Annotated in this window: 83 protein-coding genes, 2 pseudogenes and 1 riboswitch (2 of these 86 cut by a window edge); of the genes and pseudogenes, 53 read left to right on the top strand and 32 right to left on the bottom strand. The window is 46.7% G+C overall.

Features of this window, described 5'->3' with window-relative positions:
• The 10 genes from trhA to HGH90_RS06260 all read right to left on the bottom strand — a co-directional run.
• Positions 1-491, bottom strand: partial view of a PAQR family membrane homeostasis protein TrhA gene (gene trhA, locus HGH90_RS06305; RefSeq protein WP_169190670.1) — the 5' portion only. It extends 154 nt beyond the left edge of the window; only the first 491 of its 645 coding nucleotides appear in the window; the start codon lies at positions 489-491; its stop codon lies off the left edge, out of view.
• Between the two features lie 191 nt (positions 492-682).
• Positions 683-1,675, bottom strand: coding sequence for a c-type cytochrome (locus tag HGH90_RS06300; RefSeq protein WP_169190669.1), 993 nt, complete (start codon positions 1,673-1,675; stop codon positions 683-685).
• A gap of 22 nt (positions 1,676-1,697) precedes the next feature.
• Positions 1,698-3,140, bottom strand: coding sequence for an aryl-sulfate sulfotransferase (locus HGH90_RS06295; protein ID WP_169190668.1), 1,443 nt, complete (start codon positions 3,138-3,140; stop codon positions 1,698-1,700).
• Between the two features lie 22 nt (positions 3,141-3,162).
• The gene (locus HGH90_RS06290; protein ID WP_169190667.1) at positions 3,163-4,692 is read right to left on the bottom strand and encodes a RagB/SusD family nutrient uptake outer membrane protein; all 1,530 of its coding nucleotides are present in this window, start codon (positions 4,690-4,692) and stop codon (positions 3,163-3,165) included.
• 19 nt (positions 4,693-4,711) lie between these two features.
• On the bottom strand, positions 4,712-8,068 hold the full coding sequence (locus HGH90_RS06285) for a TonB-dependent receptor (protein ID WP_168767529.1): 3,357 nt from the start codon (positions 8,066-8,068) through the stop codon (positions 4,712-4,714).
• A 141-nt stretch (positions 8,069-8,209) separates the two neighbouring features.
• Complete coding sequence (locus HGH90_RS06280) at positions 8,210-9,400, bottom strand: FecR family protein (protein ID WP_169190666.1); 1,191 nt, start codon at positions 9,398-9,400, stop codon at positions 8,210-8,212.
• A 56-nt stretch (positions 9,401-9,456) separates the two neighbouring features.
• Positions 9,457-10,056 carry an RNA polymerase sigma factor gene (locus tag HGH90_RS06275; RefSeq protein WP_169190665.1) on the bottom strand — a complete coding sequence of 200 codons (600 nt, stop codon included), beginning with the start codon at positions 10,054-10,056 and terminating at the stop codon, positions 9,457-9,459.
• Between the two features lie 107 nt (positions 10,057-10,163).
• Positions 10,164-11,345, bottom strand: a complete 1,182-nt coding sequence (locus HGH90_RS06270; RefSeq protein ID WP_169190664.1) for a cell surface protein — start codon at positions 11,343-11,345, stop codon at positions 10,164-10,166.
• Positions 11,346-11,381: 36 nt separating this feature from the next.
• On the bottom strand, positions 11,382-12,530 hold the full coding sequence (locus tag HGH90_RS06265; protein WP_168767533.1) for a DUF5074 domain-containing protein: 1,149 nt from the start codon (positions 12,528-12,530) through the stop codon (positions 11,382-11,384).
• A gap of 9 nt (positions 12,531-12,539) precedes the next feature.
• Positions 12,540-14,558 (bottom strand): TonB-dependent receptor plug domain-containing protein, encoded by a 2,019-nt coding sequence (locus tag HGH90_RS06260; protein ID WP_169190663.1) that lies wholly within the window; start codon positions 14,556-14,558, stop codon positions 12,540-12,542.
• Between the two features lie 118 nt (positions 14,559-14,676).
• Positions 14,677-14,890, bottom strand: a riboswitch (cobalamin riboswitch).
• A gap of 170 nt (positions 14,891-15,060) precedes the next feature.
• Between HGH90_RS06260 and HGH90_RS06255 the strand changes: the two genes are divergently transcribed.
• The 12 genes from HGH90_RS06255 to HGH90_RS06200 all read left to right on the top strand — a co-directional run bounded on the left by HGH90_RS06255 (position 15,061) and on the right by HGH90_RS06200 (position 34,587).
• Positions 15,061-15,609: an RNA polymerase sigma factor gene (locus tag HGH90_RS06255; protein ID WP_168767535.1), complete on the top strand. Its 549-nt coding sequence runs from the start codon at positions 15,061-15,063 to the stop codon at positions 15,607-15,609.
• Between the two features lie 78 nt (positions 15,610-15,687).
• Positions 15,688-16,638, top strand: a complete 951-nt coding sequence (locus tag HGH90_RS06250; protein ID WP_169190662.1) for a FecR family protein — start codon at positions 15,688-15,690, stop codon at positions 16,636-16,638.
• 151 nt (positions 16,639-16,789) lie between these two features.
• Complete coding sequence (locus HGH90_RS06245) at positions 16,790-20,218, top strand: SusC/RagA family TonB-linked outer membrane protein (protein ID WP_169190661.1); 3,429 nt, start codon at positions 16,790-16,792, stop codon at positions 20,216-20,218.
• Positions 20,219-20,236: 18 nt separating this feature from the next.
• Entirely contained in the window at positions 20,237-21,919 is a 1,683-nt protein-coding gene (locus tag HGH90_RS06240) for a RagB/SusD family nutrient uptake outer membrane protein (protein WP_169190660.1), read from the top strand.
• Positions 21,920-21,923: 4 nt separating this feature from the next.
• Complete coding sequence (locus tag HGH90_RS06235; protein ID WP_169190659.1) at positions 21,924-24,086, top strand: TIM-barrel domain-containing protein; 2,163 nt, start codon at positions 21,924-21,926, stop codon at positions 24,084-24,086.
• Positions 24,087-24,266: 180 nt separating this feature from the next.
• Positions 24,267-24,845, top strand: coding sequence for an RNA polymerase sigma factor (locus tag HGH90_RS06230; RefSeq protein WP_169190658.1), 579 nt, complete (start codon positions 24,267-24,269; stop codon positions 24,843-24,845).
• A gap of 85 nt (positions 24,846-24,930) precedes the next feature.
• Positions 24,931-26,082 carry a FecR family protein gene (locus HGH90_RS06225; RefSeq protein ID WP_169190657.1) on the top strand — a complete coding sequence of 384 codons (1,152 nt, stop codon included), beginning with the start codon at positions 24,931-24,933 and terminating at the stop codon, positions 26,080-26,082.
• A 175-nt stretch (positions 26,083-26,257) separates the two neighbouring features.
• The gene (locus HGH90_RS06220; protein WP_169190656.1) at positions 26,258-29,686 is read left to right on the top strand and encodes a SusC/RagA family TonB-linked outer membrane protein; all 3,429 of its coding nucleotides are present in this window, start codon (positions 26,258-26,260) and stop codon (positions 29,684-29,686) included.
• A 12-nt stretch (positions 29,687-29,698) separates the two neighbouring features.
• The gene (locus tag HGH90_RS06215; protein ID WP_168767543.1) at positions 29,699-31,171 is read left to right on the top strand and encodes a RagB/SusD family nutrient uptake outer membrane protein; all 1,473 of its coding nucleotides are present in this window, start codon (positions 29,699-29,701) and stop codon (positions 31,169-31,171) included.
• 10 nt (positions 31,172-31,181) lie between these two features.
• Positions 31,182-32,018 carry a DUF4843 domain-containing protein gene (locus HGH90_RS06210; RefSeq protein ID WP_168767544.1) on the top strand — a complete coding sequence of 279 codons (837 nt, stop codon included), beginning with the start codon at positions 31,182-31,184 and terminating at the stop codon, positions 32,016-32,018.
• Positions 32,019-32,076: 58 nt separating this feature from the next.
• The gene (locus HGH90_RS06205; protein WP_168767545.1) at positions 32,077-33,441 is read left to right on the top strand and encodes a PKD-like family lipoprotein; all 1,365 of its coding nucleotides are present in this window, start codon (positions 32,077-32,079) and stop codon (positions 33,439-33,441) included.
• A gap of 12 nt (positions 33,442-33,453) precedes the next feature.
• Positions 33,454-34,587: a TlpA disulfide reductase family protein gene (locus HGH90_RS06200; RefSeq protein WP_169190655.1), complete on the top strand. Its 1,134-nt coding sequence runs from the start codon at positions 33,454-33,456 to the stop codon at positions 34,585-34,587.
• Between the two features lie 161 nt (positions 34,588-34,748).
• On the opposite strand, the gene HGH90_RS06195 is transcribed toward HGH90_RS06200, so the two are convergent.
• The 6 genes from HGH90_RS06195 to HGH90_RS06170 all read right to left on the bottom strand — a co-directional run bounded on the left by HGH90_RS06195 (position 34,749) and on the right by HGH90_RS06170 (position 40,549).
• Positions 34,749-35,207: a nuclear transport factor 2 family protein gene (locus HGH90_RS06195; RefSeq protein WP_168767547.1), complete on the bottom strand. Its 459-nt coding sequence runs from the start codon at positions 35,205-35,207 to the stop codon at positions 34,749-34,751.
• Positions 35,208-35,280: 73 nt separating this feature from the next.
• The gene (locus HGH90_RS06190) at positions 35,281-36,819 is read right to left on the bottom strand and encodes a DHA2 family efflux MFS transporter permease subunit (RefSeq protein ID WP_168767548.1); all 1,539 of its coding nucleotides are present in this window, start codon (positions 36,817-36,819) and stop codon (positions 35,281-35,283) included.
• Between the two features lie 54 nt (positions 36,820-36,873).
• The gene (locus tag HGH90_RS06185; RefSeq protein WP_168767549.1) at positions 36,874-37,608 is read right to left on the bottom strand and encodes an SDR family oxidoreductase; all 735 of its coding nucleotides are present in this window, start codon (positions 37,606-37,608) and stop codon (positions 36,874-36,876) included.
• Positions 37,609-37,654: 46 nt separating this feature from the next.
• Positions 37,655-38,239, bottom strand: a complete 585-nt coding sequence (locus tag HGH90_RS06180; protein ID WP_168767550.1) for a TetR/AcrR family transcriptional regulator — start codon at positions 38,237-38,239, stop codon at positions 37,655-37,657.
• A gap of 71 nt (positions 38,240-38,310) precedes the next feature.
• Positions 38,311-39,051, bottom strand: coding sequence for a class I SAM-dependent methyltransferase (locus tag HGH90_RS06175; protein ID WP_169190654.1), 741 nt, complete (start codon positions 39,049-39,051; stop codon positions 38,311-38,313).
• A 76-nt stretch (positions 39,052-39,127) separates the two neighbouring features.
• Positions 39,128-40,549, bottom strand: coding sequence for an arabinose isomerase (locus HGH90_RS06170; RefSeq protein ID WP_168767552.1), 1,422 nt, complete (start codon positions 40,547-40,549; stop codon positions 39,128-39,130).
• A 170-nt stretch (positions 40,550-40,719) separates the two neighbouring features.
• Here HGH90_RS06170 and HGH90_RS06165 point away from each other — a divergent pair, with 170 nt between their 5' ends.
• From HGH90_RS06165 to HGH90_RS06155, 3 genes are all read left to right on the top strand, one after another.
• Positions 40,720-41,616: a helix-turn-helix domain-containing protein gene (locus tag HGH90_RS06165; RefSeq protein ID WP_169190653.1), complete on the top strand. Its 897-nt coding sequence runs from the start codon at positions 40,720-40,722 to the stop codon at positions 41,614-41,616.
• A gap of 91 nt (positions 41,617-41,707) precedes the next feature.
• Positions 41,708-43,183 carry an RICIN domain-containing protein gene (locus HGH90_RS06160; RefSeq protein ID WP_169190652.1) on the top strand — a complete coding sequence of 492 codons (1,476 nt, stop codon included), beginning with the start codon at positions 41,708-41,710 and terminating at the stop codon, positions 43,181-43,183.
• A gap of 27 nt (positions 43,184-43,210) precedes the next feature.
• Complete coding sequence (locus HGH90_RS06155) at positions 43,211-43,372, top strand: hypothetical protein (RefSeq protein WP_168767555.1); 162 nt, start codon at positions 43,211-43,213, stop codon at positions 43,370-43,372.
• A gap of 190 nt (positions 43,373-43,562) precedes the next feature.
• On the opposite strand, the gene HGH90_RS06150 is transcribed toward HGH90_RS06155, so the two are convergent.
• Positions 43,563-45,107: a TROVE domain-containing protein gene (locus HGH90_RS06150; protein WP_169190651.1), complete on the bottom strand. Its 1,545-nt coding sequence runs from the start codon at positions 45,105-45,107 to the stop codon at positions 43,563-43,565.
• 106 nt (positions 45,108-45,213) lie between these two features.
• On the opposite strand from HGH90_RS06150, the gene HGH90_RS06145 reads away from it, so the two are divergent.
• Positions 45,214-46,248, top strand: coding sequence for a helix-turn-helix transcriptional regulator (locus HGH90_RS06145; protein WP_168767557.1), 1,035 nt, complete (start codon positions 45,214-45,216; stop codon positions 46,246-46,248).
• Here the strand turns inward: HGH90_RS06145 and HGH90_RS06140 are convergent.
• Entirely contained in the window at positions 46,245-47,636 is a 1,392-nt protein-coding gene (locus HGH90_RS06140; RefSeq protein ID WP_168767558.1) for a glycoside hydrolase family 28 protein, read from the bottom strand. The two genes, HGH90_RS06145 and HGH90_RS06140, sit on opposite strands and share 4 nt — an antisense overlap.
• A gap of 105 nt (positions 47,637-47,741) precedes the next feature.
• Between HGH90_RS06140 and HGH90_RS06135 the strand changes: the two genes are divergently transcribed.
• The 6 genes from HGH90_RS06135 to HGH90_RS06110 all read left to right on the top strand — a co-directional run bounded on the left by HGH90_RS06135 (position 47,742) and on the right by HGH90_RS06110 (position 55,255).
• Positions 47,742-49,391, top strand: coding sequence for an acyl-CoA dehydrogenase family protein (locus HGH90_RS06135; RefSeq protein WP_169190650.1), 1,650 nt, complete (start codon positions 47,742-47,744; stop codon positions 49,389-49,391).
• An 89-nt stretch (positions 49,392-49,480) separates the two neighbouring features.
• A complete protein-coding gene (locus tag HGH90_RS06130) occupies positions 49,481-50,692 on the top strand; it encodes an acyltransferase family protein (protein ID WP_168767560.1) in 1,212 nt (403 codons plus the stop codon).
• Positions 50,693-50,714: 22 nt separating this feature from the next.
• Positions 50,715-51,740 (top strand): sensor histidine kinase, encoded by a 1,026-nt coding sequence (locus tag HGH90_RS06125; RefSeq protein WP_168767561.1) that lies wholly within the window; start codon positions 50,715-50,717, stop codon positions 51,738-51,740.
• A complete protein-coding gene (locus tag HGH90_RS06120) occupies positions 51,740-52,450 on the top strand; it encodes a LytR/AlgR family response regulator transcription factor (protein ID WP_211172581.1) in 711 nt (236 codons plus the stop codon). Before HGH90_RS06125 ends, HGH90_RS06120 begins: the two co-directional genes overlap by 1 nt.
• Before the next feature lie 103 nt (positions 52,451-52,553).
• Positions 52,554-53,669 (top strand): glycoside hydrolase family 88 protein, encoded by a 1,116-nt coding sequence (locus HGH90_RS06115; RefSeq protein WP_168767562.1) that lies wholly within the window; start codon positions 52,554-52,556, stop codon positions 53,667-53,669.
• A gap of 344 nt (positions 53,670-54,013) precedes the next feature.
• The gene (locus HGH90_RS06110) at positions 54,014-55,255 is read left to right on the top strand and encodes a TCR/Tet family MFS transporter (RefSeq protein WP_168767563.1); all 1,242 of its coding nucleotides are present in this window, start codon (positions 54,014-54,016) and stop codon (positions 55,253-55,255) included.
• Positions 55,256-55,329: 74 nt separating this feature from the next.
• On the opposite strand, the gene HGH90_RS06105 is transcribed toward HGH90_RS06110, so the two are convergent.
• Positions 55,330-57,714, bottom strand: a complete 2,385-nt coding sequence (locus HGH90_RS06105; protein WP_169190649.1) for an ABC transporter permease — start codon at positions 57,712-57,714, stop codon at positions 55,330-55,332.
• 277 nt (positions 57,715-57,991) lie between these two features.
• Between HGH90_RS06105 and HGH90_RS06100 the strand changes: the two genes are divergently transcribed.
• From HGH90_RS06100 to HGH90_RS06080, 5 genes are all read left to right on the top strand, one after another.
• Positions 57,992-58,156 (top strand): hypothetical protein, encoded by a 165-nt coding sequence (locus tag HGH90_RS06100; RefSeq protein WP_168767565.1) that lies wholly within the window; start codon positions 57,992-57,994, stop codon positions 58,154-58,156.
• Between the two features lie 247 nt (positions 58,157-58,403).
• The gene (locus HGH90_RS06095) at positions 58,404-59,291 is read left to right on the top strand and encodes an aldo/keto reductase (protein ID WP_169190648.1); all 888 of its coding nucleotides are present in this window, start codon (positions 58,404-58,406) and stop codon (positions 59,289-59,291) included.
• A complete protein-coding gene (locus HGH90_RS06090) occupies positions 59,291-60,466 on the top strand; it encodes a mandelate racemase/muconate lactonizing enzyme family protein (RefSeq protein ID WP_168767567.1) in 1,176 nt (391 codons plus the stop codon). Before HGH90_RS06095 ends, HGH90_RS06090 begins: the two co-directional genes overlap by 1 nt.
• A 19-nt stretch (positions 60,467-60,485) precedes the next feature.
• Positions 60,486-62,048 (top strand): sodium:solute symporter family transporter, encoded by a 1,563-nt coding sequence (locus HGH90_RS06085; protein ID WP_168767568.1) that lies wholly within the window; start codon positions 60,486-60,488, stop codon positions 62,046-62,048.
• A gap of 10 nt (positions 62,049-62,058) precedes the next feature.
• A complete protein-coding gene (locus HGH90_RS06080; RefSeq protein ID WP_168767569.1) occupies positions 62,059-62,472 on the top strand; it encodes an L-rhamnose mutarotase in 414 nt (137 codons plus the stop codon).
• A 1-nt stretch (position 62,473) separates the two neighbouring features.
• Here HGH90_RS06080 and HGH90_RS06075 read toward each other — a convergent pair whose 3' ends face one another.
• Positions 62,474-63,340, bottom strand: coding sequence for an AraC family transcriptional regulator (locus tag HGH90_RS06075; RefSeq protein WP_168767570.1), 867 nt, complete (start codon positions 63,338-63,340; stop codon positions 62,474-62,476).
• Positions 63,341-63,659: 319 nt separating this feature from the next.
• Between HGH90_RS06075 and HGH90_RS06070 the strand changes: the two genes are divergently transcribed.
• Entirely contained in the window at positions 63,660-66,095 is a 2,436-nt protein-coding gene (locus HGH90_RS06070; RefSeq protein ID WP_169190647.1) for a hypothetical protein, read from the top strand.
• Positions 66,096-66,102: 7 nt separating this feature from the next.
• Positions 66,103-68,415, top strand: coding sequence for a hypothetical protein (locus tag HGH90_RS06065; RefSeq protein ID WP_169190646.1), 2,313 nt, complete (start codon positions 66,103-66,105; stop codon positions 68,413-68,415).
• Between the two features lie 99 nt (positions 68,416-68,514).
• Here the strand turns inward: HGH90_RS06065 and HGH90_RS06060 are convergent, their stop codons facing one another.
• A complete protein-coding gene (locus HGH90_RS06060) occupies positions 68,515-69,876 on the bottom strand; it encodes a DNA/RNA non-specific endonuclease (RefSeq protein WP_169190645.1) in 1,362 nt (453 codons plus the stop codon).
• Between the two features lie 31 nt (positions 69,877-69,907).
• Entirely contained in the window at positions 69,908-70,309 is a 402-nt protein-coding gene (locus tag HGH90_RS06055) for a nuclease A inhibitor family protein (protein ID WP_169190644.1), read from the bottom strand.
• Positions 70,310-70,473: 164 nt separating this feature from the next.
• Here HGH90_RS06055 and HGH90_RS06050 point away from each other — a divergent pair, with 164 nt between their 5' ends.
• Together HGH90_RS06050 and HGH90_RS06045 are read left to right on the top strand one after the other, a co-directional pair.
• Positions 70,474-71,223 carry an AAA family ATPase gene (locus tag HGH90_RS06050; protein ID WP_169190643.1) on the top strand — a complete coding sequence of 250 codons (750 nt, stop codon included), beginning with the start codon at positions 70,474-70,476 and terminating at the stop codon, positions 71,221-71,223.
• 29 nt (positions 71,224-71,252) lie between these two features.
• Complete coding sequence (locus tag HGH90_RS06045; protein ID WP_169190642.1) at positions 71,253-71,726, top strand: GNAT family N-acetyltransferase; 474 nt, start codon at positions 71,253-71,255, stop codon at positions 71,724-71,726.
• Positions 71,727-71,765: 39 nt separating this feature from the next.
• Here HGH90_RS06045 and HGH90_RS06040 read toward each other — a convergent pair whose 3' ends face one another.
• Positions 71,766-72,617, bottom strand: coding sequence for a hypothetical protein (locus tag HGH90_RS06040; protein ID WP_169190641.1), 852 nt, complete (start codon positions 72,615-72,617; stop codon positions 71,766-71,768).
• A 296-nt stretch (positions 72,618-72,913) separates the two neighbouring features.
• Here HGH90_RS06040 and HGH90_RS06035 point away from each other — a divergent pair, with 296 nt between their 5' ends.
• From HGH90_RS06035 to HGH90_RS05990, 10 genes are all read left to right on the top strand, one after another.
• Entirely contained in the window at positions 72,914-74,293 is a 1,380-nt protein-coding gene (locus tag HGH90_RS06035) for a hypothetical protein (protein WP_169190640.1), read from the top strand.
• Between the two features lie 256 nt (positions 74,294-74,549).
• Positions 74,550-75,428, top strand: a complete 879-nt coding sequence (lepB, locus tag HGH90_RS06030) for a signal peptidase I (RefSeq protein ID WP_169190639.1) — start codon at positions 74,550-74,552, stop codon at positions 75,426-75,428.
• A 37-nt stretch (positions 75,429-75,465) separates the two neighbouring features.
• A complete protein-coding gene (locus tag HGH90_RS06025) occupies positions 75,466-77,325 on the top strand; it encodes an O-antigen ligase family protein (protein ID WP_169190638.1) in 1,860 nt (619 codons plus the stop codon).
• 296 nt (positions 77,326-77,621) lie between these two features.
• Positions 77,622-77,855 (top strand): hypothetical protein, encoded by a 234-nt coding sequence (locus HGH90_RS06020; protein ID WP_168767581.1) that lies wholly within the window; start codon positions 77,622-77,624, stop codon positions 77,853-77,855.
• Positions 77,856-77,942: 87 nt separating this feature from the next.
• Positions 77,943-79,139 (top strand): DUF4221 family protein, encoded by a 1,197-nt coding sequence (locus HGH90_RS06015; RefSeq protein ID WP_169190637.1) that lies wholly within the window; start codon positions 77,943-77,945, stop codon positions 79,137-79,139.
• A gap of 30 nt (positions 79,140-79,169) precedes the next feature.
• On the top strand, positions 79,170-79,637 hold the full coding sequence (locus HGH90_RS06010; protein WP_168767583.1) for a hypothetical protein: 468 nt from the start codon (positions 79,170-79,172) through the stop codon (positions 79,635-79,637).
• Positions 79,638-79,644: 7 nt separating this feature from the next.
• Positions 79,645-81,912, top strand: coding sequence for a hypothetical protein (locus HGH90_RS06005; protein ID WP_169190636.1), 2,268 nt, complete (start codon positions 79,645-79,647; stop codon positions 81,910-81,912).
• An 80-nt stretch (positions 81,913-81,992) separates the two neighbouring features.
• The gene (locus HGH90_RS06000; RefSeq protein WP_169190635.1) at positions 81,993-83,579 is read left to right on the top strand and encodes a transglutaminase domain-containing protein; all 1,587 of its coding nucleotides are present in this window, start codon (positions 81,993-81,995) and stop codon (positions 83,577-83,579) included.
• A 59-nt stretch (positions 83,580-83,638) separates the two neighbouring features.
• Positions 83,639-86,365, top strand: coding sequence for a TonB-dependent receptor (locus HGH90_RS05995; RefSeq protein ID WP_169190634.1), 2,727 nt, complete (start codon positions 83,639-83,641; stop codon positions 86,363-86,365).
• Positions 86,366-86,391: 26 nt separating this feature from the next.
• Complete coding sequence (locus HGH90_RS05990) at positions 86,392-87,150, top strand: GLPGLI family protein (protein ID WP_317166132.1); 759 nt, start codon at positions 86,392-86,394, stop codon at positions 87,148-87,150.
• 57 nt (positions 87,151-87,207) lie between these two features.
• On the opposite strand, the gene HGH90_RS05985 is transcribed toward HGH90_RS05990, so the two are convergent.
• Positions 87,208-88,536 (bottom strand): amidohydrolase, encoded by a 1,329-nt coding sequence (locus HGH90_RS05985; protein WP_169190633.1) that lies wholly within the window; start codon positions 88,534-88,536, stop codon positions 87,208-87,210.
• A gap of 195 nt (positions 88,537-88,731) precedes the next feature.
• Here HGH90_RS05985 and HGH90_RS05980 point away from each other — a divergent pair, with 195 nt between their 5' ends.
• From HGH90_RS05980 to HGH90_RS05965, 4 genes are all read left to right on the top strand, one after another.
• Positions 88,732-89,952 carry an amidohydrolase gene (locus tag HGH90_RS05980; RefSeq protein WP_248276967.1) on the top strand — a complete coding sequence of 407 codons (1,221 nt, stop codon included), beginning with the start codon at positions 88,732-88,734 and terminating at the stop codon, positions 89,950-89,952.
• Between the two features lie 66 nt (positions 89,953-90,018).
• Positions 90,019-90,876: an AraC family transcriptional regulator gene (locus HGH90_RS05975; RefSeq protein WP_169190631.1), complete on the top strand. Its 858-nt coding sequence runs from the start codon at positions 90,019-90,021 to the stop codon at positions 90,874-90,876.
• Positions 90,877-91,027: 151 nt separating this feature from the next.
• Positions 91,028-91,765, top strand: coding sequence for a helix-turn-helix domain-containing protein (locus HGH90_RS05970; protein ID WP_168767590.1), 738 nt, complete (start codon positions 91,028-91,030; stop codon positions 91,763-91,765).
• 16 nt (positions 91,766-91,781) lie between these two features.
• On the top strand, positions 91,782-93,047 hold the full coding sequence (locus HGH90_RS05965) for an FAD-dependent oxidoreductase (RefSeq protein ID WP_169190630.1): 1,266 nt from the start codon (positions 91,782-91,784) through the stop codon (positions 93,045-93,047).
• Between the two features lie 52 nt (positions 93,048-93,099).
• Here HGH90_RS05965 and HGH90_RS05960 read toward each other — a convergent pair whose 3' ends face one another.
• The gene (locus tag HGH90_RS05960) at positions 93,100-93,471 is read right to left on the bottom strand and encodes a MarR family winged helix-turn-helix transcriptional regulator (RefSeq protein WP_211093153.1); all 372 of its coding nucleotides are present in this window, start codon (positions 93,469-93,471) and stop codon (positions 93,100-93,102) included.
• A gap of 114 nt (positions 93,472-93,585) precedes the next feature.
• Between HGH90_RS05960 and HGH90_RS05955 the strand changes: the two genes are divergently transcribed.
• From HGH90_RS05955 to glgP, 6 genes are all read left to right on the top strand, one after another.
• A complete protein-coding gene (locus HGH90_RS05955) occupies positions 93,586-95,838 on the top strand; it encodes an excinuclease ABC subunit UvrA (protein WP_168767593.1) in 2,253 nt (750 codons plus the stop codon).
• A 295-nt stretch (positions 95,839-96,133) separates the two neighbouring features.
• Positions 96,134-97,243: a hypothetical protein gene (locus HGH90_RS05950; RefSeq protein WP_168767594.1), complete on the top strand. Its 1,110-nt coding sequence runs from the start codon at positions 96,134-96,136 to the stop codon at positions 97,241-97,243.
• Positions 97,244-97,276: 33 nt separating this feature from the next.
• A complete protein-coding gene (locus HGH90_RS05945; RefSeq protein WP_169190629.1) occupies positions 97,277-99,265 on the top strand; it encodes an amylo-alpha-1,6-glucosidase in 1,989 nt (662 codons plus the stop codon).
• A 4-nt stretch (positions 99,266-99,269) separates the two neighbouring features.
• The gene (locus HGH90_RS05940) at positions 99,270-100,559 is read left to right on the top strand and encodes a glycosyltransferase family 4 protein (RefSeq protein WP_168767596.1); all 1,290 of its coding nucleotides are present in this window, start codon (positions 99,270-99,272) and stop codon (positions 100,557-100,559) included.
• A gap of 47 nt (positions 100,560-100,606) precedes the next feature.
• Positions 100,607-101,851, top strand: coding sequence for a glycoside hydrolase family 57 protein (locus HGH90_RS05935; RefSeq protein ID WP_169190628.1), 1,245 nt, complete (start codon positions 100,607-100,609; stop codon positions 101,849-101,851).
• Positions 101,814-106,013, top strand: a complete 4,200-nt coding sequence (glgP, locus tag HGH90_RS05930; protein WP_169190627.1) for an alpha-glucan family phosphorylase — start codon at positions 101,814-101,816, stop codon at positions 106,011-106,013. Before HGH90_RS05935 ends, glgP begins: the two co-directional genes overlap by 38 nt.
• Before the next feature lie 264 nt (positions 106,014-106,277).
• Here glgP and HGH90_RS31740 read toward each other — a convergent pair.
• Positions 106,278-107,237 (bottom strand): annotated as a pseudogene (locus HGH90_RS31740) (PDDEXK nuclease domain-containing protein).
• A gap of 56 nt (positions 107,238-107,293) precedes the next feature.
• Between HGH90_RS31740 and HGH90_RS05920 the strand changes: the two are divergent.
• A complete protein-coding gene (locus tag HGH90_RS05920; protein WP_168767599.1) occupies positions 107,294-107,923 on the top strand; it encodes a hypothetical protein in 630 nt (209 codons plus the stop codon).
• 186 nt (positions 107,924-108,109) lie between these two features.
• On the opposite strand, the pseudogene HGH90_RS05915 reads toward HGH90_RS05920, so the two are convergent.
• From HGH90_RS05915 to HGH90_RS05895, 6 genes and pseudogenes are all read right to left on the bottom strand, one after another.
• Positions 108,110-109,108: pseudogene (locus tag HGH90_RS05915) on the bottom strand (IS256 family transposase).
• The gene (locus HGH90_RS31735) at positions 109,078-109,305 is read right to left on the bottom strand and encodes a hypothetical protein (protein WP_247680058.1); all 228 of its coding nucleotides are present in this window, start codon (positions 109,303-109,305) and stop codon (positions 109,078-109,080) included. The pseudogene HGH90_RS05915 and the gene HGH90_RS31735 overlap by 31 nt, the downstream one beginning before the upstream one ends.
• A gap of 126 nt (positions 109,306-109,431) precedes the next feature.
• A complete protein-coding gene (locus HGH90_RS05910) occupies positions 109,432-110,388 on the bottom strand; it encodes a hypothetical protein (protein WP_168767600.1) in 957 nt (318 codons plus the stop codon).
• 52 nt (positions 110,389-110,440) lie between these two features.
• Complete coding sequence (locus HGH90_RS05905) at positions 110,441-110,701, bottom strand: hypothetical protein (RefSeq protein WP_168767601.1); 261 nt, start codon at positions 110,699-110,701, stop codon at positions 110,441-110,443.
• A gap of 19 nt (positions 110,702-110,720) precedes the next feature.
• Positions 110,721-111,554, bottom strand: a complete 834-nt coding sequence (locus HGH90_RS05900; RefSeq protein WP_169190626.1) for a hypothetical protein — start codon at positions 111,552-111,554, stop codon at positions 110,721-110,723.
• Positions 111,555-112,453: 899 nt separating this feature from the next.
• The gene (locus HGH90_RS05895; RefSeq protein ID WP_168767657.1) at positions 112,454-113,506 is read right to left on the bottom strand and encodes an IS481 family transposase; all 1,053 of its coding nucleotides are present in this window, start codon (positions 113,504-113,506) and stop codon (positions 112,454-112,456) included.
• 1,608 nt (positions 113,507-115,114) lie between these two features.
• On the opposite strand from HGH90_RS05895, the gene HGH90_RS05890 reads away from it, so the two are divergent.
• A protein-coding gene (locus tag HGH90_RS05890; protein WP_168767650.1) for a TlpA disulfide reductase family protein crosses the window boundary here: on the top strand, positions 115,115-115,343 show its beginning. It continues 848 nt past the right edge of the window; 229 of the gene's 1,077 nt are visible here — the first part of the coding sequence; its start codon is at positions 115,115-115,117; its stop codon lies beyond the right edge, outside the window.

The following is a 115,343-nucleotide window of genomic DNA, read 5'->3' as shown; positions in this document are numbered from 1 at the left end:
GGCAGGGGCAGAGTGTCGAAAAAGCGCCGCCCGCCGGCCACCATAATCCAGCCCATAGCGAGGTAAATAATGGTAGATATAATATCATATTTCCCCGTAAACCATATTTTAAAGAATACGCCTATGATCGTGAGGCTCCAGAGTATCGACAGGAGCGTAATACCAAAGGTATTGTTCATATACACCAACAAAAAGGGCGTATACGTGCCCGCAATCAGGAAATAAATGCTGATATGGTCGAATACTAGGAACAGCTTTTTAATAGCCGTTTCCTGCGACAAATGATAGATGGTGGAGTTAGTAAATAATAATATAAAACAGAAGGTATAAATACAGGCGCCCACAATACCGGGCGTGTTGCCATGGGTGGCGGCTATCCCCGCAAGCATAGGCAGCGCACTTACCCCAAAAAGGACGCCCAGCCCATGTATGAGCCCATTTACTACTTCCTGCTGACGGCTATACCCGTTTGCGTTTTTACTGACTGGCATGGTGACTATTTTTTCCGTTGAAGCCTTTTATTGATGCTACGACTACAAAAGTAGGACAATAATCACCTGGGGCTGATCGAGTTTATCTATTTCGTTATAAACTACTTCAGTATTATGAAAAGAGATGGGAGAAGAGCGATGCCATTGATAGCGCCGCTCTTCTCCCATCTCTCCCTAAAAAATAAAAAATATCAGTAAATGGGTTTTACCCCTTTCGATTTCCAATAGTCGATAATAGGCGTGTAAGGCCCGAACTTATGCTGCGCAATGGAAAAGGTGTCTGCAAAAGGGCCATGGTCATAGTCGATGGCCTTTTCAGTAATATGCGGATAGTCGAAGCTTTTCGGATTAGGCCGCGGATGAATAGCATCATTGTTCACAAAAGCGGCAATGTCCAGCGCATCGGCATCGGAGAGGAACGGCTTACCGGGCATGGCTTTATCGAAAGGCATATTGTTTTTCAGCCATTCCGCCTGTTTGATTATCCGGTGCATACTGGAACCCGGCTGGTACGACTGGCTGCCCCAGAGCGGCGGATATATATAGGTGCTTTTATCGGCGGTAAATTGCCCTTCTCCGTTGGAGCCATGGCAACGGGAACAGTTGGCCTGGTACAGCACCTGGCCATGTTCCGGACTGGCGGCGGTAGTTGGAAAGCTTACAGCCAGGTTTTTAGCGCCTTTAAAATGTGTTCCCTTTGGCACAAAGCTGTTGATCCATTTGAGGTAAGCCAGGAATGCCACCATTTCTTTGCTGTCCAGCGGCAAGGGCTTGCCGTTGTGCGGACGGGTGAGACAGTTGTTGACCCGTTCTGCCAGCGTTAATACTTTGCCCTCCCGGCCCCGGTATTGTGGGTAGTTTTCATGCGACGCCATCAGGTTAAAGGAAAAGGCCTTGGTGCCCGCATCCTGGTGGCAATTGGTACAGTTCAGTTTATTGCCGGCAAATTTCCCGGCACTTCCCTCCGGACCAATATATTGCGCAGTATTCACCATCAGCTCCCGGCCATAACGCACGGCCTCTCCAAATTGATCATGAGGAATCAGGCTGGTATCAGCGCTATAAAATTTTTCTGCCTCGGCTATCACCGGCGTCGTTTTTTTACTCTCTGCAGATGAGCCACAGGAAGCTATCATAGCATATCCGCCCACGGCCATCAAACTCATCACTATTAAGTTTCTCATGTGTTGTCTTTTTAGGTAGATATTAATGCGGGTATCCTGGCTGTGCTACAAATGGTGCCACGTCTTCCGCGGGAATAAAGGAGGCCCGGTACGACGACATGCCCTTTCTCAACAGCCATAAAAACCGGCCACTCTTATCGGTCAGTATCACGGTATTGCGCTTGGTAGCACATTGCAACAGCGTGCTGTCGTTAACGAGGTAGCTGCTGCCCATTCGCTCATTGTAATTTTCCGGTGGCAATTTGGTATCAAGTGTCAACTGCGCCTGTCGCTTGTTTTCATCCAGTTTAAATGCAAGCGTACGGGATATTTTTTTGCTGACGCCATTGTCAAAAAACATCAGGTCGCCCTGTTGGTTGATGTGAATGGCATGGGCCTGGTCAAACAGCGCAGAATCGGGCAGGGGGAAATCCCCGTTTTTGCCGAATGTCCACAGGCGTTTGCCGGTGCGGGCATCTATCTTCCAGATTTGTCCATTGTTATAGAAAGAAACCAGGTAGTTACCATCTGTGTCAAATGCAATGCAGTTGGCGTGCATCCAATCTCTTTTTTCTTTGGAGATATTTTTATCGTCCAAAGGATTCAGTGCGTCAAATACCGTCCATTTCCATACCTGCTTGCCCTGCCGATCCAGTACCAGGATGCCGTCGCCTTTCACCGTGTCGCGTTCCAGTCCCCCTTTGCTGCGTAGGTCTACAATTCTTTCCTCCACGCAGAGCGTCACCAGTTGATTCTTCGGATTCAATAGTATTTCGTGGTGGATGGTTTGTTTAAAGTCGCCTTGCCCCTTTTTCAGGTTCAGCAGCGTATCGCCGGTGAGCGATACTTCCAGCAGCTGGTCGCCGTAGCTGGTTTCATAACCGGGGCCACCCAGCAGGGCCAGGAAGGTATGCTGGTCGGTGAAACGGGCTACCTTAAAGCCGGTGCCGCTCACCTGGTGATACCATACGATGTCTCCTTTAGCATTCAACAGGAACACTACGCCCGGGTCTTCGCGGCGGGATACCATCACGTATCCTTTCCGGAAGGCAGCCGGCAGTATGGAGCTATCGGGACAAATAACGCTGAACATATCTTTCATCCATACCGGGAAATCATTGGTGGTAAAGGAATATACCTTGCTGGGGTAAAGCGCTTTACCATGGCCGGTCAGAATGCGGTATTCATAAGCTTGCACCGGTTGAAGGTTGGTGAGTACGATGGTATGACGAAGCTGGTGGATCGACAATGGCGCGGTGCTGCGCTGCTGTTCCTTTCCTTTGGGCCAGTACTCTACGGTGGCATCTACGGTATCAATACATTGCACGGTCACTTTTACTTTCAGGGCATTTTGTCCCCGGGGATCGAGGTGAATCTCGGCAATATCATTACCACCGCTGTTGCAGGCCGGCAGGCACCATAAAAACGCTGCTGCCATTGATACCAATGGCAGCATGCGTTGTATTATATTCCATCTCATCATCATGTCTAATGTTGAAGCATTAAAGTTAGTGACGGCGGTCGCTATTATTTAAACTTTTATTTAAATCTACCTGCGCCTGCGGATAAGGGAAGTATTTATCTCTCGGCAGGGTAATGGAAGCTGTTTTTCCTACCGCAGTCAGGTAGGTGTTTACCACGCTTTCATATTTACCCATACGGATGAGATCTTGTCTGCGTTTGCATTCGAAGAAGAATTCCCAGCCACGTTCCTGTAGGATAGCATCGCGGAGCGATTGTTTGTTAAAGGTGGCGGCACTTCCCAGGCCGGTGGCGTGGGAGCGGCTTTTCACCCGGTTAATGAGGCCAATGGCTTCATCGGTAGGACCACTCAGCTCGTTGATTGCTTCTGCGCGGCAAAGCAGGATGTCGGCGTAGCGGAGAATCGGGAATACGTGTCCGTCGTAGTAGGTGGTAGAACCTTTAGGATCGGCAAACTTGGTAGTGGCCACATCCGGCATGTAATAAAAGCCGGCAGGCGGATTGGTTTGCCCTGCAGGCGCCTGCATGTAATGGAGGCCGTCGGTACCCACGTAATCGTAATAGAACATTTGTTTACGATCATCGTTGGCAGCAAATGTATTCCAGAAGTACCAGGTGAGGGCAAAGTACTGCCATCTGTCGGTTACTACCGGGTTGTTGATGGGGCCGAAGTGGTTCATGATTTCCACGGCGTCGTTCAGCGGATCGGCCAGTGCGCTGAAGATACTTTCCTGGCACCATTTGTTTTTTTCTGCAAACAAACCGGCGTAGGAAGGATACAGGTCATAGCCCAGCTTCATGATTTCGGTAGTGAGGTCGAGGGCTTTCTGCCACTCGTGCTCGCGCATATAGAGTTTGCACAGCAGCGACATGGCGGCGCCTTTGGTAGCGCGACCCACATCATTGGTGGTGTAAATATCGCTGTTCAGGTAGTTGACAGGCAGGGTTTGGGCGGCATATTCCAAGTCGCTGATGATCAGCTTATTGATGTCCGCTACTGGTGTTGTAGGTGTGGGCGCATCATAAGATGGATTTTTCAGGTTTTGTTCCACCGTTTGTTCTGTTACCAGGATTACCGGGCCAAAGGCGTCGGTGAGGTCTACATAACCCAATGCCCGGAGGAATCTCAGTTCTGCCGTAAATTGATTTTTCTGTGCATCCGTGATGCTGGTCATCTTCGGAATATAATACAGGGAGGTATTGGCATCGGTAACCAGTTTATACTGGTGTTGCCAGGCAAAAGCGAGGTAAGTATTGGCGGGCGCCCACTGGCAATCAGACATCAGTCCTACGTCGCCGCCGGAGCTGGCATGTCCCACATCGGTGGTAAGGTCGGAGATGGTTACCTGGAAGCCGGCGTAATACATCCAGGCATCGGAGCGGCCGCTGGGCTGCTTCAGCCGGGAGTAAACACCGTTTACGGCAGCCTTGGCATCGCTCAGCGTCAGGAAGGCGTTGGCATCGGTAAGAGAGCTGTATACTTTAGGTTCCACCAGTTTTTTACAGGAACTCGTTCCTAATAAGAGTGCGGTGAATGCGATATATGCGTATTTCATTTGTTCCGGAATTTACAGGTTAAAAGTTCATTTTAAGGCCCGCGGTAAACGTGCGATAAGCAGGGAAGGCGGTGTAATCCAATCCGGAAGAAAGGTTGGCGTTGGCGCCACTGCTATTCAGGTTGGTATTTACCTCGGGATCTGATCCTGTATATTTAGTAATGGTAAATAAATTTTGTACGGACCCGTATACTTTCACACCTCTCAGGCTTTTCAGGAAAGTTTTAGCTACGGGAAGATTATATCCTAATGTGATCATTTTACAACGCAGGTAGGCAGCGTTTTCCACGAAACGGGAGTTGATCATACCGCCATAAGGAATAGCGTATCCATCCCGGGGGATGTCGGTATTTTCGTTGGCGGTTGTCCACCGGTTCAGCGCAGCTTTACCGGGGCCTGATTCCAGTACCAGCGCCGTAGCGTTGTACAGGCTGTAGTCTAAAGCGCCCTGCAGGAAGATGTTGAGCTCAAAATTTTTCCAGGTAAAGTTGTTACTGATACCATAGATGTAGTGTGGGTTGGCATGGCCCAGGTAAGTACGGTCGTTGGCATCAATGATCCCATCTGGCTTGCCATTGGGACCGCTAATGTCTTTATACTTGGGATCGCCTGGTTTGGAGTTGGGTTGCGCGGTATGTGCTTCGCCGGTTTTGATAACGCCGTCATATACATAGCCGTAGAAAGTGCTTAACTCCTGTCCTTTTTCCAGTTTGGTGAAGTCGGTAGCACGACCGCCATACAGGTTCGCTGTTTGCGTAATGATATAGGGACGGCCTGCCAGGTCGAGTACCGTTTGTTTGTTATAAGCGATGTTGAGCGTGGTGTTCCAGGTAAATGATTTACCGGTAACGTTTTCTGTGTTGATGGACAATTCAATGCCCCTGTTGCTGATACCGCCGGCATTCACTGTTTGAGTACTGAACCCGTTCCAGTCGCCGATAGGGATATCAAAGATCAGGCTATTGGTTTTTTTCCGGTAGTAATCAATAGTGGCCATAATGCGGTTGTTGAAGAAGCCCATGTCTACCCCCGCATCAAATTGAGCCGTGCTTTCCCAGTGCAGGTTGGGGTTCGACAGGCGGGTTACCACCGTGCCGCCGTAGCTATCGCTGCCTGTACCTAGTGATACATTGGTAGGACCAAAGAGGTACATGTAGATAAAGTCGGGAATCCGGTCATTACCGGTTACGCCATAACCGCCTCTGAATTTCAGGCTGGAAAATACATTCAGGTTTTTAATAAATTCTTCTTCACCAGCTCTCCAGGCGATAGAGCCGGAAGGGTAGTTACCGAAGCGGCGGTTGCCTCCGAATTTAGAGGAGCCATCGCGACGGAAGGTAAAGGTGAGCAGGTATTTGTCTTTCAGGGAGTAATTTAAACGACCATAGGCAGAAGCCATTTTAGATGGAAGGTCTAAACTGCTGCTGGCCAGGCGTTCGGTGCCTCCATCAAGATTGTGATACAGGAAAGCATCTGTACTGAATTTTTGTACCTGTGAGTAGTGGCGGGAATACATGTCCGATTGGTAAGATACCCCGGCCACCATGTTTACAGAATGGATGGTATTGAAAACCTTTTTGTAAGTGAAATAGGCTTCCACCAGGTTACGGGTGGTAGCTATATCATTTACGCTGGCCTTGCCGCCTACCTTTTCACCATCTACGAGGTCGCGCGGCAGGTAGGTGCCTTCTTTGGTGGTGGCATATTCCGTTCCACCGTTTACGCGGAAGTTAAAGCCGTCCAGGATCTGATAGTCGGCGTATGCGTTGATATTCACCTTATTTTCGTAGCGGTCGTTGGTAGGCGCCAGCAGCCAGGCCAGCGGGTTGTCGCGGCCTTTGAACCGGGCAAAGGTACCATTGTCGTTATACACCGGGATGGCCGGAGAAGCAGTGAGTACGCCATACATTACGTTAGACGGAACGATGTTGCCGTCGTAGGTTTTGAAGTTGGTATATGCATGCGAACCGTAAACGCTGGCACCGGTTTTGAAGTGCGGTGTAAATTGGCGGTCGTAGTTTAACCGTACAGAATATCTTTCGAAGGCAGTATTTTTCAGCGCGCCATCTTGTCTGAAGTAGCTACCGGACAGGGATACGCGGTCTTCGCCTGCGCCACCGCTTACACTGAGGTTGTGGCTTTGTACCATACCCGGGCGGGTAGCCAGCTGAAACCAGTCATTATTGCGGCCACTAGCCAGGTCGGCGGCGGTGTAGAAGGCGGGTTGTCCTTTTTCGATCGCTTTGGCATTGGTCACCTGCATATTTTCCAGGCCATTCATTTTGTCGTACTCTTTTACGATACGTTGGGTACCGTAGTAGCCATCGTATTGAATAGCGGGTTTGCCGGTTTTACCTCTTTTGGTAGTGATCATCACGACGCCGTTGGCGCCACGGGAGCCATAGATGGCGGTGGATGATGCATCTTTGAGGATTTGTATATCGTCAATATCGTTCGGGTTGATATCCTTTCCGGTTTCAGAAGGGAAGCCATCTACGATATAGAGTGGTTCGTTGGTAGATTTGATGGAGTTGCCACCACGGATACGAACGATGGTTTGTCCGCCCGGCGCTGAGTTCGACTGACTTACCTGTACGCCCGCAGCCCGGCCCTGTATGGCTTGTGCCGCATTGGAGGTAACGCCGCCGTTGTTCATCTGGTCGCTGCTGATGGAGCTGATAGAACCGGTGAGGTCTCTCTTTTTGGTCGTACCATATCCCACCACCACTACGTCGGTGAGGTTGGCTACGTCTTCTTCCAGCGATACTTTCAGGGTGTTGTTTTTACCGTCTATTTTCATCGACCAGGGTTTGTAGCCCATCACGCTCACTTCCAGGGTTTCTCCCGGGTTGACGTTGATGGTAAAGCTACCATCTGGTTTTGATACGGTCCCTTGTCGCGTGCCTTTTACGGTGATGGTGGCGCCTGGGAGTGGCTGACCTTTGGCGTTGGTAACCACTCCGTGGATCTCCACCGGGGGAGCCGGTGTGCTGGCTGGTTGCAATGGGGCAGCCTTGGTTTTAACGATAATCGCCCCTCCTTCGATGGAGTAGGTGAGTGGCTGGTTGCGCATAATGATATTCAGCGCTTCGCTAACCGGCATATTGTTGACCACAATATTGGCTTTGCCGCTTTTTTCCAGCAAGGCTTCATCTGCCAGGATGTTTAAGCCCGTTTGTTTGTTGATTTCACGGAACACTTCTTTGGCAGATGCATTTTTAAAAGAAAGGCTTACCAGCTGCTGTTGCTGCGACGAAGCCGCATTTGCCTGCATACCGGTAGCGAAGCAAAGCAGGGAGACCAGTCCCCTGAACTTGAGATGTTTGGTTGAACGCCGGTGGCTATCACACCGCGTACCCGCAATAGTGGATTGCATACTCTACTGAGTTTTGATTTAGATAAATGGTTTGGTTGAGCGTTACAGTATTCTATTCTATCTATGTTTTTATGCTGGCACTCACCCTGACTGTTGGTTGATATAATTGTTCACCTACGTCCTGTTACTTAGTTTCCCCGATTAATTTCCCTCGATGATGAGCTTTCTACCGTCGATGCGGTAAGCAATATCATTGGCATTCAACATTTTTAATACATTTGGTAAAGTGCTGTTGCGGCTGATCATGCCGAAGAATTTTCTTGGTTTCACGTTGCCTTCGTATACCACGTCAACATCATACCAATGTGAAAATTGCCGTAATACGGTGGCCAGATCTGCGTTCTCGAATTTAAAGTAGCCTTCTTTCCAGGCCATAATCTCGTCGGTGTTTACACCGGTAATTTTCTTTATTTGTCCATCTCCACTTACCTGCGATTGTTCGCCCGGCGCGAGCCGCAGGCTTCCCTTGCCGCTGTGGATATTAACAGCGCCTTCCAGCAGGGTGGTATTCATGGTGGTTTCGTCGGTATAGGCGTTAATATTAAAATGGGTGCCCAGCACTTCTACCGTCATCTGTTTTACCTGTATGCGGAAAGGCTTGCGGGCATCTGTTGCAATTTCAAAGTAAGCTTCCCCGCTCAGTTCCACTTTCCGCTCGTTGCCGGCAAAGGCAGCCGGGAAGCGTAGAGAGGAGCCTGCGTTCAGCCATATTTTACTCCCATCGGCCAATACCAGGGGATACGTTTCCCGGGGAGCGGTGGTGAGCGTGTTATACAGCAATGCGGCCTGACCGCCGTTGGTTTGTTCGTAGATGAGCTGTCCGTTCTGATTACGGATGGTGCTGTTGCCTTGTGCCAGTTGCGCCATACCGGCTTTGTCCAGTTCCACCTTTTGCCCGTTGGCCAGCGTGAGTACGGTTTTACGTTGTTCGGCCACAGTCGCAGCAGCTATTGGTTTTTTAGCTGCAGGGGCGGTGCTTTGATGTGTTAACAGGTAGCCGGCGGGCAAGGCCATCGCTGCCAGGAAAGCGGCGGCGGCCGACCAGCGTAGCCAGCCGCCCTGTTTATGGGAGCGCTGGATTGGCACCACCGGGGCGCCCTGTATATGCTTTAAAAGCCCTTCCCTGACCCTGTTAATGGGCTCGGAAGACATCACCTCTTCTCCGGGCTGTACCTGCCGGAATGCAGCCTGTAATTCCTCCAGCAGCATGCGGTTGGAAGCGTCGTTCCGCAGGTATTCCATCAGCTCAATGGCTTCCTGTGGACTACAGGTCCGCTGTTGCCAGCGTTGTAATAATTGTTGGTACCGGTAAGGTGATTTGGATGTCGGCATATCTATACTATCCTAAAACCGACAGGTAGGGTGGGTGTGTCTAAAAAAAATATTTTTCAGGGCCTGGAAATATCTTTTAACAGGGCGGCTGCCAGCAGGAGCGGGAGTATGCCATCGGCATTGGAATAAACGAAAAAACGGATGCTTTTCATGGCCAGCATCATATGTTCTTTAACGGTATTGCGGGAAATACCCAGCTCACGGGCCACTTCTTCGTAGCTTTTCAGCTCTTCCCGGCATAGCCGGAACACCTTCTGGCGCTGAGGTGGCAGTCGGTCAATAGCAGTATGCAATAAGGTTTCATATTGCTTCCATTGCAGCAGCGTATCGGCATCAGTAGTTTGCTGGTACAGGTCCTGCATCACGCGGAGACGCAGCGCTTCGTCGGCCGTTATTTTCTTCAGTAATTTAAAAACATGGTTACGGGTAATCCGGTACAGGTACCCGCTGAAAGATAACTCCGGTTTAATCCGCCCGCGGATCTCCCAGATTTTTATAAACACGTCCTGCAGCACATCTTCCGCTAAAGCCGGTGTGTTGATAAAATGAAGGATGTAGGTATAAAGTGAGGGGGAATATTGATTGTATAGTGTTATAAAAGCGTCTGCATCCCCTCCCTGCAGTTTCCCCAACAGAACAGCTTCGTCATTACCCACTGTTATCACGATTTGACAACAAAATACACATTTTGGCACTAAAAAGCCCCGGATTTTTTTGGTGGGTACCAGCAAAATCCAGGGCAAAAGGTAAATGGCGTTGACGATTATTTCAGGTTCAGGTCCCGGACACCGCCTACTTCGGTGGATACTTCCCCTAACCAGCCGGCCTCTTTGCGGATACCACTATGTACCCTGATAAAATCGATACCATCCAGTTTCACGGGTTTTCCGGTATTATCTACCGCCCAATCCAGTTTTATCTGGGCATTTACATCGGTATTTGGCTGGTTATCCACGTACCCATACGGGAATGCCGGCAGTACCCAATAAGGAGACGCCGGATCAGAAGAGGTATTCCTGATCTGATCGTCGGGTAACCGGGTACCGGTAAATACGATGCTGTTGCCTTTCCACTGGGGATAGTAAGACTGGGTATGGTAGGGGTTTTTAACCAGGTAGCCGGATTTACCCTGGTTATCTTCCCAACGGATATATTGAACATCCGAGGAATATGGATCATTAGGATCGGTTACCGGCGTTTTGTTTTCGTCAGGTTTATAATAGGTGATCTGGTAGTTTTTAATTGTTTTAGGGTTATTGTATTCGGAACCGGCAATTTCATACCAGGGATCATCTGGTAAACCGTTACCATTGGCATCGGCCGACACCATGATTACACCCGGTTCTGCGTTGTTGGCAAATGCGTTGCCCAATACCAGGAATGAGCTTTTGCCTGGCTTGTTTACGATGGTATGGTCAAACCCCATTATCACGTAGCCGCCAAATCCGCCCAAAGAAATGATGTTTTCTTTGTTGAGTTTTGCCAGGGCCGCATCGGCCATGTCTTTACCGGTTTGACCGGCTTTCCATTCGGGCAATGTGTTGATGAATTGTCCCGGTGCAGGGAAGTATTCAAATACTTTGGTCACCGCATTGGTATAGGGGGCAGCAGGAGCGGCCAGTTGCACTACAATATTTTTTTGTGCGCTGTCTGTTGCCGTCTTTACGGAAAATTTCAGGGAGATGTTACCGGTGGTATCAAAGGCATACATCAGGTCTTTGGTTACTGCCAGCGTATCCTTGCCCATTGTCCAGAGGTAGCCGGCATTATCGGCTTTATCTACCTGCGGAGTAATTTTTACCCACTTCAGTTGTGTGGCTGGTACTATATCGGCAGTCGTGATCACGATCTGGCTGCCGGGCGCCTGTATGTCGTTCTTGTCTTTGGAGCAACTGCCGGTGGCCAATGCGGCTGTCAGCGCGAAGAGTAAATGTTTTCTTTTCATATCTGTTTTTAGGTAATTATTGAAGTAAACGAATGCCTAATGGTTGGAAACAAAGGCTATATGTGCCGGTATTTCGCCGGTGGCTACCGACCATTTCTTTTTCCCCGCTGGGGTAAAGCAGTAAAGTGTACCGGATGATACGTAGTCGCGCGCATCGGTCACAAAAATTTCCCGGGTTTCCGGGTTTACTGCTATTCCATACGGCATCTTGATTTCTTTTTCAGTGCCGTCGGTGATGAAGTTGGTATTGAGCAGTACGCCTGTTTTTACATTCAGCATATTGTAGCTGATGGTCCATTTAGCAGTATTGTAATTGAAGGCAGAACCATAAATATAGGCAGTATCGCCCATGATACAGAAATTGCTGGTAGCAATATCATATGTTGTTTTTACCTGGTCTGTTTTGGTATCGATCATAAATAGTTTGGAAGGAATGTTGTAATAGTCGCCCCTGGAGCTCACATAGATATTACCTGCATTATCGGCTTTCAGCCGGTCGAGATTAATGGCTACATCAATCTTTTTGATTTCCTTAAACGTATTCAAATCAATCACCGACACAGTGTGGTCGTAATTGGGAACCCGGTAGCCACCGGAATTGGCTACATATAGTTTGTTGCCCACTACGGCCATTTCCTCCGGTTGATAGCCCACTATTACTTTACGGGTAATTTCCATCGTGGCGGTATCCACTTCGGCTACAAAGCCGATGGGCGCGTTGGGATCTACGAGTACAGGCCCTGCATAGGAACTAACATAGGCTTTACCGTTAGCAAAGGTGACGTAGCGGCAGTTGAGCACATCAATTGATTTGATGCGAACAGCAGTAGCGGCATTCATGACTTCTACCTTGTTCGACACATTGATCACCGCATATGCCTTGCTGCCATATACCTGTATATCATTGCCTACATCGCCCAGTTCTTTGACGGCAGTAGGATTAGCAGTAGCGTAAATGTTTTTGTTATAAATGCCGGTGGTGAAATCGAAATAATCCAGGGAAGCTTTGTTGCTGCCCATATTACCTTCATTAAGCAGGTACATGCCAGTAACGGCTGCATTGGGAGTGGGAGGCGTTACGGGCGTAACCACCGGCGGTACAATGGTGGCATCCTTCCTGCAACCGGCCAGCAGCAGGGCAATAACAGCCATTCCTATTTGAACCGTGAATAATAATTTTTTCATGCTATATGATTAGATATTTACTGTTAAAATGAACCGGTAATTTCTTCCCGGCATGGGATAGCTTTGTACTACTTCAAAATATTGATTGGCCAGGTTGTTGACCTGGGCAGTGATCCTGAAGCGGGTGTGTTTATAGTTGAATTGTTTACCAAAAGAAATATCACTGGTATACCAGGGCTGTACATAGTTTTCCGGTATATTTTCTTTACCATTATATCTTTCTCCTGTGTAGATGAAGCTATAGTTGGCCTGCCAGCTTTTGTAGTCAGCGCCCAGTATGGCCGACCCGCTGTGGCGTGGAATATACACGATCTGGTGGCCATAGAACCGGTCGGACGGATTGGTGAAATCCTGCGCCCGCTGATAGGTATAGGTTAATTTCGTTTGCAGCCGGAGGGTTTGTTTTATTTGCCAGGCTGCTTTCGCTTTTACATCGAGGCCTTTTATTTTTACCCTGCCCAGGTTCTGCATGGTCCAGATGGCCTGGTTCTGGCCGGGAACGGCTACAATTTTATCGGTTACATCGTTATAGTAGGCATCTACTTCCAGACCTGCCAGCACGAGAGCGTGATCATTAAATGTTTTATTCCAGCTGATGCCCACATCGTATTGGGTAGCAAATTCCGGTTTCAGGATCTTGCTGCCGATTTCGGTATAAAAGAGATCGTTGAAAGTGGGCAGGCGGAAAATGTTTTTATAAAAGGCTCGTAGCCGGAAGTCTGCTACGGAAAAGGGTTGCCAGGAAACAATCACCGTCGGGGTGTACTTTTGCTGATAGGCGAGTGACGTGTTTTTTTTCACATCTTCCGAAACAAAAGTACCGAGTACACTGGCCTGTGCGCTCCACCGGTTGAAGGTGATGGCCGTTGCTGCCGCTACGAGCGTAGTAAACCGTGTAGGAAAAGTGAAGTTCTTCAAATCGGCATCCATCCGGCTCCATTGGAAATCGCCTGAGGCAGAGAGGTTCCACCAGCTGGTCAGTGCATATTGGTTGGCCATGGATACATAGGCTTCGTAGGTCCGGTAATGGTTGTCTACATATAAGCGGGCGGTATCCGGCGCCAGGTAGCGCGAATAATCGTATGCATACTTGCCGTTCAGCAACAGGCTATAACGTTGGCTGATGTCTTTGCGGAAGGAGGATTGTACAAAGATGCTCTGGTCCCATTGGCGGTCTACGTGCCCGAATACATTATTCACTACAAAGCCCGGCAGTCCTCTTTCCGACTGGTAGTAGTATACTTTGGCGCTCCACTCGCCGCCATTCATTATGCCGTTAAAGCCGCCTTCCCCGCGTATGGCATTGATATCGCCATTTTTGCGGTAAGCGCTGGTATCATAGGCAATGTTGCCTTGTTTGTCACGTACCGTATACCTGAATTTATACCTGCCGGTGGCATTCACCCATTCAGTGCTGAACGATGCAGATACTTTATCGTTGATTTTTTGTTGCCAGAGTAAAGAAGGGTTGAACAGTCCGAAGGAGCCGGTTTTGATGGTAGCTCTGAAGTGTGTTTTTTCTCCGGCTGCAAACCGGGGTTTCAGGGAAGTCATGTATATGCCACCGGCGGTGCTAAAGTCGCGGGCAGGTTGGAAGATATTGCTCTTTTGCCCGTTGTACAGGGCTATTTCTTCCATGTTATCCAATGAAAACCGGCCCAGGTCTACCTGTCCGTTCTGTGCGTTGCCGATGGCGATGCCATCGTAAAATACGCCGGTGTGGTTGCTGCCCATGCTGCGGATATCCACGGTTTTGAGGCCGCCGATGCCGCCATAGTCTTTTATTTGTACGCCGGCAAAGAAGCGGATGGCATCCGCAACGGAATGACTGCCCAGCCGCTCCAGGTCTTTAGCCTGTAGTTTTTGCCCGGGACTGATTTCTTTAGTGGTCCTCGGCGCAGTAACGGATATCTCCTGTAAGTGTTTGGTATGGCTGCTATCGGCTTGTTGCGCCACTGCAAGTTGCGCACAAGTCTGCAGCACAGCCAGGCAGCTGAGCCGTTTGCATCGTTTAACGAAAAGCGTCATTTCTACTGTTAATATTTCATCAACAGCTTTCGTTCATAAAAAAATAACCAGGAAGTCGATCATAGACAGGCGTAAGCCCGCTGTCAGCAACTATTCCCAAGCTTCATTCCACGAAAGCTTAAAAACCAGGTGGTATGGCAGGTATTCTGACTTATCTCTGCTTCGGGCAACCTTCCCATCGCTACCTGGTAGCGACAGTGGTCTTTTGTAGCAATGCCCTGGCATTGTGTGAGACTTACAGCAGCGGGACTGTCCCGGATTTGCACCGGTGTTCCCTTTTAATCAACTATTACCAGGCTGGTAAGAGGTGAACCATATCAGGGGCAAATATAGATTAAAAGTTCCGTGGTGACTAAAAAATGTTCAGGTGGCTACGGGTTGATGGGGAGTTACGTGATTTGTAACGGATAAATCGTTTAGTGAAAATACTGGTAGAAATCGGTCAAATGATACTATGAAATCGATAAAGACTTTATTACCTTCCTTGCAAATTAAATAGTGAATGGCGCCTGAACTACCGCCCCTTTCCAATGATGATTTCTATTTATTAACAGGGCTTGCCCAGGGCGATGCTATGGTGTTTCGCCTGATCTATCAAACGTATGAGCGGCGCGTATATAACATCGCGTTTTACTATACAGGTTCGGAAGAAGATGCAGAAGATATTGTACAGGATGTGTTTACCTCCCTTTGGTTGCGGCGTGAAAAAATTGAATTAAAAGGCGCTCTTGAAAACTATATTACCCGTTGTGCTAAATACACGGCTTTTTTCTATCTCAAAATGAGGCAAAAGAAAAAGCAGGCTACCGAACATGCTGCCATTCCACAGGCCCTGGACGGGCCGGAGGAGCATGTACGTTATAAAGATATGCAGGCATATCTTCATCATCTCCTGGAATCCCTTTCTCATAAAACACGGGAGATTTTTTACCTGAGCCGCTATTGCGGTCTTACCTACACAGACATCGCCAGCAGGATGGAAATATCGGTGAAAACAGTAGAATACCATGTGTCTCTCGCGCTTAGGAAAATAGCCACCGGAAAATTTTAAAATTTTTTTCAAATTCATTTAGGGTATAAGGGTTGTTTTTTACACTTATATAACTGACAGCTTTTCAAGAACAATTCTATGGCGCCCATAGACAAAGCATTACTGGAGAAATATTTTAATGGTGAGTGTACTCCTGAAGAGGAAAGCCTGGTATACCGATGGTTGGATGAGAATGACCTGGACGAATATCCCGACGTGCACGGCAAAAGGAAGCAGGAAAGGAAGTTGAGAGAAGGATGGAAGCAATTGGCCAGGCTCGACGAAGGACTCAGTGCAGTACCTTCTCCCGGAAGCAGCGATACTTCCCGTGGAAGGTGGTGGCTGGCTGCGGCTATGTTGTTCCTGTTGCTGGGAGGAAGTCTTATTTACTTTAACTATTTCCACGGTTATGAAAAAGAATATACCACTTCATTTGGCGAGGTCAGAAGCTTTCGTTTGCCAGATGGTACTACTGTAACGCTCAACGCATGTTCTGTATTAAAGGTGAGCAGGAATTTCGGCAAGCAGCACCGAGATGTACAACTACAGGGGGAAGCCTGCTTTGATATCCATTCCCAGCCGGGTAAGGCCTTTACGGTACACACAGGGAAACTATCTGTTACTGCGCTGGGAACGGCATTTAACGTAGCAGCTTTTGTGGATGATCCGCAAATCATCGTTTCGCTGACCAATGGTAAGGTGCTGGTAGCAAAGGAAGATGCAAAAGGTGTGATACTAACGCCTGGTGAAGAAGCGGTATATACGAGAAAAGCCGGCCTTATCGCCACCGGAAAATTTAATACCAGGGAGCGTTTGGCCTGGAAGCAGATGATCATCTGCTTTAACAATGCAGGCATTAACGAAGTGCTGACCAAGCTGGAGCGGTTTTATGGAGTACACTTTAATATCAGCCAAATGAAGCCCAGGCAATGGCGGCTTACAGGAGAGTATAAAAATCCGACGCTCCAGGAAGTACTGGAAAGCCTGTCTTTTAACTATGATTTTAAATACAGGGTGGAAGCCGGAAATGTAATCTTATCTGAATTTTAAAAAACCTGGTACACATAGGGTATAACTGCATTTAACAAAATGCCGGTAATCTGGCAGGACTACCGGCCTGTTATGTAAAAATGCGTCATCGTGCGGAAAGTAGAGCCTCCGCGCACGGGCGACGTTTGCTTAAACAAAACACGTTAAAAGTATGAAAAAAAGATTATCCACGGTATTATTGAAGTGGGCAAGATGTTTTATCATTTATTTCCTCGTAGAATTGATGGTGTTCAACACCTCCTCCGGGAATCCGGTAAATGCCCAAATGAACAATGTCATCAAAGAAAACTTCCAAAACATTTCTGTAAGAAAACTATTTTCCATTATCAATGAAAAGACGGCCATCACATTTGTATTCGATGCCAGCAGCATTCACCTGGATACCTTGGTGCGCATGAACGCGCACAGCTTAACTGCGACCAATATATTAGACAGTTTATCAGAAAAGCTCAACTGGTCTTTCAGGCAAATCGGCAATACCATCACAGTGAGAAGTAATCCGCCAAGAGCTGCGGGGCCAGGCCGTTCACAACGGGCTTCCGGATCGTTGGCCACACCTGTCCGGAGTGAGGCCGCCAGGGATACCTTTCGCGTTACAGGAACGGTAAAAGATACTCTTGGCATGCCACTGCCAGGCGTTACAGTACAGGTTAAAGATGCCGCCGGCGGAACCGTTACAGATAATAACGGACGTTATACTATTGATGCAGCACCCCATGCTACCCTGGTATTTTCTTTCATTGGATTTGACCGCAAAGAAACCAGTATCGGAGGCAGCCGTCGCCTGGATGTTACGCTAGGCAGCGCTGCCAGCGGGTTGAATGAAATAGTGGTAGTCGGATACGGTACCGAGAAAAGAGCCACCCTCTCAGGTTCCATTGCTACAGTTTCAGGGAAAGAAATAAAAGATCTGCCGGTAGCCAACCTTTCCAACGCATTGGCCGGGCGGCTGTCAGGCGTACGGATTACGCAGTCAGGCGGTAAACCGGGCATGGCCTCCTCTATCAGCATACGTGCTGCCGGCACCTGGAATAATGCCAGCCCGCTTTTTGTCATTGATGGGGTAGTGCGGGATCAATTTGACTTTGATGCGCTGGACCCCAGTGAAGTGGATAATATATCCATACTAAAAGACGGCGCTTCCGCCGCCGTATACGGTTCCCGCGCTGCCAACGGCGTTATCCTGGTCACTACCAGGCAAGGTAAGGAAGGGAAAACCGCTATTTCGTACAACGGTTCCGTAGGCGTAGAAAAACCAATACATATTCCCGAAGCACAAAACGCCTATAATCAGGCTATAACCATCAACGACGCACTGCGTGTTGATAATATCCCCACTAACGATGCCAGGTATTATTCGCCCGACGAGTTGGATTACTTTAAAACACATAACTGGAACTGGATCGATGAAGCCTGGAAAAACCCTGTCACCACACGTCATTCATTATCGGTAAGCGGCGGATCGCCCAGGGTACGGTATTTCATGAACGGCGCTTACTATTATGCCACCGGCTCGTTCAATAAACTGGATTTCCGCAAAAATACCCTGAGAGCCAATGTAGAGGCAGATATTACCAACAACCTTACTGCATCCTTAAATGTAAACATGGACGTAAGGAATGATCAGAAGCCCTATTGGCGGTACGATGGAGACGGCGACAATATGGAAGACCTGTACAAGGCTTTCCTGTTCAGAACACAGTCGGTACCACCGTATATAAACGGTAAGCTGAACGGCACTTATGTTGAATGGTCGCCGCTCGCCATTACAGAAGGACAGACGGGATACAATAAAAAGAAATTTTCCAATTATAACACTATCGCTACTCTCCGCTATAAAGTACCATTTGTACCGGGGCTGGAGTTGAAAGTGATGTTCAACAAATACTCCAGGACCAGTTTCGTGAAGCAGTTCAGTTTGCCATATGAACTATCCGTATTTAAGCGAAGAGGCGATCACAATCACATTGTTACAGATGAATTGGAGAGTGTAAAAGTGCGTAACGACGGTGAATTCCTGTATGAATCATATGATAACCAGGATGCATACCAGCTGGATGGATATGTCTCCTATAATCGCTCTTTTGGATCTCATAAGTTGAGCGCTTTGCTGGTGTATGAACAGGCAGAAAGCAATGGGAATAACTTTAATGGTCAGCGTAATAACTTTGTTTCGCCCGCGGTTGACCAGCTGTTTGCAGGCAGCGCTGCCAGCCAGTTTGCCAATGGTAGCGGATGGGAAGACGGCCGTGTGTCCTATATAGGCAGGTTGAATTATAATTATGGGGAGAAATATATCCTGGAAGGAGCTTTCAGGTACGATGGTTCTGTAAAGTTTTCGCCTCCGAAGCGCTGGGGATTTTTCCCTTCTTTGTCGGCAGTATGGCGGATTTCAGAGGAACCTTTTTTCAAGGATAATGTAAGATTTGTCAACGACCTCAAACTGAGAAGTACTATCGCTTTGATTGGTAATGATGCAGTGGGCGGCTGGCAATGGATGCAACGTTATAATGTTACCAATGGAGCGGTTTTCGGTAGTATTACCAGTGGTGTTGCTCCCGGCTCACTATCGAATGCTGATATTACCTGGGAAAAGTCTGTATCCTGGAACGGGGGATTGGATGCCTACCTGCTAAATGGTAAGCTGAATTTTTCGGCAGATGTATTCCGCACGCATACCTACGATATTCTTGGTCCCCGTCAACAGAGCGTACCATCTACGTTCGGGGCTACCCTGCCGGCAGAAAATTATGGTATCGTCAATGCAAGGGGGTTTGAGTTGTCGGCAAGATATAACGGTGCTGTAAACAAGCATTTCAGCTATTATGTATCCGGCAACTTTGGCTATGCTACCAATGAAGTAAAGGTACGGGATCAACCGGCGAATCAAAGGGCTTATAAATCCATTATCGGGTACAATATGGACCGTATCTGGGGATATGAAGCCACTGGTATTATCCGCACGCAGGCAGACCTCGATGCGCTGCCGGCCGGCTATACAATCTTTGGCCAGAAGCCGGAGCTGGGTATGCTGAACTACCGCGATCTCCGCGGAGCGGTAGATGATAAACCGGATGGAAAAATAGATGAAAATGATGCGCAGTATATCGCCAGTCATAGCACGCCTCCGGTTAATTATGGCATTGGTATGGGATGTACGTGGAAGGGGCTGAGCCTCGACCTGCTGTTGCAGGGATTGGCAGGAAGTAACGCTATGATTGACGTGCGTTATATACAAGCCAGGACAGAAGAAACAAATTTTGCCTACTGGAATGATCACTGGACACCTGGAAATCCTAATGCGGCATTTCCACGGGCAGCAAGGAATACCGCCGATAACGCCTCCACATTCTGGCTGCGCAACAGCTCTTTTTTACGATTAAAAAATGTGAACCTGTCGTACGACCTTCCCAGGCTGTTGGTTAAAAGAAGCGGTCTCGCAGCGGTGCGGGTGTTCTTTATAGGTACCAACCTGTGGCTGCTGGAAGACCATGTGAAGGTGAGAGACCCCGAAGCTGCAAGTATGCGTTCTTATCCCCTGATGAAGAACTACACTTTTGGCCTGAACATTACTTTATAACGTGAAAAGAAAGTATTTATGAAATTCGGATATACTGTTATATATGCCTTGTTTTTTTTCTGTTGTCTTACCGGCTGCAGCAAAGTGCTGGATAAAAAAGACCTGAGCGCCGTTAATGAATCTGACATCTGGAAAGATAGTAAGCTGGCAGTGGCTTATGTCAATAAATTATATGATGATAACCTTCCGGGCTGGAATACGTCCGACGCCGGTACTTCCGATGAAGCTCCCGGTGGAGAGGCAGTGATGTATGGACAATTGACTATTAACTCGTTCGACTTATGGTCTTATAGTAAGATCAGGAATATTAATATCCTTTTAAAGAACATAGACGGAGGAACTTTACTGGCAGGAACAAGGGACTTGTTAAAAGGGCAGGCCTTCTTTTTGCGGGCATGGGACTATTTTAGCATGGTACGGCTATACGGCGGTGTGCCGCTGATATTGGAACCGCAGAAGATCACAGATAACCTGGCGGTATCGAGAGACAAAACATCAGCCTGTGTTGCGCAAATGGTGGCCGACCTGGATAACGCCGCTAAGCTTTTACCGGCTACATGGTCGGGCGATGACCTGGGCAGGGTTACCAAAGGCGCCGCACTGGCGCTGAAAGGAAGGATATTAATGTATTATGCCAGCCCGCAATTCAATCCATCCAATGATCCTGTAAGATGGCAGAATGCCTATGATGCCAATAAGGTGGCGAGGGAAGTACTAGAAGCAGCAGGGGGAGGGCTGTATGACAAGTTTGCCAATATCTGGTTTGATGAAATGAATAAAGAAGTGGTTTTTGTAAACCGCTATGCTTACCCCGACAAGGTGAACGACTGGAATGCCGCTACGCGCCCGCTGAGCGAGGCGCAAAATAACACCGGCGCCAATCATCCCACGCTGGAAATGGTCAATGCTTTCCCTATGAAAGACGGCCGGCCTATCACGGATCCGGCTGCAGGCTATGACCCTGTACACTACTGGAAGAACAGGGATCCCCGTTTTGCTGCTACTGTTGCCTTTAATGGTTGTCCCTGGGAGTTAAGCGGGAAAGCAGGAAGGCGGCAATGGAACTATGTGGGTGCAGAAACACAGTATCTTACAGAGACTGGTTTTTACTGTAAGAAAGCGGTAGATGTAAGTTATTCTAAGTTCTTTACCTACAACAGCAGTACGGATTGGATAGAAATACGCTTTGCCGAAGTGTTGATGAATCTGGCCGAATGTGCCAACGAAACAGGTAAGACTGCCGAAGCCTATGAAATACTTAAACTCATCCGGAAGCGCGCCGGCATTGAAGCGGGAGGCGATAACCTATACGGCATGAAACCGGGCATGAGCGTGGACGCTATGCGGGATGCAATCAGGCTGGAAAGAAAAATAGAGTTTGCGTATGAAGGAAAACGGTACTGGGACCTGCGCAGATGGAAACTGTTTGAAAAAGAACTCAATGGTAAAGTAAGACATGGTCTCGTGATTACATTATTGATTTCGCAGAATGAATTCAGTAAAATTCAGGATACCGTTAATCTTGACCAGAACTATAGCAAGTATTTCAAAGATTCGTTAGTGGCAGTAGATAAAGTCTTTAAAATAGATTTTAAGAGTAATTATTATTTTTATCCCATCAACACCACGCACCTGGAGTTGAATGGTAATCTCAAACAAACAAACGGATGGGATGGCGGTGCATTTGATCCCTTGCAATAATTTTATGAAGACGAAATTGTTTTTTTTCCTGATCTGTATTTTTATCGGATCAGTATCGCAGGCGCAGCGGGTACCTTTAAAATGGGAACAGGTGGCACCAGGTATCTGGAAAGCTACCGTGGGGCAGCCGGATAAGGTAGACCTGCTGGGAACAGCAGGTGGAAGTCCCCGGAAAGAGGCATTGCAAAAGCTGGGAGAGCAGCCATTTCCGCTTCCTTTGCCGGATTGTAACGCGGAAATAAAGGAGGGAAAGGTTTACCTGCGTTTTCCTTTGCAGGCAGAAGAACAGCTGTTTGGCCTTGGTTTGCAATTTAAAACGGTTAACCGCCGGGGGCAAGTGTTGAACCTGCACATGGATCACTACGGGGGCAGCGACAATGGCCGTTCCCATGCCCCAGTTCCTTTTTATATTTCCAGCAAGGGATATGGCGTGTTGATAAACAGTGCCCGTTATATTACGGTATATGCAGGATCAGCGGTGCGGGTGAACAGCCAGCATCCTCCCAAAGTATACGACCGGAATACGGAAGCCGACTGGAGTGCACAGCCTTATTCTGATGCGGTGGAAATGTTGGTGCCAACAGCGGGTACAGAGGTATATGTTTTTGCTGGTAATACCCCAATGGAAGTAGTACAACGTTATAACCTGTTCAATGGCGGGGGCGTGCTGCCTCCTAAATGGGGACTTGGTTTTACACATCGTATGCCTACGTTGTCTACCGCAGACCAGGTGGAAGCAGAAGCCGGGGCATTTAAACAACATGGCTTTCCGCTGGACTTTATCGGGCTGGAGCCAGGTTGGCAAACAAAAGCCTATCCCTGTACTTTTGAATGGGATAAAACAAGATTCCCCGATCCGGCAGGTTTTGTAAAAGACATGAAGGCAAAAGGCATTCGTCTCAATTTATGGCTGAACCCTTACCTGTCACCTGCGTCGTCGCTGTACGAAGCGGCGAAGCCACTATCGGGTTCTCATACCGTATGGAATGGATTGGTACCGGATCTTACCTTGCAACCTGCACAGGAGTTGTATAAACAGCTTTTCAGAAAACAGCATGTTGATATCGGTGTTTCTGGTTATAAAATTGATGAAGTAGATGGATATGATAACTGGCTATGGCCGGATGTAGCTACTTTCCCTTCCGGAACGAGTGCAGAACAAATGCGCCAGTTATTTGGAGTAATGATGCAGCGAGCTACCGCCGAATGGTTCAAAGAAAAAGGTGTACGTACCTATGGCCTGGTACGTGCTTCGAATGCGGGCGCTTCCTCGTTACCGTATGTAATCTATAACGATTATTACAACCATCGCGATTTTATCACCGCGTTGTGCAACAGTAGTTTTATCGGCGTGCTCTGGACACCGGAAGTAAGGGCCTCCAAAACAGCAGAAGAATGGTTGCGGCGTATGCAGTCGGCTTGCTTTTCTCCGATGGCTATGCTCAATGCCTGGGCGGATGGCACCAAACCATGGAGTTTCCCGGAAGTGGAAAAACAGGTAAAAGATGTGGCATTACTGCGCATGCAGTTGTTCCCTTATCTCTATACCGTTTTCTCTCAATACTACCTGGAAGGAAAACCGCCGGTTAGAGCCATGAACCTGGTAGAAGGCTTCTCTTTTAGTCATCAGTCGGAGAAGGCTGCACTGGATGGAACAGAAAATCCCTACCAGGTAGCCCTGCGGGAAGATGTGAAAGATCAGTTTATGCTGGGAGATAACCTCCTGGTAGCGCCAATGTTTGCCGGCCAAACGGAAAGAAAGGTGATACTGCCGCAAGGCAAATGGTACGACTTTTACACCGGCGAATATGTTGGAAACGGCAGTATCATTGTTGCTAAGCCTGGCTTAGATAAAATACCCTTATACGTAAAAGACGGTGGCATTATTCCTATGATCCCACCAGTATTGCATACCCCGGCGCCCGGTGAACAATTTCCGCTGGAAGTCCGCCACTATGGTGAGGCAGAAAGTGCATCGGTGCTATATGATGATGATGGGGAATCCTATGATTACCAGCAAGGGAAATATATGCAGTACCAGTTTTCTGCTAAAAAGAATAAGCAGGGAAAATGGCAGGAAAAGGTAGTGATAGAAAACAAACAGGGGGTAAAGCAGGCGTATAAAGATATTAAATGGCGGTTTATGCTGCCATCTCCTCAAAAATAAGCATTTCCCGTAGGGAATATTTTTTTCATTTACTTGTGTAAAATAGGGAGAAAGGGGTGGAAACGCCCCTTTCTCTTTTACGATCAGGACACTGTTTGTTGCCGGTTAACATTTGCATCCCACTATTAAAACAAAGAATCTTTTTACAAACCGAAACTATTTTTAGTTTTATGGTCAATTATGGGGAGGGATGAATTACTGCATGCAAATGACCAGGACCTTTTAGCTGAGATCGGCAGAAGGAATGGTCTTGCTTTTGACGTTTTATATAACCGTTACTGGAAGGATGTTTTCAACATCGCTTTCAAGCGTATACGTAATGCAGATGTGGCGCAGGATGTAGCGCAGGACGTGTTTGTTCAGTTATGGACCCGGGAAAAAGCGACCCCCATTGATAATCTTCCCGGGTACCTGCGTATAGCCACGCGCAACGGAGTTTTCAGGCAAATGGAAAAGGAAAGCCGGTATGGCGACTTGCCGGACGACAGCGAGGACCTGCTGCGAAGCTACGGTCTGGCAGATGGGCATGTGCTGTATAAGGAATTCCAGGCTGCGTTTGAAGCGCTCACCAATACGCTGCCGGCGCAACAAAGGCAGGTTTTCAACCTGCGGTTCCAGGAAGGACGCAATACACAGCAGATCGCTGAACAGCTGGGCGTGTCAGAGAAGACTGTCAGGAATCAAATGGGCAGAGCCTTGGCCAAACTGAGGGAGTCGCTGATCATACTGCATGTTGCCCTGTTATTAACTATGAAATAATTTCCTAGTCATATATAAATTAAAAATATTTATTATCTGCGTGGGCGGATTTGAATATTTCTACTCATACTAATAGAAACAGGCCATGATGGATAACCGCGAGCGGGAGCTTTTCAAATTAATGCTAAATCGATTCAGAACAGGAAACGCCACTGGTGAAGAGATGGTGTTCCTGGAATCCTGGTTTGACCTGCATGATACAGAAGAAGACCTTATCACAGCGGAAAATGAGTCGGCCTACGAAGAGATGAAAGCACGGCTGAAAAGCAAGATAGATGCGGAGATAGCGGTAGCAGCGCCGCCAGCACAGGGAAAGCGCATGCCGGTGTGGCGATGGGCTGCAGCAGCAGCCATCGTAGCCGCGATTGGCACCGGTGCTGTATTCTTCCTGCGCCAACAGCCAACATCACAACGACAGGAGGCAAGGGCATATGCCACCGGCGCTCCTACACTCCGCCTGGCCGATGGCACCGTGATAGCGCTCGACAGCGCCACCGGCGGCCAGATCGCCAGCCAGCAGGGAGTTATTATCACCAAAGAAAAAGACGGCACATTATTATATAAAACCACATCCGCTGAAAAGAGTGATCCTAACCAGGAAAATGTATTGTCCACCCCGGCAGGCACGAAGTTCAAAATCGTGCTGCCGGATAATTCTATCGTATGGTTGAATGCCGCCAGCACATTGAAGTATCCCGCCGCTTTCGGCGCGGCCAACAGAACGGTTAGGTTAACAGGCGAAGCCTACTTTGACATTGCTGCCGATCCGGCTAGGCCGTTTGTGGTACAGGCAGGGCAGCAGTCTATACAGGTATTGGGCACCGTGTTTAACGTAAATGCTTACCCGGAAGATGGTTTATCTAAAACCACCCTCCTGCAGGGCGCGGTAAAGGTGAGCCACAACGGCGGATCAGTCGTGATCCAACCCGGTCAGCAGGCCATCTGCGAAGGAAATACCGGCAATAGTATCCGGACCACCACCGCAGATACAGAAAAGGAAACTGCCTGGATAAATAACCTGTTCTCCTTTAAAAATGACAACCTGCCATCTGTGATGCGCGATGTGGCGCGATGGTACAATGTGCAGATAAGGTACAGCGGTCCTATACCGGAGGAAAGATTTTTCGGGGAAATATCCAGGAACAGTAAACTGGAAGATGTTTTAAAAATATTGGAGATCAACGGGATAACATTCGAAGTAAAGGACAACATCATCACAGTTACCAATAAAAATTAATGCGGTCATAGCACCATCACTGTCAACTAAAATTTCAAGATTGTATGTATGAACGAATAATCATCTAAAACCAACTTACCAAATCAACCAGCATGCGATAACGCCGGATGCCACCAGTAGTATCCGCTACCAGCCGGCGCTTATACGCTCATTTTATCGACTAAATCCGACCAACATGAAATTTAAGTTTCATTGTCCTCCTTTGTCATTCGCGGCAAGGGCAGAGAAACGCTTGCGCTCACCTTTGAGATCGTGGATCCTGCTGCCACTGATCGTATTATTCTTTTTACCAGTCCGCGCGGCCAGCCAGTCTGTCACCATCAGTCGGCACAATGCAACACTGGAAACTATTTTCAGCGACATCAAAAAGCAAACCGGCTTTACATTTTTCTACAAGGGCAACATAAACCCTGCATCTCTCAAAACAGATGTTGAACTGAAGAATGCCAGCCTCGATGCAGCCTTGCAGGCCTGTCTGAAAAAATTCAATCTTGGTTACACCATCGTCAGCAAAACGATCGTCATCACTACCGGAAATGGTGCAGACCACGGAGCGCCTGCCAACAGCAGTACTGTAAAGGATAGCCTGGTTTACGGAAAAGTAGTGGATAGCCTTACCAAAGAAGCAGTGATTGCGGTTTCTGTATTCGTAAAAAACGCCGCTGCGCGGGCGCTCACCAACGAAAAGGGACAGTTTAATATCAGCGCCGATCCGGGAGATGTGCTCATACTCACCAGCGTTGGCTACAGCACAAAGGAAGTGCCTGTACACGCTATCCGCAACCAAACCATCGTCCTGTCGCCCAAGGCCAGCTCCCTGAATGATGTGGTGGTAACGGGTTACCAGGTGATCAAAAAAGACAATTACACCGGTAACGCCATCGTGGTAAAAGGAGAAGACCTGAAGCGTCTCAACCCGCAGAATATGCTCAAAGGCCTTGCCTCCTTTGATCCCTCTTTCCGGATAGCCGACAACAACCTGTTCGGCTCCGATCCCAATGCCATGCCCAAGATTAACATCAGGGGAACCACTGCCATGCCTAACGGCGAGATACTGGACAGGAACAATCTCTCCAGCTCTTACAACCTGCCCGTATTTATCATGGACGGATTTGAAGTACCCCTGCAGAAGGTAGTAGACCTGGACATTAACCGTATTGCCAGCGTTACCATCCTGAAAGATGCCGCCGCCACGGCAGTGTATGGTTCCCGCGCCGCCAACGGTGTTATTGTGATCACCACCAAAGCACCACAGCCAGGCCGTCTGCGATTATCGTACAATGCTGAGATGAAGGCTACAGCCCCCGACCTCAGCGACTACAGTGTACTCAATGCCACTGACAAACTGGAATATGAAAGACGTGCCGGCTTATACTCTTCCAAAAACAACACCGCCAACACACAAGACGAACTGGATCAGCAATACTATTCAAAACTGAAAAATGTAGTGAGCGGCGTAAATAGCTACTGGTTGTCGCAACCGCTCCGCAATGCTTACTCGCAGAAGCACTCAGTATATGTAGAAGGCGGCGACTCCAGCTTTCGTTATGGAGTAGACCTCCGGTATCAAACAGATCCCGGGGTGATGAAGAACTCCGGCCGTAACCGTTACAGCGGTGGCATGAGTTTTACCTACAATCCTAACCGGAGGTTAGTGCTGAAAAACGACCTGACTGTTACCCAGGTGAATGCACGCAACTCCAACTACGGCGACTTCTCCACCTATGTGGCCATGAATCCCTATTATCCTATTTATGGAGATGATGGTAAACTGATCCGGGAAATCGCCAACTGGCGCGTGGATACGCACCAGCCAGGCAGCAGCCAATACAAGAATGTACCGGTGTTGAACCCGCTCTATGAAGCCAGCCTGGGCAATTTCGACAAATCAGATTACCTGGAATTGATCGATGCATTTTCAGCCGATTGGCGCATCACGCCCGCCTTACGCGTAATAGGCCTCATGAGTTTGAACAGTACCAAAACTACCACCGATAAATTTGTTTCCCCTTTCAGTAATGCGTTTTACCTGGATCCCCCGGAACAGGCCATGAACAAAGGCTCCTATGATTATACGGCTACACGCTCTCTCAACCTGGATGGTAACATCCGCATGGTTTATAATAAACTGATTGGTCAGCACTCCGTGAACGCCGTATTAGGCGCTAACATCACCTCTGCTACCAGCGATTTTAAAGGCTTCCAGGCACGTGGCTTCTCCAATGATAAATTTAGCAGTATCGCCTTTGCCCGCACCTATACACCCAACGCAGCCCCCAGCGGCAACGTGGATGAAAGACGCCTGATCGGCTCCTTCTTCAGCGGCAGCTACTCGTACCAGAATAAATACCTGTTCGATGCAGCCGTTCGTTTGGACGGGTCCTCCGCTTTCGGCGCCAATAAAAGGTTTGCACCTTTCTGGTCCGGCGGTATTGGCTGGAATGTACATAACGAAGACTGGTTCAAAGCTAGTCTGCCTTTCCTGTCGAAGTTGAAACTCACCGGTACTGCCGGCGTGACCGGATCGGTGGATTTTCCTCCTTTCCTCGCCAGAACTACTTATAGTTACCAGACCTCTAACTGGTATTCTACCGGTATCGGCGCTATTGTAAACGGCTACGGTAATGATAACCTGCAATGGCAAAAAACGACCAACTACGAAGCCCGTGCGGAAATTGGCCTGTTGCAGGATAGGATTATCCTTACGCCGGTGTATTATTATAAGCTGACCAAAGGGCTGTTGACAGATATCAATATTGCGCCTTCTACCGGTTTTTCTACTTATAAGGAAAACCTGGGTGATATGGCCAACAAGGGCTACGAGCTATACGTAACTATCAATGCCCTGCGCAAAGAAAACCTGAACATCAACATTACTGGTAACCTGGCGCATAATACCAATACCATCGTTAAAATATCCAACGCACTGAAAGCCTACAATGAAAGCGTTAATAATTACCAGATGGATCCGAACAAGGGCGCACAGGGCAAGCCACTGCTGCGTTTTGCAGAAGGCCAGTCGTACAACACGATATACGGTGTAAAATCACACGGTATCGACCCGCAAAATGGACGGGAGATCTACGAAAAGCCGGATGGAAGTCTCACCTACGACTACGACGTAGCCTACACCCGGCCCATCGGCGATTACACACCAAAAGCGGAAGGCTTCTTCGGTAGTAATATCACCTGGAAACGCTGGATGATGAGCTTCAGCTTCCACTACAGATTTGGTGGCGACATGTATAACCAAACGCTGGTAGACAGGATTGAAAATGCAGACCCGCGCTTTAACGTAGACAGCAGGGCGCTGACCATGCGCTGGCAGCAGCCGGGCGATCAGGCTTTGTATAAGAATATCACCGATCTTAACCTTACCTATGCCAGCAGCAGGTTTGTGCAGAAAGAAAACCTGCTGGAGCTGCAGTCACTCTACTTCTCCTACGACCTGGCACAAGGCATGGCCAAAAGTATCGGCCTGCAATCACTGCGGGGAGCAGTAACTATGAATGATATTCTCCATATATCCAGTGTAAGACAGGAAAGGGGAATAGATTATCCGTTTGCGAGAAGTCTTACCTGTTCTATCCTTGCTACCTTCTAAACAGCCATGATCATGAAGAAATTAATAGTAATACTGAGCCTGGGCGCATCGATGATTTCCTGCAGGAAGTTCCTGGATATAAAGCCACAAACACAGGTAGACAGAGATGAACTGTTCAATTCAGAGCAGGGCTTTAAAGAGGCGCTCAACGGCATTTACACGCTTTGCGCCAGCCAATCGCTTTACGGCGGCCAGCTTACCTATAACATGCTGGATGTGCTGGGACAGAACTATACATTCAGCGACGTCACCAACCAGGACATTGCCAACTTCATTTATACCGGCGGCGCAGTGAAAGGCATGGTAAACGATGTGTGGGGCAATGCCTACAAGGCTATTGCCAACTGCAACTACCTGTTGCAGGCTATTGATAAAGACACAACCTTGTTCAGCCCTGGCAATTACCGGTTGATTAAGGGAGAAACGCTGGCGCTGCGCGCATATCTGCACTTCGATATGCTGCGCCTGTTTGCACCGTCTTATGTTAATGGCCCTACACAGAAAGGGATTCCATATGTTACCAGGGTGGGCACCACTTCTACGCCATTCTCTCCCGTAAATGCAGCCCTCGATAGCGTACTGCGGGATCTCAGTACGGCTAAGAACCTCCTGCAAGGGGACCCAATTAAAAATACCGCTTATACCGTTGGTTATCCCGGCGATGACAAAGCAACTGAACTGAAAAATGCAGATCTGTTCATGCAAAACCGCCGGCACCGGATGAACTACTATGCGGTTTGCGGTGAGCTGTCGCGGGTGTATCTCTACCGAAACGACTATACCAATGCATTAAACAATGCGGCAGAGGTGATATCATCTGCCAAGTTTCCTTTCACCCGGCAGGAAGATTTCTTCCAGACAGATATCCAGCTGCGCGACCGCATCTTTTATAAGGAGTTGATCGGCTGCTGGTATACTGAAACCCAAAGCATCATCGAATCGTTGCAGGCCCGCTTTACCCAGCAGAATCCTGCCTATAGCGGCACTGCGGACCAGGTGAATGATATTTATGAAATCGGTACCGTGGGTGCAGAGGACTGGCGACTGAAGCAATGGTTCCTTAATACTGCGGCTACCACCGGAGGACCGGACCGGGCCGTGTTGCAGAAATACTACCGGAATGCACAGCCGCTTACTAACATTCACCCGTTGGTAGCGCCGGCCATCCGGCTGTCAGAACTCTATTACATTGCAGCGGAAGCCAGCTACGACAAAGATCCTCAACGCGCTTTGAATTATTATAACCAGGTACGTGCCGCCCGCGGCATCGGTTACCAGGTGAGCAGTGTGGCCAGCAAGGCAGCTTTTATTGATCTCCTGATAAAAGAAGCCAGGAAAGAGTTTTACGGTGAGAGCCAGATATTTTTCATGTACAAGCGACTACACCATGCCGTGACCATCAATGCTACCAATTCCAGACAACCATCGAACAGCATTTTCGTATTGCCGTTACCGGATGATGAAAACGCATACAGAAACAATTAACAAGCACACCATGAAAAGATTAAGTATCATCACTATTCTTGCCTGCCTGTTATTCAGCTGTAAAAAGGACAATATTGCGCCTTATGATCTGACCAGGGATAATATCTACCTGAATTATGCCAATACAGACAGTCTTGTTTATTCCTTTGCCTATCACCCGGATCTGGAAAAAGATACCATCTGGGTGCCGGTAATCATCTCCGGAAAAATTACTCACCAGGACCGGCATTTTTCAATAGCAGCAGTGGATAGCGCCACTACCGCCGTCGCCGGTAAGCATTACGAGCCGTTGAAGCCGGTGTATACCATGCCGGCTGATTCGGGGACTACCCGTATCCCCGTGATCCTGCTCAATACAGACACCGCACTGGCGAATAAATCTGTGAATCTTACTATCCGGATATCCGGTGGTACCGACTTCTCATCCAATTTGCCGGTGTCTATCCGTTCCAAGCGCATCTTGTATTCCAACCGCCTGGAAGAGCCGGCGTGGTGGTCGTCCTGGGCTGGTTCCATGGGTAAGTACTCCCGGGTGAAGCATCAGCTATTTCTCATCAGCAGTGGTACTACGGACCTTGTTATTGCCAATTCCTACCCGGACTGGTACATGGAAATTCCGAGAACGCTGTATTACATCGCCAATACCAGGTACCTGTTGCAATATCCTATGGCATGGGTATCAGAACATCCGGAGTCGGGGTACGTACTGGAGAAAAGAAACGACAATACCGGTGATTATGACTTCTTCAGCAAAGCCGCGCCTGCCAAACGTTTTCTCCTGAAGTTTTATCAGTCGGCCAACAAGTATGTGTTTATTGATGAAAACGGGGAACAAGTTCTCTTCTAAAAATATTACTATGAGCAAAAAATTAATTGTTCTCTTATCAATATCGGTCTGCTTCTTTATGGCTTGCAAGAAAGACCTGGGCAATTACAAATACCACGAGCCTGCAGAACCGGTTATCTCGGGGCTAGTCGATAGCACTGTCAATGCCATCGTAGGAGATTCGCTGATCATACGTCCGGGCGTGTCGCTGGCAGATGGTGATCCTGCCAAAGACCTGTTTTTCGATTGGGATATCCTTGTGGCGGAAGAAGCCAGGGCCGATCACTACACCGGTTACCCGCTGCGGATTGTTTATAACCTGAAGCCGATGGTGCGGGAAGTTAAGCTAACGGTAACCGACCAACGGAATGGCATCAAGTATTTCTATAAGTTTAAGATCGACGGTGGCACCAGGTTTTCAAAGGGCGCCACTGTATTGAGTGTCGACAATGGCGTTACCCGCCTGTCGTTTATCCGGCCCGACAGTTCAGTGAATGCAGATCTGTATCATGCGTTACATAATGAAGATCTGCCGGTTAACCCAGTACAGCTTTTCGCCAAACCGCTGGCCTACCAGGAAAATACGGTAGAAGATTATTGGGTGATCTGTAAAGATCCCGCCAAGCAGAGCGTGATCATCGATGGTAGCACCATGCTGCGTAAGCGCTATTTCGGCGAGCAGTTTTTCAATCCGCCAACACCGATGGAAACGCAAGCCTTCAATGGTGCGCAGGGCGTACCTACCGGGATCGTTAACGGAAAACTCTACCTCAGCATTACTTCTACGGCGCCATTTGCGCCGGATTTTGGCAAGTTTTCCAGCATGCAAACAGGTAACTATTACCTGGCGCCTTTCTACAGCCGTTACAATTTCTTCTTCGGGTTTGATACCATCCGTCATGGTTTTGTGACATTCGACGGCAGTGGCAACTTTATGGGGAGCGACTACCAGGTGGTGGGTTCCGCGTTCAACCCTGCCAACATCGGAGCAGGAGAGCTGTTGTTTATGCAGGCGATACCGAGCGTTTCGTATGCCTACTACAAATCGGCGGATGGTAACATATATGAGTATACGTTTACTGTAGATATGAGTAACTATGATTTACGCACGATTAAGCCTACACGTAAACGTATCTTCAAGGGGGCTGCATTGTTAACGAATAACAGCCGTTGGCAACGTTCTGCGGTAGATATCTTTTATTTTACTTCTAACGATAAGATTTACCGGTACAACCCGGTGAATGAAGATCTGCGTCCGCTGGATGCCAATTTTGGCGGTAAGAAAGTAACGATGCTAAAGCTCAGTACGGACGGTAATACCCTCACTGCGGGAGTAGATGGCAGCGTACTGCTGCTGGATGTAAGCGTAGGTAAGAATGGCGTGGTCACCGGTCGCGTAGATGGTATCCCCGGTGCACCGATAGATATTGTCTCAAGAAAATAAAAAATTATAGTGATGAAAAGAATGTTATTACTGGCGGCTGTTGCGCTGCCATTGGCCGGCCAGGCACAGCAGGGTGCCTTTACCATTGAGGGACATATCGGTAAGCTGAATAGTCCCGCTATGGCGTATATCGACTATATGAGCAACGGTGTTGGAAAGGAAGATAGCGCCGTAGTTACAAATGGTAAATTTACGTTCACTGGTCTTAGCGCGGGTTATTCTTATGCTCGTCTCGCGTTGAGCCATGATGGTTCCGGCAAACAGAAAGCAGTATATACCGGCGATGTGATTTATTTCTATTACGGCAAAGAGAAGGTGAAGATCACCTCTGCAGATTCGCTCGCTAATGCCACTTTTAGCGGCTCTAAAGTATATGACGAGTCTGCCGCTTACAACAAAGCGATCGGCGGTACCATTATGGAACTGAATAAATGGGCCAATGGGCAGGTGAGTGCTGCTACACCGGAACAGCGGAAGGATACCGCTTTCTTTGGCCGTATCAATGTGGAATACCGCCGGCGTATGAAAGCCCGTGCCGAAGCGCAGATCGAGTATGCCCAGCAGCATCCGCAGTCGTACTTTGGCATGGTGGCGCTATCCGAAGGTACCGGCAGCCCGGTAGATGTGAAAAAGATAGAGCCGATCTATAATGCTATGAGTAAAAGTCTCCGTGAGAGCGACCAGGGCCGCGAATTAGGTCAGCGTATTACAGCGGCCAAAACTATTCACGTAGGCGCGCCGGCGCCGAAGTTCACCCAGCAGGATGTGAATGGGAAGTCGCTGAAGCTGGAAGATATCAAGAGTAAGTATGTGCTGGTAGAGTTCTGGGCCAGCTGGTGCGGCCCTTGCCGCGCAGAAAATCCAAATCTCACCAAACAATATGCGAAATATAAAAGTCAGGGCTTTGAGGTCGTTGCCATTTCATTAGATGATCATAAGGATAAATGGGAAGAAGCCATTGCTAAAGATCAGCTTCCATGGCTGCATGTATCTGATCTGAAAGGCTGGAACAACGAGGTAGGCCGTCAGTATGGTATCCGCGCAGTACCGGCCAACTTCCTGCTGGACGAAAATAAGAATATCATTGCTATGAATCTTCGTGGAGAAGAACTGAATAAGAAACTGTCTGAACTATTCGGAAATTAAGATCGATTAATTGCTGCGAATATTACATTTCGTTATGAACGTAGCCGGCGCATGTCTATGCCCCGGCGATATTATTTCCTCTTAATAAAATGTCCTCTGCTGCAGCGGAGGACATTTTAGATTATGTAGATAAAGAAAGCCGGGGTCAGGGAGAAAAACCTTTAAGGCGCCGTTTCCACGCACTGATCCTTGCGCCGTGTATCCAGTATATACTGTATTTTCCAGGTGCCGTCCAGTTTTACCAGCTGAAAAGAATTAACCCCGCAATGGGAAAATTGCCCGTTAAAATAAAAGCGATAAGGCGTCCATACAGCAGCCATTGTGGCGTCTGACTGGATGCTGCCGAAAACAATTCTTTCATCGGCGCTGTGAGGTGTTAGTTTACCAACGATGGTGGCAAAGTCGGCGGCGGTAGAATTTCGCAACACGGTGTTACCGGTTTTATCTGTTACGATAGATTGTAAGATAGCACCGGGTGCAAAGCAGTCCTTGATGCCGGTGCTGTCGGCCTGCTGCATGGCGGTAAACAATTTGTTGACAGCAGATTTGATCGTATCGGTAGGTGATTGGGCATTCATTACAGCCGGTAGTAACAGCAGTAAAATATAAAGGTGTTTCATCTTTTTTATACCAATATAATGTATTTGTGCTGATCTGCGATGACAGTAGTAACGTACACCCCCTACGAAAATATCAATGATCCATGACCACCACGTTGGCGGCAGCTTTCTTTTTACCGGAGGCAATAAAGAGCAAGGGGAGGGTAAGGAGAAAGATCAAGCCTACCAGCAGGAAGGCGTCGCTGAAGCTAAGCAGTGTACTTTGTTTTACTACGATATTATCCAGCAGTTTAACCGCCTGGCGCTGTGCGTCGGTAGCGGTGAAACCCTTGCTCATAAAGGCATGCGCATAATTGTTGATGCGATTGGCTATGGCGGGATTGTTGGTATCAAGGTGGCTTACCAGGTCGTACCGGTGTTGGGCATGACGGTTGGCGAGGTAGGTATTCACGAGGGCGATGCCGAAGGAGCCGCCCAGTTGCCGCATCATGTTGTTGAGTGCGGCGCCTTGCGGAATATCGGCCGGTGACAGTGCCGATACGGCGAGGGTGGTAAGGGGTACGGTTACCAGTGCCAGTCCCACACCGCGGCATACCAGGTACCAGCTGATGCTGGCGGCATTGGCATCCTGGTTGAGTTGCGACATCTGCCAGCTGAAAAGAATAAACAACCCCATGCCGGCAACGATGAGGAATACGGGTGACAAGCCACGTTGCAGGAGCCTGGCCGAAATCATCAATCCACCGATAGCGAGGCAGGCGCCGGGTAGCAGCAGCAGGCCTGTTTGCAGGGGCGTAAAGTTCAGCAGGCGCTGGGCAAACACAGGGGTCAGGAATACAGAGCTGAAAATACCCATGCCAGATACGAACGTGAGGATGGCGGCAATGCTCAGGTTCCTGCTTTTTAGCACCCGCAGGTTTACTACCGGTTCTTTGATGCGCAGTTCCCACCAGATAAAAATCATGATGCTGAAGGTAGCGATCACCGTAAGCCAGGTGATATATGGCGCTTCAAACCAGTCGTCGGTTTCTCCGCGTTCCAATACTGTTTGCAGAGCGCTTACGCCCAGGGCAAGCAACAGGATGCCGGTCCAGTCTATTTTCCGGCGGACGGAGGGAATTGCAGGTTCTTTCAGCAGCAATAAACAGAGGATGGTTACGATAATGCCTATGGGCACATTGATATAAAATATCCAGGGCCAGGAATAAAATTCTGTGATATAGCCTCCGAGGGTGGGACCAATAGTAGGACCAACAAATACGCCTACACCAAACAGGGCGCCGGCTACATTTTGTTTTTCTTTGGGAAACTGCTCAAATATGATCACCTGGGATACTGATAGGAGGGCGCCTCCGCCTATGCCTTGCAAGAAGCGAAATAGCACCAGTATCCAGATATTGGATGCTTGTCCGCATAAGAAGGAGAACAGCGTAAATGCTATGATAGAGCCGATGTAGTAATTACGTCGCCCAAGTGTGGCTGAGAGGAAGCCGGTAATGGGGATGATGATAACGTTGGCGATGGCATAGGCAGTAATGACCCAGGAGGTGTCTTCCAGTGTGGCGCCTAGGTTGCCGCTCATATGCGATAGTGCCACGTTAACGATAGAGGTGTCTATCAGTTCCATGATGGCTGCGGTGATCACCACCAGGATCAATACTGTCCTTTTCATGTATAATGATTATATACCAATCGGTATATTTATGAAGAAAAAAATATTGCGTATTTATAGGTTGCTGTTGAGTGCCTGCAGGGCGCTGGCGGGTGAAGACCGCATCAACTGATATATCTTTTCCGTATCGCCTACATGGATTTCGTATTGATTGGTGGTCAGCGCAGCGAGCAGTGCATCCGCTACCTGTTCAGGTGGAATCCCTTTACTGCCGCCTATTTCCCGGGAGAAGTCGGTATTAACCAGGGGAGGCATCAGTTCAAATACATGCAGGGGCGCCACGCTCATTCGCAGTGCCTGGGTGTAGGAGTGGAGCGCTGCTTTGCTGGCGGCGTAGGTAGGTACCCGTTTAGCGGCGGCGAGGGCTACTACGGATGATACATTAACGATGGCGGCTTCTTCCTGGCTACTGAGCAGCGGAAGTAATTTTTCGGTGAGCTGTATCACCGACAGGTAGTTGGTCAGCATTTCATCGGCCGCTTTTTCAAAGGCGTTGGCGCTGGCCGACAACTCATAAGCCACTGCATGGCCGGCATTGTTGATCAGCATATTTAGTTGTGGAAAATCTGCTGTTACTGTTTTTATCAGCTGGTTAACCGCCTTTTCGCTGGTTACATCGCAGTTGATGGCGGTGACATTGGGCAGCTGCCTGGATGCGGCATCCAATCTTTCCTGGTTTCTGCCGGTGATGATTACCTGGTTATGTTGCCTGGATAATGCGGTGGCGATAGCCAGGCCTATGCCTGCGCTGCCGCCGGTGATGAGTACAGTGTTACCTGATGTTTTCATGTTTTTTGTTTTATACCAATCGGTATATTTTAAAAGAAAAAAATGTTTATAAGTCGTCGATGAGTTTTTCCACGGTACGCATAATCGCTTTCTGGTAATGTGTTTTACCGGTTAATTTAGTCATCATAATACAACCTTCAATGGTGGCTATCATGCTCAGGGCGGTTTGTTCAACGGGTACATCTTTACGGAATTCCCCCAGTTGTATGCCTTTTTCAATGAGGCCGGTAATAGCGTTTTTCCAGCGCTGTATACCATCGGCGGCTCTTTGCCTGAGTGCCGCGTGGGTATCATCTGCTTCGGTGGCGGTATTGAGCAGGGGACAGCCGCCTTCCGGAAACGGATGTTTCTGGAAGTTGCTGTATACCTGTACATATACCATCAGCTTCTCGCGGCAGGTATTATGCTTGCTCATTTCCTGCTGGATGATAGTAGTTACCTGCTTCAGGTTATGATCAAATGCGGCGAGGGCCACTTCATCTTTATTGGCGAAGTTGCCGTAAATACTGCCTTTGGTTAACCCGGTGGCGTTGGTCATATCGTTCAGCGAAGTGCCCACATATCCCTTCTCATTAAAGACAGGTGCTGTCTTTTCTACGATGAATTGCCTGGTTTTTTCCGCTTTATTCATAACCCTTGCACTTTGTACCTGCAAAAATATACCATTTGGTATAAAAAACAATTTCTTTTTTGAAAGGGCTGTTAAACAGCGGGTTTTATCACCGACAACAGCAGGAAAATAGGGCGGCGGGTTTCGTCCTTCATCCCGGGGTATTGGGCAATAATACTGGCGGTAGGTGCCGGCTCTTCCACGCGTTGGAGCTGAAAGCCAGTCTGGAGCAGGGTATTGATCCAGGTGGTGACTGTGCGGTGATACTTTATCACGTCATTTTCGAGGAAGCGCGTATGCCGGAGTCCTTCTTCCTGGTAGTGATCTACGGGCCAGTGCAGCCGGTTGCCGGCAGCATCGCAGTACCAGTCCTGCGCCGCAAGGGCCGTAAAAATGGGATGCTCTACTGACAATACGAATGCGCCGCCTGGTTGCAGACAGTCAAATACTTTGCGGCACACCTGTACATAGTCTGCTATATAATGCAGGGCCAGTGAACTAAGCACCACGTTAAACGTGCCGGGGAGGAAGTCGATATCTTCGATCGCCAACTGCCGGTATTCAATATTAGGCTCGGTAGTGATTTCCCGCGCACGGGCCAACATCCTCGCCGAAATATCTACCCCCACTACCCGCCCGGCCTTTTCGGAAACGGCGTACCGGCAGTGCCAGCCAAAGCCACAACCTAGGTCCAGCACCGCCGCATTTTCCAGGTTGGGTAGCATATCGCGGAGCACATGCCATTCACCTGCTGCCTGGAGCCCGCCGATGGAGCGGGGCATCTGGCTGTACTGTTCAAAGAAAGAAGGATCGTCGTATTTATTCTGTTTCATCAGCTACAGTTGAAGGATGAAGATAAAAAACAGCTACCTATCCAACAATGCCTGACGCTGAAATATTACGTCTCTTTTAGCACACTTTCACGGTAGCCATCCCCAGGATATGTCCCAGCTTTTCAATGTTACCCGCAATATGTCCTACACCAATGGCGCAATGATGCGCAGGGCCTTCTTTGCACCAGTTGTTCACAAATGTTTTGATATCCAGCGGAAATTTATAACGGCTGTTGGTGTTCCCAATCTGGAGAATAGGACCAGGTACCGACTGCCCTTCGGCTACCAACAGCTTTAGCTGGCCATGACCGGTTTCCACTACGGATAGCAGGGTAACAGGTCCATGTTTTACTTTCATTTCGATAGACAATCCTTTCCCCGGTTTGCCATGATATAAGCCAAGCGGCTTCAGTAGCGGGCGGCCTTCGGCAATGGCCAGGTGACCGGGGCCATCATGTCCCATGAGCACAATGTCTTCCTTGAAATCCAGTCCATAAAATTCGGTGAAAGAGCCCCCGGCATCAAAGAGATCCATGATTTTCATGGCCTGCACATTTTTAACTTCATACTCGCCTGCTACCGGTACGCGATGAGCCGTTAAGAGAGAGTTGCCGGCAATCACAGATGCAATCAGGTCTTCATACGCATTATCCGGTGTGCCTTCATAATAATAACAGAGGGAGCCCAGCTGATGATGAGCCACCATTTTGTCTAACGCCACGGCGGTATGTGCGGCGCGCACCAGTTCATGTGACGGGCACTCTTCCAGTACTTCCATTTCCTGGTGTATTTGCTGCAGCTTATGATCTATTTCCGTTTGACTTACCTGGCTGTGGAAATCAGCCAGGTCGCACATTTCGAGATGTTGTATATGTCCGCCGAAGGTAGCTGCCTGTAAAGTAAGGTCGGTATAGATATCCAGCATGCCATTGTAATAATGGCCCAATACTCCCAGCCGGTTGTGGCGCATGCCGGCAGCTACTGCAGCTGCGGCTTTCCAGCCGGCAATTTCCAGCCAGGCGGCTTCATCGTCCAGCGTACCGGTTACCTGGTGGAAAGAGATGCCTGCCCGGTTAAATACGTTGGCGATTTCCGGTACGGCACAAGCCTGGCAATTGGCCAGCCATTCTCCCGTCATCAGCCCCCGGTCGCCCAGGCCATTGAACCAGCTATAATCCATGGCGGCAACAGGTTGCAGGTTGAGAATAACCACCGGTACTTTACAACCCTGTACGACCGGCAGCACCGTGGCGGAAAGCGCATAAGTAGAAACATACAGGAAAATGATACTCACATCTTCCTGTTTAAAAAGCAGGGCAGCAGAACGGGCCTTTGCCACATCATCTACCAGCCCTGCATCTACTACTGTTACATGGTTGTCCTGCAATTTGCCGGCAATACGTGACTGGTAACCTTCCAGTCGCGCTTTCAGTTGGGTGAATTGTGGCCAATAGGTGGCCAGCCCGATACCAAACAGGCCCACTTTGATGGTTGTCATATATAAATATTTATGGTGGAGATAAGCCCTTCAAAACTACCCGTAAAAGCCGGGCAAGGCCTATGATATTTGAGGTAAAAAGTATGATTTCTGACAGCGTGCAGGAATACTCCGCAGCAATCGTTATTTTTATATCACAACCGGAATATACCACGTGTAAGTTGCTATATATGAAGAAGGCCCCTGCTTCACATGTCAAATATCTCACTGTCAATGATGCAGATATGCATTGGGGACTTACGGTTACCACCGTAGGCTACCAGTACATTTCTCCCAATAGCCGGTATCCTTCGCCAGAACACCCTTCCCGTTATTGGTTTTACCCTGAAAAAGGCAGAGTGTTGCCGGAATACCAGCTCATTTATGTTACCAGGGGAGGCGGTTATTTTAGCAGTGCACAGCAGCAAAATACCTACGTAGCAGAAGGCACGATGTTATTATTGTTTCCGGGAGAATGGCATAGTTATATGCCAGCAGCAGACACGGGCTGGGATACTTACTGGTTGGGCTTCCGCGGACAAGTACCGGATCAGTTGACCCAACATGATTTTTTTAACAGCCAAACGGCATTGTACCCAGTAGGATTTAATGAGCAGCTGGTAGATCTTTTCCGGCAAGTGCTTACACTGGCTACAGAAGAACGACCTGGTTACCAGCAAGCCATTTCCGGTATTGCGCTTCACATGCTCGGCGCTGTTTACTTTGCCACCCGTAATCACCAGTTTCACAACCAGGAAGTAGCAGCAAAAATAGAAAAAGCCAGGCTACTCATACGGGAAAATCCCGATGGCAGCTATACCCCCGAAGCATTGGCCGAACGGTTGCATATGAGCTACTCCTGGTTCCGGCGTATGTTTAAAGAGTATACCGGGTTGTCGCCCGCGCAGTACCAGCAACAGATCAGGGCGCAGAAAGCCAAAGAGTTGTTGCTCAGCTCCGGCAAAACGATCAAAGAAATTGCTTACGAACTGAATTTCGAATCTGCCAATTATTTCACGGCCTTCTTCAAGCAACATGCCGGCAGCACGCCCGCGGTGTTCAGGAAAACGGGCCGCTCGCCACGGTAGTACAGGGTGCAGTGATTTGTCAGAACTTCGGCCATTCGCCTGGCGTTAACTCAATCCATGATATTTCTTAACATCCAATAAAACCCAGTTTATGAAAAACCCTTCTGTTGTTATCCTGTTGCTTTGCTTTTTTGCATGGAGCTGTAAAAAAGAAATGAACCGAACCTTCGCAGAAAATACTATGGCGCCTCCATCTGTGCTGGCAACAGCCAACCTCACTTCCACAGCCGCTTTTAAAGGTGGGAACTGGGCCGATCCCAACGATAACTTTGCCGATGGCGCCGTGGTGCCGAGCGGCTTGAGCACCGGCGACGACTACGCTACCACTAAAGCTAAGGCAGGTAATATCCTTGCCTATTTTCAGCAACAAGGTATTAACACTGTACGTATGCCTGTAAACCCACCTTCGGTATTGCAGTCGTGGTGGGGCTCCTATACCGGCGCTATCGATGATGCCGTAGGCAAAGGTATGAACGTGATCCTCTGTTATTGGGAGGGCGCCAGCTCCCGCGATGGTATCGTGGATAATCTCACCGATTTCTGGAACATGTGGCAAACGATTACAAGCAAGTATGGTAATACAGCCAACGTGTACTTCGAAGTGTTTAATGAGCCGCATGGTTACAGTACCGCTAATCTCAATAACCTGTATGCCCAATGGTTAGCCAATTATCCCACTATTCCGCATGGCCGCGTATTGCTGGATGGCGTTGGGTATGCTACCGATGTAAATGCGGTGGGCGCCGACAGCCGCCTCAATACCTGTTTGTTATCCTATCATAATTATACCTGGTTTGATAATAACAAAACCACGGTGGCCGACTGGGAATCTGCCATTGAAGGCCTGGCCTATCCCGATCGTACAATCGTTACGGAGTTCGGCATCCCGATGACCAATGGTAAAGATTACCTGGGGGCACCTGGCAGCGACCGGGAAATCGCTTATTTCCAGGGAATGACCAACCGCGTAAGGGCCAGGGGCTTAGGCTGCGTATATTGGCCAGCGTTAAGGAACGGCGACGGCTATAGCCTGTTTACGCTGAGTGGTACTACGTTAACGGTAAACAATACTTCCGGGCTTTCCCGTTTACAATACGCCTGGGGAGGAAATGCCATTGCTATCCCGTTAGGCAGCTTTGACCCCAATGCCTGGTATAAGGTCGTTTGCCGTCAGAGTAATAAAGGGCTGGATGTAAATGGGTCTTCCACAGCCAATGGGGGTGACATTGTGCAATGGGATTATTGGGGCGGCAACAACCAGCAATGGAAAATCTCGTCAGTAGGAGGCGGGTACGCCAATATCCTGAATCGCAATAGTGGCAAGGCGCTGGACGTAAATGGTATTTCGACTGCCGGAGGTGCAAGTATTATCCAGTGGGATTATTGGGGTGGAGCTAACCAGCAATGGCAGGTCATCGACATCGGGTTCGGTTACTATGAAGTAATCAATAAAAATAGTGGTCAGTCATTAGATGTAAATGGTGCTTCTACCGCCAATGGCGCGGGCATTATTCAGTGGTACCTGAATGGAGGAAGGAATCAGCAATGGTTGATTCAGAAGTTATAAATAAAAAGTGCCACGCAATGTCGTTGCGTGGCACTTTTAAAAGAAACAGGGCAAATAAAAGCGTTGCAGGACGATGGCCGGTGTTTATTATTAACTATTCCGGTTGCCCGGAAGCAGGAGTTGCACCTGCATCTCCGGCATGGCGAAGTAACCCGCAACTACGGCACCTGTTTAAATATAGCAGGGTAAAAGGATAACGAGGGAATGTTCTTGTAAAGAGAAGTAACTCGTTCAAACGACACCTGCTAATAGGATAAAGAAAGGGTAAAAAGCGGATGAGTGTTTTTCCTAGCGAAGTAGCTCATTCCAACGACACCTTTCTTCAAGGTTAATTTAACTGTACAATGGATATAGAGGTCAACCAAACAAGGGATGTATGCTACAGTATAGTACGTTGAATATTTGCCAGTGCATCGTCTCCTTTCTCGAGGGCATCCAGCACTTCAAATACTTTATCGCTCCATCCGCCAATCAGGTGAATATCTTTGTCATGGATATTCAATGGTGCTTTACCGTAGCCGCCAAGGTCGAACAGATATAACTTTGCACGTGGAGCTATTTTTTTATACTCGATCCAGTGCGCTCCAATCTGGTTGTCTCCCAGTGCTTCCCGTTGAGAATTCCACAGCTGACAGTCGGAGAAGAACATGATCTTATCTGCCACGTATTTCTTTTTGATCAGGTCTTCCAGCACTTTATGGCCGTTGGTAGCATATCCGACTTCACCTTCGCGGCGATAGAACTCATCTACGTTGGCCAGAATATTTTTTCCTGACAAAGAGATGGTTTTCCAGGTATCCCCAAACATGCCGCATAACACGTGTTCAGATTTATATTGCAGCAACATTCCCAATATAAGTCCTATATCGTAGCAAAGAATTTTGCTTCGCCGGGATACTGGTCGCTGCATAGACCCGGATACATCGCAGGCTACCACCACTTTAGTGTTGGCGTCGAAGCCTTTCAGGTGCTGCACACTGATCTTTAACGCTGCTTCCAGCGCTTCCTGCAACATTCCTGTCATTCCATGCTGCACGGATTTCAGTTCCCGGTAGGCAGCCAGGAAACGGAATGGTAATTGTTTGGAAGACAATACCGCCGCTTCATCTGATAAATACGCACATACCTGTTTGATATGGGCTTTGCTTATATCATGTGCCAGCATGTTACGCAGGTTACGCAAGGTAGCCATATATCCCAGGGCGTTAGTACTGATCAGCATTTCCCAGGTACGGCAAAAAGCGTCTTTCTTCGCTCTTTCAGATTTATAGGTCTGCTGCCCTAATGCCGACAAGGTAGTTTCCCAGGTGTAAGGGGTTGCCAGCTCACGTTGTGCTATTTTATTGAACAGCAGCTGCTGGGCTTCGTCCTTTGCTTTCGGATGTACCAGGAAAAGCGCATCTCTCAGGGTAACTGCTCCTTTGCGGTCATATTTGGCAAACTGGTATTCATCAAATTTGTTGAATGCCTGCGCCAGCCCTTTCTGGATTTGCTTACTCAGCTGGTGCAGTTTTTTCGTATGTCCGCGGTAGTTAATCTTTGCATAGCAGGCCAGCAATTCTGTGATTTCGTCGGCGCGCTGTACCACGCGGCGCACGGTGGTGCTTACCAGTGCATCGCCGGAATGATGGAATCCCAGCAATACGGCCATGGCCAGTGGCACGCTGCGCAAATACATTTTTTCCCGGGCGTAGATGGCCAGTTTGGCTACAAAAGCAGGGTCTACCTGTGCAATCAGTTCATACATACGGTTCATCCGTTCATCACCTGTTTCATAGAACTGATCGTTGAAGGAAGCAGTTACCACACTGCTATACAGTTCCATTTCAGGACTCATCGCATAAGCGGCGGCGCCTTCATGATTACGCGGCTGAAAGTATTCCTCTTTCGCTGTATGTAGCCAATGTGTTGTGTTGAATTTCATATGCCGTTTGTTATAGTGTGATTGATGATACAAAGATGCCAGTACATGTGCGCAATGTTTTTGCGCACTTCTGTTTTTTTTATATTTTTAGGAAAATTTTTTTGAGATGCCTGTTAACCGCAATGCATTAATCCGTTATAAAACCATCGACGCCTGCCTTAGAAACCGCCGCCGGCGCTGGACATTAGCTAACCTGATCGACAAAGTATCGGAAGCCCTGTATGATTATGAAGGCATCGACAAAGGCATCAGCCGCAGAACCTTACAGGCGGATATACAAATGATGCGCAGCGACAAGTTGGGATATAATGCTCCCATTATTATTGTAGAAAAGAAATATTATACCTATGAAGACGCAGACTACAGCATTACCAACATTCCCCTGAGTGATAACGACCTGTTGAGGATGACGGAAGCGGTGGAAGTACTGAAACAGTTTAAAGGCTTTTCCCATTTCAAGCACCTGAATGAAGTGGTACAAAAGCTGGAAGGACATGTATACGCTTCTGCCCATGACCAGAAAACGGTCATTGACTTTGAGAAAAACGAACATCTCAAGGGACTGGAACACCTGCACCTGGTATATGAAGCCATTATTAAGGAGCAGGTACTGGAACTACAGTACCAGTCGTTCAAAGCCCAGACCTCCACTAAAATGCTGTTTCACGCCTGGTGGCTGAAAGAGTTCAAAAACCGCTGGTTTGTAGTGGGCACCCGGGATAATAGTCCTGCTGTTACTACGCTGGCCCTGGACAGGATTGTGGCGGTAAGCATCAATGAAGCCGTATTATATCTCCCTAACAAAAACGGCCATACGCCGGAAACGTACTATGAGCATACCATTGGTCCCAGTGTAATGGAATTACCTCCGGAGGAGGTGATTATAGTCGTAACCGCCGAACATGCGCCCTACGTGATTACCAAACCGTTACACCACAGTCAGCAGGTGATTGCGAAAGATAAGGATAGCATTACCATCTCCATTCGGGTGGCACACAACCTGGAATTGCAAAGAGAGATATTGGGTTTTGGTGATGGGATGCGGGTGCTGGCGCCGGAAAAGCTGCGCCGGGCGATCCGGTATAAGCTGGAAAAAGCAGGGGAGGCATATAAGCAGGATATGCCTCCGGCTATTATTTAAGGGGCGGTGGCGGCCTGGCCATTCAGCCGGCAACGGCTAAACTCTGCTCCGCTCACGTCTTCCAGCCGGAAAGCCGGACGGCTGTCGGGTTGCCGGGTGGTAACGCAGATATTATCAAACGTAATATTTTTTACGTGCCGTACATAGAAAGCAGCCGCTGGTAAAATATTACCAAACATCCGGTTTTCCGGGTATGCCGCAATATTCTCTGGCACAGCGGTCACTTCTTCCGCTTTATCAACACCGCCGGGAGCACTGATCTGCACGTTGCTGATGGATACATGCTCTATATAACTGCCAGGTATGCCGGTAATAGCCGACGTTAATGCGCTTTCACTGGTGGCGATAACGTCATGAATAGATACATTTTTCAGCACACTCACTGCCTGCGTTACTTTGCGGCTACGGTCGCCCAGCCGTATAAAGACAGGTGTTTGCACATCCTGCATGGTAATGTTGGATACGATTACCTGGTCCATTACGCCGCCATCTACCACTTCCAGCGCAATGCCGGTAATGACCGTAGTATCCTGTGTGATCTTCATCCAGGGAAAGGCTTGTTTCCAGTGGCGGCGCTTTTCCTCGCTTGCTTTGTGGATCACACAGTTGGATACCGTAATATTTTTGAAACCGCTGGCGGAGCCGGTACCGAACTTGATGGCGTTACAGTTGCTGCGTATCACGCAGTTGGATACTACCATGTTTTCACATAAGGTATGGTCGCTTTTGAAACAGAGCGCGTCATCATCGCTGTCGATCAGGCAATCTGAGATGATCACGTTTTTGCTGCCATTGATATCGATACCATCGTTATTGAAATTACAGTGACTATATATATTCAGGCCCCTGAGCACTACGCCATCGCAGCTGGCATATTTCTGCACCCAGTAAGCGGAGTTGCGGATGTTGATATCCCGGATGCTGATATGCCGGCTGTTTTCGATATAAATGAGAATAGGCCGTACCGCACCGCTTTTGCTGTCATCGCCCAGTTGGAAGTTAGGGTGCCCGCCTTGTCCATCCAGGGTACCTTGTCCATAGATCGTCACGTTTTCGATATTATTGCCGTAAATCAATGCCGGCAGCTGCCCTTTAGCGTTGCCGGCAAACACTTTGCGATAGGTGGCCAGGTTGGTGCTACCAGCCAGGGTAGCGCCGTTTTCCAGGTAAATACTGACGTTGGAAGTTAGGAAGAGAGGCCCGGTGATAAAAGTGCCGGCAGGGATAATGATGTTGCCATTTACCCCCGCTTCGATTGCGCGCTGAATAATCGTTGTATTATCCGTTTTACCATCTCCTTTGGCGCCCATATCGGCAATATTGATCGTATTGGCAAATAGCTGCATGGTTAACAGGCAGGCCATGAACGTGGAATAAATACTTTTCATGTTAAGTCATTTTACCTTGTCAGCAGGTGGCTGCAATGTTAATCGTTTTGCAGGATAAACGCAATGCCTTATTTCGTTAAATTTAGATAGCCAAAACATACGACTATGTTGCCCTACGATTTTGATTTCCAGACTTCGCTGAACCAGGCGCCTGTATTGGCCGACTACAATTCTTTTACCACCCATGCCGCCTTACAGCAGGCGGTGAAGGCCTACGGCGGTGGCTGGGCGTTGGAGCTGGGCGCTGCTTTTGGCGCGGTTATGGGCAGCCGGCAAATGATACAGGCAGGGGAACTGGCTAATAAATATGGGCCAGTATTAAAAACCCACGATCGCTCCGGTAATCGCCTCGACGTGGTAGAATACCATCCCGCTTACCACGAAATGATGACCGTAGCCATCCGGTACGGATTTCATTCCATTGCCTGGACGGAGCTGCCCGGCGCCTACGTGGCACACAGCCTGCTGGCTTACCTGAAGCAGCAAATCGACGAAGGCAGCAGCTGTCCGCTTACCATGACATTTGCTGCAGTACCCTCGCTGAAGATAGCCGGCGACATCGCAAAGGAATGGCTACCCCTGGTATTATCCAATACCTACGACGAGCGACACCTTCCTTATTTCGAAAAAAAGGGCGTCACCTTCGGCATGGCCATGACCGAACCGCAAGGAGGCAGCGATGTGCGGGCTAATATTACTTTTGCCCTGCCGGCGGGTGATGGCAGTTATAAAATTACCGGCCGCAAATGGTTTTGCAGTGCGCCTATGAGCGATGCCTTCCTGGTGCTGGCCCAAACAAGCAAAGGGCTGAGCTGCTTCCTGGTGCCGCGGTTTACGCCAACAGGAGAAAAAAACAAGCTCTATTTCCAACGGCTGAAAGACAAACTGGGCAATAAATCCAACGCCTCCGCAGAAGTAGAATTTCATGCTGCCTGGGGAAAGATGATCGGGGAAGAAGGCAGGGGAGTGGCCAGCATCATGGAAATGGTGCGGCATACCCGCCTGGATTGTGCGGTAGGCTCTGCAGCCACCCTACAGCGCGCCTTAACAGAAGTTATTCATCATTGTAATCACAGAAGTGCTTTCGGGAAAAAATTGATCGGACAACCACTCATGAAAAACGTGGTGGCCGACCTGTGCCTGGAGTCGGAAGCCGCTACCACTTTGGCTATGCGGCTGGCAGCAGGCTTCGACGACGCGGTGCAAAATGAAGAAGCGATTTATTTCACACGCATCGCCACTGCTATCGGTAAATTCTGGAATACCAAAAGGGCGGTACTGGCGCTGGGGGAGGCCGTGGAATGCCTGGGCGGCAATGGCTATGTGGAGGAATCGATACTCCCGCGTTTATACCGCGATGTCCCCGTAAATGCCATCTGGGAAGGCTCGGGCAATATCCAGGCATTGGATGTGCTCCGGTCTATGCACAAGGAACCCAGGAGCCTGGAAGCGCTCATGAATTACTATACGAAAGCACAGGGACAGGATCCCCGCTTAGATAAACAGCTGGGGCAGCTACAACAGCTGCTGGCGCAGCCGGCTTACCTGGAATACAATGCCCGCGCTATTGTAGAGAAAATGGCCCTGACCATGCAGGCCATTGAGTTGATCCGCATTGCCCCTGCGCCCGTAGCGCAGGCATTCTGCCAGGCCCGGCTTTCGGCCGACAGGAATATCACCTGGGGCGCCCTGGCGCCAGAAACACCCATGGATGATATTATTCAGCGTATTTACCAGGCGCCCGCCTGGGTATGATTTGTCTATTGACCAACAAAAACTGTCCATCCGTCAAATATCTTTTTCCACCGGGCGGCAGGGGGATAGGTTTGTAGAAAATTATCATCATGCAAACCTCTTCCCGACAAACTTACCTCGACTGGCTTCGCATTATCGCCATCATTGGCGTATTGTTTTTCCATTCGGCCATGCCTTATGTGGCCTACTGGGAATGGCATATCAAGAATCCCGATACCAGCCATGTGCTGTTGGAAATGAATGATTTCCTGCACCGCTTCCGCATGCCCCTACTTTTCTTTATTTCCGGTACGGTCAGCTATTATATGCTGCAGCATAGAACCGGTGGCGGCTTCCTGGGCCTGCGTTTCCGCCGCCTGTTCATCCCGCTGTTACTGGGAATACTAGTCATTGTACCGCCGCAGGTATACCTGGAAAGGCTTACCCAGGGATATAAAGGCAATTTCTGGCATTTTTACGGAGAAATGTTTAGCACCGGCGTATATCCCAAAGGCAATATGAGCTGGCATCACCTGTGGTTTATATGCTACCTGCTGGTATATGATATTGTTTGCGCCCCACTTTTTGTATGGCTGGGCAAGCCGGGCGGGCAACGGTTTTTACAACGGTGTACCCTGTTGGCCAAAGGGGCGCGGGTATACCTGTTAATGCTGCCCAGCGTAGTATTGTATGCTTCGTTGGTGTTTAAGTATCGTGCAACGGGCGACCTGGTACACGATTACCTGTATGCGCCTTATTATTTGCTATTCCTGCTGGCAGGCTTCCTGTGCATTGCCTGCCCGGTGTTGATGAACAGCCTGGAACGCAATCGCCGTTTATCGCTCGCCATTGGCTTTGTTAGCCTGGTATTTATCGACTACCTGCGCTGGAATCACCTGGACGCTATCCACTTTTTGCCGGGCTTTCCCATGGGGATGAGGTACCTGGCAGTAGCCATACATGCAGTGTGCGCCTGGATGTGGGTATTTACCGCCATTGGTTACGGGAAGAAATACCTCAATAAGCCCAGCCGCGTGTTAGGCTATGTGAACGAGGCCGTATACCCGTTTTATATATTACATCAAACAGTGATCGTTGTATTGACCTATTACCTGGTACAGGTATCCGATGGTATAGGTATGAAATACCTTTTTACGGTAGTGGTCACATTTTTCATCAGCATGACTATCTTCCATTTGTTTATCCGGCCATATGCTGTTATGCGCTTGTTATTTGGAATGAAGCCGCTGCCACAAAAGAAACCCATTGAAGAAAATGCCGTAGTGGTCAATACCCCACCAGTTTTAACTATCGGCGCTTAAATAGTTGTAACTTACTGATAGTATGAAAATTTTCTGGAGATATATTTTCCCGGCCATTTACGGCGCATTGGTATATTACACGATCCGGCTGCTCACGGACAGCCTTTCCGGGATGCGGTTCTGGCATCGTCCGCTCCGGCTCAACATCACAGAGGTGGGCATGAGTATCCTGGTCGCTTATCTCTTCTTATGGCTACTCAATGTCTTGTTGCGTTATTTTGACAAAAAATGGCAATCCAATTTTACCACCGGAAGAATTGCCAGGGAGCTGGGGGCTACCTTTTTACTGAGTATCGTGATACAGAACTTATTCCTAACGCCATTAGCAGCACTCACAGATGACGGTTTGCAATGGTTCGACCTGGCAGATATTAATGTGATCCCGTTATTGTATGCCCTCATCTATTACGGTTTCCGGCGCAGTAATGGATATTTGCAGGCCTATGTGCAGAACCGGCTGCAGCTGGAAAAAATTACCAACGACAAGTTGGCCACAGAGTTGAAGTTCCTGAAAGCGCAGTATCATCCGCATTTTCTCTTCAATGCTTTAAACACCATTTACTTCCAGATGGATGAAGATGTGGCAGCTGCCAAAAAAACGGTGGAGCGGTTTGCGGAGCTATTACGCTACCAGCTTTACGATCAGCAGGAGATGGTGGATATCAGCAGCGAGATACAATACCTCCGGCATTTTATCGACTTGCAGCAGATCCGGTCTTCTTCAAAGCTGCAATTGTCTGTACATTTTGATGAACAGCTGGGGAGTCAGCAGGTATACCCTTTACTTTTCCTCCCGTTGGCGGAAAATGCGTTTAAGTATGCTGGCGGCCACTTCAAGGTGAATATTGCCATGCAACAGGCAGATGATGGGATACTTTTTTCCGTTAGCAACGACATACCAGCGCATGTTCCGGGAGCTAAGACTGGTGGTATCGGGTTGGAAAATCTGAAACGCCGGCTGGAGCTGTTGTACCCTGATAAACATACGCTGACAACCCAGATACAAGACAATACTTTCGTGGCCGCATTAAAACTTACTTTACGCTGATGAGTAACATAAGCATCCGATGTGTCATTACTGACGACGAACCCCTGGCATGGAAAGGGCTACAGGGATATGCAGAGAAAACCGGGTTCCTGGAAGTGGTGGCCATTTGCGAAGATGCCGTACAACTGAATACCGTGCTAAAGCAACAACCTGTGGACCTGTTGTTTCTCGATATAGAAATGCCTTATATTTCTGGTGTTGAATTCCTTAAGAATTTCCCAAATCCTCCCCGCGTTATTTTTACTACTGCCTATGAGAGGTACGCCATGCAAGGGTTTGAACTGGACGTACTGGACTACCTGCTAAAACCGATTTCGTTTGAACGTTTTTTAAAGGCAGCTAATAAGGCATATGATTATTTTGCCAGCCAGGATACTTCCTTACCCCCCTATGTTTTTATTAAGACAGACAACCGCCTCGAAAAAGTGTTGTATGACGAGATCCTGCTGGTGGAAGCCCTGGAAAATTATGTGGCGGTATATACCACCGACAAAAAGATGATCACCCATGCGACCCTGAAGTCGGTGTTAGATATGTTGCCCCCCCGGCAGTTTATTCAGCCACATAAGTCATACCTCGTGAATATGAAATGTATCACCGCTATCGAAGGCAACATCCTGCATGTAGGTCCGCACCAGGTGCCGGTGAGCAAGTATCAGAAAGAAGCAGTGATGGAGAAAATCATCAACAATCGCCTGCTAAAGAAATAAAATATTCCCGGTTATTGCATAGCTTATATTTAATTGTTAAATTGACAGTTAAACAGAAGTTGTATATTCTGTCCATTCCACGTTAATAATAACCAATAGCCAGATGAGATACGGGTACATTGTTTTTTGCCTTTTTAGCCAGTTGGTATTTGCACAGCAGCTGCCGCCGCGTAAAGCGATTTTATCACAGTTGCAATTAGCCAATCAGTATTTTATGCAAAAGTGGCCGGATCCCGGTAAGCCTACCTTTACCAATAAGGAACGGCCTTCCAACCTTTGGACCCGGGCGGTTTACTATGAAGGGCTGATGGCGCTGTATGGCATAGACCGGCAGCCGGCGTATTATGACTATGCCGTATCCTGGGGCAACAGCCACCAGTGGGGTTTATGGGGTGGTTCCTCCGTGAGGAATGCGGATAACCAATGTTGCGGACAAACTTATATCGACCTGTACCTGTTAGACAAAAAGGATGAGCGGATCCGCGATATCAAGGCGGCAATGGACAACATGAAAGCCTCTTCAAAAGTGGACGACTGGTGGTGGATTGATGCCCTGCAAATGGCGATGCCGGTATATGCCCGGCTGGGGATAGTGTATAAGGACAGCAGCTATTTTAACCGTATGTATACCATGTATGCCTATACGAAATACCACCATGGAGAGAAGGGATTATACAATGCCGCCGATCATTTGTGGTGGCGCGACAAGGACTTTGTACCTCCGTATACTACCTCGGCTGGTAAGCCTTGTTATTGGAGCCGGGGGAATGGCTGGGTGGTGGCGGCGCTGGTGCGCACGCTGGAATTATTGCCCGCCAGTGATCCTCACTACGGGGAATATCTCCGGGATTATCGTGATATGCTGGCTGCGTTATTGTCGCTACAACGCACTGATGGTGCCTGGAACGTAAGTTTAAAGGATCCCGGCGATTACGGTGGACTGGAATTGACAGGCACCGCGCTTTTTGTATACGGCATGGCCTGGGGCATTAACCATGGATTATTACCCCGCAATGAATATCTGCCGGCTATTACCAGGGCCTGGAAAACATTGTCGACCCAATGTGTGGATACCAATGGCCGCCTCGGATATGTACAGGGAACGGGTAAAGAGCCCAAAGATGGTCAGCCGGTGACTTTCGATAAAGTACCCGACTTCGAGGATTATGGATTGGGTTGTTTCCTGCTGGCCGGTACAGAAGTGTATAAATTAAAATGATTTATTTTACAGGATCCGGTTTATTGTTAACAGCCCTCTGTTGTAGGCGGGGGGCTATTATTTTGCCGGTAATTTTGCTGGTGAACAGGAAAAAATAAAAATGTTATAACAACTATTTAGCCCAGCCATCAAGGATTTCCTGGTTTTTCTTATTTTTGTTGTTTGCCGTTTTTACCGGTGGAACTGGTGCTTTTACCGATAATGTCCGTATGCTAACCTAAACACATTTTAAGAAAGAAGAATGTACTGCTAATTTCGATAATGGATTCTTCAGTGGTGGAGGGAAACCATTATTGTATCGTTATTAGTATCTAAACAGCCAAACCCGTAAATCTCCAAATTTTATGCAAACATCGAAGAAGGCCGCCATGAGCTTTATTTTTATCACATTGTTGATAGATATAATGGGATGGGGATTAATTATTCCTGTCATGGCCGACCTGATTGCCCAACTGAAAGGCATCCCGGTAAATCAGGCCAGTCCGTATGGCGCTATGTTATTATCAGTTTTTGCTATCATGCAATTTTCATTTGCTCCGGTGGTGGGTAACCTGAGCGACAAGTATGGCCGTCGTCCGGTATTGTTGTTATCATTATTCGGTTTTGGTATAGACTATGTCATCCTGGCCCTGGCCCCATCTTTTGGATGGTTGTTTGTAGGCCGTGTAATTGCCGGTATTACCGGCGCCAGCTTTACTACGGCTTCTGCCTACATCGCGGATGTAAGTACCGATGAAACCACGAAAGCGAAGAACTTCGGGTTAATTGGCGCAGCCTTTGGGCTGGGCTTTGTACTGGGGCCTGCATTGGGCGCCCTGCTAGCAAAGTGGGGTATCCGTGCGCCGTTTTACGCGGCGGCGGCATTGTGTTTACTCAACTGCCTGTACGGCTACTTCCTGTTGCCCGAATCCCTGAGTAAAGAAAACCGCCGTCCATTTGAGTGGAAGAGAGCGAACCCTTTCGGCTCCCTCAAGTTTTTAACTTCCCATCCTGAAATCGGTGGCCTGGCGCTCAGCTTTTTCCTGATTTACCTGGGAGCACAGTCTGTGCAGGGTAACTGGAACTTCTTTACCATCTATCGTTTTCACTGGAGTGAACAAATGGTGGGTATTTCCCTGGCAGTAGTAGGCGTACTGGTAGGCGCTGTACAAGCGGGATTAACCAGGGTCATCAACCCGAAGATCGGGAATGAAAAGAGTATCTACATCGGTTTATGTCTCTACACATTCGGATTAATACTCTTTGCCTTTGCTTCGCAAGGCTGGATGATGTTCGTATTCCTGGTGCCTTATTGCCTGGGTGGTATTTGCGGACCATCCCTGCAATCCGTGATTTCAAGTCATGCGCCCGCAAACCAGCAGGGCGAGCTGCAAGGCGCTTTAACCAGCCTGATGAGCCTCGCTTCTGTAATCGGTCCATTGATCATGAACAGCACATTCTCGTACTTTACTACAGATAAAGCGCCCTTCTATTTCCCGGGAATACACTTCCTCATTGGGGCGGCCTGTATGCTGATCAGTGTGATTCTCATCAGCCGGGTAATGAACCGCGACCGGCACATGCAGCCGGAGCTGGTGAAGAAATAATGAGGTTGCTTTTTAAGACAGAAAAGGACAAACCACGAGGTTTGTCCTTTTTTATTATTTATAGAGATAAATACTTACTCTGATCGTAACGATTTTACGGGATTCATCAGCGCTGCCCTTATCGATTGATAGCTGACGGTTAGCAGCGCAATGAGCAGCGCACCGCCACAGGTGCTCAGGATGAGCCACCAGGAAATGTCTGTGCGGTACTCAAAATTTTTCAGCCAGTCGCTCATAAAGTAATAAGCCACCGGTACGGCAATTACCAGCGCAATGAGTACCAGCTGCACAAAATCTTTTGTCATCAGGCGCCATAAATTAAATACAGAAGCGCCCATTACCTTACGTACGCCTACTTCTTTTACGCGTTGTTCTGCCATAAAAGACGCCATACCAAATAATCCGAGGCAGCTGATGAAGATAGCGAGTACGGCAAAGAAACTGGACAGTTTACCAATCCGGCGCTCTGTATCGAATTTGCCTGCATAAACATTGTCTACAAAATGATACAGGAAAGGAACGCCGGGATTATATTTTTTCAATACGTCTTCTACCTGTGCCAGCGCGGCGCTGGTTTGTTTAGCAGGATTAAGCCGGGCAGTGAGATTTTGCTTGGTGTTGTAATCCAGTGTAAATGCAGTACGGAATACCGGGCGATAGGGCGATTCCATCACCATATCTTTTATTACGCCAATCACTGTAAATGGTTTGCCATTTACTTTCACAATTTCGCCAACAGGATTTTTGAAGCCCATGAACTTGGCGGCCGATTCATTCAGGATCATAGCGGTAGTATCTGAGGCATAAGTCCTGGAAAAATCGCGGCCATCCAGGACCTGCCAGTTAATTGTTTTCCCGTAATCATGGGAAACCGTTACGGCGTTAAAGTTCCCCTGCGTGCCGGGCAGCATGCCTTTCCAGGTGTACCCATTATTAACAGCATTGATTTCTGTAGTAGAACCCGAAGAAAATGTCATATCAGTAATGGCGCCCGATGTGATCAACTCCTGGCGGATAGGTTCATAGTTTTTTGCCAATTCCTCGTTTCTAACAGGAATGGTGATCAGTCCCTCGCGGCTATAGGCAGTAGGTCTGCTTTGCGCAAACTTGATTTGTTTGAATACCACCACGGTGCCTATGATCAGGATAACAGATACCGCAAATTGTACCACTACCATCGTTTTGCGTGGAATAGCCGCCAGCCGGCCTGCCCGGAAAGTGCCTTTTAATACTTTTACTGGTTCAAAAGACGATAAGTAGAGTGCTGGATAACTACCAGCCAGCAAACCGGTAAATAGGGTAATGCCCAGTGCCGCCAGCCAGAACAGCGGGTGGGTAAATGGAATACTTACTCTTTTATCAGCCATGTTGTTAAAGGCCGGTAAACTCACTTGTACCAGTACCAGCGCCAGCATCAATCCGATGATGGCGATGATCATCGACTCGCTGAGGAACTGCGCCACCAACTGACTTCGGATAGAGCCAATCGCCTTCCGGATGCCCACTTCCTTTGCCCGCTTTTCTGAACGGGCAGTACTGAGGTTCATAAAGTTGATACAGGCCAATAACAGTACAAAGACACCTATAATACCAAAAAGCCATACAAACTGGATCCTGCCGCCTATATTTTTCCCATCTTTCCAGGCGTCATACAGATGCCATTCACTCATCGGCTGCAGGAAGATTTCCGGCTTAAAGGCTGCATCCTCGGCCCGTACTTTACGCAGTTTTACATCTTTTATTTTTGCCGACACCTTTTCCAGGTCGGCATTATCAGCCAGCTGGGCATAGGCTTGTGTGAAGTTGGACCGCCACGGATTTTCCATCTCCCGGATCCAGGTTTCAGTGCTCAACATCAATTCCCAGGGGACCATAAAAGCCAGATCATGAAAGTCAGAATTATAAGGGAGATCTTCATATACCCCGCTGACTTTTACGTCTGTGCCTCCATCTAATTTAACCAGTTGATCCAGTGGCTCGGTATCACCGAATAATGCCTTCGCAGCGGAAGCGGACAGCAGGATGGAGTGCGGATCTTTTAGCCCGGTTCTGGTACCTTTCAGCATATGGAGACTTAACATCTCCGGGAAATCCGGTTCGAAATAATTACCCGTTTTGAAAATGCCCTGGTTGTTGTATTTCAGGAGGTGGTCGTAGGGCCAGGAAGCCATGGAGATGTATTTAAAGTCGCTGCCGTATTTATCACGGATCTCATCGCCCAATAGGTAAGGAACCGCACTTTGTGTTCCAGTAACGCCATTGAAGGTTTGATTTTGCTTGATGGCAACAATACGGTTATAATGTTCGTGGTGCTTGTTGAAAGTAAGTTCATCATAAAGCCATAACCCAATCAGCATCGTTACCGCCATACCGATAGACAGTCCGGCTATATTGATCAGCGAAAAGGTTTTATTTTTCAGGAGATTCCTCCAGGCGACTTTAGTATGACTTTGTAACATGCCAGAATAGTTTGCATCGGGATAGCAAGAAAGTTGCCACTCCCGTAAAGTGTTTTGTATCTGTAGGTTACAGATTTTCGACAACCACAAAATGTTCGCTTATGAACAACGTTTGTTGAAAAGCGGACGATCGCCCGGTATGCTGAAAATAAGCAATTTTTCTTGTGGTAGCAGCCGCTGAGTGCATCCCGTAAAACAGGGATTTATGGGGGGAGATGAATAGTTTTCATTCGGGGTGATTAAATTCGGTTATTGTTAACTTAAAAAATTGCCACCAATGAAACAGCACACCTCAAAAAAAATGCAGCTGGGAGTGATTAAAATTGCTAAGCTCAATGCTGCCGCAAATGCTACCCCTGCACAGCCTAACCAGTTATTAAGCAATTCCAGTTGCGGACATATCTGTCCGACTGTTTGCTCTTTAAACTGCACTACGCTGTAAAGCTTAAAGTTTAAAGCTTAAAGCTTAAAGCGGAAAGCAAAGAGCTATTGTAGCGGATGATCCTGGCGAATATTAAATCGCGTTGGTGGTCCGCTACAATAGCTTTTTGCTTTCCGCTTTTCGCTTTATGCTTTTCTCCTGGCGCATTCCGCTCCCACAATCAAAATAACATGTAAATTAGTCAAGATGCAACTGGTGTATTGCTATCAAAGCGGGTTACATTTGACTAGCTAGAAAAATTCCACACATGAGCTTTGATCAACTGGTATTGGGAACAGCAGGTATTGGAGGTATCTGGGGGGCGGTAGTACGGGAAGATTCCATACAAACCATTCTCCAGGCACTGGAAGCCGGGATCACTGCCATCGATACTGCACCGGCTTACCGGGATGCGGAAGAGATGGTAGGAGCCGCGCTGCGGCAGTGGACAGGCCCGCGACCTTTTATCAGTTCCAAAGCAGGGCGTTTGCCGGGCCAAACCGCCGAAGACGCCCATTATGATTATAGCCGCAGTGCCATGTGGCGCAGCGTGGAAAATACCCTGCATCAGCTGCAGGTAGATTCCCTGGACCTGCTTTTCCTGCACGATCCCGAAGGTATGTCGGAACTTGAGTTCGCGTCGGCTGTTACCGTAATGCAAGAGCTACAGCAACAAAAGTATACCCGTGCACTGGGTATAGGAGGCAACCCTCCGTCTTTTGCCTGGAAATGGTTGGAGCAGGGCATTTTCAGCACGCTGATGGAATTTAACCGGCTCAATGCCATACAAACGCCGGCGCTTCATACTTCCTTACCTGCCTGCGCGCGCGCAGGTATCCACTATTATGCCGCCAGCCCTTTATATATGGGTCTGCTGGGCAAGTCGCTGGAAAATTTCAGCACCATGCCACCGGCCTGGTTGCCCGCAGCAGCGGTCAGCAAAGCCCGGCAACTGGCGCTGCTGGCAGAAGAGGCAGGAATGACCCTGCCCACGCTGGCACATCGGTTTTTGCTATCCATATCCAGTATATATAAAGTGGTGATCGGCGCCTCCAACCCGGCGGAGCTGACAGCCACCCTGCAAGGCTTCGGGGATGGCCCGCTGCCACCGCAGCTATATGAAAAAATTTTACAAATCAGTCAGGAAAATCAGTAATGAATCAATCCATCTCATCCGAAGTATTTAATATCAGGAGCGTCCGCATCCATGTGCTGGAGCCCGTTCCCGCCGTTACCCCATTCCAGGATGCTACCATGGGGCCCTTTCTCACATTTGGTCTGGCCATGATCATCATTGAAGATGAAAACGGTATCCAGGGAGAAGCCCCGGTTTTTTCCAGCTATACCAATATCCTGGAATCCTGCTTCCTGCCCATCCTGCTGCACAGCAAGAATGTGCCCTACAGCGAATTATATACCCGCCTCTATTGGTCGATACGCAATGAGGGCTTCCGTGGCGCAGCTGCCGCCATGCTGGGGCAGGTAGACATTGCCCTGCACGACCTGGCTGCACGCCGGGCTGGGATGCCCTTACACCGGTACCTTGGGGCTACCCGCGATGCCGTGAAAATGTATGGCAGTGGTGGCGGCACCAACTATACACTACAGCAACTGGAAACAGAAATGCGCGTATTCCTCGATGCGGGGGCAGATTGTTATAAAATGAAGATCGGAAAGGATTTCGGATCGAGGTTAGCCGAAGATGTGGAACGGGTTAAATTTGCCCGCAGTTTTCTCGGACCACAGGTGAAACTGGCAGTAGATGTGAACCAGGTATGGTCTGCCGAACAAGCGCTCCGCTTCCTGGACGCTACTGGCGCCCAGGATATAGCCTGGCTCGAAGAGCCAGTACACTCGGCAGCAGTAGACCAGATACGGGTGTTGTGTTCGCAATCGCCCGTACCTATCGCCTTCGGTGAATCCGAGCGTACTTCCAAAGTATTTCCCACCCTGCTGGAAATGGGCGTGAGGCATTTGCAACCAGTGCCAACGCAAATTGCCGGCGTAAGGGAATGGATGGAAGCCCGGGATCTTGCTGCATCGGCCCAGGTAGACTTTTCCTCGGGCGGATACTCCCTGCATACAGCAGGACTCATGACAACAGCCCATCCCGATTGTCGTGTAGAATATCTATATTCCATTATGCACGGGTTGGAACAATATTTTTCCGTGAAGCCGGAATGGAAACAAGGAACTTTTATATTGCCTGATATCCCCGGTATCCCTGTAAGAATAGATTGGGAGTATTGGAACCGTGCCGGTAAGGTAATCCGTAGCGCTCACTGGAATGCGACGGAGGTAAATGCCTACCGGCCTAATGTTACGTTATGATCCATAAAATCTCAATACCTTGCAATTTACGCTAACCACTCCCGATTATGGGGTATTATGCCTGTATTTCATAGCGCTGTTCATGACAGGGTTTTACCTGAACAGGTACAACCGTTCTGCCGGGCGTGATATATTCCTCGGTGGGCGCTCCCTGCGCTGGTGGCAGATAGGCTTCTCCATGTTCAGCGCCAATGCAGGGCCCTCTATGCTGGTGGGATTTGCCAGTATAGGCTTTACCCAGGGAGTGGTAGGCAGTAATTTTGAATGGCTGGCATGGGCGTTTCTTTTCCTGCTATCCATGTTTTTCCTGCCACATTATATTTCCACCAAAGTATCCACCATGCCACAGTTCCTGTTGGTGCGGTTTGGAAAGCCTTCCTATAATTTCCTGGTGATCTATAGCCTGATATCCATTCTCGTGGTTTGGCTGGGAAGTGCCCTGTATGCGGGAGGGCTCATTATTTCGCAGGTATTCGGCATCTCTTTATTGCATGCCGTGCTTACTATTGCGGTGATTGCCGCGAGCTTTACCGCAGTAGGAGGATTAAAGGCCGTAGTGAGGACCGGCATTTTTCAATCGCTCATCATCATCCTCTCTTCTATTATTTTAGGCTGGCTGGCACTGAAGAAGATCGGTGGAATACATGCATTCGCACAGGGGGCGCCGGCTGATTACTGGAAGCTTTTCCGCCCGGCTTCAGACCCCCAGTATTCCTGGGTAGCCATCCTGCTGGGATACCCAGTCGTAGGCATTTACTACTGGTGTACTGATCAAACCATTGTACAAAAAGTGCTTGCGGCCAAAGATGTACGGGAAGGGCAATATGGCGCTATTTTTATCTCCTTCCTGAAAATTATTATGCCGTTTATCTTCATATTTCCGGGCATCATGTGTTTTGTGTTGTACCGGGATATTGCCCAGCCAGACAATGCCTATATTACCCTGGTGAGCCAGGTAATGCCGCATGGCCTGTTGGGACTCTGTATCGCTGCGTTGATCGCCGCATTGATTGATACCATTTCTTCCGGGCTAAACTCTTTCAGTACGGTGTTTACACTGGATGTATTATCCCGTGTCCGGGAAATGGACGATCTTGCCAAACGGCGCACAGGGCAGTGGAGTACTTTGCTGGCGGCAGTATTGGCGGTGGGCGTAGCCTGGCTTTTCTCCTTGTCGGGAAAAGGTTTTTTTGAACTAAGCCAGGGATTGGTGTCTATCCTGGCGCCACCCTTGTCGGTAGTATTTGTAGGAGGCATTTCCTGGAAGCGGGTGAACAAAACAGCGGCAGAAGTGGTATTGTATGGAGGGGGACTGGTATGCTTGCTGGTAGGGGCCTGCCACGTATTGAACTTCCCGTCAAAAGCTTTCTGGCCTCATTTCCTGTTGTTGTCGTTCTACCTTTTCCTCGCTATGTTGATCGTGCTGATTGGTGTAACGTTATGCACCAAGCCGCCGACCAAAAATGTATTACCCTCTATTATGGAATCGTGGAAGGAGCGGGCCCCGGGGAGCAAGCGGGTTTGGGTGTTGTGGGTATTATTGGCGCTGGTAATGGGAGCCATCTATATTTACTTTAGTTAAAGATATACATATGATGAGAATACTTTTGCTGGCAATAGGTATCCTGTTAGCTGTCAGCTGTGGGGTAAGTAAATCACATTCGGTAGAAAAGGTATTCGTGGTGAATATTAAGCCTGGAGAGGAAAATCTGAAGGCTTATCTCAACTATCACCAGCATATTTGGCCGGAAGTAGAAGCGGGATTCAGGAAAGCAGGGTATGAAGATATCCGCCTGTTTCGCAGCGAACATACCGTAGTGATGATCGTAACCGTGCCCGAAGGCGCTGATCTCGATGCGATGGGGAAGAAGGCGGAAGCCTCGCATCCCCGCTGTGCTGAGTGGAACCGGCTAATGGCAGGTTACCAGGAAGGTGTGACCGGAACGTCACCGGGACAAACCTGGAGCGCTATGGAGCCGCTGTACCACTTTAGCGGCAGCCGGTAATTTATTCTGCTGTACTGTACTGCTTTACAAAATCCCTGGGAGATAAACCCTTTACTTCCTTGAAGTGTTTGTTGAAGTTAGATAGGTTGTTATACCCGCTCTGGTAACAGGCTTCCGTAACATTGTGCTTTTTCTCGAGCAACAACTTGGCGGCATGGCCTATCCGTACTTCTTTTACAAAGTCGATGAGCGTGCGGTTGGTACGCGCTTTAAAGTAGCGACAAAAAGCTGCAGGTGATAAGGGTAAAATATCCGCTACCGTTTTCAGTGAAATTTCTTCCTGGAAATTTTTAAATATATAATCAAATACTTTGTTGATCTTCTGTGCTTCAATGGAGGAGTCTACCGCGTTGTAATAAGGTGATGACAGCACTTTGCCTTCTTCCGACTGTGCCAGCGTATCCAATAAGTTAAGCATCAATACGACCCGGGTCATGCCGGAAGTAAACAGCATTTGCTGCATAATCATTTTGGCGGTTCTTACCGTGGCGCCGGAAAAAGAAACGCCTTTGGCTGCCCGTTCAAACAGATCATTCAACTGGTGCGCTTCCGGTTTATCCAGCAGCTGCTGGCCCAGGAAGGTAGGAAAGAAGTGGATTACTGTGGCCTGTGGCGGTATCATGGGATCTAATACTGTATAGTATTGCCAGCAATGTGGCAGGTAACTACCCAATAATACCAGCTCTGTTCCTTCAAAATCTTCAATGTGATCGCCAATGAAACGCTTACCGGCACAATTCTCAATCAAGGCAATTTCGAAGTTGATATGCGATTTTAGCGTGGTATATTTTTTTATCTCCAGTATTTCAGACCGGATGGTAAAAGATTGGTCTGGAGGAAATGTAAAATTCTCATATATGTATTGCATAGATAACGTGCTTTGTTCACCTGTAGGTCCCGACGAGATAAATGTACTCATTTTAAACGAAAGCAGCACAACTGCAAAAAAAGCATAGCTAATAGTCAATTTCAGGGTGGCTGGCGCAGGAATATTATTGGAATTTTAAGGCGGCAAAGTATAATGCTTTTTGCTGATATAAAATTCGATGATGATCATCTTTCAAAATACCCGTAAACACCTGCTCAATTGTTATTCTTTTTCAAGAATACTGGTCATAATATTATTAGTTAATTGCACTAACGCATATAGTCAGGGCAAGCAACTGGAAACCATTTATTCCACCGTTATGGTCAACACGAAAGGATACATTGTATCTATCGTGGATAAACGGACAGGACGCGAGTACTGTCCGAAAGGCTTATCATCGCCCGTTTTGACTTTGGTAAGCGGTAAAGCATCGATTTCGCCGGTCGCGGCGAAATTTACTCCTGGTAAAATGGAGCTGCGATATCCCAATGGGGCCGTTGCCAGTATCCGGGTGCAGTTGCAACCGCAATACCTGCGGCTGCAACTGCTCTCCCTGGAGCATGCTCCCAACGTTGACAATATCGTTTGGGGACCTTATAAAACCACCATCTCACAAACCATCGGTGAAATTATTTCGGTAGTTCGTAACAACCAATTTGCCATTGGCATGTTGGCGCTGGACGATAATACCACCAGTGGACCACCGACCGATGGCGATTTCGGTGTTACCTATTACTACATCCATTCTCCCGACCCGGTTAAGTATCCGCTTCCGTCACATCTTAAAGAAGGACAAAAATTTAAGATCGGGGGAGATGGCCGGAGTGATGTTGCCTTTTATTCCCAGCCGGAAGAATATTTCCGGATGAACTATGGCAACGGCGCAGTATTGGAGCCGGATTTCGGTTCTTCTATCTGCCTGCATTCCCGCAACCGGCGCAAAGAACAGATGATCCGCTTTCCTGTATTACCCGATAACTTGGACGGAGGCTATAACTCTGCCCGCTATCAGCTGGTAACGCCCGCCAATGTGGGGTTTGAAGGATCGGCCATTGCCCTCTATGCCTGCCCCGACTCCCTGGGACTATCTACCATTGAACGGATTGTGTTGAAAGAAGGGCTGCCACACCCTGAAGTGGATGGCAAATGGATTAAAGATCCTGCTACCCGCCGGCCTGATATAGCGTGGTGGGGACCACACGATAGCCTGGCCGTATATGCGTTAAGGTTAGGTGTTAAAGGAATACAGGATGAAGGGTGGGGAGAGTATTACCCGGATTTCGGAGACAAGAAATGGGGTAATAACCGGATCTCCCTGACAGATCACCGCCACATGACTATTCCCGAATATGGCGCATCCATGAAGGCGCAGGGACTGCGTTACGGCTTACATACCCTCTGCGAATTTTTGCAGCCAGGCATCAGTAATTCAGTAGCGCCGGTACCCAGCGATAGTCTCGCTATTATGCAACGTACCATGCTTACCCGCAACATCGGCCCGGAGGATACCATCATCACTGTAACTGATACCTGTTACCTCAACGAGTTTGGCGGATGGGAAGGTAATCATACCAACGTATTGAAGATAGGAAAAGAGCTGATCGAATATAATGGCGTTACTACTACCTTGCCTTACACCTTTAAGGGGATTAAACGTGGACTATATGGTACACAAAAAGGAAGTTATCAGGCAGGAGATACCATCGTGAAGTTGCAGCCTAACTGCTACCATGGCTTCGCACCGGACCTTAACCTGCAGGACGCTTACGCGGATTTCTACGGGCATTGGCTGGTAGAGGGAGGAATGGACTACATCGACTTCGACGGGTTGGAAAGCTGTATGTACCAGGGACATGGACAGTACTCTTTTAAGCGCTTCTTCCGGCGATTGTTTAATACCTACCGTCAGGCTGGCGGTCAATACCTGCGGGTAATGGGCTCGTCGGTGTTTGAGGGTAACTGGCACTATATGAGTGTGTGCAACATAGGCGGTGATATAAATATGTTTGACCCTGTGAATAATAAATGGGGCATAGAAGGAAAAGATATGCGCTACGTGTTTGAAAGTAATTACCTGCCGGCCACCTTCGGGATTGTTTCCTACGAAAGTGACTGGAGCCAGTACGACCTCGAAAACCTGCAGGCCAAATCTATCGGCTGGGAAGCCACGTATATGCTGGGGCTTAGCCAGCAGTCGGTGGAAAGCAGCGGCGAAAAAGAAGCTGCTTTTACTGCCTATCGTGCCTGGGAAAATGCACGAAATGCCGGTGTGTTTAATGCAAGTGTTAAAGCACAGCTGAAAGACATGGGCAAGAAATTCCACCTCGAACAAACGGGAGCACATACCTTCTCCCTGTACACGCTGAAAGAAAACCGGCAGGTGAATATCCCTTACCAGCAAGATTTCCAGGAAATACCGCTGTACATAACACCGGGAACATCTTTGAGAGAATGGACGTTGCGAGTGCATGCGCCCAAAGCAACTGATGCCGAAGGGCTGCGTATACGCCTGCCCAATGGACAGGTTATCCTGGTAGATGTACGACTGGCAGCCGGAGAATGGCTCATTCTCCGCGATGGGCAGCTATCAGTGGCCGATCGCAACCGGCGGGTATTGCGCATGATTGCCAAGGTAGATCCGGCGCTTTTTAATACCGGAAAAGCAGTAATAGGAGTGGCAGCACGGGAAACGGGATCTGATAAAATACAGCTCGAGTCTGTGACCATTATGACTACACAAATAGAAAAATTATAAACATAATATGAAGAGAGGCGTCATCGCCCTGTGGCTGCTGGCGGCAACAGGTATCGTTCGGCAGGTGAAGGGGCAGGCACCGGCAAAAGAGTTACTGCGGACATTACAAGGCGGCATCCAGGTGTCGCTGCGGCAATACCAGGGCGACTCCCTGGTGCATCAATGGACATTCGACGGTAATACACTTACTAACACCCAGGGCCGGTGGCAGCTGCAATGGCAACAATCGGCGATACCAGGTAATCCTGCCGGTCAGGAAATTACACTCACGTGCAAGTTGGTGGATGGTGCAGCCCCATCCACCGCGGTGGCAATTGACTTTGGCTTTGGGCGCTGGCAACGGGAAAATTACGTGATGGTGCCGGCCATCGTGTATAATGGAAATCGTTACCGGGCTATCGGTAATGGCTATAACCCGGATTATCCGAAAGATATGTATTTCAACCCGGCAGCGCCACTTACCATCTCCAATAACCCGCGCTTGTCGGTCAGTGATGCGGGACCATCCGGCCTGGAATTAAGTACTACTAATACTTCCGTACCGGCTATGAGCTTCTATGCACCTGCTGTAAAAAAAGGATGGATGGTACTAACGGAGCAGGCTACACGTTATGGCAACAGTGGACTGAGCATCCGGGAAAATGATGGTCGCGACAGCTGTACTTTCACAATTACAGCGCCGGCCATGCGTAAGATGGCCGCTGGTTTTGGTGATTTTCATCCCAGTGGCGACCAGGCGCCCGACTGGCGTACAGGCAATGAGATCACGATCAGGTTCCGGGTATATACTTTTTCTGCCAGCGGCATCCCTGACCTGCTGAAACAATTTATGACCTTACGTAAATCACTGTCAGGTCCCAATCATCCGCGTAACCTGGTACCCATGAGTAAACTGGCTGCCCTGGGAACGGATATCTGCCGGAATAATTTCGTGGAAACAAAAGCGGGCAGTTACTACCTGCCGGAAAATAGCCGCAACTTCCAGCTGGGATGGGTAAGTGGCATGATCAACACCTTCCCGATGCTGGCGCTTAACGATGAAAAAGAACGTACCCGCGTAGCCAGGGAACTGGATTTTATTACTTCCCGTATGCAGGGGAAGAGTGGTTTCTTTTATGGATCTATCAGCGAAGGAGGTACGCTCAGTACAGAAAAAGGATCTCCTGATTTTCCTGCCTTGCAGGCCATGGTCCGGAAAAATGGTGATGTTTTGTTTTGGTTAATGAAACACTTACTATTGCTGAAAGCGCAGGGACATGCACAAACGATTCACCCCGAATGGGAAGCGGCTGCACAAAAGCTGGCGGCGGCCTTTGTGCACAACTGGCAGCGATACGGTGAATTCGGGCAATACATTGTACCGGAAACGGGAGAAATTGCCGTTTTTAATTCCAGCGCCGGCGCTATCGTACCAGCAGGACTGGCACTGGCAGCAGATTATTTTCACCGGGAGGAATGGCTGCGTACCGCAGAAGCGGCTGCTACTTTCTATTACCAGCGTGATATTGTAGCGCGTGGCTTTACCAGCGGTGCCTGCGGCGATATCTCGCAGGATGCAGACTCGGAAACTGCTTTTGGATTCATGGAATCGCTCATGGCGCTTTATCAATATACCCAACAACCGGTTTGGCTGGAGCGAGCCAAAGTGCAGGCCGCCCTTTGCGCTACCTGGACAATGGCCTATGATCCTGTTTTTCCCCCAGGCAGCGATATCGGGAAGCTGCAATGCCATATGGCCGGCGCCGTGTGGGCCAGCAGCCAGAATAAACACGCCGCCCCCGGTGTTTGTACCTCGTCGGCCGATTACCTGTTTAAATTATACCGGGCTACCGGCGACGAACATTATGCGGCGTTGATCCGCGACATCCAACACGCGCATACCGAAGCCGTAAATATGCCGGGGCATATCACCACCAATTACATGATCGGTTCCTGCATGGAACGTATCCAGTTGAGCGATGCAGAAGGAAGGGGAAGTATCGGTAATTTTATCCATACCCGCAATTCGTGGACTGAAACCAATGGCATCCTGATGGCGATGGAATTACCGGGTATTTATGTGCAGCCCGGTGAAGGAAAGTTATTTGTATTTGATCATATCACTGTAGCGCCAATCAGAGAGGGTAAAGGCGACGTTACATTACGTTTGTCCAATACCACTGCCTATGATGCATCTGTATCGGTGATGGCAGAATCGGCCGGGGCCGCGAAAAAGCCGCTGGGCTACACCTCCTTCCTGCATTGGCCCAAAGTGGCCGTCGCTGCCGGCGTAACCGTGAATATAAAGGTGACAAAGCGTGGTGAAGTAACTGTGTTGTAAGCGTAAAGCGTAAAGCATAAAGCATAAAGCTATTGTAGCGAATGAACAATACAATTCAAATATTCGCTACAATAGCTTTATGCTTTACGCTTTATGCTCCTACTGCACATCTATTTTCGTTTCCAGGCTGTCTTGCAGGGTGGTACGAAGATTAGAGAGGAGGTTATAACCGGTGGCGTTTTCGATATCGCGTACGGTGGTTTTGTATTGGGTCCAGTCGGTGTTGATGCTGTTGTTATTAGGTGTGTTTACCGCAATAACCCTGGTAGCGCCGTCGATGCGGCCCAGGTCATTGTTACCCGCCGGCAGTACTACAATCACTTTCCAGATATTGGATGGTACGGTTACGTGGCCATTGTCGATGGTGTTGGTAACACCGCCCAGGGAGCCGGTACCGCCTTGTCCGTAGGAACCATCTATCACATATACTTCGTTGCCGGCGTTTACGAGGCCGCGGGTATAGTTTTCGAGGTTAGCCCAGGTTTTTTGGTTGTTGTTGGGCGCCTGGGGCATCATATTAGTCATTAGGAACGTAGCGGAATTGGCCTCAGTGGTAGCGGTTCTGTCGCCTGATGGACAGTTGTGCCCACGGTCGAACCCGGAGCCGGAATAGCTGCTGTTTTGCACCTGGTACCAGCCGGCGGGCAGATCGGTATCGGCCCGGAAGTCGTTGCTCCGGGAAACGCTTCCCAGGTCAGATGCCTGTATATGCCAGCTCACCCAGTTGGGCGTACCACGACTACGGCTATATGACAACGTGTAGTAAGTTTTTGCCATCAGGTAATTGTTTTCCGACGAAATGTCGGCCAGGGCATTACTCGGGTTTCCCAGCAGCATATTGTTATCATCGCCCGGGATGGTGCCGCCGCCGGTACCACCACCAGTGCTGCTGCCGGAAATGAGGGTAATGTCGTCGATGTTGATACGGTTGCTGCTGCCGGAAGTTTTGCGGATGGAGATGCGCAGGCTGCCGGTCGCTGAAAAGCTAAAGGTGGCTGTTTGCAGGCTGCCGGAGGTGGTAATGGTATTGCCTTGTTGCGTCCAGGTTTGGCCATTATCGCCAGATATCCACAATTGCCAGGTACTGTTGGCATCAGTGCCGTAGGCGCCATGCTTTACGGTAACCGTTACTGTTCCGGAGGCATTGGTACTGAAGTTGGTGGTAACGCTACCGGTGTTCCGGATGCGGATGGATTTGGAACCATTTTTTAGATCGGCTGATAAAGTGCCGATAAGGGCGTCGTCGAGCGTCCAGGACCCGCTGGTCAGCGATACGCTGCCGACGGCATAAGCGGTTTTGGTGCCGGATTCAACATCTTCGCTGAAGAGGGTAACGGATTCTGTGGTAACGTTGCTGGGTTTCTGGATGTCCTGGGGCCTGATATCTGCCTCTTTTTTACAGGCAGTAAACAGGAAGGCTCCCAGGCAAATGACAAGGCATTGCCTGATAAGTGTTTTCATGATGCGGATTTACGGGTGTACGTGATATGGGTTACGATTCTATCGCTGTGGTTATTAATGCAACGCAGGTGTTGTCTGGCTGATGGCAAACAATGTACACGGGAATGTTAGTATCTCCTTCTACACGGAATACCTGGATCCGGCTGAAGTGTTCCTGCAGGAATTGATACAATGCGCCGAATTTTTGCGCGTTGGCTATCATCGCTGCATCGTTTGGGTCGGGGATACGGGTTACCGCGTTAAAGAAGTCTGCTGTATTTACGGCCGTCAATGCGTTGGCTGCCACCTGGTGACTGCCGGCAATTTTTACCTGTACATCGTTGTCGTTCAACTGGCCCCATTGCTCAATGGTAAGCGGGTACTCAGATTCACTGAAATAAAGTAGGCCCTCGGTTTTGCTGCTTAGGTTTTCCAGTAACATTTGCACTTGCATAACGTGAAGTTAGGAGAATTAACCAAAGGTTTTTATCATGATGATATTGGTAACAATACTTTAATGTAACTAAGTGTATGCTGCCCGGGGGATGACTAATCTACAGGATAGCGTATATTTATATCACAATTGTACCGCCATTTGTTCATTAAATAAGCTATCGCATGGTGCAGCAAAAAGGTTTAATGGAAGTTAGCCTGAAGAAAGATAAGATCCCCTCCAAAGATCAATACCCCTTTAGCATCCCGGCTCTCCGGAATTTTTCTTCCCTGAAATTTCATCCTAAGGTGACTTACCTGTCAGGTGAAAATGGTATGGGGAAGTCTACCCTGATAGAAGCCATTGCAGTGGCCTGCGGATTCAATCCTGAAGGAGGTTCCAGGAACTTTACCTTTGCTACCCATAACTCCCATTCGGTACTGCACCAATACCTGACGGTGGCCAGGGGGGCTGTAAAGCCACAGGATGGTTACTTCCTGAGAAGTGAAAGTTTCTTTAACGTGGCTACCAATATCCACGAATTGGACAAAGAAGGAAGGGGGGGAAAGATTATTGATTCCTATGGCGGCGTGCCATTGCATGAGCAGTCGCATGGCGAATCCTTCTGGGCGCTGTTCACACATCGCTTCGGCGGCAACGGACTGTATATCCTGGATGAGCCCGAAGCGGCACTTTCTCCATCCCGGCAAATGGCCATGCTTGCCCGTATGCATGATTTGATAGGGCAGCAGTCGCAGTTTATCATTGCTACCCATTCTCCCATTGTGATGGCTTATCCCCATGCCATTATCTACGAATTGACTGAAAACGGCATTAAAAAGACCCGCTATACGGAAACGGAAAATTATAAAGTATCTCACCAGTTTATCAATAATTATGAAAATCTCCTGAACATCCTGATGGGGGAGGAATAGGGGAATACAAACAGTAAAATTAGCTGTATATGATCCGACCTTTTAAACCAATAGATGAAGACACGTTAATCGATATATTCCAACTAAACGTGCCACGGTATTTTGATCCCAAAGAAATAGAAGACTTCCGGCAATATTTAGCCCGGCATAGCGACACCTATCTTACCATAGAACATGACGGCAAAATTGTAGGTGGCGCCGGATATTACATCAATACCATCCATCACTCCGGAAGTATTACCTGGATATTCTTTCATCCGGACGTGGCCGGCCGCGGATTGGGAAAGGAGGTAGTTGCTTACTGTATGAAAATTTTTAACGCAGATCCGGGCATAAAAAAGCTGGTGGTAACAACATCTCAACTAGCCTGGAAATTCTTTGAAAAATGTGGGTACCAATTGATCCGCACAGAAAAGGACTATTGGGGAAAAGGGCTCGACTTATACCTGATGGAACGGGATAATACGCCGCCGGAGGAGGGGGCCAGGGATAAGCGGTATTAGGGAGCCTGATCCCTGGTTGATAGTTTCATTCTCCCACCACTATTCTACGTCTATTTTTACATTTGTTTTAGCCTTGCAATTGGCGCTCATCGTCATACCGGAAACACCGAATTCAAACTGGAACTGGATATCAGAATTAGATTGTTCAGCTATTTTCTTGTCGATATCAAAGATCATAGCGCCGGTGCCGGTACCAACACCTTTGCCCTTGTTGGTGTCCTGGATACTCATATCCATGGTGATGTTCTGCTTCAGGTCGAATATGGCTTTGTTGTTCCTGATTTCTTTCAGGGTATATTTCGTGAGCAATGTCATTTTCATGTCTGCCTGTGGTATCGGGAGGTTCATCGGCACTTCCTGGTCAAAGGAGTCGCCAATTTTCAGTTCATTTTCCGGGAACTTGATGCTGGCCTGTATGCCGTTCACCATTTGACGAAGCGCTGCTTTCATCGCTTCATCAGTTACTCCTTTAATGGTATCAATGGTAATTTTTCCGTCTCCGATAGTGGTGCCTTCTATTACGGCGTTGGCAAATGGGTTGGCGTTTTGGGTATTTTCCTGACCGTTAACAGATTGCGTGATACTTAAATTATCATAAGTGATCGTCAACGGTATTTTTTTATCTGCCCGCATTGCGCCGGTGTTTGTGGTTGTCGCTACGTTTTGGTTCATTTGCATCATAATGGGGAGCTTCATGCCACCAGCGGTTATCTGGGCTATCATAGCCGAATCGCCTTTCACCATCATCTCCATGTCTGTTAGGTTAGTCATGGTAGTTTTGTAAGTCTTGTTCGGGGCCAGCGCTACTTTAAACAATACCTTTTTCTGGGCATAGGTGAGCTGGGATAAGCCGCTCAGGAGCAGCAGCAAAAACAAACGATAGTAATTCATGGTTAATATAGATTTTCTCAAAGATGAAGAATTGTTCCGGATTTTCAGGAAAATCCTTTTCAAGGGAGTAAAGACTCCCTTACAACGGTGGGGGCAGCGTCTCCTTTTATCATGGGCCGGAAACGTCAGCCCCAATCCGTAGATAGGCTTCCCCGCTTATGGAAAAGTTTCCAGGCAGCCTGGGCGAGTATATTCTCTTATTCAACTTATAATCAGCGGACTATGAAAGGCAGAACCATTGCCTTATCCACTCATGGTACAGTATTTATGACATCTCCTGGTGAATACTTAAAGAAATGAAGCAGCTACTATTATTGCTTTGGATGTTATTGTCTTTTGTGGTGGCAGTACAAGCACAGCACGAACATAATATGCCGGCGAAAGATACCAGTCGTCCGCAACACCAGATGAAGGGAGATTCGGGGCATATGCCCCGAATGGCAGATATGCCGATGGATATTCCTATGAGTCACGCTTTTTCGTTGCAGCTGCCTATGAACAGGAATGGGTCGGGAACAGGGTGGCTGCCGGATGCATCTCCCATGTATGGGTATATGCTGCATTCAAAAAAGTGGATGTACATGGTGCATGGCAACATATTTCTGCGATATACTTACCAGGATATAGGCCATAAAGGCAGCAGGGGAGACAGCCGTCTGGATGCGCCCAACTGGATGATGCTGATGGCCCAGCGCAAGGTGGGAAGTAAAGGATTATTCCATTACAACGTCATGATTTCGCTGGACAGGCTTACGGAAGGTGGCGCCGGCTACCCGCTGCTATTCCAGTCTGGCGAAAGCTGGAAGAATAAACCGTTGGTCGACAGGCAACATCCGCATGATCTCTTCTCTGAGCTGTCTGTCAGCTATAGCTACGCCTTTTCAAAAAAGGTGGATGCCTTTATTTATTTTGGATACCCGGGAGAGCCGGCTATAGGCTCCGTTGCCTTTATGCACCGGCCTTCTGCCCTGTCGAATCCTGATGCGCCTATCAGTCACCACTGGAATGATGGCACGCATATTACCTTTGGGGTGGCCACATTGGGTATACGGTTAGACAAGTTTAAGCTGGAGGGATCTGTTTTTACCGGCAGAGAACCGGATGAGAACCGTTATAATTTTGACCGCATGAAATTTGATTCCTGGAGTGGCCGGTTGTCCTATAGTCCTTCTGAGAACTGGGCGTTGCAGGTATCTCATGGTTACATCAAAAGCCCGGAAATGCTGCATCCGGAGGAAGACATTAACCGCACTACTGCGTCGGCTATTTTCAGCGCGCCCTTGCAACATGATAACCGGATCAACATAACCGCACTCTGGGGCCTGAATAAAGCCGCCGATCATCCCGGGGAAAATGCGGTGCTGGTGGAAGGCGCTGTACGTTTAAAACGAACTGAATTATATACCCGGTATGAATGGGTACAGAAGTCGATAGAAGAGCTGGATCTTGACCCGGTAAAGTATGGAGAACGAACTATTTTTCCTGTGCATGCGCTCACCACTGGTATCAGCTATGATCTGTTGGATATAGCAAAGACAAGGCTGGCTATAGGCGGTCAGTTTGGCGTATTCTTTAACGACAGGTCCTTATATGATTTATACGGTAAGCAGCCATTGGCCGCGGAGATCTATCTCCGGTTGTACCCGGGATTAATGAAAATGAATCAAAAACATTAGCGTATCAATACACAATAAAAAAACATTGCTACACCTATTTGATCTTAATAAAAATGTTTTTATATTGGATGATGTTAGTAGTTAACCTAGGGAATACTAACCGATAAACAAATCCCAGCGAGCCCCGATCTACGTGCCCTTGAAAACAAAAAAAATGGCCTATGATAGTAAATATAAAATAGATTTCCCCCGTTCCGTGTGTTGATAAACGATGAGCACCAGGAATGAAATTAGCCCAAAACAGCATATTGATCAGATGAAACCCGGTAGTAAAAGCGTCTTTATAAAGGCAGGCTATGTCTTGTCAGCATCTATTGTTACCTTATTCCTGCTTCGGTTTTTTTTCATAGATGTTTACAGGATTCCCAGTGAGTCTATGATGAATAAGCTGATGACAGACGATTATATCCTTATTAATAAAACGGCCTATAGCGGCTACTTTTCCAGGTTCATTACTGCATCCCCACAGCAGGGAGATATCTTTGTGTTTACAATCAATAAAGATATTCCGGGCTTCTTTGTAAAACGGTGTATAGGGCTGCCTGGCGCTGTAGTAGCGGTGAAGAACGGCGAGGTTAGTGTTAACGGGAAACCCATGTCCGAGCCGCGGAGTGTTCGTCATTATTACAAGATCTGGTTTAATGATTATCAGCAGGTGAAAACTGCGATTGAAGAGATGAGGATTGATAGGTTTAAAAACGGATTCAGGCACTTTCCGCATTACATCGTTCTGGTGCTTGATAATTTCCAGAAAAATAAAATGAATCACGGTGTAGATTCTATAAGGATATGGAACCGTAAAAACGATCCGGATAGCGCGAAAATAAATCTGCCTGAGCTGAGTGAAAATATTCTTGATATGTCATCTCTTAAAATACCATTTAAAGGAATGACGATATATTTTAGCCAGCCGCAGGATACGGTGTACAGTAATGCTATCAGGATGTATGAAGACAGCAGCTTCCGCCTGGGAAGTAAAGCCGCTTTCATAGCAGGAAAGCAGGTTGTCGCTTACACCTTTAAGAAAGATTATTTCTTTATGATGGGTGATAACCGAGATATCGCTATTGACTCCAGGCATTATGGATTCATACCCAAAGACAACCTGGTAGGGAAGTTTATACAGCAATTTTGACAAATGAGCCGATAACCCTTTAATAATATTGTAATCCATGTTGTCTATTGAGCCCGTTAGAAAAATTATTATCAATGTCCTGTTAGCGATACTGAGTGGTGTTTTCCTGCTATTGCCTTCAGTTTACAGCACCCAGTTCATTGAGCCAACACAGACGACCAAATTCATTTTCTTTAGTGAGGGCATAGCCATTGTTTTTTTGTTGCTGGCATACTATACATTATATAATAATAAACATTTCAGCATTTCTCTTTCGGTCCTGGACATGGGGCTGGTGATCGTATTACTATATATCTCGGTTAACCGGTACTATCTGCATCCGTTGCACGGGTTCTCCCAGCGTTGGCTGGAGCTGATCGGGTTAGCGATATGTTACGTAGTGCTGCGAAGGCTACCGGCCACGATGTATACCTGGCTTTTGCTGGCGATAATTGCCGGCGGCGTATTACAGGTACTCTCAGGTATATTGCAGCTATTGGGCATCCTGGAGAGCCGCAATACTTATTTTCCGATGACTGGCAATTTTTTCAACCCCGGTGGTTATGCCGGATATCTTGCACTGGTAGCAGTAGTTTCCTTTGGATTATATCTTCACCGGAATACTTTGCAGGTATCCGGGGAAGGCAGGAGTGTGAACCGTTTTGTTGTGTGGCTGACTACCTGGTTGCCTTTGACAGCACTTATTGGCTGTGCAATAGTATTACCCTGCCTGCGTTCCCGATCCGCTTTCCTGGCGTTAGCTGCCGGTATTGGAGGCGTGTGGTGGCTGTATCGTAACCGGAACAACCAAAGGGCGGCCGCCTGGCCCCTTAAGCGTATCGTAATAGCAGCGGTATTACTGGCTGGTTTGGGGTATACCTTTTACCTGCTTAAGCGCCATTCTGCCGATGGACGTATGCTCATCTACCGGGTGTCGGCTACGCTGGTGAAGGAGCATCCCGTTATTGGCGTGGGAATGGACCGGTTCAAAGCGTATTATATGGAGGCACAGGCGCATTGGTTCGAACAGCAGGGAGATGCGGCGTCTGATGCCGCGCAGTTGGCAGATAATACTTTTTATGCCTTTAATGAACCATTGCAGTTTGTGGTAGAAAACGGGGGGATAGGCTTACTGTTGGTGGCAGCTGTTATATTTTTTTTCTGGAGATACCCAGCCGGGCAATCGTATATGCCTGTACGAACCACGGCATATGGCATTTTACCGGCCAGCTTGTGTTTTGCCCTGTTTACCTATAGTTCAGATAACCTGGCAATGAAGTACATTATTGTATTTGCCCTGGCGATATTGTCGGGAACGGACAGCAAAGTGTTCGTCGATGTCAGCCTTCCGCTCGACAGGAGACGGATGGCGGTACTACCTGTTTTGTCCCTGCTCGCATTGTTGCTGGTATATGCGTATGGCAATATCATTAACAGCGCGCGGAAGTCCTTTGCCGGTTGGGGAATGGCGCAAAATGCCTATGTAAGGGAGATGTACGGGGAAAGCAACCGGTACTTTGAAGCGGTATATCCTGAATTGTGTACCAACGGAGAGTTCCTGATGCAATACGGTAAGTCGCTCGCCATGACGGAAAATTACCGGCAGGCATTGGCAGTTTTAACGCAGGCGAGGCAATACCAGCGTTCCAGTGTGATTGAAACGGCCATAGGCGATTGCGAGAAGAAGGCAGGTAATTACGCCGCAGCAGAAGAATCCTATTTGAAAGCGATGAACATGATCCCCAATCGTTTTTACCCGCTTTACCTGTTGATGACTTTATACCAGGAAAACGGGAAAACAACGAAGGCGATGATGATGGCCCGTACGATTAAAGCAAAGCGAGTAAAAGTGCCCTCGAAAGCCATATTAGAAATAAAAGGCTTCGCTGATAACATCATAAAATCGGGCGACCAGTAGTAGGCTGCTGAGTTACAACAAAGAGATTTTTGTATCAATGCGCGATGTCATGCAGCTACGCAGTAGTTGATGCTGGCGGAGCTTTGCACGGAATGTTGATACATCGATATCATTTAATCATCTGTAAAAAATCGCTGAACTATGACAGGATAACAAGCCACTTTTGGGCATTAACCAGGTTAATGTTTGCTGCATAAAAGTTATGCCGCAGAAATACTTAATGGAAGTAGTATTCCCTGTCCTTACTTTCAGGAACCCTTTTTATTTTATCATTTTTATTTTTTAAAAAAGCTGTTATGAAAAAGAAAATCCTCGCTGCAGCCGGTATCGCTGCTATTGCTACTGTTGCCTTCTTCGCAACTAAAACCCAAGCCAGCAACAATGATGTAGACCTGACCTCTCTCGTGAAAGTTAATACTGCCAGTGCAGAATGCTCCAGTGAGCATGGCTTCGGTGGTGGAAAGTGCTTAACGTTGAGCCAGATCTGTGTGGGTGATCCTGGAAATAACGAGTGCGATTTTGGCTGGTAATAGTTAACCACGTTTTTTTATCCTGATGGGGAGGTATTCGTGGTAGCACCGCTACATACGGATACCTCCATTCTAAAGCTTACTATCATGAATGTAAAATTGATATTGCCTGCTGTTATTTCCCTTACCATGTTTTTTGCCTGCTCGTCCAAACATAACGTAGTAGTATTGAAGAATGAGAGGAAAGGGACATTGATACCCACGGTAAAACTGGCTGTGTCTGACGAAAAGAAGTTTCTCTTAGACAGCATCAGCGCCCCTAAGATGACCTATATGCAGGTGTTTATAGGAGACAGCAATGTCACTTGCCTGAGCTTCCTGAATACCTACGCGAGCGCTATCTATATTTATGACTATGCAACGGCGGCGGTAAAGAAAATTATTAAATTTAGCAGGAACGATAAAGATGGTGTCAACACCCCCCTGGGCTATTACCTGAAAAACAAAGACTCTATTTATATCTATAATAAAAAGAGTAATCAGCTGGTCTTGTTAAATGATTCGAGCCGGGTATTGTCAAGAATTTCTCTGATCAATGATCTTCCCTTTCATGAGCTATCGTGGACTTACTTTTATCCACAGTACTATCCATCTACGGTGGCGCCTTTGATGGCCATAGGTAACCAGATCGTCTTCCCCGGCCAGTACATGTTTTCGCTGCCGGATAGTATTGCCCGCCGGTTTAAATTTGAGTCGCATATCGATTGCAGCAATAACAAAGTCACCTTTTCCCGGCAATATCCCGACGAATTATACGGACATAACTACTTCTGGGAAAATGAAGGGCTCTTTACCAATGTATATAGTGACATAGCCCCGGACCACCGGATGGTATATAGTTTCCCGGTATCTCACCAGGTATACCTGGCCGATACTGGTAAAGAAGGTTATAGGGCCGTATATGGCGGCAGCAATGAAGCGGGTACCATTACTTCTTTCAGCAAGAAGCTATCTACAGAAGAATTGATATTGAAAGTATGCCAGACAGATTTGTACGCCGCCATCAAATATGATCCTTACCGGAAAGTATATTACCGTTTTCTCAGAAAGGCCATGCCGGATGCCACTGCTACCAGTACTATTAAGGACAAACCCTTATCGGTAATTGTATTGGACGAAAATTTTAAGTATATGGGAGAAACCGTCATTGGTACCTGTAATGATTTTAACTGGGAGAACGCTTTTGTTACCGCAGAGGGGTTGAATATAGAATACCTCGATAAGAATGACCGGTCTGAGTCCTTCCTGTATTTGAAAATATTTAAACCGGTTAACCTGAAATAAGAAATTGTCAACGACGATAAAAACGATATTATGAACCGCCTTTATGTTTTAATGACCCTGTCGATACTGGTATTTAGCCAGTGCAAAAGCTTCAAGAAATCAGATAGCGATCTGGAAATGGAAACCATTTCCACCGGGCTGAAGAAAGCCAGTTTCCAGGCGCCCAAAAAATGGATGGTGATATTACCCGGCCTGGGATGCAATGGCTGCATACAAGAGGGAGAAGCTTTTATGAGAGATTTTATTGATTCTACCGGTATATTTTTTATATTGACAAAAGTACAGTCGGTCAAAATTCTGCAACAGAAAATTGGCAAGCATATCAATAACCGGGTGAATGTTTTTATTGACAATGATGGGGTATTCAGCCTGCCTACGAAAAATGTGATTTACCCTTGTATTGTACAACTGGACAACGGAAAAATCGTTAAACACCAGTTTCAGTCGCCCGCCAATGGGCAGGCGTTTGAATGGCTTAAAATACAAATGGAACAATAGTAACCCTATGATTAGATACCTGGTATGCCTGGCCCTTACGTTATTGGTGGTTTCCAATGCATCCTTTTCCCAGGGGAACAGGGGAGATATAGATAAGCTGGCGGGTCAACTCGATTCCGTAAGGCAGGTGATGCAGACTTCTCTTTACCTGCGGACCAGCAAGGATATTTATATCAGCGGGGAAGATCTTTGGTTCAATGCATTTGTATTGAATGCGGTCGATTTTACGTTATCGGCGCTCGATAACACACTTTACCTGCAGTTGCAGAAAGTCGGAGCCGACAGTGTGTTGTGGGAAGAAATGTACCCAGTTCTGAACGGGGTATCCTATGGCCATGTGTACCTGCCTGCAGCCTTGCCTAACGGCGAATACCTGCTGAAGGGATTTACTGCACATTCTTATTTTTCCGGTCAGCCTTATTATTATGCTGTTGCCCGGATCCGGGTGTTTAACGAACCACAGGAGATCAGAGCCCGCAAAATCCGGCAACTGCAAAACAAGGTACTACCATCTGAAGCCGTTCAGTTCCGGGTTTTTCCGGAAGGTGGCCACTTACTGGCCGGTGTGTTGAACCGCGTAGCCTTTAAGGCAGTTAATAAAGACGGACTGCCGGCGGAAGCGAAAGGAACATTGTTAAAAGGAGATACGCCGGTGCTGAATTTCAGCAGCGTTCATGCAGGCATGGGCAGCTTCGCGTTTGTGCCCGAGAATGGCGCTACGTATCGCGTGAAACTCGATAATAACAAAGACAGCCTGTACCCGGTGCCCGCGGCATTGGAAGGTGGCTTGTGTATGCGTTTACTGAAGAATGAAGGAGATAGCCTGGTGTTTAAAGTCATGGCGCATAATATGCAGCAGCAACAGAAATTTTACCTGCGGTTGCAGATCAGGGGGGCTGTTGAGTCTATTGCTGCCGGTGAAGTAAGCGACAGTCTGGAAGTAAAAATTCCTATTCAAAATGCACCTCTGGGTATTGGAGAGGTGACACTTTTCGATGCACAACAGCGTCCCATGGCAGAGCGGCTGGTATACCTGCATCCGGAGCAGCGGTTTCACATCAGCTTTAGCCAGGTGAAGGATGAGTATGCGCCGAAGGAGAAGGTGGCTTTAAAAATTAAGACAACTGATGACAACGGCACGCCGGTACCCGCCGTATTTAGTTTATGTGTATACGATAACCTGTTCCATAGTGCGGAGAATACTGGTAATATCCTCAGCTATTACTATCTATCAACACAAGTACGGGGAAAGATATATAATCCTGCCTATTATTTCGATAGTACTCATGCCGATCGCAAGGCGGCATTAGATCTGCTGCTGCTGACACAAGGGTGGCGCAGTTATACCTGGAGTAAAGAAGTTATGGCTGAGCACAAGGCATTAACAGCATGTTTATCGGATACGTTACAAGCCTGGATAACTCCGGATAGAAAAGCCGGAAAGGAAAAAAGACAGGTATCCCTCATGTTGTATAATTATAATAAAACCACGAGCCAGTTTGCTGCGGTAGATAATGCCGGCAAGTTTTACCTGACGCCGGCTAACCTCGCGATTGGCCCACGCTTTTTTATCAAGTACTTTTCGGAGAATACATACAGTATACGTGTAGAAGATCCGTTTGAAGCCATCCGGAAAGCCACCACTGCTCATCCCGCTACTTATATATTACCGGATACTGTTCCCCTGGCGGGAAAGGTGCAGGTAGACACTGCATACATTCCGTATGGAAAAACATTGAAAGAAGTCACAATTTCCGGCAAGAGTCCTGTATACACGGATAAATACCTCGGTTACCTGGATAGCATTGCCAAATATGAAGGTAATACCGATTATGTTGGAGAATGCGGTTGGTTGAATTGTCCTGATGGTCGCACAAATATAAAGCCAGTGGAAGGGAAAACTTATCATGTTTTTTCTCCGGATGTCAGGGCGCATCATCGGGTAATCTTAACGAAAGATAATCACAAAGACGTGGTGTATCACTATCCCAAGTATACGGAAGCCGAATTGCTGAAAGTAACTAAAATGGCCATTGTAAAAGGCTACTACCAGAGCCGTGAATTTTACGAACCGGATTATGACAAAGACAGTAACCCAGGCATTGATACCAGGAATACCTTGTTGTGGAAACCCGTGATAGTCACAGATAAAAATGGAGAAGCCACTGTCCAGTTCTTTTGTTCCGACGTAGCCCGCCAGTTTATGGGGATAGCGGAAGGCGTGACTGGCGATGGAGTCCTGGGCGTCGGCCAGTTTAAATTCCGGATCCGATAGTTACCCGTTTGGTGGAAAGTTTTGATCGTTTATCGCTGCTGAAATAGCGGCCGGCGGTGTCGTCTTTTAAATTCAACCTCATGAAAAGGAAACTCCTTTATATACTGTTACCCGTTTTTCTTTACGCTTGTGGTACCCGGGAAGACACGATGGCCGTTAAATTGAAGCCCGCCCTGGATTATGCCGGTATCAATGCGGCGGAACTAAAGAAAGTGATCGCGCATTATTCACAAAGTCCCGGTGATTCACTGAAGCTGGCAGCGGCTATATTCCTGGTGGAAAACATGCCCGGTAAAGGTACCATGCGGTATTCACCTATCACCAACTGCGGACTTTTTAAAGGAGAGCTGTTTACAGGTGATACGATCGGGATCGATAGCGTCAATAAAATCAAGAGAAGAATAGAAGATTCGCTGCAATGCGGCCCCATTAAATTTGTGAACCCTATTTTCCTGGCAGATAGCCGCACCATCAGCGCCAGCCTGCTGATAGAGGATATTGACTATGCTTTTAAAGCATGGCAACTGCCCTGGGCGCAATCGCTCACCTTCGACGAGTTCAGGGAATTGGTTTTGCCCCACCGGGTACAAAATGAACCTTTGCAGCACTGGCGGAAATGGTGCTGGGAGCACAGCGAATGGATTTTCAAGAAAGCAGGTGGCAGCACCGACCGGATTAAAATTGCAGGTGTGGTGAACGATAGCCTCGGAAAATTTTATGGGTATATCCATGACGCTATCAACTATTTTCCCGGCACATTTACGATGGACCAGCTGCGTGTAACGAGAGGCGGCCGTTGTGAAGATTTAAATATGATCGTAGGCTACTGGCTCCGCGCTATCGGTATTCCTATGTCGACAGAGTTTACCTTTTACTGGGCCAACGGCAACTTTGGCGGGCATTCCTGGCTGGCGGTACTGGATACCACCGGTAAGTTTGTACCGATGAATGCCATTTATGATAAGCCTGTAAGGGATTCCCTGCTCTTTCAAAATATGCGGCTGGCCAAAGCCTACCGGTACAGCTATCGTATAGATGGGCATACCATCCTGAATGAAGGCCAGAATTTTCAAAGTTATCATGACATTACCAGGGAATATGTATCGACTATCGACTATGCGATGAAAGTGCCGGAAGGCGAACATGATAAAATATTCCTGGGGGTACTCAATGGCAAATACTGGAAGCCATTGCAAATAAAAACAACCAGGAACGGTGATAGCATTATCTTCAGAGATATTGCCAACCCCGCACTATATGCGCCCATCGTGGTGCTGGATGGAAAGGAGGAAAACACTCGCACTGTTGGGACACCTTTTCTGGTGACGGAGAGCGGCCATATCCAGTATTTCCGGGAAAATAAAGACTCATTGGCCGACTTCGTATTGGACATTGCCAAATTACCGCCGGCACGGTACAAGAAGAAATGCCAGGTAGTTTACTGGGATAATACCCGGAAAGATTGGGTACCCACGGGCATTATCCAAACATTGAAAGATGATCCCGTTAAACTAAAAAAACAGAAAATTAAAAAAATGATTGTATTTTCCGGAGTACCGGCAAATGCTATTTATCGGGTGCTCAATGCGGAAATAAAGCAACATGATAAATCTTACGGCCGACCCTATGTATATAATGAAGAGATGAAAGCATTTCATAACTATTAAAAAACAGGTTGTCAAAAAGACCATTTGTTGCTTAGCCTACATTTAAACTCCATCGTTCAATGATGAAAAATGCCCTGAGCCTGATATTTCTGCTGATTATTTTATTCCATTATAAAGCCAACGCCCAAAATAGTACGATCAAGGGAACCGTGGCAGACAGCAGCCTGCAAGCGCCGCTGGAAAATGCCGTAGTGGTACTGTTGCAAGCCAAGGATTCATTTATCATCGCCAGCACAAGGGCAGGAAAGGAAGGCGCGTTCAGCTTTCAACAGCTTGCTGATACCGCCAGCTATGTGTTATACTTTTCTTATCCTAAGTACGCCAGCTATTCTCACCGGGTGAATATGAAAGACGCTGCCGGCAAAACAATGGCGCTGAACAATGTTTATCTTATCCCGAAAAGTAAACTATTGAAGGAAGTTATCGTGAAATCACAGGTGGCTACCATCAGGATCAATGGCGATACTACCGAGTATAATGCCGGCAGTTTTAAAGTGCAGCCCAATGCTTCCGTGGAAGAACTGCTACGACAGCTGCCGGGATTGCAGGTAGATCAATTTGGTAATATTACGGCACAGGGGCAAAAGGTAAAAAAAGTGCTGGTAGATGGAGAAGAATTTTTTAGTGACGATCCCACCCTGGTCACGCGCAACCTGCGGGCCGACATGATCGACAAGGTGCAGGTATATGATAAAAAGTCGGACGCCGCCACCTTTACCGGTATAGAAGATGGGGTGAAAGACAAAACCATCAACCTGAAAGTCAAAGAAGATAAAAACCATGGGGTATTCGGAAAAATAGATGCAGGTGTTGGTACCGATGAACGATACAGCGCCCAGGCAATGATTAACTTCTTTAAGGGTAAAAGACGGATGTCGGCATATGCTACCACGGGCAACATTGGAAGAGCCGGGCTGGGATCGGCCGATAGAGGAAAGGTAGGATCCGATGATGAAGGGAACGGTAATTATTCCGGTAAAGGATTGCCCACCATTACCTCAGGTGGATTTCACTATGATAGCAAATGGGCCGCCGATAAGACATCTTTCAATGGTAATTATAAATTCTACCTGCAGGATGTAGTAGGATCGGAAACCACTACGTCGCAAAATAACCTTCCGTCCGGCGTTATTTTAAGCAATACCAATAGCCACTTTGAAAATAATAGTACCGACCATAAACTGAATGCAAAGTATATTTATAAGTATGATTCCACGGCCACTTTTACAGTGTATACTGATGGAACACGCTACCGTAACGAAAGTTCGAATAATAGTACCTCACAGAACAGGCGTGGCGATTCCAGCCTGATTTATGATAACCAGAAGTCCAGCGCCAATAAATACGACTTCAATACCTATAATATCAATTTGTCGTGGGAAAAGCGGCTGAAAAAGAAAGGACGCACGATATCCATATACTGGAATAACAACTTTTCAAATGATGCCACGAATGGCGAAAGTGTTTCGAATAGCACGTTTTATAACGATAAAGATCATGTGGATAGTACGTCATTGCTGCATTTGCGCAGGAAGATGAATGACGACTGGCGGCTCCTGCACTTCAATGTGATATATACAGCGCCGCTCTCAAAGAGATGGTCAATGATGGTAAACTATGAGCTGGATAATGAATCATCACACGATGACAAGCGTTCCTATAATCTCCAGGACATCAAAGTAATTGATACCGCCTTTAGTAGTAAAATAAATACCACTTCCTGGGGAAATCAGGGTGGCCTGACACTGAATTATGCCGCAAAAAAGATAATACTAAAGGTGGGGAACAATGTTAAATTTGTGCAGCTGAATACTGAAAGCGTTTACAGTGCCGTAAAAGTGAACAAGCAATTTGTAAACCTAAACCCCAACTTGAATTTTGACTATAAGTTCAGCAATTATCAGTCATTGAACTTCAGCTACAACGGGAGCGATAACAATCCCGGGCGCTCGCAGCTATTGCCGTTTAATTTCGACAATAGCCAGCTTACCACCTTGCTGATGAATACAGATCTGAAGAATAGTTTTACCAATGATTTCTCAGCCAGGTTCAATGCCGCCAAAATAGCGGCGCAGGTATATTATGGGATAACAGCGGGTTATACGTTGGTGAACGACCCGATTACCCAGGCTATCACTGTAGATCCCGCGGGTGCGTATACATACCAGTATGTAAACATGAATGGATATGCTAACCGGAATTATCATATAAATACCTATTACTCGAAGAAGATCAGGCTGATTGATCTGCAGGCTGGGTTAGGACTGGGATTGAATGGTGGAAAATCATTTAGTCCCATCAATGGTGTGGTTAACCAACTGAATTATAATACGTATACGCTAACAACGGAGCTGTTTAAATCAAGGCCCCGGCAATACAGCTTTTACCTGATGGGCAGCGGAGGGTATACAAGAAATACTTCCTCCCTGCAACCGGATTCGAAGAACAACTATTTCTTTTATGCGCTGAACCCGTCAGTAGATATTTATTTTTTGAAGAAGTTCCAGTTTCATACAGATGTTGACTACCAATGGCAGCAGAAAACACAAACCTTCAACGATAATTTTAAACGTACCATCTGGAATGCGTGGATAGGGCATTCCTTTTTGAGTAAAGACCAGCTAATGATAAAAATTTCCTGTAATGATATCCTGAACCAGAATAATGGTTATGCCCGCACGGCCACCAACACATTTTTCTCAGAAAACATTTACACTACCATCCGGCGTTATTTTATGATCGGTGCTACCTGGAATTTTACAAAATTTAATAGTATTAAACAGTGAGAAAGAGCATTCACATTTTTGCGATTATGGCACTGATGAACTGCTTCCGGCCAGCTACGGCACAGCGGGCGATGTTTATCAACAGCGGGAAAATAAAGTTTGAGCGGAGAGTCAATACATTCGCAGCTATGCCCATTTTCCTTAGAGAAACCCGGACGGTGACGGATGATCAGTTGATTACCTTCATGAAGGACTACCGCAATACGGCGCCCCAGTTTTGGGCCGATAGTTTCGAGCTTTATTTTAACGGCGAGCAAAGTCTTTATCAGCCCGCTAACCCCGATATGAGCTATTCCGAAACCTTCAAGATACCAGTGGCCTACAAGAATAAAGTATATAGCAATTTTTCAACTGGTGCGGTACTTACAGAAAAAGAGGCTTTTGAGCATGTCTATTTTATTAAAGATAGCGCAAAGAAACTTAAATGGAAATTAACGGAAGAAACCCGGGAGATTGCCGGTTATGAATGCCACCGCGCGAATGCACTCTTGTTTGATTCTATCTATATCGTTGCTTTCTATACCGATGAAATCCCTACCCGCGGTGGTCCGGAGTCATTCAACGGCTTGCCGGGAATGATTTTGGGAGTGGCGATACCGCACCAGCACATAACCATATTCGCCCAAAGCGTTGTCAATATGGGCACTGAACCAGGGAGCTGGAAGGTTCCCGCGCCGGGGAAAAGTACATTGGTCAACAACAAAGATTTCAATATTAAAACTGCTGACATGCTGAAGCAATTTGGTTTAACATCGGCGTGGGTCCAGTTTTTTATGGATTTGTAGCAAAAATAAAGGCGGGAAATTACTCCCGCCCTTCCACGCAGCCTCAACACAGTGTAACTAGTATACGATTTGTCCTTTATTAATCAGCGATTTTACAGCAGATATTCTTGCTACTGCTTCTGCAGAACAGCTGGCATCTACCAGTACCACATCCGCAGTATCGCCGGCTTTGGGCCATTGCTGCACGCCTTTATCATCAAGCGGGAGTACGTTTCCCGTAGCCAGTTTAAGACTCCTCGATAACAGGAACTCGGAGGAGTAACCATATAACTGGGCCATGGTATGGGCCTTTTCCAGTACGCTTCCTGACCCAAACGTGCTCCAATGATCAATGATGCTGTCGTTTCCGGTCATCACAGTTACGTTGTGCTTGTAGAGTGCAGGTATAGGCATAATAAGCCCGCCGAATGGAATGGTAGAAATGATCCCAATCCCTGCGGCGCCCAGTTGCTCCGCAATTTCCTCCTGCTTCACTTTGTCGAGCTTAGCCAGTACAAAGCAGTGGCTAAGGAATGTTTTATGCTGAAGGGAGGGATTTTCGTTTACTTTCTTAATCAGGTATTCTACAGTTTTTAATCCGGATTCTCCTGATTCATGCAGATGGATATCGATCCCTTTTTTATTGTCCAGCGCCAGTTGTACGGTGAAATCTATCGTTTTTTCAATAGCGCCATCAATGGTGTAGGGGTCAAGGCCGCCGATGAAATCGATGTCCATCTTTGCTGCTTCCTGGAGATAGGGGACGGAGTCGGTATAGAATACGCCGTGCTGGGGGAATGCTACCAGTTCGGCGTCAAAGGAATGTTTTTTGTTTTCCAGGGCCTTCAGTAGGTTATGGAGCGATTGGAGTTTTGAAGTAGGTTCAATATTGACATGGCTCCTGGCAAAGTTGGTCCCTTTAGACTGCAACAGTTCCACCAGCTTTTCCGCCCGCTGAGTAGAGGTCTTCAGCATCTCGGGCAGAATTTTCTGTTCCAGGGCAATCATGCCTTTCACCCCGCCCGGGCCTCTCCTGGTAGCCTGCCAGGGACCGCCGTAGAAGGTTTTGTCGAGGTGAATATGCATATCCCTGAAAGCCGGGAGCATCAGCCAGCCCTTTGCGTCGATAGCACTGGTGGCACTTGGTTTATTAGCAGAAATGCTTTTAATCTTTCCGTCTTTGATTTCAACACAGAATAATTCGGTCGTTGTGTGGACTACTTCCCCTTCTTCATAAACAAATCCTGTTTCCAGTCGCACATTCTTTAGCAGGTAGCCTTTCCCGCGGGTCGCTTCACCGGCAACGGCTTCGGCAGCGCCCAGTAAGCCGGACGCAAAAGCCACGCCTGCCAGTCCTAGCCCAGACATTCTGATAAATTCCTTGCGGGATATTTCGGTTTTCTTCATAGTCCCAGTCATTTTTATACAAAATTAACTTTCATGATTGTTTAAGCTGTGAAGGATTCATGATATCCCTTGAAAGATTTATCAATAATTCATGAGTAGTTATAAATCTTTCAAGTATCCGGATAGATAATACAACGTTCCGGAGCTATTTACCACTTACTTTGCCACCATAATCCGGGAATAAAAATGAATCAAATGGATAGAATAGCAAATGAGCGTCGCTATATATTTAAGAATGTATTGTTGGAAACGGGTTTTGAATACGAAGGCGATGAGGCGGTAAAAACAAAGACTGCACTTTTCTGTGTTGAGATGGCTGACGGTAAGATTACAGCAATCTCCCCCAACGATCGTGGCAGGGACGCCATAGATGCGAAAGGTTGGCTGATGCTTCCTGCATTTAAGGATATGCACGCCCATTTGGATAAGATGCTTTACGGACTGCCATGGCAGGCGGTGTCAGCCAAAAGAAAAACCGTGAAAGATCAGATTGCCTATGAGCAGAAAATGATTCCCGAATGGCTGAAAACTTCTATAGAGCGAACAGAAAAGTTGGTTGACTTCCTGCAGTCAAACGGTACGCACTTTATCCGCTCTCATTTCAACATCGATCCCACTTCCGGTTTTGACTCCTTGAAGCACCTGGAAATAGCGCTGAAGAATAAGGAAAAAACGGTCGGTGCGGAACTGGTGGCGTTTCCCCAGCATGGGCTGTTTTATACCAAGACGGCGCCGTTGCTGAAAGAAGTAGTGAAAATGAATATTGATTTCATCGGTGGCGTTGATCCCTATTCCATTGATGGCAGTATAGAAAAGCCAATGGAACTGATTACGCAACTGGCTATCGATCATCATAAGGGTATTGATATTCATTTGCATGAAGTGGGAGAAACCGGTGTGAAAACCATCGAATACCTGATCAACAAAGCAAATGAAAACCCGGTGCTTCGTGGCAAAAGCTTTGTAAGCCACGCTTTTGCACTGGGGCATCTTTCCGCATTGGAAACAGAGCGCATGGCCGCCCGCCTGGCAGAAGCCGGTGTGGGTATTGTTTCCTCGGTGCCTTTCGGCAACACTATTATGCCTATTCCGCTGCTCAGGAAACATGGAGTGGAAGTGCTGGTGGGGAATGATAATATCCAGGATCACTGGAGTACTTTTGGTCCGGGGCATATGCTTCAAAAAGCGAAACTCATTGCAGGCCTTTACGGTTATAGTTCCGAATGGGCGCTCTCCAGGGCACTGGGCTTTGCCACCAGGTATGTACTTCCACTGGATGATAAAGGGAACCAGCAGTGGCCTAAGACGGGTGATGATGCTAACCTGGTATTCATGGAAGCCACCTGCTCTGCTGAAGTAGTGGCAAGGATTTCACCCGTTAAATCCCTCGTGCATAAAGGAAATATTGTATTCTGATAAATGCATGTTTTTGCCATAAATTTCCATATTTTAGAAGTTGAACTCCCGACTTAATCTGCTGATATGAAGATTTATGACAATACAGGCTATATCCCTGTCTTAGGTATCCATGAATTCAGGAAAGGCCAGCTGGCTGGAAGGGAGGAATTCCTCTTCAATGAACTGCATGGTGAACGTCATATCGACAAGCCGCATAAGCATGACTTTTTTATCATCAATTTGTTTGAGTCAGCCAAAGGTGTGCATACCATCGATTTCCACGACTATCCAATCGGGAATAAGCAAATTCATATACTGTTTCCCGGCCAGGTACATACCTGGAGCATTAAGCCCGGTACAACAGGTTACCAGCTGATGATACAGCAAAATTTTTTTGAGCGTTTCGCTTCTTTCTTCCGTTTTTCGTTTTCGAATTATATGAATCACCCGGTGATTCCGTTGACCAGCGAAAGTTTCAAATTGCTGAAGTATGAATTTGGTGCCATCCGGGATGAGCTGAATTCGACCAACTCCGTACAAGAGGTGATCAGTGCCCGGGCAGCGGTGATTGCTGCGGTTGTGAGCAAGGAAGCAGAGCATATTTTTACCGGTTTGAAAGTGTTCCAATGTAACCCGAGGTTGGCGCAATTCAATATGCTGATTAATAAATTTTACAAGCAGGAAAAACTGGTGGGTTTCTATGCTGCAAAGCTGCACATCTCCGCCAATTATTTAAATATTCTTTGTAAAGCTCATCTCGATGTATCGGCTACCAAGTTAATACAGCAGCGGGTGCTGTTGGAAGCCAAACGGTTGCTGCAGACTACCGGTCTCTCTATAAAAGAAATTGCGTTTGAACTCGGTTTTGTTGACCACGCCTATTTTTCCAACTTCTTTAAAGCACAGGCAGGCCTTACACCTACACAATTCAGAGAGGGATAACGCAGCAGTGTACGTGGTATGATATGCCTGGGCTGACCAACCCAAAGATCAATTGGGATTGCCGGTCATTCAGGCGATGACGCCAGGTGATATTACCCGTAGGCTTTTTTGCCGGCAAATGAACGTTTAGTATTATTTATAATGAAGTGGCATGGAACTAAAAAGTATACAACCCGTTAAGGCCCTTACAGATTTTGTTGAAAGCTTTTGGATGATCCGGAATGATTCAGCAGAAAACAAGGACATTATCTTGCTGCCCGACGGGCGGTTCGATATTATTTTTTCTGCTGCTGCTAATGAGCCTTTTCATGCTACACTCCGGGGCCTGGATACCCATCCTCATCAGGGAGTCATCCCGGGGCGCGTGACCATGTTTGCGGTTAGCTTTAAATTACTTGCCATCGAGTATTTACTCGATAATAAAGTGGCAGCTGTCTTAAATGAAGGGGAGCGGCTACCAGCTGGATTTTGGAATATAGTACCTCCTGACCTGGAGGATTTTGAAAGGTTTTGTGAAAAGATTTCAGCTACCATGCTTGACAGGATCAAGCCCGGTATCGATAACCGTAAAAAAGAATTATTTGACCTGATTTATGCTTCCAATGGTACGCTCACCGTGCAGGAGCTGTCGGATCAGGTAGCCTGGAGCAGCAGGCAGATCAACCGGTATTTTAATGCGCAGTTTGGGATTTCATTAAAAGCCTACTGCAATATTTTTCGATTCAAAGCGTCGCTGCAGCAGATTAAAGAGGGAAGGCTTTTCCCCGAGTTAAACTTCGCCGACCAAACTCATTTTATTAAAGAAATCAAAAGGTTTTCCGGAGTAGTCCCGAAAGAACTGGCAAAAAATCAGAACGGCCGATTTATACTATTATCAGACGCATTGTGATAGTAATTTTGTGGCCATGAAGATTGATGACAAAAAGATAGCTATCATCGGCGGTGGCCCTGGTGGTTTAACCTTAGCAAGACTTTTACAGCTAAAAGGCGCCCATGTAAAAGTATATGAACGGGATATTAATAAGGATGTCAGGGTGCAAGGTGGTGCGTTGGACCTGCATACAGAATCGGGTTTGGCGGCGCTGGCACAGGCCGGGTTAATGGATGCCTTTAAAGCGAATTATCGGCCGGCAGCGGGATTAATGCGGGTGGTAGATGACCAGCTAAACATTCATTTTGATGAACACGCCGAAGGCAAAAAAGGAGATTTCGGTGATAAAAACCATCGGCCGGAGATCGACAGGGGCCCCTTAAGACAATTGCTTTTGAATTCGCTGGAGCCAGATACCGTTGTGTGGGATAGCCACGTTTTATCGATTGAACAGACACAAGACAACTGGAAAATAGTTTTTCAAAATGGGCATACCACGTCGGCTGACCTGATCATTGGGGCCGATGGAGCCAACTCTAAAATCAGGCCCTTTGTTACCTCCATTAAACCTTACTGGACGGGCATTACCATGCTGGAAGGGGCGTTGAAAGACGGCGCCAAAACAGCTCCTGTTATCTGCGAATTATTAAAGGGAGGAAAGTTATTTGGTTATGGAAATGAAAAAACACTGATCGTCAGTTCCAAAGGCGATGGTAGTTTTGGATTTATGGCCAGTTTTAAATCTGATGAACATTGGGCAAAGGAAAATGGTATCGACTTTAAAGATCATCGCCAGGTGCTCACCTGGTTCAGGAAGGAGTTTGCTGAGTGGAGCCCCGTTTGGTGCGAGCTATTTGAAAGCCCCGATACCATCTTTATTCCGCGGCCGCAATATTGCATGCCCCTGGATCAAAAGTGGGAGGCCAATGCCAATATCACCTTATTGGGGGATGCCGCTCACTGGATGCCACCTTTTGCGGGCGAAGGAGTGAACATGGCTATGCTGGATGCGTTACAGCTCGCCGAAGCGCTTACCAACCCGGCATTCAGCAATGTCAAACAAGCCATTGGTTACTATGAAAAGCAGATGTTGGGTCGGTTCGCCAAAATAGGCCAGGGGACGTTGTTCAATACAAAATGGATGCACCAGCCTAATGCATTAGGGAATATGTTGGCCATGTTTGGCAAAAACAAATTGAAACAGGGAGTATTCATAGCCAGGTATGTTATCGAGACCAGCATCGCACCGTTTATCCGGAAAATTTTAAGACGGCCGCCCCCGAAGGAAGTATTCCGTTAGGAGCCTCAGCAGCCTGCGCCGCATCCGGAAGCAATTGACCAGCTATAAGGAACTACTTTTCCGAAGCGGTATCATCTATATTATGCATGACTTTTGCCAGCAGCAAGGTCAGGGTCTTCAGTTCAGCTTTTGTGAGCGTTTTAGAAACCTTTTGCGCAACCGTTTCCCTAAAATTTTCTGAATTGTCGACAATGAACCTGCCCTTGCTGGTTACACGGAGGTAAAAGATTCGCCGGTCTTCCTGGGACTGTTCCTGTTCAATGAAGCCGTTTCCAACAAGAAATTTAAGCTGCCTGGAGATAGCGGGGGGACTTATGCTGAACGCCTTTGCCGCCTGTTTGCCCGTGCACTTGTCGTGCCGGTAAACGTATTCGATGATATTGTAGTGGGTGGCTGTTACACCGTTTATATCTCCCTTCTGCATATTTGCCAAAATGAAACACTGCAAATCTGTAAATACGTTATAAAATGCCCGTTGATTCCGATCCATTAAAAAAATAATAGTTAACTTTGTTAATTATTGTTAAAGTTAACCAAAATGAAGCAGATTACCATATCCAATGCGAGGCAAAATAACCTGAAGAATATTTCGGTGGCGATACCCAAAAACAAGATTGTCGTTTTTACCGGAGTTTCCGGTTCGGGAAAATCGTCGCTGGTGTTTGAAACAGTAGGTGCAGAAGCCCAACGCCAGTTTAACGAAACGCAGGGCAGCTTTCTTAGGAACCGTCTCCAGCATATCGGAGTGCCGGATGTAGATAAAATCGAAAACCTGAATGTTCCCATTATAATCAACCAGAAAAGGCTTGGTGGGAGCGCAAGGTCAACGGTAGGAACAGCTACGGATGTCTATGCATCATTGCGACTGCTTTTTTCCAGGATGGGAAAGCCGTTCGTAGGGTACTCCAATGCGTTTTCGTTCAACAACCCATTGGGAATGTGCCCGGAATGCGAAGGGCTTGGTTTTGTTCAGACCGTTGACATCGATGCATTGATAGACAAGGATAAGTCTTTGAATGAAGGCGCCATCCAATTTCCTACTTTCCAGCCAGGTGGTTGGCGTTTGACCAGGTATACGCTTTCTGGTTATTTCGATAACGACAAGAAGCTGGAAAAGTATTCCCCGGAAGAACTGAATATACTATTAAATGCTTCCGAGCACAAACCGCACAAGCCGCATAAGGAATGGGGAAAAACCGTGAAATACGAAGGCATAGTACCCCGGATCGAAAAAGCGTTTCTGAAAAAAGAATCAAAAGAAAATATCACGCGTAAGGAGGCCCTGAAGAACATTATTATAACGAAGCCTTGCCCAGCCTGTGGTGGCAAGCGGCTGAACGATAAGATACTGTCGTGTAAAATCAGCGACAAAGATATTGCGGATTGCACCGCGCTTTCAATAGACGAGCTGCTCGGGTTTGTCGGATCGCTGAAGTCCGATTCCTACGAAACCATCATTACAGAACTTAAAAATAAACTCAAAAACATTGTCGACATCGGGCTGCAATATCTGACGCTCGACAGGCGGACAGATACGCTTTCGGGCGGCGAAAGCCAGCGTATAAAAATGGTCAAGAACCTTGGCAACAACCTTACAGATTTGCTTTATATTTTCGACGAGCCCAGCATCGGGCTGCATCCCAAAGACCTGCAGCATATCGCCTCGGTCATCAGGCAGATAAAAGACAAGGGAAATAGCGTACTCGTTGTCGAACACGACCCCGATCTTATCAAAATCGCTGATTGGGTGATCGATATGGGGCCGCAGTCGGGCAAGTATGGAGGAGAAATCGTTTATGAAGGCTCTTTTGAAGGATTAGAAAAGTCAACCGGAAAAACAGGACTGTATTTTGCAACAAAACCCCGCATCAATCACCGTCAAAGAAAGGCAAAAGGATACCTGGAAATCGAAAACGGGCACCTGCATAACCTCAAAAACGTCAGCGTAAAAATTCCTAAAAATGTATTGACAGTTGTTACAGGGGTTGCCGGTTCAGGCAAGAGCACCCTGATCAACAAGGTGCTGCCCAGGTTTTATCCCCAGATAACTATTATCGACCAATCCTTATTTGCTGCAGGCATACGATCCAACCTGGTCACATACCTCGGCTTGTCTGATGATTTAAGGGCACGGTTCTCTAAAGCGAACAAGGTCTCCCCAAAACTTTTTAGCAGAAATAGCGAAGGAGCCTGTGAAAACTGCCGGGGAACAGGAGTTGAAAGAATTGACCTGGCATTTATGGACGATATCGAACAGCCCTGCGAAGTTTGCGGAGGTTCAGGGTTTAGGCCAGAGGTGCTGAAATATCTTTACCACAACAAAAGCATCGCTGAAATAATGAATATGACGGTTGAAGAGGCGATTGATTTCTTCCCGGACGAATTGTACGCCGGTTCATTTGACATGCTATCCAAACTGGGATTGGGCTACCTGGCCCTGGGGCAGCGGCTGGATAGTTTTTCCGGCGGAGAAAGGCAGCGGCTGAAATTAACAAGGGAGTTAAAGCACTCCAATAGAATAATTGTTCTCGATGAACCAAGTACAGGGCTGCATCCCAGTGATACCCAAAAACTCCTGGATTTTATGGATGCCCTGGTTGATCAGGATAATAGCCTGATCGTGATCGAACACAACCTGGACGTTATTGCACATGCCGACTGGATCATTGACATTGGCCCCGGTGCTGGAAAATACGGAGGCTATATTTTGTTCACGGGAACTGTCTCTGACCTGTTGAAAAACAGCACCTCGGCAACGGCAGCCTATTTAAGGCAGCATCTGCACATGTGAAGTCCTATCATACCCTTTTTTTCCGCCAGAAATGAGCCAGGACCCCAGCCTGTTTCAGTGACATATACTACTGCATATGTCACTGTTTTTAGGTAGAGTTCGCTTACCTGCCTGGTAAAGACCAATGATTTTCAAATAAACAACATTAGTGACGAGCATCAATAATGATAGTGATGGTTGTCATAATTTCCGGTCATGAAATGGCTTTATTTAGCGTAGAAGTTACTTTAGAGATGAAGTAATAAAAGTCATATATGGGCATAATGATATAATTAAGCAACTAAAAAGAAGCGTTATGTTACCAGAAGAATTACTCCGTTTGCGTAAGGAAAAGGGTGATCCCTGTATATCTCTTATCGTGCCCCTGTCGGGAAAAGAAAAGAAAACAGATCACCTGGTAATGCAGGAAGCCATAGAAAAGACCGGTAATTTTTTGCAGGGAATGTATCCGGCTTCACTGACAGAGAGATTGTTGATTTCGTTACGGCAGTTAGGTAATGAAATTGTTCAGAACAATGATCCTATAATGGAAGGGGTGGGCATCTATATTTCACCTGAGATTAACATGTATTTCAGTTTTCCTTTCCCGGTACGGGAAAAAATATCTATTGGCGACGCTTTTGAGATAAGGGAATTACTCTTTCTGCAGCATTATGCTGTTGACTATTTTTTATTACATATCAACAGGAAAAAGGTGTCATGTTTTAGAGGGACTATAAATAAACTGGAAGAAATAAAGGACGATCATTTTCCAATGTCGTTTCAACAGGAATATGAATATAGCCGGCCGGCCAGTGGCTCATCCTATGCTGGTTATGCTGTATTGCAGAATTTTGAGAAAGATAAGTCCTTTATAGAGGCTGATCGCTTGAAGAGCTTTTACAGGGAGGCAGACAAGGTATTGGGAGGTTACATCAGTTCCGCTCCGTTAGTAATAGCAGGCCCGAAGAAAGATATTGCCATACTGGAAGATGTTTCGTACCATACTAAAAACATCATTGCCACTTTTAATGGTAATTATACTTATTCAACATTACATGAGCTTGAAAAGCGGGCCTGGGCATCTGTACGTGCATGGGTCGACAATCAGGAACACATAAGTTTACTTGAGTTGATGCAAAAAGACAGGTCCCAGGTAATTGAGGGATTAAAACATGTATGGAAAGCTGCAAGAGAAGGAAAGGGACTTAAGTTGATAGTTGAGAAAGATTATGCATGTCCTGCTTTTACAGATATCAAAGGGGAGAAATTATTCCTTAAACCACCTAAATCCCATTATCGCGTTATTATTGATGTTGTAGATGAAATCATGAAAACAGTCATTGAAAAAAATGGGGAGATAAAGTTTGTGAAAAATGATGCATTACAGGAATACCAGCATATCGCATTAATTACCCGGTATTGAATCCTTGTGATCATCAAATCATAATCGGTTTTTATGTCAGCAGTTGATAGTGTACAGACAAATTTTAGTGGCTTGAATGATCCACTGAGAGCTATGGGAAAGGAATATTTATTAACGGGGAAAGGTGGAAGTTATGTGGCATCAACTATTGGCAATTGTAATACCAGGAAGTATCATGGCTTGTTTGTTGTTCCACAGCCCCGGATTGACGGTGATGGACATGTGTTATTATCTGCATTGGATGAAGCGATAAGCGACGAAAGCGGAACCTGGGAATTGGCGATGCACTGCTACCCTGGTGTTTATTATCCGGAAGGATACCGGTATATCCTCGAGTTTACCGGGCCGCCGGTTCCCCAATGGATATATCAGGCGGGATCTCTGCGTTTAAAGAAAGAATTGCTGCTGAATTTTGAAGATGACCAGTTACTGATAAAATATACCCTGATAAACGCTTCCGGCCCTGCTACGTTACAGCTGATGCCTCTTTTATCTTTTCGCAATATGCATACACTTAGTAAGGCTAATGCTTATATAAAAGAAGAAGTAACACCAATTAAGCAGGGTATAAAAATGCAGTTATATTCCACTTATATGCCATTGTATATGCAATTATCGGCTGATGCTGTGTTTGTTCCGGCGCCGGATTGGCATTTTAATGTGGAGTATCCGCTGGAGGCGGAACGGGGATATGAATTTCGTGAAGATTTGTATCGGCCAGGGTATTTTGAAATAAGTCTTTGTCCGGGGCAATCCGTTATATTTTCTGCGGGCCTGAAAGAAGCCAGCGTGATTAAAGTACCTGCTTTTGATCAGCTATTGGCGGAGAAAAAGGTGCCGACGTCGCTCGAAGATTATTTGATGAATGCTGCACGGCAATTTATAGTGAATACCAACGGCGATCTGGCAATTAAAGCTGGTTATTACTGGTTTGGAAGATGGGGGCGTGATACCTGCATTGCGTTACCGGGATTGATGTTACTCACTGGAGACAGCCAGGGATTCAAATCCGTTTTAAATGGCCTGCTGCGTGAATTAAAAGATGGTCTTTTACCTAATACAATTGCGGAGGGTTATTCTTCCTACAATACCGCTGATGCATCCCTTTGGTGTATATGGGCGTTGCAACAATATGTACAGCGGTACGGCAATGCTTTGCAGGTATGGAAAGAGTATGGGCCTCAGTTGAAGTCCATTTTACATCATTATAAAAACGGCACCCGCTTCGGAATAAAGATGGAAGAAGATGGGTTAATATACGCCGGCGAAGATGGGTATGCACTTACCTGGATGGATGCAGTAGCAGCTAATGGTCCTGTGACACCGCGCGCAGGCAAAGCAGTCGACATAAATGCTTTGTGGTATAATGCGGTCTGCTTTTGCCTGCAACTGGCGAAGTTGGCAAAAGAGGTGGACTTTATCAACACATGGGGACTGCCGCCTGAAAAAATAGCCGATGCTTTCCGATGTTGCTTTTGGGATGCAGAAAAACAATATCTGGTTGATTATGTCAACGGTAATTATAAAGATAAAGCGATGCGTCCTAATCAATTGCTGGCAGTGTCGTTACCATATACCCCGTTGATGCCGGAAATGCAAAAAGCGGTAATCGATAAGGTCCGGGAACAGCTACTGACACCAAGGGGATTACGCACCTTATCTCCGGAAGATAGCCGGTATTGCGGACATTACTGTGGAGACCAGGAGGCCCGCGATCACGCTTATCATCAGGGCACCGTCTGGCCCTGGCTATTGGGACATTTTACCGAAGGTTATCTGAATGTTTATGGATATAAAGCACTGCCATTGTTGGAGGAACTTTATGCCGGTATGGTTAAGGCATTGGATGAATATTGTCTTTACTCCCTTGCTGAAGTGTATGATGGCGATCCTCCCCATAAAGCCGGAGGCGCTGTGGCTCAGGCGTGGAGCGTGGCAGAATTATTAAGAATGAATGATTTGATTAAACAATACCAACACAAAGCCATTTTATTACCCAATGATATGATAGTAAAAGCGTGAAAAAATGAAGGTCCTCATGTTCGGCTGGGAGTTCCCGCCATATATATCAGGTGGTCTTGGCACCGCCTGTCATGGCATCAGTAAAGGCCTCCTGGCTTGTGATGTGGATGTAGTATTTGTAGTGCCGAAAGCTCAGGGTAATGAAGATACAGGTAAAATGAAGCTGGTAAGCGCAGCAGCCGTCCCTATGCCTGTTAGGCGGGATACTGCTGCCGGCTTTTCTGGTGCACTTACTTTCTTTGAAGTGAATTGTCCCCTGGTGCCCTATCTTAGTCCTGATCAGTTTGCAAAACATAACCCCGCAGCGTTTCAAGAGTCGCAACACGGTGAAATGGAAAATGAAACACAAACCACCCATTACACCTTCAACGGGGGATATGGTAAGGACCTTATGAAGGAAGTTTGGCAGTATGCGCTTGTTGCTGCCGAAATAGCAGATACCAATAGTTTCGACATTATTCATGCTCATGACTGGTTATCTTTTCCTGCCGGAATTATGGCAAAAGAAGTCAGCGGAAAGCCACTGGTGGTTCATGTACATGCCACAGAATTTGATAGGGCCGGTGATAGCATTAACATGCAGGTTTACGAAACAGAACGGCAAGGTATGTTGCAGGCAGATCAGATCATAGCCGTAAGCGAATTTACACGTCAAACTATCATCCACAAATATTATATAACGCCGGAGAAAGTAGTCACCATTCACAATGCAGTGGATAATAGTCCCCGAACTGTCATGCCGGCTGTCAGTCCATTCAGGGAAAAAGTGGTGACCTTTATTGGCAGAATTACCTGGCAGAAAGGACCTGCCAGCTTTATAGAAGCAGCTGCCAGAATATTAAAGATTGATAAAGGATTCAGATTCGTTATGGCTGGAAATGGAGATTTGCTTCCGGCGATGATGAAAATGGCGGCTCGCTTGCGAATATCGTCCAATATCCATTTTACAGGTTTTCTCAAAGACCAGCAGCGCGAGCAGTTACTGGCAAAGAGTCATGTAGTGGTGATGCCGTCGGTATCAGAACCGTTTGGCATCGTACCGCTGGAAGCTATCAGAGCTGGTGTACCGGTGATCGTATCAAAGCAATCCGGTGTTCAGGAAATATTGCAGTATGCGCTAAAGGTTGATTGGTGGAACACAGATGCCCTGGCCAATGCTATTTATGCGCTGGCACAGTATAAAGGGTTGTCGGGTATGTTGGCAAGGGAGAGTGGGAAGGAGGTTGCCGCATTGCGCTGGGAAAAACAAGCGCAATTGATGAAGGAATTATACGAAAGCTTGCTGAATCTGTAAATGTTAAGCAGATCTTCCTGCTGCTAGTTGGTTGTAATTTTTTTGTTATGAAATATATTTGCCTTTACTTCCAGGTACACCAACCATTCAGGCTACGTCCCTTCTCTTTTGCGGAAATAGGTGGGGGTGGATCTTATTTTAATGAGGAAATGAATGACACTATATTGCAACAGATAGCACAGCAGTGTTATTTGCCCGCCAATAAGCTCTTGTTGGATCTTATAGAAAGATATGGCGGCCGTTTTCACGTCAGCTTTTCCATTTCTGGCACCGCCCTGGATCAATTTGAAAGATATGCGCCAGAAGTAATTGACAGCTTCAGGAAGCTGGCAGATACCGGGTGTGTGGAATTCCTGGGAGAAACCTATGGACATTCGCTGGCAGCGCTTGGAAGTGAAATAGAGTTTATGGCACAGATAAAAGCGCATGCGGATAAAATAGCTCAACTGTTCGGACAACGCCCGGTGACATTTCGCAATACAGAACTGATATACACTGATGCCATTGGCGATATGGTTCATCGTATGGGATTTACGACAATGCTGACGGAAGGAGCTGCGCATGTTTTACATTGGAAAAGTCCCAATTACATTTATCGGGCAGCCTCTTCTCCGGAGCTGAAGTTGTTGTTAAAGAATTACCGGCTAAGCGATGATATCGCATTCAGGTTTGCTGATCGTAACTGGGAGCACTGGCCGCTGGCTGCCGGAAAATTTGCAGGATGGCTGCATGCGATGCCTTCGCAGGAAACTATTGTAAATCTTTTTATGGACTACGAAACTTTCGGCGAACATCATACAAAGGAAACTGGTATTTTTCAATTTTTGGAAGCATTTCCCGGGGAAGTATTCTCAAAGCCAGGTTATCGGTTTGTAACCCCTCATGAAGCTACTACCTTCTTACCTCCCATCGCGGCTTTATCTATGCCCCAACCGGTATCCTGGGCAGATGAAGCCAGGGATCTGTCTGCATGGCTGGGGAATGATTTGCAGCAGGATGCATTCAGTGTTTTATACTCGCTTGAACAGAAGATGCAAAGTTGCAGAAATGAACAGCTAAGACGCAGTTGGTTGTACCTTCAAACCAGTGATCATTTCTACTATATGTGCACAAAATCCTTGTCGGATGGTGCCGTGCACAGTTATTTCAGCCCATATGACACGCCTTTTGATGCGTTTATGAATTATATGAATGTATTGACAGATTTTTCGCTGCAACTTGATAAATACCTGGTAAAGAAAAAAAAGTTAATGGATGAAGGATACTCTTCTAAAACCAGACTATGTTTTTGAGGTAAGCTGGGAAGTATGCAATAAGGTAGGAGGTATACATACAGTATTGTGCACCAAGGCGCAGCTGTTGAAAAAAGAGTGGAACGACCAGCTGATTATGATAGGCCCTGATTTGCATACCGCCACAGGCACTAATCCTGAATTTTCGGAGGACAAACTTCTTTTTACCAGTTGGCGGGCACACGCTTTGGAGGAAGGATTACCAATCAGGGTTGGACGTTGGAATATTCCTGGTGCACCACTGGTGGTGTTGATAGACTTTACCCCGCTTTATCAGCAGAAGAATGCGATCTTCTCGGAATTATGGATAAAATTTCATCTCGATTCCCTGAGCGGACAGTGGGACTATATAGAGCCGGCCTTATTTGGTTATGCCGCTGCAAAAGTGATTGCCTGTTTTTATGAATATCACTTAAATTCGACAGACAAGATCATCGTACAATTTCATGAATGGATGACAGGCGCAGGTATACTTTACCTGGAAGACCAAATACCCCAGATAGCCACGGTATTTACTACCCATGCCACTGTGCTGGGAAGGGCTATTGCCGGGAGCGGACAGCCTTTTTATAGCCGGTTTCCTACTTTCAATGCGGAGCAAATGGCCAGGGATTTAAACGTGGTAGCAAAACAATCCCTGGAAAAGACGGCAGCAAATATGGCTGATTGCTTTACCGTAGTAAGTGAATTTACTGCCCGCGAATGTGAGAAATTTTTAGGGCGGCAACCGGACTTTATTACACCCAATGGCTTTGATGATTCTTTTGTCCCTCCGCCGGCAGTCTTTACAAACAAACGCATTGCCGCCAGGAAGAAGATACTGGAAGTAGCCACCGCCCTATTGCAGCAAGCATTGCCGGAAAATACCCTGCTGGTTATTAAAAGTGGCCGGTATGAGTTCCGGAATAAGGGTATCGATGTTTTCATTAACAGCATGGCATTGCTCAATGAAGGACAGCAGCCTGATAAAACTATTTTGGCTGTAATATTCGTGCCTGCCCATCAAACCGGTCCCCGTGAAATATTACAACGCAGCCTGCAACAACCAGACCTCACGCATCCGCGAACCGGAGAGGTGCTTACGCATAACCTGCAGGGGGCAGATACAGATCCGATTTTAAACAGCATCCGGCAACACAAACTTGACAATGCACCCGGCAGCAGGGTAAAAATTTTATTTGTTCCCACCTATTTAAATGGCGATGATGGCATTTTTAATATGCCTTATTACGACATACTGATAGGCTTTGATCTCGCTATCTTTCCCTCTTATTACGAACCTTGGGGATATACCCCGTTGGAGGGGCTGGCATTCCATATACCAGCCGTTACTACCACAGTTTCGGGGTTCGGCATGGCGGTAAGCCGCTTGCCGGATTTCACGGGAGAAGGAATCTATGTCGTGGAAAGAAATGATAATAATGAGAAATATATCAGCGCAGAAATAGCTGATATTGTTCGCAATTATGCCGCCCAGCCTGATGAAACGATAGCGCAATATAGAGCTGCTGCGGCTGCCATCAGCCGCAAATTTTGGTGGAATCGGCTTATAGAGAGATATAAAATGGCCTATGACTTTGCCTTGCAAAAGAGCGGGCAAAGAGAAAGCCTTTTCCGGGAAAAACCACAGGCTGTGCCGGTAACGGTGTCTCACGGTATGCTTGAACAACGGCCCGTTTGGCGGAATATCGAGATTCAATCAGCGTTGCCGACTGCATTGAAGCCATTGTTGAAGATAAGCAGCAATCTTTGGTGGACATGGAACCGCAATGCATACGGGTTGTTTAAAAATATAGATGCTGCGGCATGGGCACGGTATCACGGGAACCCTATTAAATTAATTAAAAACCTCAGCTATAAGACGATACGGCGCCTGGAAAGTGATAAAGCGTTTATAGACAGGCTTACTGCGCTGGAACAGGAGTTTGATAATTATTTGAAGGTCGCTGAGGAAAGAACGGGACCGCTTGTGGCCTATTTTAGCATGGAATATGGTTTATCCCCTCTGTTGAAGTTATATGCAGGTGGGTTAGGTATACTGGCCGGTGATTATTTGAAAGGCGCCAGTGATAGCAATTTGAATATGATAGCTGTCGGTTTGCTGTATCGCCAGGGATATTTCTCACAAAAAATAACTTTTCAGGGAGAGCAGTTAGCGATGCCTGATCAATTGGATCTGGATTATCTGCCGGTATATCCTGTAAAAAATGATGACGGATCGCCCTTATTAATGCAGTTGGCTTTTCCGGGACGCATCATGTCGGTGGCTGTGTGGAAGATTGCAATTGGGCGTACCACCTTGTATCTGCTGGATACGGATGTAACGGGCAACAATGCAGATGACCGGCAGATTACCGGGCAGTTGTACAATAATGAACCGGATATCCGTTTGAAGCAGGAAATATTATTGGGCATAGGGGGAGTACGTATGTTGACACTATTGGGCATACATCCGGATATTTACCACATCAATGAAGGGCACGCAGCCTTTACCGGCTTTGAAAGAATGCGTATGATGATGCGCGAAGTGAATCTTCCGTACGAAGCCGCACTCGAAATAATACGCGCTACTACGCAATTTACTACGCATACAGTGGTACCGGCAGCTGTTGATTTGTATAATGAGGAGTTGTTGAGAACCTATTTATCTTATCTGCCTCAGGATTTTAATATCGGATGGGATCAGATAATGGCGCTGGGCAAGGTAGATCCAACAAATGCCGATGAAAAATTTTCTATGTTTTATCTGGCAGCCCGGTTATCCCAGGAAATAAATGCTGTCAGTAAATTACATCAACACGAAACCTGCCGCATCTTGCAGGCGCTTTGGAAGGATTTCAGACCGGGGGAATTGCATATTACTGCCGTGACAAATGGTATACATGTGCCGACCTGGATGGCAGAAGAATGGAAACAGCAGATTTGCCAGGAGAACGTGGCAAATGTTATGATGGCTATGCCCGATAATATAGTTTGGGAAACCAGGATGGCTATTAAGAAAAGCCTGACGCCACTTATCAGGGAACGATTGAAAATGGCGCTTCTGGCTTGTCATGAAAGTCCCGCCAGAATTGGACAGATATTGGATGAATTTAAAGAAAATGCGCTATTCATCGGATTTGCGCGACGTTTTGTGTCCTATAAAAGACCACAGATACTTTTTACAGATGTGCAGCGATTGGCTTCAATATTAAAGGACAAAACGCGTCCTGTATTTATTCTTCTGGCAGGAAAAGCCCATCCGGGAGATAAAGAAGGAATGGCGATGCTGAAACAGGTAATTGTCGCCGCCAAAAGGCCGGAGTTTGAGAATAGAATGTTATTCCTGGAAGATTATGATATGGAGTTGGCTGGTCTGTTGGTGCAGGGGGTAGACGTTTGGCTCAATACCCCCCGGTTGACACGGGAAGCATCCGGTACCAGTGGTATGAAGGCGATCTGGAATGGCGTCCTTCATTGCAGCACCAGGGATGGCTGGTGGGCAGAAGCCTATCGGGAAGAGGCAGGTTGGGCATTGGAAAGTACGGCAATTTTTGATAACGAGGAATTACAAGACCTGGACGACGCCGCTACTTTATATGATCTGTTGGAGAATAAAATTATCCCGTTGTTTTTTGATCGTACAAGCAGTGGCATACCTCAGAAATGGATTAGCCGGATAAAAGCCGGAATGGCTATGGTGGCGCCCACTTACAGCATGCCGCGGGTAGTGGCGGATTACCAGATTTGCTATGAAAAATTATACAACAGAAGCCGGCAACTATTGTCCGATCAATATAAGGAAGCAATAATGCTGGCAGGCTGGAAAAAGAACATTCAGTCCAATTGGGGGCAATTACACCTCATGAACATAAAAGAACCTGCCAATACAAGCCAGGTTCATACGTATAACGAGGAGTTCTCAGCTGAAGTAACATTGTATACCGGCGAAATGGATGTGAAGGATATTGGAGTGGAAGCGGTGTTTTCACTCAAAGAAGACACCGACAACTATGTGTTCGTGCAGGAGCTCACACTTGTTACCGTTAATGGTAGCAGGGCTGTTTTTGCCTGTAAAACGCCATTGGCATTTTCCGGTTCCTGTGCCTATAGCTTCAGAATATTTCCTAAACACCCCCTTCTGCCTCATCGGCAGGATTTTCCGTTGGTAATGTGGTTTTGAGGCGTGAGAAATGTAAAGGTGATTGAACGAACAGCAGGGTTGCCCTGGTGTTCCTTGTTAACAGTGCGCGGTATTTTTCAAAAAAGTACAATTATGCTATCCAGAGAAGTATGGATGCTTATTTATTTTTATTACTTTCAGACCTCGAAAAATCAGCCAGTATCATCGAATCGCAATTCGCCACGTGGGTTGCCAGCTATATTTTGGTAAAACCCAAACGATCAATTTCCTCATGTTGCCACATTCGAAGCATAATTGGCTGTGCTATCCTTCCAGCACCTTCTTACGTTCAATCCTTTCCTTAGCCTCAATAAAGAGATGATGTATTTTTTTCTCCAGCTCTTTCTTAGGCGGTAATTCTGTCCAATATTCCACCACCATAATGCCATCCTTGTGCATTTCCAACAATTCTACTTGTTCTCGTCTGCTTTCAGCGCACAAGATTAAATCAATCGGGGATTGTTCTCCCTTTCGCTTCTCGTATTTATCCAGCCACTTTAAATACAGTTCCATTTGACCTTTGTGTTGGGCTTCAAATTTTCCCAGTTTCAACTCAACAGCTACCAGACGCTTTAAATTTCGGTGGTAAAACAAAAGGTCTAAATGAAAATCCTCTCCATCAATAATCATCCTTTTTTAACGTTCGATGAAAGCAAATCCTTTACCTAGCTCCAATATGAAAGCCTCTAATTCCCGAAGTATGGCTTCTTCCAGATCCTTTTCCATATAGGTGTTTCGTAACCCCAAAAAGTCAAAGAAATAAGGATCTTTGAAGTTGTCATTAATAGCGGGATGGTTACTTGTGTTTTGTATATTCGCAATACCTGTCCTCTCAAATGTTTTAGTTTCAATTTGTTTCCGTAGTTCCCTTATACCCAACGCCTGATCGGCAGCTGCCTGTGCATAAAAAAGCCTTGCGTCCTGGTTCCTCAGTGGCAATAATTCTACAAAATGTGACCAGCTTAACTGCCTTGACAATGGTAATATGGTCGTGAGGTTTGTAAATTGTTCAGCAAATTGGATCATTCTTCTCAAGTTCCTTATCTCAAAGTTCCTTCCATATTGACTCTTCAATTGTGTCGACACTGTCGACACAATCTGTTTTGCATACTCTCCTCGTTTATTTTTAAGGATTTGCTCGTTAATGCGTTGGCCTATTTGCCAGAAAAGTACGGTAAGAGTACTGTTAGCATATGAAAATACTTGCCGTTGGCTTTGTTCAATAAGTTGTGAAAGCTCATTGAATAAAGACTGTTCGATTGATGTTACCCTTTTTTCTTTTGGAACTCCAAATAGTAGGGCCTGTCAGATATCCGAACTTACAGACACTTGCAAAAGAAGATTTTTACGAGGCCATGAAGGTTACTTGTGCTTTATATAATTATTTTAAGAGAGTTGGTGATTCGATGAGCTTTTATGAACTTGATCAGGCAATCCCTCATATTATTGGTCTTTCAACAACAGATATTGGTGTGCGCTGGGTCGACGGTTTCTTCTATCCTAACAACATACCTGAAATAGATCACGCTGCTGTTGATGAAACCTTATCCTGGCTTTCTGATTTCCCGGCGGCGAAAAAAGATATGCAAAATGCTTTTACCAATTTCTCTGCGGGGAAAACTGAACAAGTACCCCCACTTTGTTTTACTGCACTTGAAAATATTATTCAGAAGAAAACGGGCTTAAATAAACCCTTACATGATTGCGCCCTGCATAAGGCCTTATTTCAGAAAATAAATGTTTCAGATAACTGGAGACAATTTTTGGTAAAGTTCGTTGACTATGCAAATGACTACGGGAGACACGGAAAAAATCCAGATAGGCACTCCGTTGACCGAGACGAAGTAGAATCCTTCCTATATCTATCTTGCATTATGCTCCGTATGATCATTCGGAAAATTCCCAATTAGAATCTTCGATAGAAATTGCGTTGAGGCATAGGATTAAAGACAAGCAAAGGAGCAAAAAACGCCTAGGCTACTTTACAAGAGAGTTTGACATTTTTGAGGGGTGACTGACTGGACATTTTACACCACAGGAATGAAAGGACTATTTCAATAAGTGTGTAACTTAAAAATCGGGGATCAGATTAATATTTAGATTCTCACTCTTTTATCAAAAATAGTTAAAAACTGATTTAGGATCATGCCCCAGTTTCTAATGGGCATGGTCCATTTTTTTGACACCTCACGTAATGCCAGGTATACTGATTTCAGGACGGCTTCATCTGTAGGGAAGGACAGCTTGTTTTTGGTATATTTTCTAATCTTGCCATTCAGGTTTTCAATGAGATTTGTAGTGTAGATGATCTGTCTGATCTCCAGAGGGAAGTCAAAAAAGACAGTCAGTTCTTCCCAGTTTTCACGCTAGCTTTTGATGGCGTATACATACTTTGCACTCCATTTGGCATTCAGGGCATCAAGAGCTGCCATGGCAGCCTGTCTGGTTGGAGCTGCATAAACATCTTTCATATCGGTGGTAGACTCCTTTTTATCTTTCCAGACTACATAGCGGCGGCTGTTACGTATCTGATGGACTACGCAAACCTGGGTGGCAGACTGTGGGAACACCGATTTTATGGTCTGAGTGAAGCCATTCAGATTATCCGTGGCCGTTATCAATATATCTTCCAGCCCACGGGCCTTCAGGTCTGTAAGCACAGTCATCCAATAGGCCGCTGATTCATTCTTAACCAGCCACATTCCAAGTACTTCTTTAAGACCATCCCGCTTTAGGCCCACGGCGATGTAGATGGTTTTGTTCACTACTTTGCTGTTCTCCCGTACCTTAAACACAATGCCATCCATCCAAACGATGAGATAAACCGGTTCTAATAACCGATTTTGCCAGGCGACAATATCTTCGGTCACACGACTGGTGATGCCGCTGATCGTGGCTGTGGAAACGTCAAATTTATAGGCTTCTCTTATTTGCTCTTCTATGTCAGACACGCTCATCCCCTTGGCATAAAAAGACACTATTATCTCTTCTAGCCCCCGAACCATTCCTTCGCGTTTAGGTACGATCATAGGGTTAAAACTGGCATCCCGATCCCTGGGTACTTTTATTTCAGATTCACCATAGCTGGTCTTAATCTTCTTTTTACCGTATCCATTACGGCTATTGTCGCTTTCATTGGGTCATGCTTATCATAGCCCAAATGGCTATCAAGTTCACCTTCCAGCATCTTTTCAATGCCTCGCTTCTGAATCTGGGCCAGGAAATTGTTTAGTTGATCGGCCGTTTTAAACTGCTTCAGAAAGTCGTCTGATAAAAAATCTTCTGTCTTCATAAAACTGTATATGCTTTAAAATTGAAAAATCGAGGTGAAACACCCCGATTTTTAGAATTTACACAGTTTATGAGATAGTGTCGAAATGAAGCATTGCCACTCAGCAGCTGCAGCAATCTATGTCCCCTATTGCTTTTCTTCTCGTTCATTTTGAGCTTTCAATATTTGGTTGTAAAGCATATTTCGTTTATTGAATGCCTTGATGGTTCCAATAGCAGAACCATCACTTGAAAGTAAATAATTGAATTCCCAATTGTCATCGTCGTTGTAGATAAACTGAATTTTCTCCGGATTGAGATTTTTAAGTTGCTCTGTTTTGCTTGTGATAATTGCCAACTTTTCTATGGTGAGTGAATTTAATACCCTATCTGCTTTATGCGTTGTTATCACAAGCTCAATGATACATTCAGCATTCGGATATTCGATAACGAAGTTCTTTGGTCTATTGGCGGGTTTCACTCTTTTGATTGTTTCAATAGCCAAGGTTGAAATCAATTTATAGAATTTGGCTAAGTCATCTCCAATAGCTTCGCTTATTTTTTCAGGTAGTTTTGATTTAATAATTCCTAAGATTATCGCTAATGATTTCGTTATGGTGACTATTGTTTCAGGGTCTGACAACGCCGATTTTCGCCCAAACTTTGACTGCGTAAATTCAAGACCGGATTGTTCAGCTACAATTCTATTTACCTCTGAAATATCTTGATCGCCTTCAAAGTTTGCGGGGTCTGTCGAAATTTCTAATTTATCTACTTCATCTTCTTCACATTCCACAAAGGGATGGATACCTTCACTGAAGTATTCTTTTATGAGTTTAGTTCCGTCTTCTAACTTGAAAAGTTCCTGTTTATCAAAATACACACTCTCAGCAGCTAAATAAAAATGTTCGTCTTCTCCTTGAAAAATTTCGCCGTTCATCATAACTCCGAAAGGCGGGAAGGTTCTGATATGCTCCAAACCCAACCTTACTTTCCTTTTTCCATTTAGTTGCGGCAAAGCACTTTCAAGGGCTGATTTTGCCATTCTTACGCCTTGGCTGTCTACATGAGTAGAACTGATTACATATCTCTCTTTCTTTATCATTTTTATGTCAGTTAGTGGTATTAATAAGGATATAGGCCCAATCAGTCTTCCATTAAGTCCTATTGACTTCTGCATTCAATAAAAATATAGTATCTGCTTGGTCAAAGTTTCGGGGGGGTACAGAATGGTCTTCTATATTGTAGACCAAGTTAAACACACCATCCAACAGGTCCAATTTGTGCAGATTTTCTTTTAGTACTTTCACCCATTTTTGAGCGTGTGGATGTAAGGCTTCAAACGATCGCATGTCTACTTCACGTTCTCCTTTGAAATGTTCTTCAAATCGATTGTTTATAAAAAACTTCAATTCCATATTTATTGTTTTTTAATACTTAAAATACCAGATCATTGGCGTGGTCATCAAATAAATTACTTATTCTTCTAAAGCGAGAATAGAAAATATTGTCGTTGTTTGGGTCAATAAAGGATGAGTATGAAAAGGGTTCATTCACGTTTTCAATGTGCATATCATTGACCTTGAAATAATCGCTATAAACCTTTAAGTCATTTGCCGCCCCCCATAATACCGGCATTAAGTCAAAGTGTATATCTTCCGTAAGACCTTCTTTTTTGTTGTTAATCTTTGGAATTAATCTACCATCTAAAAACTTCTTTACTAAAGTGTCATCCGAGTCAACTTTTTCGCTATTGAGATGGATATTAAAGACCTCCACTAATATGAATTTTCCATCTTTTATGGATTTAAAACGAAAATCAATAGTTTTACCATTGGGCAGTTCATATTCTATATTATCCAGTCTAAATTCTCCTGCCAATATAGTGTTATTGAGAACTGCCAACTCTGAAAAGAAATCCAAGTATCTTTTATCTAACGCTGTAAGCACATTCCAGATGTTAGATATTATGAGTTTCTTCTCATTTTCGTTCAACTGCGCGTTTAAATGGAAGAGTGATTTATTAAAGAAGTCTAACAATCGAATGGCTTGCCTATTGAATTTCTTAACTTCAACTATAATATCATAGATATTCGCCTCTACACGTAAAGTATCTGTTCCTTGTGCTTCTAATTTTTTTATTCGCTTAATATTTTCACTGTTATAAATCTCTTCAACTTCGTTCCAATTAAAATTATTTGTGCCAATTAATTCCATAATGGCAGGAAAATAGATCGTAACATTTTCTTTAACATAATTTGGAATTGACATAATTGTAAAGCTTTTCTGGGGTGAATAAAACAAAAACAGGGACAAATCGTCCCATTAAGTAATTGATGGTTAGTGTATATTACTATAATATTGAAAGTAAGAAAAATTCTTCGAATTAAAAAAACGTCAACTCTAAAAACATAGAGGCTCTCTTACTTTTGGATGGAGAGTAGAGATTTTGGATAAATTGAGTAAGCGATATTGTATTTGATTGGGTAAAAGCTAACAAACCAATCTCAATGACTAAACCCAAACGGTATTTAATTTATGCCTTGAATGGTTTAAAAAACAAACAGAGCTATGACACATGAAATGAAAAATATTGCAGAACTAAACTCATTCAAAAACAATCTTTCGCGAAAATCACGTCATGGGAATAATGGTTTTTATGTGCCTAAGTGTAAACTTTCTCCCATTGTATCTGCGAAATGCAGATAAGATGCTTGCAAAACTGAGTGTCATTGCGGGTGTCTTTTGAGTGTCAGAGATAGTGGGAAGAAGCGCTAAAAAGCGTGATTTTTTGACACTCGTAGAAATAAAAAAGGGTTGTAAATCAAAGACTTACAACCCTATTGTGTGCCCAGAACATGGACGCGTATAAGTTTGATAGTCAATATTTTACGAATGGTGCGGGTCAAAAGTGTGTCAAGAATCATCATTTTCCAGTTTGTTACACTTTTACCCTATATCACTCCAAATATAAGGCTTTTTACCCTATAATATTCTCTTGAAATTAAGATGTCGGATTGCTGGAAATCCCGGGGAGTGATGATTGAGAGCTGTTTCAGATGGTAAGCCCTGGTAATAAACGGCTTGGTCAAGCTGCCTGTACAAAAATGATATGAGACTTAATTGTAATAGCTACTACTTGATCTGACAGTACAAGGATTTTTGTCTGGTTAAGTAGTAGCTAAAGATAACCCATTTATTTGTTTTTCTTCAGCCAGGTGCTTAGTCACCAGGAATGTCTCCATCGGAGTTTTACCATAGCAATATTTACCACTGTGCGGTCTTTTGTTGTTATAATATTCGAGCCATTCGTCTAAGTCCGATTGCAATTCTTCCAGGGTAGTATAAAGCCTTTTACGGAAGGCTACAACATAGAATTCTTCTTTTATGGTCCTATTAAGCCTTTCACAAATACCGTTGGACTGAGGACTTCGGACTTGCGTTTTAGAGTGTTCTATGCCCTCAATAGTCAAATACAGCTCATATTCATGATGCTCATATTTACCTTTGTATTCAGATCCTCGATCAGTTAAAATCCGTAACATTGGTACCTGTTGCTCTTCAAAAAATGGAAGGACGCGGTCATTAAGGATATCCGCTGCTGTGATGGCATTTTTCCTATCATAAACTTTTGCGAAAGCAATCCGGGAATAAGTATCAATAAAGGTTTGCTGATAAATTCTTCCAACACCTTTAATATTACCAACATAATAAGTGTCCTGGGCTCCAAGATATCCAGGATGCTCCGTTTCAATTTCGCCAAAGGCCTCTCTTTTCTCCTTTTTACGGTCTATAGCCATGAGTTGGGCTTCCGTAAGTATAATTCCATCCTGAGCAACTTTAACTTCCAGTGAGTGCAATCTTTTCTCAAATATTTCTAAATCATGTCTTTGCCATACACTTCGAACACCTCCCGCTGAAATAAAAACACCACGTTTTCTAAGTTCATTGCTCACTCGTTGCTGGCCGAAGGCAGGATACTCAAAAGCGAGCTTAACAACGGCATCTTCTACTGATTGCTCAACACGATTTTTAAGAATTGGTTTGGAGCGACTAATCTCCTGAAGTGCAGTTTCTCCACCGGTGTCGTACAATTCCTTTATCCTATAAAAGCTATCCCGGCTGTATCCCATTACTTTGCAAGCCTGGGACACATTACCCAAATTTTCGGCTAACTTGAGCAATCCTAATTTGGTTTTGATTAACTTGTCATTACTTTTCATTTCTGACAGTTTAAAGGGGATTAAATAATAAGTGTGGTAACTTAAAGTTAATCCCTTACTGTCAGATTAAGTCGTGACTATTTCATTTAGGCCGATAGATTGGTTTAGGTTTCCCTGTACATCTTTGCTCAGAATGTAGCATTAAGCCCCTATTATGAAAATCATTGTTGTACAACTATTCCTATTGCTGTCTCTTCCTGCATGGAAAAAATAATTGTAGACTAGCAGCTCCATTATTTATGCCTGGGTGTGTCAAAATAGCATCGATTAATATCAAAATAGCGTTTGTGTGCTATTCTGTGTTTCTAGATCTTCGTTACTGTCGGAGTGATTGTGTTTGCCGTGTTTGTTAATTGACAGCTTCGTAACTTGAAAACTTAAATTTTTGTATAAACCCGTAGATTAAAAAGGTTCTATGAAGGCGTGTTTTTTATTTTTGAAATATAGACATCGAAGCTTTTGTTGGTTCCCCGTCTGGTCTCTAACTGCATCGTAAACAGTAACTTATTTCAACTTAATTTGCCGTATCTCAGCAGAAGAATTAAAGTGAGAATTTCAACAAATTCCACCGGTTAGCTCTAGCTGACAAGCTAAGGTTGCTGACTATGTAGTGCAAGCTATTTCAAAATCAAATCTTCTTCTGATGTGGGCTTATTGGTTTATTATTGTTGATATGGATCAGTAATGCTGTCCAGGAAGGAATGTCTCAAACCACCTGAAGGTTATACTGTATTGTACCTGATCGATCGGATAGTAGTTACTCAATTTTCCGAATGCTTTAAGAAAATAGCCGCTTCGCATTTGAAGAAAAATGGCTAAATAGACTCTAGTCAGATAATGCAATATGGATTGTCGAATGGTAAGCCCGCATGGCATTTCAACTAATCATGATAGAGAGAGTCGGCATTTCATGTTACATCTCAAGTGCGTATTGGGAATAATCACCAGAATAAAAAAGTAAACCCCTAAATAACTATGCTAATAGAGAACGCCTATATCACCACGACTAGTAAATATCTCCCAGGTGAATTTATCCCAATCGGAGATAAAAAAAATATCTCAGTATATACAGAAATGGTCTGAATGTATAGGCAGTTGCAGTCACTGGAACATTTTATTGCCAGAAGGCTTGTGTTACGATAAAAGTCATTTTCTTTCGGCCGGAATGATGATAAATACTTCAAGCACTACTATTTTTTATTAACCATTTAAACATTTAGACAATGAAAAAGTTGAAGCTTCAGGCAATTGAATTGGGCGCCACTGAATTACTAACCAGAGAGCAGTTGAAACATGTATTTGGAGGAGATGGAGGAGGGAGTGGAACAACCTGCAAAAAAACCGCCGATTGTGCTTTGAACGAGAAATGTGTCTTTGCACCAGGACTAACCGATGGAACATGTTTCGCCGTAGCTATTGGGACTTCCTGCACTACCAATGCAGATTGTGGAAAGGGGCAGGCTTGCGTTAGCAAACCATCCAATCCTCCCAGCACGTGGTGTAACGTTGCTATGGGGTCTTAAAATGATTTGCCTCAGGGCTGGCTGTTCCGTAAAGGAACATGCCAGTCTTTATCGCTAATTACAAGATATTAAATAACCGATATCCATGAGAATAATAACACTTCCATTATTGCTTCCAGTAATCGTTTTTATAATGGTGGCTAATACGGTTTTTGCGCAGCAAACTGCGGAGATTTCCGGTAGCTTCGAAGGGGCGAAAGAAAATTCAAAGATCTGTATCTGGTCTGACAGAGACCCGTCTAAAATGGATTCTTGCCGGACTACCGGGAACAAGTTCAAATTCACTATTAAGCCAGAGAAGGGATGGGCTGTTT

The organism is Chitinophaga sp. Ak27 (genome assembly GCF_012726295.1).
In the GTDB taxonomy this organism is placed as follows: domain Bacteria; phylum Bacteroidota; class Bacteroidia; order Chitinophagales; family Chitinophagaceae; genus Chitinophaga.
The sequence above is the reverse complement of the archived record's forward strand: the minus strand, read 5'-3'. Positions and strand labels throughout refer to the sequence as shown.

Excerpts from the sequence above, each read along its gene's own strand:
- HGH90_RS06300 (WP_169190669.1), bottom strand. The coding sequence starts at position 1,675 with ATGAGAAACTTAATAGTGATGAGTTTGATGGCCGTGGGCGGATATGCT.
- HGH90_RS06295 (WP_169190668.1), bottom strand. The coding sequence starts at position 3,140 with ATGATGATGAGATGGAATATAATACAACGCATGCTGCCATTGGTATCA.
- HGH90_RS06290 (WP_169190667.1), bottom strand. The coding sequence starts at position 4,692 with ATGAAATACGCATATATCGCATTCACCGCACTCTTATTAGGAACGAGT.
- HGH90_RS06285 (WP_168767529.1), bottom strand. The coding sequence starts at position 8,068 with ATGCAATCCACTATTGCGGGTACGCGGTGTGATAGCCACCGGCGTTCA.
- HGH90_RS06280 (WP_169190666.1), bottom strand. The coding sequence starts at position 9,400 with ATGCCGACATCCAAATCACCTTACCGGTACCAACAATTATTACAACGC.
- HGH90_RS06270 (WP_169190664.1), bottom strand. The coding sequence starts at position 11,345 with ATGAAAAGAAAACATTTACTCTTCGCGCTGACAGCCGCATTGGCCACC.
- HGH90_RS06265 (WP_168767533.1), bottom strand. The coding sequence starts at position 12,530 with ATGAAAAAATTATTATTCACGGTTCAAATAGGAATGGCTGTTATTGCC.
- HGH90_RS06260 (WP_169190663.1), bottom strand. The coding sequence starts at position 14,558 with ATGACGCTTTTCGTTAAACGATGCAAACGGCTCAGCTGCCTGGCTGTG.
- HGH90_RS06255 (WP_168767535.1), top strand. The coding sequence starts at position 15,061 with ATGGCGCCTGAACTACCGCCCCTTTCCAATGATGATTTCTATTTATTA.
- HGH90_RS06250 (WP_169190662.1), top strand. The coding sequence starts at position 15,688 with ATGGCGCCCATAGACAAAGCATTACTGGAGAAATATTTTAATGGTGAG.
- HGH90_RS06245 (WP_169190661.1), top strand. The coding sequence starts at position 16,790 with ATGAAAAAAAGATTATCCACGGTATTATTGAAGTGGGCAAGATGTTTT.
- HGH90_RS06240 (WP_169190660.1), top strand. The coding sequence starts at position 20,237 with ATGAAATTCGGATATACTGTTATATATGCCTTGTTTTTTTTCTGTTGT.
- HGH90_RS06235 (WP_169190659.1), top strand. The coding sequence starts at position 21,924 with ATGAAGACGAAATTGTTTTTTTTCCTGATCTGTATTTTTATCGGATCA.
- HGH90_RS06230 (WP_169190658.1), top strand. The coding sequence starts at position 24,267 with ATGGGGAGGGATGAATTACTGCATGCAAATGACCAGGACCTTTTAGCT.
- HGH90_RS06225 (WP_169190657.1), top strand. The coding sequence starts at position 24,931 with ATGATGGATAACCGCGAGCGGGAGCTTTTCAAATTAATGCTAAATCGA.
- HGH90_RS06220 (WP_169190656.1), top strand. The coding sequence starts at position 26,258 with ATGAAATTTAAGTTTCATTGTCCTCCTTTGTCATTCGCGGCAAGGGCA.
- HGH90_RS06215 (WP_168767543.1), top strand. The coding sequence starts at position 29,699 with ATGAAGAAATTAATAGTAATACTGAGCCTGGGCGCATCGATGATTTCC.
- HGH90_RS06210 (WP_168767544.1), top strand. The coding sequence starts at position 31,182 with ATGAAAAGATTAAGTATCATCACTATTCTTGCCTGCCTGTTATTCAGC.
- HGH90_RS06205 (WP_168767545.1), top strand. The coding sequence starts at position 32,077 with ATGGCTTGCAAGAAAGACCTGGGCAATTACAAATACCACGAGCCTGCA.
- HGH90_RS06200 (WP_169190655.1), top strand. The coding sequence starts at position 33,454 with ATGAAAAGAATGTTATTACTGGCGGCTGTTGCGCTGCCATTGGCCGGC.
- HGH90_RS06195 (WP_168767547.1), bottom strand. The coding sequence starts at position 35,207 with ATGAAACACCTTTATATTTTACTGCTGTTACTACCGGCTGTAATGAAT.
- HGH90_RS06190 (WP_168767548.1), bottom strand. The coding sequence starts at position 36,819 with ATGAAAAGGACAGTATTGATCCTGGTGGTGATCACCGCAGCCATCATG.
- HGH90_RS06185 (WP_168767549.1), bottom strand. The coding sequence starts at position 37,608 with ATGAAAACATCAGGTAACACTGTACTCATCACCGGCGGCAGCGCAGGC.
- HGH90_RS06180 (WP_168767550.1), bottom strand. The coding sequence starts at position 38,239 with ATGAATAAAGCGGAAAAAACCAGGCAATTCATCGTAGAAAAGACAGCA.
- HGH90_RS06175 (WP_169190654.1), bottom strand. The coding sequence starts at position 39,051 with ATGAAACAGAATAAATACGACGATCCTTCTTTCTTTGAACAGTACAGC.
- HGH90_RS06170 (WP_168767552.1), bottom strand. The coding sequence starts at position 40,549 with ATGACAACCATCAAAGTGGGCCTGTTTGGTATCGGGCTGGCCACCTAT.
- HGH90_RS06165 (WP_169190653.1), top strand. The coding sequence starts at position 40,720 with ATGAAGAAGGCCCCTGCTTCACATGTCAAATATCTCACTGTCAATGAT.
- HGH90_RS06160 (WP_169190652.1), top strand. The coding sequence starts at position 41,708 with ATGAAAAACCCTTCTGTTGTTATCCTGTTGCTTTGCTTTTTTGCATGG.
- HGH90_RS06150 (WP_169190651.1), bottom strand. The coding sequence starts at position 45,107 with ATGAAATTCAACACAACACATTGGCTACATACAGCGAAAGAGGAATAC.
- HGH90_RS06145 (WP_168767557.1), top strand. The coding sequence starts at position 45,214 with ATGCCTGTTAACCGCAATGCATTAATCCGTTATAAAACCATCGACGCC.
- HGH90_RS06140 (WP_168767558.1), bottom strand. The coding sequence starts at position 47,636 with ATGAAAAGTATTTATTCCACGTTCATGGCCTGCCTGTTAACCATGCAG.
- HGH90_RS06135 (WP_169190650.1), top strand. The coding sequence starts at position 47,742 with ATGTTGCCCTACGATTTTGATTTCCAGACTTCGCTGAACCAGGCGCCT.
- HGH90_RS06130 (WP_168767560.1), top strand. The coding sequence starts at position 49,481 with ATGCAAACCTCTTCCCGACAAACTTACCTCGACTGGCTTCGCATTATC.
- HGH90_RS06125 (WP_168767561.1), top strand. The coding sequence starts at position 50,715 with ATGAAAATTTTCTGGAGATATATTTTCCCGGCCATTTACGGCGCATTG.
- HGH90_RS06120 (WP_211172581.1), top strand. The coding sequence starts at position 51,740 with ATGAGTAACATAAGCATCCGATGTGTCATTACTGACGACGAACCCCTG.
- HGH90_RS06115 (WP_168767562.1), top strand. The coding sequence starts at position 52,554 with ATGAGATACGGGTACATTGTTTTTTGCCTTTTTAGCCAGTTGGTATTT.
- HGH90_RS06110 (WP_168767563.1), top strand. The coding sequence starts at position 54,014 with ATGCAAACATCGAAGAAGGCCGCCATGAGCTTTATTTTTATCACATTG.
- HGH90_RS06105 (WP_169190649.1), bottom strand. The coding sequence starts at position 57,714 with ATGTTACAAAGTCATACTAAAGTCGCCTGGAGGAATCTCCTGAAAAAT.
- HGH90_RS06100 (WP_168767565.1), top strand. The coding sequence starts at position 57,992 with ATGAAACAGCACACCTCAAAAAAAATGCAGCTGGGAGTGATTAAAATT.
- HGH90_RS06095 (WP_169190648.1), top strand. The coding sequence starts at position 58,404 with ATGAGCTTTGATCAACTGGTATTGGGAACAGCAGGTATTGGAGGTATC.
- HGH90_RS06090 (WP_168767567.1), top strand. The coding sequence starts at position 59,291 with ATGAATCAATCCATCTCATCCGAAGTATTTAATATCAGGAGCGTCCGC.
- HGH90_RS06080 (WP_168767569.1), top strand. The coding sequence starts at position 62,059 with ATGATGAGAATACTTTTGCTGGCAATAGGTATCCTGTTAGCTGTCAGC.
- HGH90_RS06075 (WP_168767570.1), bottom strand. The coding sequence starts at position 63,340 with ATGCAATACATATATGAGAATTTTACATTTCCTCCAGACCAATCTTTT.
- HGH90_RS06070 (WP_169190647.1), top strand. The coding sequence starts at position 63,660 with ATGGTCAACACGAAAGGATACATTGTATCTATCGTGGATAAACGGACA.
- HGH90_RS06065 (WP_169190646.1), top strand. The coding sequence starts at position 66,103 with ATGAAGAGAGGCGTCATCGCCCTGTGGCTGCTGGCGGCAACAGGTATC.
- HGH90_RS06060 (WP_169190645.1), bottom strand. The coding sequence starts at position 69,876 with ATGAAAACACTTATCAGGCAATGCCTTGTCATTTGCCTGGGAGCCTTC.
- HGH90_RS06055 (WP_169190644.1), bottom strand. The coding sequence starts at position 70,309 with ATGCAAGTGCAAATGTTACTGGAAAACCTAAGCAGCAAAACCGAGGGC.
- HGH90_RS06050 (WP_169190643.1), top strand. The coding sequence starts at position 70,474 with ATGGTGCAGCAAAAAGGTTTAATGGAAGTTAGCCTGAAGAAAGATAAG.
- HGH90_RS06045 (WP_169190642.1), top strand. The coding sequence starts at position 71,253 with ATGATCCGACCTTTTAAACCAATAGATGAAGACACGTTAATCGATATA.
- HGH90_RS06040 (WP_169190641.1), bottom strand. The coding sequence starts at position 72,617 with ATGAATTACTATCGTTTGTTTTTGCTGCTGCTCCTGAGCGGCTTATCC.
- HGH90_RS06035 (WP_169190640.1), top strand. The coding sequence starts at position 72,914 with ATGAAGCAGCTACTATTATTGCTTTGGATGTTATTGTCTTTTGTGGTG.
- lepB (WP_169190639.1), top strand. The coding sequence starts at position 74,550 with ATGAAACCCGGTAGTAAAAGCGTCTTTATAAAGGCAGGCTATGTCTTG.
- HGH90_RS06025 (WP_169190638.1), top strand. The coding sequence starts at position 75,466 with ATGTTGTCTATTGAGCCCGTTAGAAAAATTATTATCAATGTCCTGTTA.
- HGH90_RS06020 (WP_168767581.1), top strand. The coding sequence starts at position 77,622 with ATGAAAAAGAAAATCCTCGCTGCAGCCGGTATCGCTGCTATTGCTACT.
- HGH90_RS06015 (WP_169190637.1), top strand. The coding sequence starts at position 77,943 with ATGAATGTAAAATTGATATTGCCTGCTGTTATTTCCCTTACCATGTTT.
- HGH90_RS06010 (WP_168767583.1), top strand. The coding sequence starts at position 79,170 with ATGAACCGCCTTTATGTTTTAATGACCCTGTCGATACTGGTATTTAGC.
- HGH90_RS06005 (WP_169190636.1), top strand. The coding sequence starts at position 79,645 with ATGATTAGATACCTGGTATGCCTGGCCCTTACGTTATTGGTGGTTTCC.
- HGH90_RS06000 (WP_169190635.1), top strand. The coding sequence starts at position 81,993 with ATGAAAAGGAAACTCCTTTATATACTGTTACCCGTTTTTCTTTACGCT.
- HGH90_RS05995 (WP_169190634.1), top strand. The coding sequence starts at position 83,639 with ATGATGAAAAATGCCCTGAGCCTGATATTTCTGCTGATTATTTTATTC.
- HGH90_RS05990 (WP_317166132.1), top strand. The coding sequence starts at position 86,392 with ATGGCACTGATGAACTGCTTCCGGCCAGCTACGGCACAGCGGGCGATG.
- HGH90_RS05985 (WP_169190633.1), bottom strand. The coding sequence starts at position 88,536 with ATGAAGAAAACCGAAATATCCCGCAAGGAATTTATCAGAATGTCTGGG.
- HGH90_RS05980 (WP_248276967.1), top strand. The coding sequence starts at position 88,732 with ATGGATAGAATAGCAAATGAGCGTCGCTATATATTTAAGAATGTATTG.
- HGH90_RS05975 (WP_169190631.1), top strand. The coding sequence starts at position 90,019 with ATGAAGATTTATGACAATACAGGCTATATCCCTGTCTTAGGTATCCAT.
- HGH90_RS05970 (WP_168767590.1), top strand. The coding sequence starts at position 91,028 with ATGGAACTAAAAAGTATACAACCCGTTAAGGCCCTTACAGATTTTGTT.
- HGH90_RS05965 (WP_169190630.1), top strand. The coding sequence starts at position 91,782 with ATGAAGATTGATGACAAAAAGATAGCTATCATCGGCGGTGGCCCTGGT.
- HGH90_RS05960 (WP_211093153.1), bottom strand. The coding sequence starts at position 93,471 with ATGCAGAAGGGAGATATAAACGGTGTAACAGCCACCCACTACAATATC.
- HGH90_RS05955 (WP_168767593.1), top strand. The coding sequence starts at position 93,586 with ATGAAGCAGATTACCATATCCAATGCGAGGCAAAATAACCTGAAGAAT.
- HGH90_RS05950 (WP_168767594.1), top strand. The coding sequence starts at position 96,134 with ATGTTACCAGAAGAATTACTCCGTTTGCGTAAGGAAAAGGGTGATCCC.
- HGH90_RS05945 (WP_169190629.1), top strand. The coding sequence starts at position 97,277 with ATGTCAGCAGTTGATAGTGTACAGACAAATTTTAGTGGCTTGAATGAT.
- HGH90_RS05940 (WP_168767596.1), top strand. The coding sequence starts at position 99,270 with ATGAAGGTCCTCATGTTCGGCTGGGAGTTCCCGCCATATATATCAGGT.
- HGH90_RS05935 (WP_169190628.1), top strand. The coding sequence starts at position 100,607 with ATGAAATATATTTGCCTTTACTTCCAGGTACACCAACCATTCAGGCTA.
- glgP (WP_169190627.1), top strand. The coding sequence starts at position 101,814 with ATGAAGGATACTCTTCTAAAACCAGACTATGTTTTTGAGGTAAGCTGG.
- HGH90_RS31735 (WP_247680058.1), bottom strand. The coding sequence starts at position 109,305 with ATGAAGACAGAAGATTTTTTATCAGACGACTTTCTGAAGCAGTTTAAA.
- HGH90_RS05910 (WP_168767600.1), bottom strand. The coding sequence starts at position 110,388 with ATGATAAAGAAAGAGAGATATGTAATCAGTTCTACTCATGTAGACAGC.
- HGH90_RS05905 (WP_168767601.1), bottom strand. The coding sequence starts at position 110,701 with ATGGAATTGAAGTTTTTTATAAACAATCGATTTGAAGAACATTTCAAA.
- HGH90_RS05900 (WP_169190626.1), bottom strand. The coding sequence starts at position 111,554 with ATGTCAATTCCAAATTATGTTAAAGAAAATGTTACGATCTATTTTCCT.
- HGH90_RS05895 (WP_168767657.1), bottom strand. The coding sequence starts at position 113,506 with ATGAAAAGTAATGACAAGTTAATCAAAACCAAATTAGGATTGCTCAAG.